The sequence below is a fragment of the Parahoeflea olei genome, assembly GCF_001703635.1.
GTDB lineage: Bacteria > Pseudomonadota > Alphaproteobacteria > Rhizobiales > Rhizobiaceae > Hoeflea > Hoeflea olei.
The window spans coordinates 181566-295598 of the sequence record NZ_LQZT01000042.1 but is presented as its reverse complement, the minus strand read 5'-3'; the positions used below and the strand labels follow the sequence as shown (position 1 = coordinate 295598).

Here is a 114033-nt window from a genome sequence, read left to right as displayed (position 1 = left end):
CGGCGCTGCCGCGGGGCGGGCTTGCGGGGTGGTCGCAGCGGCCCGGTTGCAGCCTGCCGGGAAGGGGGGCGGCGGGTGCGCAAAGGCCCGGAGCAGCTTGTCTCATTGACAGGTCAGGCCGAAATGTAAATAGTGCCCTCGCCGCCCCCTGAAGGGCGGCATTTTTGGTTTTCCGGCACACTTCCGCTGGACGGGGTCTAACTGCAACCGTCGCGCTTCGGCCGCCGCGCCGATGACGGTTTCATTCTTGGGGAGACAGGCATATGGCCGACGCCAAGCCGCTTTACGACACATACAACCGCGCGCCGATGCTGTTCGAGCGCGGTGAGGGCGTATGGCTGGAGACCCAGGGCGGTGAACGCTATCTCGATTTCGCAGCCGGCATTGCCGTCAATTCGCTCGGCCACGCCCATCCGCATCTCGTCGAGGCGCTCAAGGGGCAGGCCGAAAAGCTGTGGCATCTGTCCAACATTCACGAAATTCCCGGCCAGACGCGCCTGGCCGAACGCTTGGCCGCCGTCACCTTCGCCGACAAGGTGTTCTTCACCAATTCCGGCGCCGAGGCGCTGGAATGCGCGATCAAGACCGCGCGCCGCCATTTCTATGTCAACGGCCAGCCCGAGCGCTTCCGCATCATTACCATGGAAGGCGCCTTCCATGGCCGCACGCTGGCGACCATCGCCGCCGGCGGCCAGGCCAAGTATCTCGAAGGCTTCGGCCCCAAGGTCGAAGGCTTCGACCAGGTTCCGTTCGGCGATCTCGAGGCGATCAAGGCGGCCGTGAGCGACGAGACCGCGGCCATTCTGGTCGAGCCCGTTCAGGGGGAGGGCGGTGTGCGCCCGCTGCCCAAGGAATTCCTGCGCGCCCTGCGCGAACTCTGCAACGATCAGGGCATCCTGCTCATTCTCGACGAGGTCCAGTCCGGCGTCGGCCGGACCGGCAAGCTGTTCGCCCATGAATGGGCCGGGATCACGCCCGACCTGATGGCGATCGCCAAGGGCATCGGCGGCGGTTTCCCCTTCGGCGCCTGCCTTTCGACCCGGGAAGCGGCCGACGGCATGACGGTCGGCACCCACGGCACCACCTATGGCGGCAATCCGCTGGCCATGGCGGTCGGCAATGCCGTGCTCGACGTGATCCTCGAAGACAGTTTCCTGGCCCATGTCAACGACATCGCCCTGGTGCTCAGCCAGGGCCTGGCCTCGCTCAAGGACCGCTATCCGGCGCTGATCGAGGACATTCGCGGCACCGGGCTGCTGCTCGGCATCAAATGCGCCAAGTCCAACATGGATCTGGTCATGGCCATGCGCAACGAGCATCTTCTGGCCGTGCCGGCTGGCGACAATGTGGTGCGCCTGCTGCCGCCGCTGATCGTTACCGCGGAAGAAGCCCGCGACGCCCTTTCCAGGATCGAGGCGGCTCTCGACATGCTGTCCAGCAAGGACACCCAAACGGACCGGATGCAATGACACAGACCAAAGCCGACGGCACCAACCACTTTCTCGATCTCTCCGCGGTCAGCGCGGCCGACCTGCGCGCCATCATGGACGCGGCCCGGTCGGCCAAGACGGCCGCCGCGCCCGAGCGACCGCTGGCGGGCAAGATGCTGGCGATGATCTTCGAAAAGCCCTCGACCCGGACGCGCGTGTCGTTCGATGTCGGCATGCGCCAGCTTGGCGGGGAAACGCTGTTCCTGTCGGGCACCGAAATGCAGCTCGGCCGGGCCGAAACCATCGCCGACACCGCGCGCGTGCTGTCGCGCTATGTCGACATGATCATGATCCGTACGCTCGACCATGCGCGCATGCTCGAACTGGCCGAACACGCCACCGTGCCGGTGATCAACGCGCTCACCGACGACACCCATCCCTGCCAGATCATGGCCGACATCCTCACCTTCGAGGAACATCGCGGCCCGATCAAGGGCAAGACGCTCGCCTGGACCGGCGACGGCAACAACGTCCTGCATTCGCTGATCGAGGGCGCGGCCCAATTCGGCTACCGCATGCAGATCGCCACGCCCGAAGGCTCGGAGCCCGACGCCCGCTTCGTCAAATGGGCGAAGGACAAGGGCGCAGACATCGTCATCGGGTCGGATCCGGTCAAGGCCGTCGAAGGCGCCGATTGCGTGATCACCGATACCTGGGTGTCGATGAACCAGGAGCACCGCGCGCGCGGCCACAACGTGTTCCAGCCCTATCAGGTCAATGGCGAACTGATGGCGAAGGCCAACGACGACGCGCTGTTCATGCATTGCCTGCCGGCCCACCGCGGCGAGGAAGTGACCGACGAGGTGATGGACGGGCCGCAATCGGTGGTGTTCGACGAGGCCGAAAACCGCCTGCATGCGCAAAAGGCGGTGATGCGCTGGTGCATGGGCGTCCTCTAGGGCGCGCTGCGTCCGCTTTGGACGCAACAAGGGCCGCGCGATCCCTTGACGGCCAGGCTATTGTGCCGGCGGCGGGGCGTGTCTGGCGCTGGACGCTCCGTCCCCACTGGCGGACCGTCGCTGTGATGCCTATATGCGGCTTTTGAAACGGGACCGCGGATCACACCCGCCCCTCCGGGCGGGGACGCGCGCGTCCATGAACAATCGGGAATGAAGATGCAGACCGACAAAGAGACCCACGGCGAACAGGGCTTCGCCGGTGATGACCGCGTCTTGCCGTTCGAGGTCTCGGGCCTCGATGTGCGCGGACGCGCCGTTCAGCTCGGCCCGATGATCGATGCGATCCTCGGCCGCCACGCCTATCCCGAGCCGGTGGCGCGGTTGCTCGCCGAGGCGATTGCGCTCACGGTGCTGCTCGGCACCTCGCTCAAGTTCGAGGGCAAGCTGATCGTACAGACCAAGGGCGACGGACCGGTCGACCTGCTGGTGGTCGACTTCTCCACGCCCGGCAATCTGCGCGCCTATGCCCGTTTCGACGACGGCCGGCTCGCCGGCGCCATGGCTGCGGGGCTGACCAGCCCGGCAGAACTGCTCGGCCGCGGCGTGCTGGCCTTCACCATCGACCAGGGCGAATACATGCAGCGCTACCAGGGCATCGTCGAGATGAACGGCGACACCCTGGAGGAGATGGCGGAAACCTATTTCCGCCAGTCCGAGCAGATTCCGACGCTGGTGCGGCTGGCGGTGGCCGAACTGATCGACCGGGACGAGGACGGCAAGCCGCGCCACAGCTGGCGGGCGGGCGGCATCGTCGTGCAGTTCCTGCCGCATGCCCCCGAGCGCATGCGCCAGCCCGACCTTCCCGGCGGCGATGCGCCCGAAGGTCATGAACAGGCGGTGCACGACGACGATGACAGCTGGGCCGAAGCCAAGGCGCTGGTCTCCACGGTGGATTCGGGCGAACTGACAGATCCCGAGGTCGGTGCGGAACGTTTGCTCTACCGGCTGTTTCACGAGCGCGGCGCGACGATCTATCCGCTGGTGCCGGTGGCCGACAAGTGCAGCTGTTCGCGCGAGCGACTGGGCGAGGTGCTCAAGGGCTTCTCCGCCGAGGAAATCCGCGACAGCACCGAGGACGGCGAGATCACGGTGCAGTGCGAGTTCTGCTCGACCACCTACCGCTTCGATCCGGCCGAATTTACCGGCTGAGAACTTCGCCGGGGCCTTCCGGCCCCGGTCCGGAGCCGGTGGCGACAGGCGGTGCCCACGGCGCAAGATGACCAAACTTTAATTTGCCATGCGGCTTCATTGCTTTACCTGTTGGGATGCAACGGAGTGAACCCATGCTCGACAGGACCGACAGGCGCACGACCGTAGAGGACGCGCCCGCCGCCGGGAAAGAACTGCCGCCTCGGCGCCGCCTGCCGCGCGCCGTGGCGCAGGTCGCGCTGATGGCGCTGGTGCTGGCCGGCGCCTGGGTGGCCATGGAGCGCCTGGCGGCTTCGCGGGTCGAGCGGACGCCGCGCAGTTTCACGCCCGCCGTCTACACGGTGGACATGACCACCGTCGAGCGGGCCGACAACCGCCCCGTGATCCGGCTCTACGGTCAGGTTACCGCCGGCCGCACCGTCGATCTGCGCGCGGCTGTCGGCGGCGACGTGGTCGAGATCCATCCGGATCTCGCCGCCGGCCGTCCGGTCGAAAAGGGCGCCGTGCTGGTGCGGATCGATCCCTTCGCCTATGAGGGCGCGCTGGTCGAGGCGCGCGCGAACCTTGCCAGCGTGGAGGGCGCGATCGCCGAGATCGATGCCCGGCTTGCCTCCGAACGCGAGCAGCTCGAAGCCGTCACCGAGCAATTGCAGTTTGCGCAGGCCGATCTCGACCGGGCGCTCGCCCTGTCGCGCTCGGGCACGCTCACCGCCCAGGAAGTCGACACCCGCCGCCTGGTCTTGTCGCAGCGGCAGCAGGCGGCGAGCCAGGCGCGCAACAATATCCGCATCGCCGAGGCGCAGCGCGCCCAGCAGGAAGCCAATGCCGAGCGGCTCGGCTGGAAGGTCCGCGAAGCCGAACGCAAGCTCGAACAGACGGCGGTGATTGCGCCTTTCGACGGCATCGTCGCCGAGGAGCAGGTCGAAACCGGCGGCTCGGTCAGCGCCAACGAGGTGGTGGCGTCGATCTATGACGACCGGGCGCTCGAAGTGCAGTTCACCCTCACCAACGCCCAGTACGGCCGCATGGCCACCGATGCCGACCCGCTGGTCGGCCGCAAGGCCGAGCTCACCTGGACCGTCGGTGGCACCGATTACGTCTGGCCGGCGGTGATCGACCGCACCGGTGCCCGTGTCACGGCCGAGCGCGGCGGCGTCGAGGTCCATGCCCGCATCGGCGAGGCTCAAAACCCGGTGCGGCTTCGGCCCGGCGCTTTCGTGGCATTGACCGTGCCCGACCGGAACTGGCCCGACACGATCCGCCTGCCCGAAACCGCGGTGCGCGGTTCCGATCACGTCTTCGCCGTGGTCGATGGCGAACTCGCGCGGCGCGACATCCGCCTGATCGCCTGGGATGGCGAGGACGCCATTATCGACGGCGATCTCGCCGACGGGGAGCGGGTTCTTGTGACCCGGCTGACCGAAGCCTCCGACGGTGTGAAGGTGCGCGAACCCTCCGGTGCCATGCCCGCTGCCGCCGCGGAAAATCCTGCCTCCGCCGATGCCGCGCCCGCCGATCCCGCGTCTCCGGACCCCGCGCAATGAGCGACGGCGGCTTTCGCGGGGCGGGCGGGCTGGCGCGTGGCGGTCTGGTTTCGACCTTCATCCGCCATCCCAATGCCGCCAATCTTTTGATGGTGCTGATGATCCTGTTCGGCGCCTTTTCGATCGCCCGCATCAACACCCAGTTCTTTCCCACCATCGACCGGCCCACGATTTCCATCGGCGTGAGCTGGTCCGGCGCGAGCGCGGAGGATGTCGAGACCAATATCCTGGCGCTGATCGAACCGGCGGTGCGCTATGTCTCGGGGGTCGAGGACATGACGTCGACGGCGTCCGAGGGCTCGGCCAGCCTGCAGCTCGAATTCGCCGACGGCACCGACATGACCCAGGCGATGACCGATGTCGAAACCGCGGTCAAAACCGTCACCACGCTGCCCGAGGATGCGGAGGAGCCGACCGTCCGCCGGTCAGTGTTCTTCGACATGGTGGCCAAGCTCGCGGTGTTCGGCGATGCCCAGGAGGCGGTCAAGCGCGCCTGGGCCAAGCGCATCCGCGACGATCTCATCGATCGCGGCATCGACAAGATCAATTTCACCGGCCTGCGCGATGCCGAAATCCGCGTCGAGGTGCCCGAGATCGAGCTGCGGCGTCTCGGCATGAAACTTTCGGACGTCTCGGAGGCGATCTCCGCCAACAGCCGCGACCTGCCGTCCGGCACGGTCGACGGCGCGGTCGAGCGTCAGCTGCGCACCCTCGCCGATGCGCAAGGACCGCGCCGGCTGGCCGAGGTCGAGGTCAAGTCCTTCACCAGCGGCGAAAAGGTGCGCTTGGGGGATATCGCCCGCATCACCGACGGTTTCGATGCCGACGACACCCGCGGCCTCGCCGGCGGCTCCTCCGCCATCGAACTCGACATCCGCCGCGCCCCCACCGCCGACACGCTCAAGACGGCGTCGATCCTGTCGGCCTATCTCGACGAGATCGAGCCGCAATTGCCGCCGGGCGTCCAGATCGCCACCTACGAGGTCGCCTCCGATGCGCTGGCCGAGCGGATCTGGCTGCTCGTCAAGAACGGCCTGAGCGGGCTGGTCGTGGTTGTCGCCATCCTGTTCGTGTTTCTCAATGCCCGCATCGCCTTCTGGGTGGCCGCCGGCATTCCCGTCGCCATGCTCGCGACCGTCGGTTTCATGTATGTCTCCGGACAGACCATCAACATGATGACCCTGTTCTCGCTGATCATGATGCTGGGCGTGATCGTCGATGACGCGATCGTCGTGGGCGAGCACACCGCGACACGGCTGCATATGGGCGATCCGCCGCAAGTGGCGGCGGAGAACGGCGTGGCGATGATGTTCACGCCGGTGATGGCGGCGATGACCACGACGCTCGCCGCCTTTGGCCCGATCCTGCTGATCGGCGGCACCATCGGGCAGATGATGGTGGCACTGCCGATGGTGGTGATCGCCGTGCTGGTGGCGAGCCTGCTTGAGTGCTTCCTGGTGCTGCCGGGGCATCTGGCCAATTCGCTCGGCGGACACCGGGCCTCGGGCTGGTCCTGGTGGCGGCATTTTGCGATGGCCCTGGTGGTGCTGATGCTGATCGTGGCGGTCTCGGGCCGGTTCGCGGCCGATCTCGCGCTTGGTGCCGATGCTGCCGGCCTGCGCGCCCTTGCCCGCGATTTCGCGGATCTGCCGTCCTGGGGGCGCATGCTCGTTGCGGTGGCGTGCTCGCTGGTGCTGGCGAGCCTGATCGAGGCGCTGCTGCTCGCGCTGCGGCGGCAGAACGGCGGTTCGGCACCCGGCGGGGAAGACGGCCGGTTCCGCCGCGCCTTCGACCGTGGCTTCGATGCGTTCCGCGACGGCCCTTTCAACCGGCTGGTGCAGCTCGCCTGGAGCTGGCGCTACGTGACGCTGTCGCTCGCCATCGCCATGGTGATGGTTCTCGCCATCGGGCTCGCCCGTTCGGGCCGGGTCGAATTCGTGTTCTTTCCCTCACCCGAGGCCGAGAACATCACCGGCACGCTGGTCTTCAATGCCGGATTGCCCGAGGCGGTCGCGCTCAAGGCCATCGCCGCGCATGAAGAGGCACTGCATGCGGCCGACCGGACCCTCTCCGGCGACGGCCCTTCGTCGATCAAGGCGGTGTTCACGAGCTTCGGCGCCTCGAGCCGCAGCGGCAGCGCAACCGCCCGCATCCAGGTGCAGCTTCTGACGTCGGAACGGCGCGAGGTGCGCACCGCCGACATCGTCGAAGCCTGGGGCGAGATGGCGCCCGACATCGCCGGCGTCAGCCGCTTCTCAATCTCCCAGGCACGCGGCGGCCCTCCAGGGCGCGACATCGATGTGCGGCTGGCCGGTGACCGCGTCGCCTCGCTCAAGGCCGCTGCTGCCGACGTGGTTGCGCTTCTGTCCGGCATCGACGGCATCAGCGGGCTCGACGACAACCTGCCCTGGGGCAAGCCCGAACTGGTCATGGAACTCACGCCGCAGGGCGCTGCGCTCGGGTTCTCCATCGCCGAGGTGGGCCGGCAGATCCGCAACGCCTTCGACGGCGCGATTCCGTTCCGGTTCCCGCGCGGCGACGACGAGGTCACCGTGCGGCTGGTGCAGAGGCCCGCTTCGCCGGGCTCCCAGGCGCTGCGCGATTTCGAGCTCAGAAGCCCCGGCGGGACCTTCGTTCCGCTTGCCGAGGTGGTCGACATGACCGAGCGCCAGGGCTTCTCCAGCATCCGGCGGCGCGACGGCCAGAGCACCATCTCGGTCACCGGCGATATCGATCCGGCCGTAACCACCACCGGCGCGGTGGTCTCCGGGCTTGAAGCCGGCGGCGGGCTCGACCTGATCGCCGCCCGCCACAATGTGAGCTATAGCTTCGGCGGACGGTCGGAGGAACAGGAAGACGCCTTCGCCGACCTCAGGCTCGGCACGATGGTGGCGCTCAGCGTGATCTACATCATCCTGGCCTGGGTGTTTGCGAGCTACTGGCGTCCGGTCGCGGTGCTGCTGATCATTCCCTTCGGCATCGTCGGCGCGATTTTCGGCCACTGGCTGCTCGGCTATCAGCTGACGATCCTGTCTTTCATCGGCCTGCTCGGGCTCGCGGGCATCCTGGTCAACGATTCCATCATCCTGGTCGCCCGGCTTGAGGAAAGACGGTCTGAGGGCGACAGCCTCGAAGCCGCGGCGGTGGGGGCGAGCCGCGACCGCCTGCGTGCGGTGCTGCTGACGTCGCTCACCACCATCGGCGGATTGCTGCCGCTGCTCTACGAGACCAGTCTGCAGGCCCAGTTCCTGCTGCCGATGGCGATCACCATGGTCTTCGGGCTCGCCATGACCACGCTTCTGGTGCTGTTCCTGGTGCCCGCGCTGGTGGGGATCGGCGACGACATCGCCCGCGGCTTCGGGTCTCTCTACGGCTCGCGCCGGCCGGCCCGGCAATCGTGAGCCGCGCTCCCCGGAGTCGTGGCCTCAGGAGCGCCAGAACCGCGGCAGGAACAAGACCAGCACGGTGAACAGCTCCAGCCGGCCGAGCAGCATGCCGCCGGCGAGCAACCATTTCTGCAGGTCGGTCAGCGGCTGGAAATTGCCCGAGGGGCCGATCACGTCGCCCAGCCCCGGGCCGACATTGGACAGCGCGGTGCCTGCGCCCGACAGCGCGGTCACGGTGTCCATGCCCGACAGCCGCAACAGCACCGACAGCGCCACATAGCTCATCACGAACAGGAAGAAGAAGCTCATCACCGAGGCGATCACCCGGTCCTGGATCGGCTTGCCGTTGAAATGGGCGCGAAACACGCCGTTCGGATACATCACCTGGGCGATGTGCTGGCGCACCGCTTCGATCAGCACCTGGAAGCGGAAGATCTTGATGCCGCAGGAGGTGGATCCGGCACAGCCGCCCGCGAACATGATGATGAAGAAGAAGGTCACCGCATGCGGTCCCCACAGGCCGTAATCGGTGGAGGCGAAGCCCGTGCCGGTGACGATCGAGACCACGTTGAAGGCGGAATGCCTCAGCCCTTCCAGGCCGACATGGTGGTCGCTGAAATGGGCCATCATCCAGCCGATCACGATCGCCACCCCGAGAAATCCGGTGAAGGCCTTGACCTGATCATCGACCAGGACGGAGCGGAACCGGCCCTGCAGCATCTGCACATAGAGCAGGAACGGGATCGACCCCAGGAACATGAAGACGATCGCCACCCACTCCACGCCGGCATTGGCGAACGAGCCGATCGAGGCGTCCTTGGTCGAGAACCCGCCGGTGGCGACCGTGGTCATGGCGTGGATCACCGCATCGTCTGCGGCCATGCCGACCGCCATATAGGCGATGGCGCAGATCCCGGTCATGGCAATGAAGACCAGCGTGATCGAGGTCGAGATCTGGGTAGCGCGCGGCAGGATCTTCTCCGCGGTGTCGAAGGCCTCGGCCTTGAACAGCTGCATCCCGCCGATCTGCAGCATCGGCAGCACCGCGATCGCCATGACGATGATCCCGAGGCCGCCGAGCCACTGCAGCAGCCCGCGCCAGAACAGCAGCCCCGGCGGCGCGGTGTCGAGCCCGGTGATCACAGTCGCGCCCGTGGTGGTCAGGCCCGACATCGATTCGAAAAACGCATCCGTATAGCTCGGCACGATTCCCGACCAGTGGAACGGCAGTGCGCCGAAACTCACCAGCGTGATCCAGGCGATCGTGGTCATCAGCATCGCCTGGCGGGTCGACAGCCCCTTGGGCGCGCCCCGGTTGGCGATGAACAGGCCCAGCCCGAACAACATCGTCACCATGCCGGCGCTCGCAAAAATCATCCAGTCGCCATTGTCCGCCGCCAGGTCCACCAGTGCCGGCAGCAGCATCGCAGCCCCCAGCGTGGTGACCAGCACGCCGGTCACCAGCAGCACGGGGCGGAACTCCGCGAGGCCGGTCAATTCAGGGTTCTTGCGATGCCCGGCAGGTCCAGCGAGAAGGCCGGGATCTCGACATCGAAGAACGCGCCGTCGGAAGTTTGCATCTGGTAGGTGCCCACCATCACGCCCGATGGGGTGTCGAGTGGGCAGCCCGAGGAATATTCGTAAGTGTCGCCCGGCCGCAGCACCGGCTGCTCGCCGACCACGCCCGGCCCGCGCACTTCGTCGACGATGCCGTTCTCGTCGGTGATCTTCCAGTACCGGCTTTTCAGCTGCACCACCTGCTCGGAGCGGTTGGCGATGACGATGCGATAGCCCCAGACATAACGGCTGTCCTCGGGGTCCGACTGGTCCTCGAGGTAATAGGGCTCGACGGTCACTTCGATGTCATGGGTCAGCGCGCGGTACATCTGCCACTCCTTGCGACACTCATTGTACAGCCCTTTGCCTGCGTCAAGCGTTTAGACCGGGGGACAGGGCCGGGTGAGGCGGCTTTCCATGACCTTTTTGTGATCCTTGCGCCCTCCTCGCAGAGGTGACGCAGGCGCGCCGCCGCGCTATCACTCCGGGAGGCAGAAGGGAGATCCGGCATGATCGACGGGGTTGCGCGCAGATGGCTCGAACCGGGGCTCGACCGGAGCGGGCGCTGGCTCGCGCGACGCGGGGTCCGCGCCGACCACGTTACCGTCGCAGCCTGTGTCGCGGGCCTGTGCGCCGCTGCCCTGATCGCCGCCGGATACATGATCACGGGGCTTGTGGTGATCGTCCTGAGCCGGGTCGGCGACGGGCTCGACGGCGCGGTGGCGCGGGCCACGCGCAAGACCGATTTCGGCGGCTATCTCGACATCACGCTCGACTTCGTCTTCTACGGCGCGCTTCCGTTCGGCTTCGTTCTGTTCGATCCCGCGGCCAACGGGCTCGCCGGCGCCGCGCTGATCCTGTCGTTCTACATCAACGGCGCGAGTTTTCTCGCCTATGCGATCCTCGCCGAGAAGCGGAAACTGACGACCACGCAGCGCGGGTCGAAGTCGATCTATTTCACCACCGGCCTCGCCGAGGCCGGCGAGACCTTTGCGGCATTCGCGCTGTTCTGCCTGTTTCCCGGCTGGTTTCCGCTTCTCGCGTGGATCTTTGCCGCGATCTGCCTCTACACAGCCATCTCCCGGATCGTCGAAGCCCGGGCGGCGTTCGGCGAGGGCGGTTCAGAGGCCTGAGAGCGCGCGCTCGAAGTCCTCGACCAGGTCCGTCCCGTCCTCGATACCCGCCGAAAACCGCAGCATGCCGTCGCTGATGCCGAGTTCGTCGCGCGCGTCGTCCGCAAGGTTCTTGTGCGTGGTCGTCGCCGGATGGGTGATCAAGCTCTTGGAATCGCCCAGATTGTTGGAGATCTTGACGACCTCGAGACCGTTCTGCAGCGCAAAGGCTGCGGCTTTTCCGCCCTTGAGCTCGAAAGCCACCAGGGTCGAGCCGCCCTTCATCTGGCGGGCGCAGATGTCGGCCTGGGGATGGTCGGCACGGCCGGGATAGATCACCCGGGCAACGGCCGGATGGTCGGCGAGGAAATCGGCGATGCGGCCGGCATTCTCGCTCTGCTGGCGCACCCTCAGCGGCAGGGTTTCGAGGCCCTTGAGCAGGGTCCAGGCATTGAACGGCGACAGCGACGGTCCGGTGTGGCGGAAATAGTCGTGCAGGTGCTCGTCGATCCAGTCCTTGTCCGACAGGATCACGCCGCCCAGGCACCGGCCCTGGCCGTCGATGTGCTTGGTCGCCGAATAGGCCACCACATGGGCGCCGAGTTCCAGCGGCTTCTGCAGGAGCGGCGTGGCAAACACGTTGTCGACCACCAGCTTCGCGCCGATCTGGTTGGCGAGCTTGGCGACGCCGGCGATGTCGACCACTTCGAGCGTCGGATTGGTGGGGCTTTCGAGGAAGAACACCTTGGTGTTGGGGCGGATGGCCGCCTCGAAATTGGCAAGATCCCGGCCGTCGACCAGGGTCGAGGCGATGCCGTAGCGCGGCAGCAGCGTTTCGACGATCCAGCGACACGAGCCGAACAGCGCGCGTGCGGCCACCACATGGTCGCCGGCGCTCAACTGGCACAGCAGCGCCGCCGAAATCGCGGCCATGCCCGAGGCGGTGGCGCGCGCATCTTCCGCGCCTTCCAGCAGGCACATGCGCTTTTCGAACATGTCATTGGTGGGATTGGCGTAGCGCGAATAGATGAAGCCCGGGTCTTCGCCCTTGAAGCGCGCTTCCGCCGCTTCCGAACTGTCATAGACAAAGCCTTGCGTGAGGTAGATCGCTTCGGAGGTTTCGCCGAATTCCGAGCGTGCGGTACCGCCATGCACCAGCTGGGTCGCGGGGCGGAACTGTCGGTTGCTTGCTGTCATTGTCATCGTCCAACACAAAAAAACCGGCTGCCAAATCGCCAGCCGGTTTTGCAACCCGACCTTTTTAGCGACTTGTTTTACGTGGCTGCAAGCCGGTCGGCCAAATCACCACGGGATAACCTGCTCTTTACTGCCTTGCCGCGCTTGCGTCAATCGCCCGGCCTTGTCATCAAGGCGGAAGCACAAAAGGAGCAGGCAGACGTGGGCGCCGGCATTCTCTCCGATCGCGCGATCAGGGCGCTGTTTGACGGTGGCAAGCTTGCCGCCGGCAAGACGCTTGATGCTGACCAGATCCAGCCCGCGAGCCTCGACCTGAGGCTCGGCGCGCGTGCCTACCGGGTGCGGGCGAGTTTTCTGCCCGGCCCCTCGGCCCGGGTCGAGGACAAGCTTGCCCGGCTTAGCATGCACGCCATCGATCTTTCCCAGGGCGCGGTGCTCGAAACCGGGTGCGTCTATATCGTGCCGCTGCTCGAAAGCCTGGCACTGCCCGGCGAAATCTCGGCTTCCGCCAATCCCAAGAGCTCGACCGGCCGGCTCGACATCTTCACCCGGGTGATGACCGACTACGGCCAGGAATTCGACAAGATCGCGCCTGGCTATACCGGGCCGCTGTGGCTCGAGGTGAGCCCGCGCACCTTCCCGATCGTGGCCCGCACCGGCTCGCGCCTGTCGCAGATCCGCTTCCGGAAGGGCCATGCGGTGCTGGGCGAGGACGAGCTTGCCGATCTGCACCGCGCCGAGACGCTGGTCGCCTCGGAGACGCCCAATGTCTCGGGCGGCGGCATTGCGCTGTCGATCGACCTGATGGGGCATGGCGACGATGGTCTCATCGGCTATCGCGGCAAGCACCACACCGGCGTCATCGATGTCGACAAGCGTGCGGTCCACGACGTGTTCGATTTCTGGGAGCCGCTGCACAATCGCGGCTCCGCCGACCTGATCCTCGATCCGGACGAATTCTACATCCTGGTGAGCCGGGAATCGGTGCATGTACCGCCGCTCTATGCCGCGGAGATGACCCCGTTCGATCCGCTGGTGGGCGAGTTCCGCGTCCATTACGCGGGCTTCTTCGATCCCGGCTTCGGCCACACGGACGCGGGCGGCGCGGGCAGCCGCGCGGTGCTTGAGGTGCGCAGCCACGAAGTGCCCTTCATCCTCGAGCACGGCCAGATTGTCGGCCGGCTGATCTATGAGCGCATGCTCGAACGCCCCGAGGCGCTCTATGGCGCCGGCATGGGGTCAAACTACCAGGCCCAGGGCCTGAAGCTGTCGAAGCATTTTCGTGCCTGAGCGGCCGCGCCGGGTGGGGGTGCGCGTCCGCCGGATCACTCCGGCGCGCGGGCACTGCCGTCGATCTTTCCGCGCAAATCCCTGAGTTCCTGCCGGATCGCCTTCAATTCCTCAAGCATCGCGCCCTGTTCGGTGGCCATCGCCTCGCGGTCGGCGGAGGCTTCCGCCTCGTGCTCTTCCTGCATCGCCGAGACGATGATACCGATGAACAGGTTGAGCACCGTGAAGCTCGTGCACAGGATGAAGGGCAGGAAGAAGGTCCAGGCCAGCGGATGCACCTCCATCACCGGGCGGACGATGCCCATCGACCAGCTTTCGAGCGTCATCACCTGGAACAGCGTGTAGGCCGAGGCCGGGATCGAGCCGAACCACTCGGGAAAACTGTCGGCGTAGAGCTTGGTCGCCATCACCGAGAACACGTAGAACACCAGGATCAGCAGGAGCATGATCGAGCCCATGCCCGGCAGCGCGCCGACCAGCCCGCCGACCACGCGCCTGAGCGACGGCACGATGCTGATCATCCGGAGCACCCGGAGCACGCGCAGCGCCCGGAGCACGGAGAGATTGCCGGTCGCCGGCACCAGCGCCACCGCGACCACCAGAAGGTCGAAGATCCGCCAGGGATCGCGGAAGAAATCGAGCCTCCAGGCCACCAGCCGGGCGCCGACTTCCAGCACGAACACCGCCAGGATCGCCCGGTCGAGCGCATGCAGCAGGTCTCCATGGCGCGCCATCGCTTCGGGCACGGTCTCGAGCCCGAGCGTGATCGCGTTGATGACGATCAGGGCGGTAATGACGGCCTCGAACCGGCGCGAGGAGAGAAAGGCCTTGAGAAGGGTCATGACTGGGATACCGGGTTGGGGGTGCTGAAACTGGCTGTCATATGAGGACCGCCACGCGGACGGTCAAGCGGTCAGATGGGTGGGGCCGTGTCGTTCTGTCGCTGGGCATCGAGAGAACAGGGGGCGGCTGGTATCGGGAGGTCGGTTTGAACTATCCTTTCAAGCTTCACTGGCAAGCGGCAGGCTGGCACAACCGGTGCCCGGCCGCACAAAGGAGTTTCCGCGGTGCTGATGCTTTTTGATCTTCTCCAGCTGTCTTCGCCCGACTTTGCCCCCGAGGCCTGCAAACTCCACTTGGCGCGTCCGAATGTTGCTGGTGAACATCCGTTGGACGTTTTCAAGCGCGGCGAGTTCGATGAATGGCAGTCCTGGCAGACCAAGCGCAACTTCTCCCGCCCCTTCGTTGTCGCGCTGATCGTCATGCCTGGAGCCAAATGGTTGTTTGCCGGTCTCTATGCTGTCGAAGGCAAGCCTGAAGCCGTCACCCCCGAGGGACTGTTGGAATTTCGTTGGAGATATCCGCTTCGGCGCGTGGAGGCCGAAAAGGCGCCACATGGCCGGATCGTTGTCAGTTATGATTATCGCTCCAGGCAAACCTACCCCTATGCCGAAAGCCACCAGCACCAACTGGTGGTCTCAGAGATCCTGAAAGAGCCGCCCTCGGTCGCCGGATTTCCAGGTTTTCGTGAGGTGAACATATCGCTTGCCGATCTGAAGGTGATCATCGGCCAGTCGCTTGCGGACTGGCGGGCGGCCCTGTCTTCGGTCAAGGGTATCTATCTGATCACCGATCCCGGCACGGGAAAGGCCTATGTCGGCAAGGCGGACGGGGTGTGGGGTTTCTGGGGGCGGTTCTGCGCCTATGCGGACACCCTGCACGGAGCGAACCATGGGCTGAAGATGCGAATCGAGGACGCGGGCATCGAAGCAGCGCTCGACTGGCGCCTGGCCATTCTCGAAGTCGTCGATCTCCATGCGGACAACGCGCTCGTCTATGCCCGTGAAAGCTTCTGGAAAACCGTCCTGATGACCCGCGATCCGCACGGATACAACCACAATTGAGTCCAGAAGGGGTCGATCGACGCTTGGCCTGGCGCAATCGTGAAAATTGTCCTTGTAGGCCAGATCATCGGAGTGGTATTCGTGCCGCAACGCGGGTGTAGCTCAATGGCAGAGCAGAAGCTTCCCAAGCTTACGACGAGGGTTCGATTCCCTTCACCCGCTCCAGCCTCTCGATTGTCCGTCGCCTTCCCCCAACCAGCTCACCCGTCCGGATGATGCGGCGTCTTTTCCCACAGGTGTGCATCGGTGGCGAGCTGGTACAGGGCGCGCCAGCCGGAGAAGGACATCATCAGCCAGTAAACCGGCGTGAGCAGCATCCAGCGTTTCTTGAGCCGGGTGCGTTCGAGGCGGGTGAAGCTTGTCCAGCCGAGCGCGAGGAAGGCGAGATAGCTGCCGCCGATCGCGGCGAAATCGGCCCACATCAGCACGCGCGAGAGCAAAGGCAGGGCCGGGGCCGCACTTGCGGCGAGCCAGCCGAACGTCAGCGCCAGGAACGCGAACATCGCCGGATGCGCGAGCGCCGAGACCAGCATGCCCGCGATCAGCACCTGGAACACGGCAAACCCCCGTGGTCCCAGCGCCCTGAAGCTGCGCAGCGGGTGGCGCATGGCCACCAGCCAGGTCTGTGCCCAGCCCTTGAGCCAGCGGCTGCGCTGGCGCACCCAGACCCGGTGCGAGACGGGGGCCATTTCCACGGTGGCGCTGCGCAGCGCACCGGTGCGGTAGCCATGGGCGTAGAGCCGCATGCCGAGATCGGCATCCTCGGTGACATTGTGCGGGTCCCAGCCGCCGACCTGCTCGAGCACCGCGCGGCGGAAATGGTTGGACGTGCCGCCGAGCGGGATCGGCATGCCGGTGCGGGCCAGAAACGGGATCAGCACGCGGAACAGTCCGCTGTATTCGAGCGCGAACAGGCCGGCGAGCCAATGGGCGCGCAAATTGGCGATCGCCAGCGGCGCCTGCAGGCAGCCGAGGCGCGCGTCGCCTCGCGCAAATGCGGCCCAGGCCTCGAGCAACTGCCCCGGCGCCGGCTTGTCCTCGGCGTCATAGACCGCCACCAGCTCGCCGCGCGCGCCCTGCAGTGCGTATTGCAGCGCTTTCGGCTTGGTGCGCGGGCCGAAGCGCGGGATGCGCACGATCTCGCATTCGGGTCCGAGATTCTGCGCCAGCAGCGCCGCGATCGTCGCCTCGTCCTCGGCCTCGCAGACATATTTGACGTCGAGCAGGCTCTTGGGCCAGTCGAGCGCGGCGATGCGCCTGACCAGCGCCGGCACCATCGCCGCCTCGTGCCGGAGCGCGATCAGCAGCGTATAGACCGGAAGCTGCACCCCGTCGGCCACGGCGGCGGGCGGTGGCGGCGGCTGCCGTGCGAACAGAAATGCCGCAAGGGCTGCGAGCCGCAGCCCCACCGCGCTCGCAAAGGTCAGCGTCAGCGCCACATGCAGCCCGGTCAAGGTGGTGTGCGGCCAGAGCACGAACGCGGCGAGGCCCGTGGCCAGCGAAGCGGCCAGCAGGAAGCCCTGCGCCGATGTCATCACGGTCCGGGCGCTTGCGTCGCGCCGGTCCTGGTCGAGTTCGAAGGTGATGCGCCGGACCCTGTCCTCCGCGCCCGCCTGCCAGACTGCCGCGCGGATGGTCGCGGGCGCGGCGACAGCCATCGCCTTGCGCAGGCCGGGATGCGCCGCAAACCGCGCCTTGTGGGCCGCAAGATGCCGCGCCTCGGGCACGATCACGGTCACCTGCCGGCCCGGGCGCGACAGCCGGAGCAGGCCGTTGCGCCGAAGCAGGACATCCATCCGTGGTATCCGCACGACCTCGCCCGGCGCGATATGGTCGAGATAGTCGAGCCCGAGCTGCCGGGCCATCCAGCCGTAATAGAGCCGGGGCTCAAGCAGGCCCGCGGCGATCAGTTCGCGCTCGATGGTGGTGCCGTTGATGCGCGCGGCACGGGCGGCGCGGGCGACATGCGGCTTTCCGATACCGCAGGCGAGGAAAAATCCCGCTTCGTCTCTGGGCTCCTGCCGGGGACGGACGGGGGGTCTCGGGGGCGGTGCGGCAAGCCCGTTGGCGGCCCCGCCCGCGGGTTTGCCCTCCGCTGCAAGCGGCGGCGGCTTTGGAAGCCCGGTCAACTGATCGATGGTTTTGCTTGGTGCCATGACTCTGGTAAACACATGACAATTGAACCGGGATGTTAAATCTATGGTAGCTATAATGCGGTTTTTTGCATCCCTGGATTTTAAGGGGCTTTGGGCGGTTTCCTGCATTTTTGCGCTGGTTTGGGGCGGACCGGCGCCGCAGGCCCGCGCAAGCGACATCCTTGTCCCGAACTACATGGATCCGCGCGAGCGCATCGCCGTGCCCGACATGCAGTCGCTAAGCCGCATCCGTTTCGTCGCCAGCGTCGATTTCCCGCCCTTCAGCTTCCTCGACCAGACCGGCAAGCTCGCCGGGTTCCACATCGATCTCGCCCGCGCCATCTGTGACGAACTCGACGTGCTGCCGCGATGCCAGATCCAGGCGCTGCCCTGGGCCGAACTCGAGGGCGCGCTCGCCGCCGGCCAGGCCGAGGCGCTGATCTCGGGCCTGGCGATCACCGCCGAGAGCCGCAAGGACCACCGCTTCACGCGGCCCTATCTCGCGCTGCCGGCGCGCTTTGCCGTGCGCAAGGATCAGGGCCTGGAAGCCGAGGGCGCCGCGGCGCTCGCAGGCCGCCGCGTCGGCGTGCGCGCGGGCACCGCCCACGAGGCCATGTTGCGTGCCTGGTTTCCGGATGTGAAGCCGGTCACCTTCGCCCGCGCCGACTGGCTGTTCGACGCATTCAAGGCGGGCACCGTGGACGCGGTTTTCGGCGACGGGCTGCAAGTGTCGTTCTGGCTGTCGAGCCAGGCGGCGGAGGGCTGTTGCCGCTTTTTCGACGGCCCCTATTTCTCCCGCACCTATCTGGGCGAGGGGCTGGCGATCGCCGTCGATCCGCGCAACGAGGGGCTGACGGCGGCCTTCGATCACGCCATCGCCGCGCTCAACCGCAACGGCCGTTTCACCGAGCTTTATCTGCGCTGGTTCCCGAACGGGCTTTACTGACCTTCGGGGCCGTGCCTGCGGCACCGCCGCCTGCGGTGAATGGCAGCATGAGTGCCCAGCCGAGCCGCGCGGTGCGCCCGTCGCGCCAGTCCGACAGGCCGATCTCGATGCCGGTTTCGCCCCGCCGCGGCACAGGGGTATAGGTCGCAAACAGCCGGTCCCAGACCGCGAGGTTGAAGCCGTAATTGGTGTCGGTCTCGCGCCGGTCGGTCGAGTGATGGATCCGGTGCATATCGGGGGTGACGATCAGCAGCCGGAGGATCCGGTCGGCGCGGCGGGGCAGGCGGATATTGGCGTGGTTGAACATCGCCGCCCCGTTGAGCACGACCTCGAACACCAGCACCGCCACCGGCGAGGCGCCAAGGGCCACGATCACCGCCGCCTTCCAGACCATCGACAGCACGATCTCGAGCGGATGGAACCTGAGCGCGGTGGTGAGGTCGAAGCCGGTGTCGGCATGGTGCATCCGGTGGATGCGCCACAGCCAGGGCCATTTGTGGCTTGCCACATGTTCGAGCCAGACGGCGAAATCGAGAACCACGAAGGCGATCAGTCCGGCAAGCCAGGGCGGCAGATCGATGAGCGCAAACAGGCCGAGCCCCTGCGACTGCGCCCAGAGCGCGGTGCCGACCGCGGCCATCGGAAACACGAGCCTGAGCGCGACCGACGAAAGCACCACCATGGCGAGATTGGTCACCCAGCGCCGGGTCTTGAGCGCACCGCGCATTTCCTCGCGCTCAAGCCGCGGCGCCGCGAGCTCGATCAGCGCGAGCGTGAGGAAGATCGTCGAGAAGGCCAGCAGCCGGACAACCGGTTCGCTGAGACCGAACAGCGTCATGGGCGCCTCTCCCATTCGAGGTTTCGCCTCTGTGATGCCATGCTTCGGCCCCGGGCGCGACACACGATCTGGTGAGCGCGGCCTGTTGGAGCGCCGCGGCGCCGGCCGGAGGGGCCGCGAAATCCTGCCCGGGGGCTCAGAGGCTCCGGAACCGCGCGATCGCGCCGCGTTCGAGCGCGGCACAGGTCAGCTTGTCGAGGCCCAGCCGGTCGCGCAGCATCTGCAGAAGCCGGATTTCCTCCTGCTGGATGTTGTAATCGGCCGAGGCGATTTCGACGGCGATGGCATAGGCGGTGTCGTAGAGCCGCGGCGGCAGCGCGTCACGCACAACTTCGAGCATGATGTCGAGCCCTTCGGGGCCCTTGAGCAGTTCGGCGGCGGCGCGGGTCACCCCGATCAGCCGGTCCTCGTCGAAACCGTTGAACACCGGCAGGAAGGTGACGAGCCGGCCGATGCGGGCAAGCTCTGCGTTGTTCATCGCCTTGTCGACGGCCGACATGGTGACCATCAGGTAGATGAGGGCGTCGTGGGGTGTGATGCGCGAAGTCATGGGCGGTGTTCCTGTTCGATCGCCAGACAATAGGAAGTCGCATGCGGCTTCACAAGCCTTGCGCCCCGGCGCGGGCCAATCCGCCGCATCGCCGCGCGGTGGGGCGGGCTACTGGCTGGCCCAGATGATACGCGCCATCCAGTCGATCTCGCTCAGCTCGAAGCTGCGGTTGGGGTGTTCGGGATTGAGCGACACCAGCTCGATTGTCTTCGCGCTCTGGCGGTTCAAGACCTTGGCCATCACCTCGCCCTCGCGCGTGCGCACCACCACCCGGTCGCCGCGGCGGATCTGCGCGCCGGGCTCGACAACCAGGATATCGCCGTCGCGATAGAGCGGCATCATGCTGTCGCCCTGCACCTCCAGCGCATAGACCCCGGGCCGCTGCGAGGGCTGGGCGGGAAAATCCACCACGTCCCAGCCCTGTCCTGCCGGAAAGCCGCCATCGTCGAAGAACCCGCCCGAGCCGGCCTGGGCGAAACCGAGCAGCGGAATCGACCCGGATTGCGGGGGAAACGCGCCTTCGGGAAAACTGCCGCTCTCCTGCGGGCGCTCGCCGCGCACCAGCGCCATGAAATCCTCGAGCGAGGACTGGGTGGCGTCAAGCACCTTGGCGAGCGATTCCGTCGAGGGCCAGCGGTCGCGGCCGTCCGCCCCGCAGCGCTTGGACTTGTTGAACGCGGTGGAATCGAGCCCGGCGCGGCGCGCCAGCCCCGAGGGCGTGAGCCCATGGCGTTCGGCCAGCGCATCGAGCGCGGACCATATGCGTTCATGCGAGAGCATGGTCTAGACTTCCCGCTGGTGGGAGACAGGGCGCGGGCACGCGATCACAGGACCCGCACCCGGCTTTTTTACAGGAATTATAGGGGTCGAGTAAAGCCATATAGGAAAAATATCCTCGCTTGGCCACAGACTCCCTTGGGCGCCGGCCGCAGCGGGGGCGGGGTGCTGCGGCTTCGGCTGCGGGTGCGGCTGCTAGCGGCGTGACCGGAGCATGTCTTCGAGCCGTTCGATCTTGTCCTGGCCGAGGAACACCTCGCCATTGAGCACATAGGCCGGGACCGTCACCGCACCGGCGGCGAGCGCGTCGCGGGTGTTGCTGTCGCGGATCGAGCCGGCCCGCTCGGTCTTGGCGTCCACGAGCGCGGGCAGGGCATCGAGCCCGACCTGGGAGAGATAGGACGACAGCACCGCCTGGTCGGCGATGGCGTCGTCCTGGGCCCAGGCGCCGGCAAGCACCTTGCCGGTGAAATAGCGCGGATCGTGCTCCGACTCCACCAGCCCGATGATCACCCGGTCGGCAAGCCCGGAATTGACCGGGCGGTGCTTGGGCGAGGGGTGGAACGTCAGCCCGCGCAGCGCGGCAAGCCGCTTGAGTTCGGCAATCTGGGCTGCGGGCTGGGTCGTGGGCAGCGCCCCGGCATGGGCCGTCCACGAGGCGTCGTGGATGTCGGCCGCGTTGACCGGCTTGTAGCGGAGCGAGACCTTGTGGCGCTCGGCCACGTCGCAGATCCGGTTGTGGCCCAGATAGGTATGCGGTGAGGCGCAGTGAAAATAATAGGCGATTTCGACCATCCGGCATATCCTCCCTGGGCCGAGATTGAACAAGACCGGGCGCGGCGGCAAGGATTTTCGCGTCCTTGTCCTGGGCTGGTCCGCCGGGCATGGTGGGGCCCCGACCCGATTCGCCCCTGTAGCCGGTATGACGCGCCGGGCTGGCGCATGGCTTGCGGCCAGCACGATCACCACGAAAGAAGACGACATGACAACGCAAAGAGATGTGGCCGTCGCGGCCAACCGGATGGCCTGGAATGCGTCTGCCGCACGGCACCGCGACAGTGCGGACTGGCAGCGCCAGCTCAGCGGTTTCGCCGATCCCGGGTTCTCGACCTTCGACCCGGTGATCACGCAGGTGCTGGAGCGCAGCGGCGTCAAGGGGACGCGCGCGGTGCAGATCTGTTGCAACAATGGCCGCGAAGTGCTCTCGCTGATGGCGCTCGGCGCCGCCGAAGCCACCGGCATCGACCAGTCGGACGGGTTCATCGCCCAGGCGGAAGAGCTGCGTGCGGTCTCGCCCCATGGCGGGCATTGCCGGCTGCTTCGCGCCAATGTCTACGATCTGCCCGAAGATCTCCAGGGCGGCTTCGATCTGGCGCTGATCACCATCGGAGTGCTCAACTGGATGCCGGACCTTGCGGCGTTCTTCGAGGTCGCAGCCTCGCTGCTCGCGCCCGGCGGCACACTGGTGATCTACGAGACCCATCCGGTGCTCGAAATGTTCGAACCGCACGCCGAAGATCCGTTCCGGATGAGCGAATCCTATTTCCGCACCGAGCCCATCGTGGGCGAGGAGGAGATTGTCTATGATGGCGCCGCGACCGGGAAAGCCTCGCCCTCCTACTGGTATTTCCACACCATGGGCGAGATCGTCACAAGCTGCATCCGGGCGGGACTGCGGATCACGGAACTCGTGGAATATCCCCATTCCAACCGCGAGGTCGATTACGACATCTACCGCGATCAGGCCGCGCAGCTGCCGCTGTGCTACACACTGACGGCGAGCAAGGCCTGAAACGACAAACGGGCCCGAAGGCCCGTTTGCGCATGCTGTGCTGGGGCTGCGGTCAAGCCGCGGCCTTGGCCTCGCCATAGGGATTGAAGCGGCCGTAGAAGGTCTCGCCCTTCTCCGCCATTTCGACGAGCAGCTTGGGCGCGCGGAACTGGCGGCCATATTTGCGCGCGAGCCCCTTGCACATCTCGACGAAGGCCTTGGCGCCCATGGTGTCGATATAGCTCAAGGCCCCACCGGTATAGGGCGCGAAGCCGAAGCCGAGGATGGTGCCGAGATCGGCCTCGCGCGGATCGGTGACGATGCCTTCCTCGACCGTGCGCACGGCTTCGAGCGCGATCACCGCGAGATAACGGTTCTTGAGCTCCTGCACATCGACCTTGGCCGGGTCCTGCTGCGGGTAGAGCGTCTTGAGTTCCGGCCACAGGTGCTTCTTGGCGGGCTTGGCCGGATAGTCGTAGAAGCCCTTACCGTTCTTGCGGCCGAGCCGGCCTTCCTTTTCGACCATGCGCTCGACCAGCGCGAGATGGCGCGGATCGACCGCCTTCTCGCCGAGATCGGCAACGGTGGCGCGCAGGATCTTGAGCGACAGGTCGATGGCGACTTCGTCATTGAGCGCCAGAGGTCCGACCGGCATTCCGGCCATCTTCGCGGCATTCTCGATCATCGCCGGCGGCACGCCTTCGGCCAGCATGTTGTAGCTCTCGTTCATGTAGCGCAGTACGCAGCGGTTGACGAAGAAGCCGCGGGTGTCGTTGACGACGATCGGGGTCTTCTTGATGGCGGCGACATAGTCGAGCGCCACGGCCAGCGCCTTGTCCGAGGTCTTGCGGCCGAGAATGATCTCCACCAGCATCATCTTGTCGACCGGCGAGAAGAAGTGGATGCCGATGAAGTTCTTCGGACGCTTCGAGTTCTTGGCAAGCCCGGTGATCGGCAGCGTCGAGGTGTTGGATGCGAACACCGTGTTGGGGCGGATCTGGGCCTCGATCGACTCGGTCACCGCCTTCTTCACGTCACGGTCCTCGAACACGGCCTCGATCACCAGGTCCGCGTCGGCCAGATCGGCATAGTCGGCCGAGGGGGTGATGAGAGACAGAAGCTTCTCCCCCTCTTCCTTGGTGGTCTTGCCCTTCTGCATGCCTTTCTTGACGAGGTCTTCCGAATGGGCCTTGCCCTTGGCGGCAGCCTCCATGTCGCGGTCGATCAGCACCACCGGGATGCCGGCCTTGGCCGTCACATAGGCCACGCCCGCGCCCATGAAACCGGCGCCGACGACGCCGATCTTGCGGAACTTGGTGGGCTTGATCCCCTCGGGCCGGCGCGCGCCCTTGTTGAGTTCCTGCATCGAGACGAACAGCGAGCGGATCATCGACTGCGCTTCCGGCGTCTGCAGGATGTGGCTGAAATAACGCTGCTCGATCCTGAGGCCCGTGTCGAAAGGCACCTGCAGCCCCTCGAACACGCTCTTGAGGATCGCCTTGGCGGCGGGGTAATTGTCCTGCGTCTCGCGGCGCAGGATCGCGGACGCTGCGGGCCAGAGCTGTGCGCCCTGGGCGGACCAGATCTGCCCGCCCGGCAGCTTGAAGCCCTTGACGTCCCACGGCGCCACCGGCGACAGCCCGCCCTTGATCATCGCCTTTGCTGCGGAAATCAGCTTCTTGGGCTCGACCACCTCGTGCACCAGGCCCATGGCCTTGGCGCGGGCCGGGGTCAGCGACTGGCCGGTGGTCATCATCTGCAGCGCATCCTGCGCATTGGTGAGCCGCGGCACGCGCTGGGTGCCGCCGGCGCCCGGGAAGATGCCGACCTTGACCTCGGGCAGCGCCAGCTTGACGGCGGGCGAATCCGCCACCACGCGGCCATGGCAGGCGAGCGACAGCTCGAACGCGCCGCCCATGCACACGCCGTTGATCGCCGACACCCACGGCTTGCCGCCGGTCTCGATCTTGCGGAACAGCCAGCTCATCTTGCCAACCAGGTCGAACAGCAGCTTCTGGGCATTGTCCGGATTGGTGCGCTTTTCCGCGGCCATGGAAGCCAGCATGGTCTTCATCATGGTCAGGTCCGCGCCGCCGGAGAAGCTGGACTTGCCGGACGTGAAGACCACGCCCTTGACCTGGTCGTCGGCGATGAAGCGGTCGACCAGCGCGTCGAGCTGCTCCAGTGCCTCCTGGGTGAACACGTTCATCGACCGGCCGGCCATGTCCCAGGTCACCAGCGCGATGCCGTCGGTGTCGACGTCTACGGTGTAAATCTCATTGCTCATTGTGGTCCTCCATCGGTTGCGGCGCTGGCGTCGAGCGCGGCAAGCAGGCTTTCCGTGGTTTCGATTGTGGCGAATTCGCCGTTCAGATTGGACAGCGTCATGGCGTGAATGCTTTCCGCCGTTTCCGGTCGCCCGTCATGGCCTCTGCGGTCGAAAGTGTAGCAGGCGTCGCCGACCAGGCGGGCGTCGAAGCCGAGATTGCCCGCCATCCGCGTCGTGGTTTCGACGCAGTGATTGGTGGTGATGCCGGCGATGACGAGTGTGGCGATGCCGTCGCGACGCAGCCGGTCTTCCAGATCGGTGCCGATGAAGGCCGAGTTGACGTGCTTGACGATCACGGCTTCGCCGGCGATCTCGCGCGCCTCGTCGATCGGCGCATAGCCGGGCTTCTCCGGATTGAGCGCCGAGCCGGCCTCACGGGAGGCATGGCGGATGTGGATCACCGGTGCCCCCGCGCGCCGGAACGCGGCGAGCAGCCGGGTGATATTGGCGAGCGCGTCGGGATTGTTCCGCCGCATGCCGCCTGCCTCCCATTCGAGGAAGGCCTTCTGCACATCGACCAGGATCAGGGCCGTATGGGGGTGCCGTCCCATGACAGGTCTCAAACCCGTTCGATGATCGTTGCGGTGCCCATTCCGGCGCCGATGCACAGCGTCACGAGCGCGGTGTTGAGGTTGCGGCGTTCGAGTTCGTCGAGCACGGTGCCGAGGATCATCGCGCCGGTGGCGCCGAGCGGATGACCCATGGCGATCGCCCCGCCATTGACGTTGATCTTGTCGGAGGGAATGTCGAAGGCCTGCTGGTAGCGCAGCACCACGGCGGCAAAGGCCTCGTTGAGTTCGAACAGGTCGATGTCCGAAATCTTCATCTTGGCGCGCTTCAGGAGTTTTTCGGTGACGTCCACCGGGCCGGTCAGCATCAGCGCGGGGTCGGAGCCGATATTGGCAAACGCCTTGATCCGTGCCCGTGGCTCGAGGCCCATGGTCTTGCCGCCCTTCTTGGAGCCGAGCAGCACCAGGCCCGCGCCATCGACGATGCCGGACGAATTGCCCGCGTGGTGGACGTGGTTCAAGGCCTCGACTTCCGGGTGCGCCTGGATGGCGACGGCGCCGAAGCCGCCCATGTCGGCCATCATCGCAAACGAGGCGTTGAGGCTTGCGAGCGCCTGCATGTCGGTGCCCGGGCGCATGTGTTCGTCACGATCGAGAAGGGTCAGTCCGTTGATGTCCTTGACCGGCACCACCGACTTGTCGAAATAGCCGTTCTTCCAGGCATGGGCGGCGCGGTTCTGGCTTTCCACCGCATAGGCGTCGACATCGTCGCGCGAGAACCCGTATTTGGTGGCGATCAGGTCGGCGGAGACCCCCTGCGGCATGAAATAGGCCGGGATGTTGACCGAGGGATCCATGAACCAGGCACCGCCCTGGGCGCCGATGCCGATGCGCGACATCGATTCCACGCCGCCGGCAATGACGATGTCGTCGGCACCCTGGGCGATCTTGCCCGCTGCCAGGTTGATCGCATCGAGGCCCGAGGCGCAGAAGCGGTTGATCTGGATGCCGGGCGCTTCGGTCGCATAGCCGGCCTCGAAGGTGGCGGCGCGGGCGATGTCGCCGCCGGCCTCGCCGATCGCGTCGACGCAGCCCATGATGATGTCGTCGACCTTGCGGGTGTCGAGCCCGTTGCGGTCGCGCAGCGCGTTCAGCGTGTGGGCGGCGAGGCGTACCGACGGCACCTCGTGCAGGCTGCCGTCCTTCTTGCCGCGCCCCCGCGGGGTGCGCACATGGTCATATACAAATACATCAGCCATCAGGGTGATCTCCAGGGTTATTCGTGTTCGTGTCAGGCGGTGGCCGTGGCAGGGTCCTTGCCGCTCGGCATCAGCTCTTCGGGGCGCTTGAAACCCGGCAGCGCCGCGATCCGGTCGAGCCAGGCGGCGATATGCGGGTGCTTGGCCGTGTCCATGCCGATCTGATCGGGCCAGAACAGGTAGCCGCACAGCGACAGGTCCGCGATCGTCGGATGGCCGGTGGCCACGAAGTCGCGGGATTGAAGATGCGTGTCGAGCACCTTCCAGGCATTCGCCGCCCGGGCGGCGAAGAATTTGGTGATCGGGTCCTCGCCCTTGTTCTGGAACAGGCTCATGAACCGCGCCGTGGCGGTGTAGCTGGTGAGCTTGTGGTTGTCCCACAGGATCCAGCGCAGGATCTCCCTCCGCTCGCCGTCATTGGCCGGGCCGAACCGGTCGAATTCGCGCGACAGGTAGTCGAGGATCGCGCCGGACTGGCTCAGCACCACGTCGCCATCGACCTTGTGATGGGTGAGCACCGGGGCCTCGCCCATGATGTTGAGCGCCTTGTATTCGTCCGAACGGGTCTGGCCGGAAAAGAAGGCAATGCGTCGCGGGGCCCAGTCGGCGCCGCACAGTTCCAGCATCAGCGCCGCCTTGTAGGCATTGCCGCTTTCCAAAAAACAATCGAGTGTAAAATCGGTCATCGTCTCAAAGGCTCCTGGCAATCAACAGTTTCATGATCTCGTTGGTTCCGCCGTAAATCCGCTGCACCCGGGCGTCGCGGAACATCCGCGCGATCGGATACTCGTTCATGTAGCCATAGCCGCCATGCAGCTGCAGGCATTCGTCGACGACCTTGCACTGCAGGTCCGAGGTCAGATACTTGGCCATCGAGGCCGTCGTGGTGTCGAGCCGCCCCTTGAGATGCTCTCCGATGCAATGGTTGACGAACACCCGCGCCATCGCCGCTTCCGACTTCAGTTCGGCGAGCTTGAACTGGGTGTTCTGGAACTCGATGATCGCCTTGCCGAAGGCGCGCCGTTCCTTGACGTAGTCGATGGTCACCGCCAGCGCCCGCTCGATCATCGAGATCGCCTGGTTGGCGATCAGCAGCCGCTCCTGCGGCAGCTCCGTCATCAGCTGCACGAAACCCTGGCCTTCCTCGGTGCCGAGCATGTTGGCCGTGGGAATGCGCACGTCGTCGAAGAACAGCTCCGAGGTGTCGTTGGTCTTGAGCCCCACCTTGTCGAGGTTGCGGCCGCGGCGAAACCCCTCCGCATCGTCGGTCTCCACCACCATCAGCGACACGCCCTTGGCGCCCTTGGTGGGGTCGGTCTTGCTTACCACGATGATCAGGTTGGCGTGCTGCCCGTTGGTGATGAAGGTCTTCGAGCCGTTGAGCACATAGTGGTTGCCGTCCTTGCGGGCGGTGGTCTTGATGCCCTGCAGGTCCGAGCCTGCGCCGGGCTCTGTCATGGCGATGGCACCGATCATCTCGCCGGTTGCCATTTTCGGCAGCCATTTGCGCTTCTGCTCTTCCGAGCCGAAATGCAGGATATAGGGGGCGACGATGGCGTTGTGGAGCGCGATCCCGAAGCCGTCGGTGCCGGTGCGGCCGAGCGCTTCGGCGATCACCGCCTCATGCGCATAGGTGCCGCCCGCGCCGCCATACTCCTCGGGCATGGAAGCGCAGAGCAGCCCCGCGGCGCCGGCCGCCTCCCAGGCGCTGCGGTCGACCATTTCCTGCTTCTCGTAGCGCTCGTAATGCGGCGCCACCTCGGCCTCGAGCCAGCGATAGGCCATGTCCTCGAGCATGGCGACATCGTCGTCCATCCAGTCAGGACGCGGCACGCCAAGCACTTCCGACGGTAAAGTCGCCATGAATTCCTCCCGAAAATCCCGTGGCGGGCAAGAGACCTGCCCGCCATTCAGTCTGCAACGGCTCGAAGCCGCGGTCCAGAGGCGCGGCCGTGCCGCAACCATCGGAAGGGGCAGGCCAAGGACCCGCGCCCGCTCCGGATCCTCAGAACGCCGCTTCCGCGAGCTCCATCATGGTGTCGCTGCCGGTCTCGATCCGTGCCTTGCGCAGGCCGGTCTCCGGCATCACCCGTTCCATGTAGAACTTGCCGACCAGCAGCTTGTTCGCCAGGAACTCCTCCTGTCCCTCCGCGCCTGCCGCACGCTTCTCGACCGCGGCCTTGGCCATCAGCGCCCACATGTAGCCAAGCGTTACCAGGCCGAACAGGTGCATGTAGTCGGTGGAGGCCGCGCCCGCATTGTCGGGCTTGGCCATGGCGTTCTGCATCAGCCACATGGTGGCGGCCTGCAGGTCGTTCAATCCCTTCTTGAGGCCCTTGGTGTAGAGCGTCAGTTCCGGATTGTCGCGGTTCTCCTCGCAGAAGTCGCCGACCTCCTTGAAGAAGGCCATCACCGCGCGGCCGCCGTTCTGGCCGAGCTTGCGGCCGACCAGGTCGAGCGCCTGGATGCCGTTGGCGCCCTCGTAGATCATGGCGATGCGGGCGTCGCGCACATACTGGCTCATGCCCCATTCCTCGATATAGCCATGGCCGCCGAACATCTGCTGCGCCATCACCGCATGGTCGAAGCCCTTGTCGGTGAGCACGCCCTTGACCACCGGGGTCACCAGGCTCAGGAGGTCGTCGGCCTGCTGCACATCGGCCTCGACCTCGGACTTGTGCTTGACGTCGGATTTGAGCGCGGTCCACAGCATGAAGGCGCGGCCGGCTTCGTTGAAGGCACGGATCGTCATCAGCGTGCGCCGCACGTCGGGATGCACGATGATCGGATCGGCCTTCTTGTCGGGGTGCTTGGGACCCGAGAGTGCGCGGCCCTGCAGCCGGTCGCGGGCATAGGCGACGGCATTCTGGTAGGCGACTTCGCCCATGGCGTGGCCCTGCAGGCCGACGCCGAGTCGCGCCTCGTTCATCATCACGAACATGGCCTTGAGGCCCGCGTTCTCCGCGCCGATCAGGTAGCCGGTGGCCTCGTCATAGTTCATCACGCAGGTGGCGCTGCCGTGGATGCCCATCTTCTCCTCGAGCGAGCCGCAGCTCACCGCATTCTTCGCGCCCGGCTCGCCGTCGTCGCCGACCATGAATTTCGGCACGATGAACAGCGAGATGCCCTTCACCCCTTCCGGAGCGCCCTCGATGCGGGCGAGCACCAGATGGATGATGTTGTCGGACATGTCGTGGTCGCCGGCGGAGATGAAGATCTTCTGGCCGGAGATCTTGTAGCTGCCGTCGCCATTGGGCAGGGCCTTGGTGCGCAGCAGGCCGAGATCGGTGCCGCAATGCGGCTCGGTCAGGTTCATGGTGCCGGTCCAGGTGCCTTCGATCATCTTCGGCAGATACCTGGCTTTCTGCTCCTCGGTACCGTGCTCGACGATCGCGGCGATCGCGCCCTGGGTCAGGCCCGGATACATCATCAGCGCCATGTTGGCGGAGATCAGATATTCCGAGACCGCCGTGTGCAGCGTGTAGGGCAGTCCCTGGCCGCCGAATTCGGCAGGGGCGGCGAGGCCGAGCCAGCCGCCTTCGCAATACTGCCGGTAGGCATCCTTGAAGCCGGTGGGCGTCGTCACCGAGGCGTCGTCATGGCGCACGCAGCCCTCGCGATCGCCCACCTGGTTGAGCGGCAAGAGCACTTCCTCGGACAGCCGCGCGCCCTCGCGCAGCACCGCCTCGACGATATCGGGGCTCGCGTCGGAAAAGCCGGGCAGGTTCATGTAGCGCTCGTAGCCGAGCACGTCGTTGAGAATGAAAAGCGTATCGTCGACCGGTGCCTTGAAAACTGGCATGGTTCCTCATCCCTCGTCTTGATCTCGCAGCAGGCACAATAACCCGGCGTTCCTCGCGAGCCTGCTTACCTAATTTTGACGTTCGCGTAAACGTAAAAAATGGCGCGAACATGCTTCGATGCTTGACCATGTGATCAAAAATGCCCGAAAACAGCCGGTTTTCAGCAATTGCGATTGAAAATTTTGCAAAATATCGTGAGTGCCCGTATTGCCGCCGAAGGCGGCGGCAGCTGTCCGCGGAGAGCGCAGATGCAGTTCCGGCCCATCAAAAAACCCCGCCATAGGGGGCGGGGCGATGCCGAACGGAAAGACCGTGGACGCTGCTATTCGGATTCGCGCAGCATCTCGCGGACGACCTCGATCGTGCGCTCGAGTTCCTCGATGGCGGTGTTGATGCTCGCGCGCTGCTCCTCAAGCACCCGCATCTGCGCCTCGCCCTTCGACAGCGCCACCTTGAGCTGGGCGGTGTTCTTGCCGCGCGGATCGTAAAGGTCGATCATGCGCTTGACCTCGGTCAGCGAGAAGCCGACGCGCTTACCGAGCAGGATGAGCTTGAGCCGGGCGCGATCGCGCTTGGTGAACAGCCGCGTCACCCCGGCGCGGGTGGGCTTGAGCAGGCCCTTGTCCTCGTAAAACCGCAGCGTTCTCAGAGTAACGCCGAATTCCTGCGCCAGGTCGCCGATCTTGTAGAGCGGTTCGTCTTGGTTCGCGCCGGTTTCACTCATGTCGTTCATTGCTCAGGTCATTCATTGTTCGCCGGCAGGGAAGGCCGGAGCCGTCAGGACGCTGTTTCACCACAAATGAGGTAGGCGGTGTGCCATTAAACCTTCCGAACCGTCAAGTCGTGGCGAATTCCGGATCAGCGGCAAAGAAAAGTAACCTTGGTTAACGGCTTGTTTACCACGTTTCGCGGATTGTGCGCATCAAGAGCAGTAAGCCCGGGTCAATGTATCTTGTAGTTTCCGGTTTGGTGCCTGGCTCCCCGAAGCGCGCGACATGTCCGCCGCAGCTTCAAGGTGTCAGGGATCGTCTGCGCAGGGGGTGGAGCCCCGGGGCTCCAGACAACAACGCGAAGCGGAAACGGCAATGAACGGATCGCGATCTTTTTCTCACAGGTCTGGCGCGGGCGAGACATCGCTCGACGCCCTCAATCGCACGATCGAGGGCCTGGAAGCGCGAATTGAAGACATTCTCGGACGCAACGGCGCTGCCGCGCGGCCGCAGTCGCAGCACGCCGCACCGGCGGGCATCAAGGCCGACCTTCTCGAAGGCATCCGTGCGCGCCAGCAGTCGCTCGACGCCGCCCGCCGCGCCCCGGCTGCCGCAGCCACCGGTCCCGATCCCCGCCACCAGGCCGCCGCGCGTCCCGCACCGGCGCAGCCGGCCCGTCCGGCCGACGACATGAGCCAGATCCTGATCCGGGAAATGGCGGCGCTGCGCCGCGAGATGGGCGAGTTGCGCGCCGAGGCCCGCGACCAGGCGTTGCCGCAGGACCTGCGCCGCGATCTCGCCGGCATCTCCGCTGCGATCGACGCGCTCGGATCCCATGACGGCGGCGCCGATTCGCTGCGCCTGGAACTTGATTCGATGCGCTCGATGGTCGACCGGCTGGCACGCGAGGACAGCGTCCGCGCGCTCGAGAACCGGTGGCGGTCGATGGAGGAGCAGGTCTCCGGCCTCGATGTCGCGGGTCTGCGCGACGAACTCGTCAATCTCGCCTACCGTGTCGACGACATCCGCGGCGTGCTGGCCTCCATGCCCGCCACCGGGCAGGCCCAGGCGATCGAGGACAAGATCGCGGAGCTGTCGCGGTCGATCGAGGCGATGACCCGCGAACCGGCTCTGACCGCCGACCTTCCGCGCCAGTTCGACGGTCTCGGCCGGCGGCTCGACGAGATCACCCGCGCGATTGCGGCGCTGCCGGCACCGGTGCCCGCGCCGGTCGACCCCGCTCCTTTCGAGCGGCTGGAAGCCCGCCTTGCCGCGCTCGCCCAGAAGATCGACCATCTCGAGCCGGCCGCGCCGCAGACCGATATCGGCAACCGGATCGAGCATCTGGCCGCGCGCGTGGCGCAACTGGCCGAAGAGGATACGGTGGCGCGCCTCGATGCCCGCATCGAACGCCTGCAGGCGATGATCGAGGACGGCGCGCGGAGCGAACGCATGCCCGACCTCGCCGATACCCTCACCGACATTTCCGGCAAGATCGAAGCGCTCGACACCCGCGGCGTCGACCGGTCTCTGCTGGCCCGTCTCGACCAGCTCGCCGCGCAGATCGACAACCTTGCCATGCCCGCGCAGGAACCCGCGGCCGTGCCCGACGCCGTCATCGGCCGGCTTGAGGCCCTGATCGGACGGGCCGAAGCCACCGCCTCGCGCGCCATCGACCCGCTGCCCGGTCTCGAAACGCTCGACGCCAGGCTGGCCGACATCGCCTCCAAGCTTCAGCGCGCCGAACTGAGCGCCGCCGGCATCGCCATGCAGCCGGTGAGCGGGCTCGAAAATGTCGAGGCGCAGCTGGCTGAAATCTCCGCCCGGCTCGATCGCGCCACGCCCGCGCCGGACATGGCCTTCCCCGGCATCGAGGGGCTTGAAGCCCGGCTCGCCGACATCGCCGACCGGCTCGACATGTCGAGCGGCATGCATGCCGGCCCGAGCGACGAAGCCTTGCGCGGCCTCGAAGACCAGATCGCCAATCTCTCGCGGCTGGTGAGTTCCGCGCCCGCCGGTGCCGATGCGCAGGCCTTCGACGAACGCTTCGCCTCGATCGAGGAGCATCTGGCCACCAGCGACGAATTCGTGGTGGAAGCCGCGCGCCAGGCCGCCGAGGCCGCGCTCAGCGCCTATGCCGGCAAGATGGGCGGGGACCAGACCCCGCAGTCGATTGCCAATATTGAGATCATCACCGCGCTTGCCGACGATCTCAAGGCGCTCGAAAGCTTGAGCCGCAAGTCCGACGACCGCACCATGCGCGCCTTCGAGGCCGTGCAGGACACCCTGCTCAAGATCGCCGACCGGCTGGAACGGCTCGACGTCGCTCCGGCTTCGGTTCAGCGGGCCGGGTTGAACGACATGCGCGACGCGGTCGCCGATGCCCGCAGCGCCATCGAAACGGCCATGCCCCAGGCTTCCACCGAGGCGCTCGACAAGGCGATGCAGCAGGGCGACGACACCCCGTTCGCCGGGCGCGACCGCGCCCCACGGCAGGCCCAGCCTGCGCGCACGCCGTCGGAAGCCGCAGCGCTGGCCGCGGCCTATGCCGCAAGCCAGAGCGACGCCGAAGACGCCGACGCCCCGGCCGGTGCGACCGGTGACAGATCCTTCCTTTCGGGTCTCGCCGCCCGCATCCTGCCGGGCAAGGATGCGAACCGCGCGCCTGCCGAGCCGCAATTTACCGAAGTGGACGCGCCGCCGCTCGATCCCTCGATGGAACTCGACCGCGAAACCGCCAACATGCCGCTCGAGCCGGGCTCGGGCGCGCCCGACATCAACCGCATCCTGCAGAAGGTGCGGGAAGCCCAGGCCGCCGAACGCGCCCGCGGCGGCAAGCCAGCCGAAGACGGCTCGGAAAAGACCGAGTTCCTGGCGTCCGCGCGCCGCGCCGCCATGGCAGCGGCCGCGGAAGTTGAAACCATCGGCAAGGGCCGCAAGGGTGGTGGCAGCGGCTTTCTCGAAGTCCTGAAATCACGCCGCCGCCCGATCCTTATGGCGGCGGGCGCGGTGCTGCTCGCGATCATGGCGTTCCCGCTGGTCTCGGGTCTCGTCTCCGGCGGTGGCGAGAACCGGGCCGCGCTTGAGCCGGCAATCGTCGAGCCCGCGCCGGTTGCGGAAGAGGGCGCCGCTGCGGATGCGGCCGTCGATGCGCCCGAACTGGCCGCCGAACCGCGCTTGCCGCAGGTTCGCGTGGTCGAGCCGGGCGAGGATGCGCCGGTGAACGGACAGGCTGCCGGGCTGGACGCTGCCCGCGAGACGGCCGTCGCGCCTGCCGAGGCCGACACCACTGCCACCTCCGAGGAGGCGACCGCGGCGATTTCGGCTGGCGAAGCAGCTCCGGGTGCGGCCGCAGACACGACGCTTGCCACCGACCTTGCGGCGCTGCCCGAAGGGGCGCTCTCGCCTGCGCTCAAGGCGGCAGCCGATGCGGGCAACCCGCTCGCCTTCTACGAAATCGGCGCCCGCTTCACCGATGGCCGCGGTCTTCCGGTCGATCTTGCCGCCGCGGCGTCCTGGTATCAGCGCGCGGCCAATCTCGGCCATGCGCCTTCGCAGTATCGTCTTGCCAATTTCTACGAGAAGGGCAGCGGCGTCGAGCGCGACATCGAGGCTGCCAAGAAGTGGTACCAGATGTCCGCCGAGCAGGGCAATGTCAGCGCCATGCACAATCTGGCGGTGCTCTATGCCACCGCCGGCGCAGCTCCGGACTACGACAACGCTGCGGACTGGTTCAAGCGCGCGGCCGAAGTCGGCGTCCGCGACAGCCAGGTCAACCTCGCCATTCTCTATGCCCGCGGCGACGGCGTCGCCCGCGATCTCGAGCAGTCCTACAAATGGTTCGCGATTGCCGCCAATGACGGCGACAAGGATGCCGCGGCCAAGCGCGACGAGGTCTTCAACGCGCTCCGTCCCGAACAGGTGGAAGCGGCCCGCGCCGCCGTCGCCAACTGGACCGCCAAGCCCGTCGATCCGGACGCCAATGCGGTGGACGTGCCCGCCTCCTGGGGCGGCGGCAGCGACCAGACCGCGTCGGTCGACATGAAGAAGGCGATCCGCAACATCCAGGCGATCCTCAACAACAACGGCTTCGACGCCGGCATGCCCGACGGCGTGATGGGCGCCAAGACCACCAGCGCCATCAAGGCCTTCCAGTCCTCGATCGGCATGGAGCCCAACGGAGAGATCGACGACCGCCTGGTCAAGGAGCTGCTTGCCCGCAACGGTTGAGCAGGCAGGGCGCCTCTGCGCCCTTGCGTGCAAGCCGGGACGGATTCGCATCCGGGCGCCGTCCGCCGCGTCCGGCACCGGATCGGGGAAGAGGCGAAAGCGTGGCCGCAGCGGAAAAACCAATCGCGGGAAACGCTTCTCTTTTCAAAGCGATACCATTCGGTTTGACTCGGCGGTCCGAAACGCGCAATACGGTTTTGCGAGGCAAAGCCTGGCTTAACCCTTTTCCCAGCCGTTGACGCCCGGGGGCGCAAGGTGACGATTTACCTGCCGATCGCCGAACTGTCGGTCAATATCCTCGTTATCCTCGGGATGGGTGCGGCGGTGGGGTTCCTGTCCGGCATGTTCGGGGTCGGCGGCGGGTTCCTGATCACGCCTCTGCTGGTCTTCTACAACATTCCCCCCGCCGTGGCGGTCGCCACCGGCGCCAACCAGGTGGTGGCCTCGTCCGTATCGGGCGCGCTCGCGCATTTCCGCCGCGGCACGCTCGACATCAAGCTCGGCGTGGTGTTGCTGATCGGAGGTCTGGCCGGGGCCACGCTCGGCATCCAGATCTTCACCATGCTGCGCCGGGTCGGCCAGCTCGATCTGATCATTTCACTGCTCTATGTCGTTTTCCTCGGCGCGGTCGGCGGGCTGATGCTGTGGGAAAGCGTGATCTCGCTCCGGCGCGCGTCCAAGAACCAGCCGGTCTCGCTGCGCAAGCCCGGCCAGCACAACTGGGTGCACCGGCTGCCCTTCAAGATGCGCTTCAAGCGCTCCAAGCTCTATCTGAGCGTCATTCCGGTGATCATGCTCGGCTTTGCCATCGGCATCCTCACCTCGGTCATGGGCGTGGGCGGCGGTTTCATCATGGTTCCGGCGATGATCTACCTCCTGCGGATTCCGACCAATGTCGTGATCGGTACCTCGCTGTTCCAGATCATCTTCGTCACCGCCTTCACCACCATCGTGCAGGCGACGACCAACTTCACCGTCGACATCGTGCTTGCCTTCCTGCTGATGACGGCGGGCGTGATCGGTGCGCAATACGGGGTGCGGGTGGGGCAGAAGATGCGCGGAGAGCAGTTGCGCGCAGGCCTTGCGCTCCTGGTTCTGGCGGTTGCCATCAGGCTTGCCTTCGGGCTGGTGCTGCCGCCCGACGAGGTCTATTCGGTCGTCAGCGGGAGCTTCGGGTTCTGATGCGCGCGGCGGTCCTTTCCCTCGCAGCGATTGCGCTGTCGGTCCTGCCGGCGGCAGCACAGCTGGTCGATCCCTCGGTCAAGATCAACGAGAAGTTCTCCGAGCGCATCGACATCGGCATCTCCACCAACGAGATCGCCATCGCCTCGGATTTTTCGGGAACCGAAATCACCGTGTTCGGCGCCATCGATGGCGCCGACGAGCTGCTGCTGTCCACGTTCGCCTATGACATCGTGGTGGCGCTCGAAGGGCCGCGCCAGGCCGCCACCGTACGCCGCAAGGAGCGGGTGGCGGGCATCTGGATCAACCGCCATTCGATCAGCTTTGAACCGATCCCGGCCTCCTATTCGATGTCGAGCACGCGGCCGATCCAGAACATCTCCAGCATGATGGACCTGGCGGCCCGCGACATCGGCATCAACAATATCCGGCTGATCCCCACCGGCGGCATCGGGGACGGCTCGCGCGTGAGCGAATTCCGCGACGCGCTGCGGCGGATCAAGCAGAGCGGCGGGCTCTACCAGCGCGATCCCACCGGCGTGCGGTTCATCTCCAAGTCCCTGTTCCGCGCCTCGGTGCGGCTTCCGGCCAACATTCCCGTCGGCCAGCACGAGGTGCGCGCGGTTTTGTACAAGAACGGCGTGTTCGTGATGGAAAAGGCGATCCCGCTCAGGGTGGTCAAGACTGGCCTCGAGCAGTTCATCTACAATTCCGCCCATAGCTACAGCCTGGCCTACGGCATCTTCGCGGTGTTTCTCGCAGGCATAACCGGCTGGCTGTCGAGCCTGATCTTCCGCAAGGACTGACCCTGCGGCGCAAGGCGCGCGTCCGGCGCCCCGGCGCTGGGCGGGCGGTCAGCCGTTCATGCGGTTGAAGGCGACCGAATAGAGCCGGTCGCGGCCGATCAGGTGGGCGATCAGCCGGTTCCGGTCAAACAGCCCGCGCATGGCCGGGTGCCTGAGTTCCAGCGCGCCGGTGGTCGAACCGAAGGCGGGCATCAACAACCGGCTGCCGTCGCTTGCGAAACAGGGCCGTTTCACGCCCTTGCCGCGCCGGACCACGCGCGCCGCCGGATGCAGGTGCCCGGCGACCTCGCCTTCAGCCGCACCTTTGCCCGGTTCGTGGCGGAACACCAGGGTTTCGAGATAGAGCTCGCGCGACCAGGCGCCGTCGAGGCCCGCCGGGCGCTCGGGATCGTGGTTGCCCTCGATCCAGACCCAGTCGCGTCCGCGCTGCAGCGCCTGCAGCTCCTGCCGGTAGGCGGGCGGCAGGTGTTCGGAGCCGGTCCGGTCGTGAAAGCTGTCGCCGAGGCTGATCACCAGCCGCGGATCATAGGCCAGCACCGCGGCGGCAAGACGGGCAAGCGTGGCCGCCGTGTCGTAGGGCGGCAGCAGAAAGCCACGCCGCGCATGCGCCGCGCCCTTTTCCAGATGCAGGTCCGAAACCACCAGCGCCCGGCTTTGCGGCAGCCACGCCACGCCCGCCCGGTCGCAGACGACCGGCGTGCCGTTCACGTCGATCTCGACCGCGGCCGGTCCGGCTGCGTCCTGGGCGGTCTTGAAGGCGGACATCGGCCCGTGCATCGTTGTTCCGTTCATGCGAGGTTTTGCGCCTCGGCCAGCAGATCCTCCGCCGCCTCGGCCAGAATGCTTTCATGGGCTTCGCCGGCCACCGTTTCCCGCCCGATCTCGAGCATGATCGGCACGGCCAGCGGCGAGATCCGCTCGAGCGCCCGGTGGCGGATATGGCCCTTGATTCGCTTGAGCATAGCGCCGAGCCGGACAATGTCCAAAAGCCCCTGCGCCGCGTCGGCGCGGGTCGCGCGCAACAGGATGTGGTCGGGCTCGTGGCTGCGGAGCACGTCATAGATCAGGTCGGCCGAGACCGTGACCTGCCGCCCGGTCTTCTCCTTTCCCGGATGCCGCCGCTCGATCAACCCGGAAATGACGGCGCAATTGCGGAAGGTGCGCTTGAGCAGCCAGGATTCGTCGAGCCAGGCGTCCAGATCGTCGCCGAGCATGTCCTCGTCCAGAAGCTCGCCAAGATCGAGCCGTCCTCCCGCGATCATCGCGCCCATGTCCTCAAGCGCCCAGACCGCGAGCGAATAGTCGGTCGCCACGAAACCGAGCGGGCCGGCGCGCATGCGTTCGAGCCGCCGCGTGATCAGCATGCCGAGCGTCTGGTGCGCGACGCGTCCCTCGAACGGATAAAACACCATGTAGTGCCGCTCGGCGCGCGGGAAGGTCTCGATCAGCAGGCTGTCGCGCGCGGGCAGCTGCGAGACTTGGCTCTGCAGCCGGAGCCAGTCCGACACCTGCTCGGGCAGCGCGCCCCACCGGGCCGGATCGGCGATCATCGCCCGTACGCTGTCGGCGAGATAGGTCGACAGCGGAAACTTGCCTCCGGCATAGGCGGGCACCTTGGGGTCCTGGTCCCAGGCGCGCGAGACCAGGCATTCATTCTCGCGGATGCCTTCGAATCTGAGAATCTTTCCCGAAAACAAGAAGGTGTCGCCCGGCGCCAGCGATTCCAGGAAATATTCCTCGACCTTGCCGAGCGGCGGACCGCCGCGTCCCGAGAGCACGCCGTTCTTGCGGCTCGTGAGCCGCACATTGAGCATCGGCGCCTCGATGATGGTGCCGATATTGAGCCGGTACTGCTGCGCCACCTGCGGATTGGAGATCCGCCACAGCCCGTCGGCGCGCTTGCGGATGCGGGCATAGCGCTCGTAGCTCTTGAGCGCGTAGCCACCGGTGGCGACGAAGTCGATCACCTTGTCGAAGGTATCGCGATCGAGCCGCGCATAGGGCGAAGCGCTGGTGACTTCGGCATAGAGATCGTCGGCGTCGAACGGCGCCGCCGCCGCCATGCCGAGCACATGCTGAGACAGCACGTCGAGTGCGCCGTCGCCGCCCGGCGGCGTGTCCTGCGCGCCCGCGTAATTGGCGTCGATCGCCGCCTGGCATTCGAGCACCTCGAACCGGTTGGCTGGCGTCAGGATCGCCCGGCTCGGCTCGTCCATGCGGTGGTTGGCGCGGCCGATGCGCTGCGCGAGCCGGCTCGCGCCCTTGGGCGCGCCGACATGGATGACGAGGTCGACATCGCCCCAGTCGATGCCGAGATCGAGCGTCGAGGTGGCGACCACGGCGCGCAATTCGTTGCGCCCCATCGCCGCCTCGACCTTGCGCCGCTGGGCGGCGTCGAGCGAGCCGTGATGCAGCGCGATCGGCAGGCTGTCGTCATTGACGCGCCACAGCTCCTGGAACACCAGTTCCGCCTGGCTGCGGGTGTTGACGAAAATGAGCGTGGTGCGGTGCTCGCCGATGGTGCGGTAGATGTCGGTGATCGCGTAGCGCGCCGAATGCCCCGACCAGGGAATCCGCTCTTCGGTTTCGAGAATGGTGATGACCGGGCTCGCCCCGCCCGCCACCGTGATCCGGCCCGCAAGCGCTTCGCCCTCGGGTGGTTGCGGCGTGAGCCAGCGCTGCAATTCCTCGGGATCCGCCACCGTCGCCGACAGGCCGATGGTCTTCATCCCGGGCGCGAGCTTCCTCAGCCGCGCCAGCGCCAGTGACAAGAGATGCCCGCGCTTGGAGGCGATCAGCGAGTGCAATTCGTCGAAGATCACATATCGGAGCCCCGAAAACAGTCGCTCGGCCTGGCCATTGGCAATCAGCAGTGACACCTGTTCGGGCGTGGTCAGCAGGATGTCGGGCGGATCGGTGCGCTGCCGGGCGCGCTTGGACTGCGGCGTGTCGCCGGTCCGGGTCTCGATCCGGATCTTGAGCCCCATCTCGTCCACGGGGCGCGCCAGATTGCGCTCGATGTCGACCGCGAGCGCCTTGAGCGGGGAGACATAGAGCGTGTGCAGCGAGCCATATCCGGCCGTGCCCGGTTTTGGCCTGCCGCGCGCCGCAAGCTCCGTGAGGCTCGGCAGGAAGCCTGCCAGCGTCTTGCCCGCACCGGTGGGCGCGATCAGCAGCATCGAGCGGCCGGCGGAGGTCTCTGCCAGAAGCTCGAGCTGATGCGCGCGCGGCCGCCAGCCGCGGCTCGCAAACCAGCCGTGGAAGGGCTCGGGCAGCGTGAAGGCCGGGGCCGTGTCAGTCCTGTCGGGGGCCGGCATATCGGGGGCCGGGGAGGATTCGGTGCTCACCACACCAATCTAGTGCAGCCGTGCCGCCGCTCCAAGCCGAACCGTCACGCAAACGGGCAGGATTACATCCGGTAACCGGGGGGAGGGAGCGCGCCAGCCGTGTCCTCGCCAAGCTCAGTCGAACCGGCCTGCGGGGCGAGCGCGCCCGGCACCAGGGCCGCCTCCGCCGGGCGGCGGGCAATCACCAGATAGCCCTCGATCGTCTCCGCGCCGTCGCGCCGGATCGGCTCGCGCTCCATGCGTTCGATGCTGAGCCCGTGGCGGGCGAGAACGGCGCCGAGATAGCCCCCGCCGTGGCGGTAACGCAGCGAGGGTTGCAGCAGCCAGTCTTCGCCGTCGCGACCGGCCTCGCAGGAAAAGGCGAGCAGGCCGCCGGGGCGGACCAGCGCGGCGGCAATGCCGATCACCGTGTCGAGATCGCCGAAATAGGCAAACACGTCCGAGGCGGCGACCAGATCGGCCCGGTTCGCGGGCTCCGGCGCGCCGCCGGGCAGCCCGAAGCCGATATCGGCCTGTTCGAGATGATCGTAGACGCCTTTTTCCGCAGCCTTGGCCAGCATGCCCTGGGACAGGTCGTAGCCGTCGAGCCAGGAGGTCTTAAGCCGGATCCGTTCGCCGAACAGGCCGGTGCCGCAGCCGAGATCGATCACCTTGGCAAATTGCGCGTCGGCGCCGGCGACTTCGTCCAGCAGCCCGGCCAGCCGCTCGGGCACGCGGTAGCCCAGGTCCTCCATCAGCGCGGTGTCGAACCGGTGCGAATAGTCGTCGAACAGCGCCTCGACATATTCGCACGGGGGAAGCGAGGGCATTTCGGCCTGGCCGGTCAGCGACAGTTTCAGGCCTGCGCCGAATATGTCGGTCGGCGAGAGTGTCAGCACCTGCCGCCAGGCTTCGGCGGCACCTGCGAGATCGCCCGCCTTTTCGCGGTAGAGGCCGAGCTGGTGCCAGCCCGCGGCCCAGTCCGGCGCGCGCTCCAGCGCCTGCGCCTGCAGGTCGGCGGCGGCCGCTGCATCGCCACCCTCCGCATACATGCGGGCATATTGGGCGCGGCGATCGGAAATGAGATCGCCCGAGGACAATTGCTGGGCTGTCATGTGTGAACCGAATGCGGATTGGAGACGCAGCCTATGATCCTCGCCGATGAAAAACGCAAGCCCTTTTGCAAAGCCGCTGCGCGCCCTACCTTTTGCGCATGACGCCAAGGCCCGAAGACCTGCTCGTTCCCCGCCGCGAAGGGCTCTACTGCCCGCCGGGCGATTTTTTCATCGATCCGGTGCGCCCCGTCGACCGGGCGCTGATCACCCATGGCCATGCGGACCACGCCCGCGCCGGCCACGGCCATGTGCTTGCCACGCCCGAGACGCTCGACATCATGGCGATCCGCTACGGCGCGGATCACGCCGGTGCGACCCAACCGGCAGAGCTGGGGGAGGTGATCCGCATCGGCGACGTCACGGTCAGCTTCCATCCGGCGGGGCATGTGCTCGGCTCCGCCCAGATCGCCGTCGAGCGCGGCGGCATGCGCATCGTCGCCTCGGGCGATTACAAGCCGCGGCCCGACCCGACCTGCGCGCGCTTCGTGCCGGTGGCCTGCGACGTCTTCATCACCGAGGCCACTTTCGCGTTGCCGGTGTTCCGCCATCCCGATGCGGCGGCCGAGATCGACCGGCTCCTGCGCTCGGTCGCGCGCAACCCGGAGCGGGCGCATCTGGTGGGCGTCTATTCGCTCGGCAAGGCGCAGCGGGTGATCCGGCTGATCCGCGACGCGGGCTATGAAAAGCCGCTCTATATCCACGGCGCGCTGCAGAGGCTCTGCGACTATTACGAAAGCCGGGGCGTGGCGCTTGGCGACTTGCGTCCGGCCACAGTCGATGCCGGCGCCAAGGGCGATTTTGCCGGCGCCATCGTGCTCGGCCCGCCCTCGGCCTTCGGCGACCGGTGGGCGCGCCGCTTTCCCGATCCGCTGGTCAGTTTCGCCTCGGGCTGGATGCAGGTGCGCGCCCGCGCCCGCCAGCGCGGCGTCGAACTGCCGCTGGTGATTTCCGACCATGCCGACTGGGACGAACTGGCCGAGACCATCACCGCCGTGGCGCCATCCGAGGTCTGGGTCACCCATGGTCGCGAGGAAGCGCTGGTGCGCTGGTGCGCGCTCAATGGTATCGCCGCCCGGCCGCTGCACCTGGTCGGTTACGAAGACGAGGGCGACTGAACCGTGGACCGCTTCGCCGACCTTCTCGACACGCTCGCCTTCACGCCCTCGCGCAACGCCAAGCTCACGCTGCTTGCCGACTATCTGCGCCGGGTGCCCGATCCCGAGCGCGGCTATGCGCTGGCCGCACTCGCCCGCGATCTCGACATTCCGGCGGTCAAGCCTGCGCAATTGCGCGAGCTGATCGGTGCGCGCATGGATGCCGAACTGTTCGCCTATTCCTACGACTATGTCGGCGATCTCGCCGAAACCATCGCGCTTGCCTGGCCTGAGCGGGCTTCGATCCCTAGCCGCAACGATGCGCCGGGCGTGGCCGAGGTGGTCGAAACACTGCAGGCGGCCTCGCGCCGCGAGGGGCCGGCGTTGGTCGAAGCCTGGCTCGACCGGCTCGATCCGCCGGGGCGCTACGCGCTGTTGAAACTGGTGACCGGCGGCTTCCGCATGGGGCTGTCGGCGCGGCTGATCAAGCAGGCCTTGGCGGGTTTCGGCCAGGTGGAGGTCAACGAGATCGAGGAACTCTGGCACGGGCTCGCGCCGCCTTATCTCGATCTCTTCGCCTGGCTCGAGGGCACGGGCGACAAGCCGGTCAACGCGGCTGCAGCTCCCTTCCGGCCGGTGATGCTGTCGCACGCCATCGACGAGGCGGATTTCGAAAGGCTCGATCCGGCCGATTTCGCTGCCGAATGGAAATGGGACGGCATCCGCGTCCAGGCGGTGTCCGAGCGTGGCATCAACCGGCTCTACACCCGCACCGGCGACGACATTTCCGCAAGCTTCCCGGATCTGGTCGATGCGATCGCCTTCGACGGTGCGCTCGACGGCGAGTTGCTGGTGGCAAGGCCGGGCGAGGGCGGTGTCGAAACCGGCAGCTTCTCGGACCTGCAACAGCGCCTCAACCGCAAGACCGTGACCGCGAAACAGGTGCGCGAGCATCCGGCCTTCTTCCGTGCCTATGACATTCTCCAGGACGGTCGGGAAGATCTGCGCGCGCTGCCCTTCATCGCGCGCCGCGCGCGGCTCGACGCCTTCGTCGCGGGCCTCGATCCCGCCCGGTTCGACTGCTCGCCACTGCTCGATTTTGCGGACTGGGACGAGCTTGCGCGCTTGCGCGCCGATCCCCCGTTCGCGGTGATCGAAGGGGTGATGATCAAGCGCAAGGCGGCGCCCTATCTGCCGGGGCGGCCCAAGGGCGAGTGGTTCAAGTGGAAGCGGGATCCGTTCCTGATCGACGCGGTGCTGATGTATGCCCAGCGCGGCCACGGCAAGCGCTCGGGCTATTATTCCGACTACACCTTCGGCGTCTGGCGCGAGCCGGGCGAACTGGTGCCGGTCGGCAAGGCCTATTTCGGCTTCACCGACGAGGAACTGCTGAAAATCGACAAATATGTGCGCGACAACACCATCGAGCGTTTCGGGCCGGTGCGCTCGGTGCGCGCGGGTCCCGACAAGGGGCTGGTGTTCGAGGTGGCCTTCGAGGGCATCAACCGCTCCAGCCGGCACAAATCCGGCGTCGCCATGCGCTTTCCCCGCATCAGCCGGCTGCGCTGGGACAAGCCGCCCGCCGAGGCCGACCGGCTCGAGACGCTCGAGCGCATGATCGACGGCGAGGACTGAACGGACTTGCCGCGCGCGTGCGCCATGCTTATGTGAATCGGCGACTGAACAGGGAAGCTTTCGGCATGAGCAATGGTCTGACACGTTTTCTGGGCGACACGCCCGGCCGCACCGCCCTCAAGCTGCTGGTGGCCTCCTTCGTAGTCGGCGTCATCATGGCCGCCTTCAACTGGTATCCGGTCGACATCCTCTACATGATCCGCGATTTCCTGATCAATTTGTGGGAAACAGGCTTCGAGGCGCTCGGCCGCTTCGGCGGTTATCTGGCGCTCGGCGCCTGCGTGGTGGTGCCCGCCTTCATCCTGCTGCGCCTTTTCAGCCTGCGCGGCTGATCCCGGTTCAGGCGAACTCGGCGGCCGCTTCGAACGTCAGCAGATGCCGGCGCGCCAGCGCGTCGATATCGTGGCTGTAGCCGCCGCCGAGCACCGAGGCGATGGCGATGCCGCGCTCGCGGAAGAAGCCGAACACACGCCGGTCGCGCGCCTTGAGCCCAGCGTCCGTGAGCGACAGCCGCCCGAGCCGGTCCTCGCGGTGCGGATCGACGCCGGCATTGTAGAACACCAGATCCGGCACGAACCCGTCGATGGTCTGCGGCAGGAGCCAGTCGAGCGTTTCCAGATAGGCGTCGTCGCCCACCGCGTCGGGCAGGGCGACATCGATCGAGGAGACCTGCTTGCGCACCGGGTAGTTCTTCTCGGCATGCACCGAGACCGTGCGGATCGCGCGGTTGCCCGTGCAGATTTCGGCCGTGCCGTCGCCCTGGTGCACGTCGAGATCGATCACCAGCACGCGTCCCACTTCGCCGTCCGAGAGAAGCAGATGCGCGGCCACGGCCACGTCGTTGAAGGTGCAGAACCCCGCTCCCTGCGCGCGCCGGGCATGGTGGCTGCCGCCGGCGGTGTTGCAGGCAATTCCTTCCTCGAGCGCAAGCCGCGCCGCCATGATCGTGCCTGCGGTCGCAAGCCGCGCGCGCAGGCTCACCCGTGCATCCACCTGGAAGCCGATCTCGCGCTCGATCGCCGCCGGCACGGCGCAGTCGATCACCTGGTCGACATAGCCGCGCTCATGCGCCATCGCCAGCCAGTCGGCGCTCGCCGGTCCCGGAACGTGCAGGGTCGCTGCCGCGCCGAGCCCGGTTTCGCTGATCAGCTGCATCAGCCGGGTGTATTTGCCCATCGGAAACCGGTGTCCCGGCGCGAAACCGGCGTCATAGTCGGGGGCATGGATGATGGGGAGGCGCGCCATGCTTTCGTTTTGGCGCGCGGCGGCAATTTCGTCCAGAGTTGAAGATGGGCTTTCTTGATGGCGCGGTCTATTTTCAGGCCCGGTTCGACTTCGAATCGCATCACCCGGGGATGACTGCATGCTGACGGAAAACCCGCCTGCCGAAGCGGTGAGGATCAGGACATTCGAGGTCAACAACCGCATGGTCATGGCGATCGCGGTGCCGATGACGCTCGCCTATCTCACGACGCCGCTTCTGGGTCTGGTCGATACGGCTGTGGTGGGGCGGCTCGACAATGCGGCGCTGATCGGCGGGCTGGCGATTGCCGCGATCCTGTTCGACCTGGTCTTCGCCACCTTCAATTTTCTGCGTTCCGCCACCACCGGGCTGGTGGCGCAGGCCATGGGGCGGGAGGATGCGACCGAGGAGCAGGCGGTGTTCTGGCGCTCGCTGATGATTGCCGGGGTCGCAGGGCTCGCCGTGATTGCGGTCGCGCCGCTCTTGATGAAACTCGGCCTGCCAGTGATGGGCGCGCGCGGCGATGTGGCGGCCGCGGCCGCGACCTATCTCGGCATCCGCGCGCTGTCCGCGCCGGCGGCACTCGCCAATTACACGATCCTTGGCTATGTGCTCGGCCGTGGAATGGGAGGCACCGGCCTGTTCCTGCAGACCGTCATCAACGGCACCAACATCGTGCTGTCGATCTGGCTCGGCCTCTGGCTCGATTTCGGCCTGAAAGGCGTGGCGCTCGCCACCGTGATCGCCGAAGTTACCGGCTGCGTGATCGGTTTCATCATCATCCACCGCCGCTTCGACCGCCGCGTGAGCCCCTCCTGGAGCCGCATCATCGACCGGCCGTCGATCATGAAACTGATGGCGCTCAACGGCGATATCATGATCCGCTCGTTTGCGCTGATGGCAGCCTTCGCCTGGTTCACGCGCCTGGGCACGGGCCTCGGGGAAGTGACGCTGGCGGCCAATGCCATCCTGATGCATTTCTTCCTGGTCGCAGGCTACTATCTCGACGGGTTTGCCAATGCTGCCGAACAGATTGCCGGCCGTGCCATCGGCGCCCACAACAAGCCGGCCTTCCGCAAGGCGGTCAGGCTCACGACCCTGTGGGGCTTCGGGCTTGCCGGCTTCACCACCGTGTTCTTCCTGCTGTTCGGCAGCACCGTGATCGGCTGGATGACGACGCTTGCGCCGGTTCGCCTCGAAGCGGACCACTATATTTTCTGGGCGGCCCTGACAGCGGTGGCGGGCGTGCTCGCTTTCGAGATGGACGGCGTCTTCGTCGGCGCAACCTGGTCGCGCGACATGCGCAACATGATGCTGGTGTCGCTCGCGCTGTTCATCGTCCTGTCGCTTGCGCTGACCAGGATCTGGGAAAACACGGGGCTCTGGATCGCGCTCAACATCTTCCTGGCCGCCCGCGGCTTCACGCTGCTGGCGATCCTGCCGCGGCGGATGGACCAGGCCTTCGGCCCCGGCTGATATCGCCTGATCCCCGCCCGGTCAGGCGGGAATCGCAAGCGCTGCGTAATGGGCGGTCTTCAGGTCGCGCAGGGCCGAGACATGGGCAAGGCCCTCGCGGTCGCAGAGCCGCGACAGCCCGCGCACGATCTGCTGCGGCAAGCCGGGCCCGCCATAGATGAAGCCGGTGTAGATCTGCACCAGGTCCGCGCCCGCGCGCATCTTCTCGGCCGCGGTTTCGGCGCTGTCGATGCCGCCGACGCCGATCAGCGGCATCTCCGGCCCGAGCCGGGCGCGCATCTTGGCGAGCACGATGGTCGAGCGCTCGAACAGCGGCCGTCCCGAAAGACCACCCGCTTCGCCGGCTCGCGGGTGCTTTGCAAGCCCTGTGCGCGACAGCGTCGTGTTCGACACGATCACGCCGTCGAGCTTCTGCCCCAGGCATTCGGCGGCGATGTCGTCGAGATCGCCCTCGACGAGATCCGGCGCGATCTTGAGGAACACGGGCACGCGTCTGCTCTTCGCGTCGCGTTCGGCCAGGACCCGTTGCAGCAGGTCCGCGAGCGCCGCGCGGGTCTGCAGGTTGCGCAGGCCCGGCGTGTTGGGCGAGGAGATGTTGATGGTGAAATAATCCGCCACGTCGGCAAAGCACGAGATGCCCGCGACATAGTCCGCCGCGCGGTCCTCACTGTCCTTGTTGGCGCCGATATTGATGCCGAGCAGGCCCGCGCGACGGTCAGCCGAAATCCTTGCATGCGCCGCGGCATGGCCGCCATTGTTGAAGCCCATCCGGTTGATCACCGCATGATCCCCGACCAGCCGGAAGATCCGCGGCCTGGGATTGCCCGGCTGCGCCTTGGGCGTCAGCGTGCCGACTTCGACGAAGCCGAAGCCGAGCCGTGCCAGTTGCGGGGCGACCTCGGCATTCTTGTCGTAGCCCGCCGCCATGCCGAGCGGATTGGGAAAGGCGAGCCCCGCCACGGTGACCGCAAGCCGCGGATCGCTGTCGGCCCGGCATCCCGGCACCATGCCGCTTTTCAGCGCGGTGATGGACAGCCCGTGCGCGGTTTCCGGGTCGAGCGTGAACAGCGCCTTGCGGCCGATGGTCTCGAAAAGGCCGCTCATGGCTCCATGTCCGGAAACTGGTGTGCCCCGTCGGTTCCGAGCGGCAGCGGTCGCACCCATTTGACCGCCGACAGCGGCAGCTCCCCGTAAAGATGCGGGAACAGGGCGCCGCCGCGCGAGGGTTCGAACACCAGCGCCGCGCCGAGCGCGCCGGCATCGACCGCGACCAGCAAGAGGTCGTCCTGTCCGGCGAAGTGCCGGCGGGCGGTTTCGGCGGCCTGCTCGCGGGTCGAGAAGTGGATGAAGCCGTCTGCGAGATCCACCGGCGCGCCTGTGAACTTGCCTTGCGTTTCCGCGGTGCGCCACGGCGCCTCCGGCGTGATCTTGTAAATAGTGGCCTGCATGGCTTGGGGGTCCCGTTCCTGGTTGCGATTGTCCCGGCGGTGCGCAAGCAGGGCCGGATGCGGGGATCGCTTCTCGATTCTGTCGCGATTGCGTGTCATGACAGGGCAAACAGGAGGATACCGTCATGACCCGTCTGGCAATCTTGTGTGGAGCGGCCCTGGCCGTGTCCGCGTCCGCGCCGTCCCACTCCCAGGAGCCGATAGCAAACCGCTTCACGTTGGAAAAGACTGAAAACGGCTTTGTGCGCATGGACACCGAGACCGGCGAGATGTCGATCTGCGCCGAGCAGGCCGGCAATCTGGTCTGCCGGCTGTCCGCCGACGAACGCCGCGCCTATGACGAGCGCTTGGCCGAGCTATCGTCCCGCGTCGATGCGCTCGAGCAGCGCCTCGAGCTGATGGACCCGCCCTCGGCGATCGCCAGGAGCCCGGAGCAGGAGCCCGACGAGGCCGAACTCGACCGCGCCGTCGAGACCATGGAAAAGGTGATGCGCCGCTTCTTCGGCATGGTCGAGGACCTGCAGCGCGAGTTTGGCGATGCGCCGAAAACCCCGCCGAAACCGCTTGCGGAGCCGGTGCCGGACCGGACCTGACCGCCTCCAGGCGGACCCGCATCCATTTGGCCCGCAGATGCGTAGGAAGACCTGCCGGTGCGCGTTCGGGTGCCGGCAGCACACGAAAGGGACCGCCATGAAAATTCTCCAGATCCTCATTGCCGCCGGTGCGCTCGGGCTTGCGGCGTTGATCGTCGTCGCGATCTCAGCCGGCTCGTTTTCCGAAGCCGGAAGCTGGCTGATGTCGGATCCCTGGGGGCGGGTCACCCTGGCCGATCTCTATCTCGGCTTCGTTCTGGCGGCCGCCGTGATCTGGCTGTGCGAACCCCGGCCGCTCGTCGCGGTCTTGTGGATCCTGCCGATTCCCGTGCTTGGCAATGTCTGGGCCGCGGTCTGGTTCATCCTCCGGTTGCCGCACTTGCGCGAACGCATCGCGCGCCGTTAATGTGGGTTTTGCAATCCGCGTCATGGACCGGATTCGCCGCGACAGCGCGACCGGTTGGGGGGAGAGTGCATGGCGCCATTGACATTCATCATCGCGGACGACCATCCGCTCTTTCGCGGCGCGATGCGCCAGGCGCTTGAGGGGATAGGCGACGGCAATGAGATTCTGGAGGCCGGGGATCTTGTCAGCGCCCGCAAGACCGCGGCCGATCATCCCGAGGCGGATCTGATCCTGCTGGATCTGACCATGCCGGGCGTGTCGGGCCTGTCCGGGCTGATCGCCTTCCGGGCTGAATTTGCGAGCCTGCCGGTGGTGGTGGTCTCGGCCACCGACGACCCCGCGACCATGCGCCGGGCGCTTGAACTCGGCGCCTCGGGCTTCATTTCCAAGTCCGCCAGCATCGAGGATATCCGTCAGGGCGTGCGCACGGTTCTCGATGGCGGCATCTGGACGCCGCCCAATGTCGATCTCGGTTCGGAGCACGATCCGGAGATCGAAAGCCTGATCTCCCGGTTGCAGACGCTGACGCCGCAACAGGGCCGCGTCCTCGGGATGCTCGCCGAGGGGCTGCTCAACAAGCAGATCGCCTATGAGCTCGGTGTCTCCGAAGCCACCATCAAAGCGCATGTCTCGGCCGTGCTGCAGAAGCTCGGCGTCGATAGCCGCACCCAGGCGGTCATCCATCTCTCCAAGATCGGGTCGGAACTTCTCAACCAGTCCGACTGACGGTGTCCGGGCCCGCCGGGCGAAAGGGCGGTGGCGCCAACCGTCGCTTCCGCAGCGGCCGGTCTATTCTGCGGCGGCGCGGCGCGTGGCCGCAATCTGGTTGAGATAGGCGCGCAGGGCTGCCGGCTTGATCGGCTTGTTCTGTATGGCGACCCGTTCGGCATCGGCGCGCGCGCGCACCTCCGGCGTGCGGTCGGCCGTCACCAGCAGGGCGGGCACGTCCTGCTTCCAGCGGCGGCGCAAGGCGATGATGGCGTCGAGCCCGGTGCCGTCGTCCAGGTGATAATCGGCGAAAATGACGTCCGGCGCTTCCTCGGTCTTGGCGAGCTTGAGGCTGTCGGCAAGCGAGCCCGCGGCGAGCACGGAGCAGCCCCAGCCGCTCAGCAGCAGTGTCATGCCCTCGAGGATCTTCGGCTCGTTGTCGATGCACAGCACCCGAAGCCCCTTCAGATGCGCGCCGATCTCCGGGCCGCTGCCGCGTTTGGCCTGCCCCTGGATGCGCTTGATGTTGGTTTCAAGCGGAAGTTCCACCCGGAACTCGGTGCCCTTGCCGGCCTGGGAGGCGATATCGACCGAATGGTTGAGCACCCGGGCGATGCGGTCGACGATCGACAGCCCCAATCCCAGGCCCGAGGCGGTGCGCGCGCCCTCTTCCAGTCGCGCGAATTCGCGGAACACGGTGCGGAACTTGGTGGAGGGAATGCCGATGCCGGTGTCGATGACCTGGATGATCACCTTGTCGCCGCGCCGCCGCACGCCCACCAGCACCCGGCCTTCCCGGGTGTATTTGATGGCATTGGAGACCAGGTTCTGCACCAGGCGGCGCAACAGGTTGGGGTCCGAGCGCACATAGACGCTGGTCGGCATGACCGTGAATTTCAGGTTTCGCTCGCGCGCGACGGGCGCGAAATCCGTTACCACCCGCTGCAGAAGGTCATTGAGCGGAAAGCTCGCCAGCCGCGGCTTCATCGCGCCGGTATCGAGACGCGAGATGTCGAGCACCGCGCCCAGGATCGCCTCCACCGATTCGAGCGAGGAATCGATGTTCTGCACCAGCTTCTGGTCGGGGGAATTGCCGAGCCGTTCGACCAGCGTCGAGGAATAGAGCCGCGCGGCATTGAGCGGCTGCAGGATGTCGTGGCCGGCGGCGGCGAGAAACCGGGTCTTGCCGATATTGGCTTCCTCGGCGCTCAACTGCGCCTTTTCGAGTTCCCGGTTGACCCGCATCAGTTCGGCGGTGCGCTGGCTCACGCGCTGCTCGAGCGTCTCGTTGGCCTGCTTGAGGGCCACGTCGGCCACCACCCGTTCGGTGATGTCGGCATAGGTGGTAACGATGCCGCTATCGGGCATCGGATTGGAGCGGATCTCGATGATCCGCCGTTCAGGCCCGATGGTGAGCGAGAAGGCTGTGTCCATGACCAGGAAACGGTCGATCACGTCCTGCGCCTCCCCGGCCTCGATGTCGCCGCGCTCGACCAGCATCGAAATGATGGTTTCGAGCGGGAAGCCCACCTGGCCCACATGTTCGGGCAGCTCCATCAGCGAGCGGAAGCGCTTGTTCCAGACCGTGAGCCGGTTCGAACTGTCGAACACCGTGATGCCCTGGTTCATCTGCCCGAGCGCGGTCTGCAGCAGGTCTCGGTTGTACTGCAGCGCTTCGGAGGCCTCGTCGAGCAGCCGCGCGGTGTCGCCGGGAATGTCGTCGGCGCGCTCGAACAGCAGCGACAGCACCAGCCGTGCCGAGGCCGAGCCGATGGCGCTGCCAAGCAGCTGTTCGGCAAAGCGCAGCAGGCCCATGTCGGCCGGATCGTCGTCGTTGATCCAGCGCCCGATCGCGCGCTCGTGGGAATGGAACGAGCGTTCGGTGCGCTCGTGGCCGAGATAGCGGCTGATGGTCTGCTTGAGATCGGCGACCGTGACCTTGGTCTTCCAGCTCCGGCCGGACGTGGTCAGCCGGCGGCTGTCGGGGATGAACATCGCGGCCTGGATCCGCTCGATCGATTTCGGGCGCCGCGACAGCGATCCGATCACATAGGCCAGGCAATTGACCAGCATGCTCAGCACCACCGCATTGAACAGCGGGTCGGAGTCCGGTCCCGTGAAGGTCTGCGTGCCGGGAATGATGAAATCGAGAACGGCGGCGGCGACATGGCTGTTGTCGGGTCCGCCCAGGCTCGGGACCATCAGCACATAGGCCCAGATCGCGATCCCGCAGGACAGGCCCGCGATCGCGCCGCGCGCATTGGCCTGGCGCCAGAACAGGCCGCCGAAGAAGGCGGGCGCCAGCTGCGCGATCGCCGCAAAGGACAGAAGCCCGATCGAGGCGAGCCCGGCATTGATGTCGGCCGCGCGGTAGTAGGCGAAGCCCAACAGCAGGACGCCCATGATCGCGGTGCGGCGGATGATCAGGATCTGGTTCGAAAAATCCCCGCCATGGCCACGGCGGCTGCGGCGCCGGAGCACGATCGGGACGATGATGTCGTTCGAAACCATGATCGCCACCGCCACGGAGGCGACGATTACCATCGCGGTGGCTGCGGAAAAGCCGCCGATGAAGGTCAGCAGCGCGACGATCGGCATGTCGTTCGTCATCGGCAGCGCCAGCACGAACAGGTCGCTGGCGCCGCCGCTGCCGAATTGCAGCACGCCGGCGACCGCAACCGGCAGCACGAAGATGTTGATGGCGACGAGATAAAGCGGCAGCAGCCAGCCGGCGAGCCTGAGTTCGCCCGCCGTACGGTTTTCGACCACCGCCACGTGGAACTGGCGCGGCAGCAGGATGATGGCGAAGGCGGACAAGAGGATCACCATCACCCAGCGCAGCGGCGGGGTCTCGTAGGTCAGCGCGGCCATCACCTCGGGATGGGCCGTCACCGCGCTGAACAGGTCCCAGGGGCCGTCATACATGACGAAGATCACCGACAGGCCCACCAGCGTGAAGGCGAGAAGCTTGACCAGCGATTCCATGGCGATCGCCAGGATCAGGCCGTCCTGGTGCTCGGTCGCATCGGTGTGGCGGGTGCCGAAGATCGCCGCGAAGGCCGCCAGCACCAGCGTCACGAAGAAGGAGATGTCCGAGAGGAAGAAGGTCTCGGTGACCCGGTTCAACTGCTCCACGTCGACCAGCACAGCGACCGAAGAGGACACGGCCTTCAGCTGCAGCGCGATATAGGGAACGCTGCCGATCACCGCGATCAGGGCCACAAGCGCCGCCACCATCGGGCTCTTGCCGTAGCGCGCTGCCATGAAGTCGGCGATCGAGGTGAGCTTTTCCGCCTTGGCCAGCGTGACGATGCGCCTGAGGATCGGCATGCCGAGCGTGAACATCAGGATCGGGCCGATATAGATCGCGGTAAACTCGAGCCCGCGCGAGGCAGCGAGCCCGACGCCGCCGAAATAGGTCCATGAGGTGCAGTAGATCGCCAGGCTCAGCGAATAGATGATCGGCCGCCCGGCATTGCGCATGCGCCGCTGGCGCGCCGACCGGTCGCCATAGGCCGCAATCGCGAACAGCAGCAGCAGATAGACAAGGGCCGATCCGAACACCAGCCAGCCGGGCATCATCGCTATGCGCTCCCTCCATTCCTCCGCATTTGAGCATAGACCGATAAAGCTGCCAAACAATACAGCCTTTGGTTCAGCATCGGCGGCGCCCGGCCGTGCCGCGGCCAGGTGAAAATGCCGCTTCCCTGGCCGCGCAACTGTGTTAGAAAACGGTCAACCGCCGGGCGTGGCGCGGCTTGCGGCGGCAATCGAGAGGGACACAGCGCCGGAGGGAAATCCCATGCTAAACGAGTTCAAGGCCTTCATTGCCAAGGGCAATGTCATGGACCTGGCCGTCGGCGTCATCATCGGCGGCGCGTTCGGTCTCATCGTCACGTCGCTCGTCAACGACGTGATCATGCCGATCGTCGGCGCCATCTTCGGCGGCTTCGATTTTTCGAATTACTTCATCCCGCTGTCGTCGGAGGTTACCGCCACGACGCTGGAGGCGGCACGCGAGCAGGGCGCCGTGTTCGCCTATGGCAATTTCCTGACCGTGCTCATCAATTTCCTGATCCTGGCCTGGATCATCTTCCTCATGGTCAAGGGCGTGAATTCCCTGCGCGCCAAGGAAGAAGAAAAGCCCTCCGCTCCCGTCGCGCCGCCGCAGGACATCGCGCTGCTCACCGAAATCCGCGATCTGCTCAAGTCGCGGGCCTGACGCGCCCCGCCGGTCCTTGCGGCCGGACCCGATGCGAAACCCCGGAACCTTGGTTCCGGGGTTTTTCGCTTTGGGCCAATGGCTTGGGTTCATCAAAAAAATCGATTGATCCATGACGTCCTTTTGGATGCGGCCCCTGTTGCGACGCGGTAAGAAGGGCAAACGGAGTTCGTCATGAATCAATTCGACAGCCTGAGCCGCCGCGCCATCAAAGCGCCCGAAAGCGGCATCGTCGCCGTGGTCAACCATGGCCGTCTCAAGCCCGGCCTGATCCCGCTCTGGGCGGGGGAGGGCGACGAGCCCACGCCCGATTTCATCAGCCGGCCCGCGGCCGAGGCCCTGACCCGCGGCGAGACCTTCTACACCTGGCAGCGCGGCATTCCCGAACTGCGCCACGCGCTGGTCGATTACCACGAGCGCCATTTCGGCCGCAGGCTGCCTTACGAATCCGTCTGTGTCACCGCCTCGGGCATGCAGGCGATCAAGATCGCCGTCGAGGCCGTCACCGATCCGGGCGACGAAGTGGTCTACATCACGCCGGCCTGGCCGAATTTCTCCGCAGCGCTGGAAATGTCGGGCGGCGTCGCCGTCAGCGCCACGCTCGACTACGAGAACGGGCGTTGGAGCATTGATCCCGACCGGATCGCGCGTGCGATCACGCCCCGGACCAAGGCGCTGTTCATCAACACGCCCTCCAATCCCACCGGCTGGACGGCGACCCATGCGGACCTTGCCGCGATCCTCGATCTCGCACGCAAGCATGGCATCTGGATCATCGCCGACGAGATCTATTCCCGCTACTTCTATGCCGCGGCGCGCGCGCCGTCCTTCCTAGACGTCATGGACGAGGACGACCGCATCATCTTCGTCAACTCGTTTTCCAAGAACTGGTCGATGACCGGCTGGCGGGTGGGCTGGATCGTGGCGCCGCCATCGATCATCCAGGCGCTCGAAAACAGCGTCCAGTACCAGACCTCGGGCGTCGCCCAGTTCATGCAGCGCGGCGCGGTCGCAGCGCTTGAACAGGGCGAGGACTTCGTCGAGGCGCAGATCGCCAAGGCCGCGAAGGCGCGCGACCTGTTCTGCGATGCGCTCACGGGCACCAACCGGGTCGTGACCCAGAAGCCCGACGGGGCGCTCTACGCGTTTTTCCGCATCGACGGGGTCACCGATACCAAGGCCGCGGCGATCGACATTGTCGACCGCGCCGGCGTGGGCCTGGCCCCGGGAACCGCCTTCGGTCCCGGCGGATCGAGCTTCCTGCGCGCCTGCTTCCTGCGCCGCCTCGACCATGTCGAGGAAGCCGCCGGGCGTCTGGCGGCCTATATCTCCGCGCTGTAGCCGCGTCGTGAAACCCGGCCTCCCGTGAGGTCAGGCCAAAGGCTGCGGTGGCCGTTCATGGTTTCTTGAAATTTGCCCGTCATGCTGGCGGGCGGAGTTCAAGTGGAGAGACACCATGACGGTTCTGGTGACCGGCGGAGCAGGGTATATCGGCAGCCACATGGTCTGGGCGCTGCTCGACGCGGGCGAACAGGTGGTCGTGGTCGACCGGCTCTCGACCGGGTTCGAATGGGCGGTGGCGCCGGAAGCCATCCTGGTCCGCGCCGACATCGCCGACACCGAAACCGTGGCCGGCATCATCCGCGATCATGGCGTGGACGCGATCACGCATTTCGCGGGCTCCATCTCGGTGCCGGAATCGGTCGCCGATCCGCTCGCCTACTACCAGAACAACACCGCCAACTCGCTGGCGCTGATCCGCACCGCGATTGCCGAAGGTATCGACAAGTTCGTCTTCTCCTCCACGGCCGCGGTCTATGGCAGTCCCGAAAGCGACGGCCCGGTCTCGGAGGCCGCGCCGACCCTGCCGGAATCGCCCTATGGGCTTTCCAAGCTGATGACCGAGCGCATGCTCGCCGATGCGGCTTCTGCCTATGACTTCCGCTACGCAGCACTTCGCTATTTCAACGTCTCCGGTGCCGATCCGAAGGGCCGCACCGGGCAATCCACCCGGGGGGCGGCCAACCTGATCAAAGTCGCCACCGAAGCGGCGATGGGCAAGCGCGACGGGATCGAGGTGTTCGGCGCCGACTACCCCACGCGCGACGGCACCTGCGTGCGCGACTTCATCCATGTGAGTGACTTGGTCGCCGCCCATGTGAGCGCGCTCACCTATCTGCGCGGCGGCGGGCAGAGCATCATCGCCAATTGCGGCTATGGCCGCGGCTACACCGTGCGCGAGGTGCTCGATTCGGTGCAGCGCTTGAGCGGACGCGATTTCGAGATCCGCATCGGCGCGCGCCGGCCGGGCGATATCGTCACGTCGGTTGCCGATTCGAGCCGCGCCCGCATGGTTCTCGACTGGACGCCGAAGCTCGACGATCTCGACCAGATCGTCGGCAGCGCGCTCGCCTGGGAACGCCGCCTGGCGCGCACCAACCAGAAGCTCTGAGGCCTCGCGGATCGCTCAGCGCTTGAGCGGCTTCAAATCATCGAACACCGGCTCCCGTTTCTCGCCCCTGGCGAGATAGGCTTCCCTGATGTCGTCCGGGCGCAGCATGGCTGCGTTCCAGACCGCGATGTAATCGAGCGCGTCGGCGGTCGAGTGATCGCGGGCGTAGTTGGCCATCGCCTTGCAGCCGGTCACCGCCAGCGGCGAATGGGCGGCGATCTTGCGCGCGATTGCCATCACGCCCTCAAGCAGCGCCTCGGGCGTGTCGAACACCTCGTTGACGAGCCCGATCTCCTTGGCCTTGGCCGCCGGCAGCCGCTCGGCGGTATAGGCCATCTGCCGCGCCCAGCCTTCTGGTATCAGGCGTACCAATCGCGGGAACGTGCCGACATCGGCGGTCATGCCGATCGCCGTCTCCTGGACGGCGAAGAACGCATCCGCCGAGGCATAGCGGCAGTCGCAGGCGGTTGCCAGATCCACGCCCGCGCCGATGGCGCCGCCCTGGATCGCCGCGAGCACCGGCTGGCGCGCACGTTCGAGCGCCGAAAACGTCTCCTGCAAAGCCCTGATCTTGTAGCGGAACGCCTCGGCCGAAACCTGCGGGTTTTGGGGGTCGCCATCGAGCCCGCCGTCCATGAACACCGAGATGTCCATGCCCGAGGTGAAATGCTTGCCCTCCGCGGAAATCACGATCACCCGCGCCTCGGCAGAGTTCGAGATGCGGTTCACCGCTTCGGGCAGTTCCCTCCAGAACGCCATCGTCATCGAATTGGCCTTTTCGGGCCGATTGAAGCGGATATGGGCGATGTGCCCGGCGATCTCGAGCGAAAAACAGCTGTAGGTCATGGCTCTCTCCCTTGGCAAAAGGCGCGTGGCACAAGACATTTCGCGGGGCTGGCCGGCGCCCGTGGCCCCTTGGCAATTCGCCGCGCTGCGCGTGCCTTCAAACTTTGTCAAAACAGGCCTATAGCATGGATACGCCGGTGCAAAGCCGGGCATGATGCAACAGGAGACAACCCGATGAGCATGCAACCCGCCCCCGTGGATCCCGATGGCCTGATGGAATTTTCGGTGGTCTTCACCGATCGCTCGCTCAACCACATGTCGAAGGCCTTCCAGGGCGTGATGACCGATCTCCACGCCATGCTCTGCGAGGTCTATGGCTCCGAAACCGCCGTGATCGTGCCCGGTGGCGGAACCTTCGCCATGGAAGCCGTCGCCCGCCAGTTCGCGACCGACGCCAAGGTCATGGTCATCCGCAACGGCTGGTTCTCCTATCGCTGGACGCAGATCTTCGAGATGGGTGGCATCCCGGCCGAAAGCACCGTGCTCAAGGCCCACCAGACCGGCAACGAAAGCACCTCGGCCTTCGCGCCGCAGCCGATCGGGGCCATTACCGCCCGCATCCGCGAGGAGCGGCCTGCGGTCGTCTTTGCGCCGCATGTGGAAACCTCCTCCGGTGTGATCCTGCCCGACGACTATCTCAGGGAGATCTCGGCCGCCGCCCGCGATGTCGGTGCGCTGTTCGTGCTCGACTGCATCGCCTCTGGTTGCGTCTGGGTCGACATGCAGGCGACCGGCGTCGACGTGCTCGTCTCCGCGCCGCAGAAGGGCTGGAGCGCGCAGCCCTGCGCGGGCCTGGTCATGCTCGGCGAGCGGGCGCTCAAGCGTCTCGAGGAAACCACCAGCTCGAGCTTCGCGGTCGACCTCAGGAAGTGGCGCGACATCATGCAGGCCTATGTCAATGGCGGCCATGCCTATCATTCGACGATGCCGACCGACGCGCTCCGCATGTTCCGCGACCGCATGGTCGAGACCCGCGAATTCGGCTTCGAAAATGCCCGCGAAAGGCAATGGGAGCTCGGCCGGAAGGTCCGCGCCATGCTCGCTGCCCGCGGCTACAAGTCCGTGGCCGCTCCCGGCTTCGAGGCGCCGGGCGTGGTGGTCAGCTACACCCGCGATCCCGAGATCCAGAACGGCAAGAAATTTGCCGCCGAAGGCATGCAGATCGCGGCCGGCGTGCCGCTGATGTGCGACGAGCCCGCCGATTTCCGCACCTTCCGCCTGGGCCTGTTCGGCCTCGACAAGCTCGCCGATGTCGATGCCACCGTTTCGAGGCTCGAAACCGTGCTCGACAAGGTCACGGAAGCCTGAGACCCGGCGAGCGCCCTGCCGCACCAGCGGCGGGGCGCTTCCGTGCGACCGCAATCTGGCCGGAGGTGCCGCGGTCGCCGGTCGCCACGACACCTCACCGCCCAAGACCTCCAAGAGGTTTCTCCGGCTTGGCATGGATGATCCGTTGCATCCCGTTGCCTGCATCAGTTGAGCGCCTGTCGCGCGCATTCCACAGACCCGGATCGTCTCCTCCATCCCCCGTCCATCCCGCTACCCGGGGCGCTATAGCTGCGGGGCCGAACCGGCAGGGGATCCACGTCGAGGCGTTTGGAGACGGTTCGCCGTCGGTCGACGGGGCAGGCGGATCAGGGAAAAGCCGGCACGGCAGCGGCGAAACTTGCGATAGATCAAGGACACAGGCCGTCTCCTCCCGCAGACCGGTTCTCAGGCAATGTATGAAGTGCGCGTTTCGAAGCCGGGTCCCCGGAAAGGGCGATGCATCCGAATGCCGGGAGACGTCGAATGCGGGAAAAACCGAAGTCCGGGCGCGGAGCCGATGGCATGGCGCGGACGGTCGCAGCGGTCCTGGGTGCGCGCATTGCCAAGCCTTCTGGCGTTCAACCGAAATTGCCAGGCATCACCGAGGGGCAGGCGGCGCCTGCCCGGCAAAGCATCTGAGATCATCATGCAAGACATTCAGCCCCCCCTTCCTGCCGCCGGCGCATCCCTGACCGACGGCTTTGGCCGTCAGATCACCTATCTCCGGCTTTCCGTCACCGACCGTTGCGACCTGCGCTGCACCTATTGCATGTCCGAACACATGACCTTCCTGCCGCGCCGCGATGTGCTGACGCTCGAGGAGCTCTACCGTCTGTCGGCGGTGTTCATGCGTCACGGCGTGCGCAAGATCCGCATCACCGGCGGCGAACCGCTGGTGCGCAAGAACATCATGAGCCTGTTCGAGATGCTGTCGCACCATTTGCGCAGCGGCGAACTCGACGAGGTGGTGGTGACCACCAACGGATCGCAGCTCTCCCGATACGCCAAGTCGCTCCATGAGGCCGGCGTGCGCCGCGTCAACGTTTCGCTCGACAGTCTCGACCCCGTCCGTTTCCGCGCCGTTACCCGCTGCGGGGATCTTGCCAAGGTGCTTGACGGAATCGACAGCGCGCTCGCGGCCGGCCTCAAGGTCAAGCTCAATGCCGTGGCCATGAAGGGTGCCTTCGAGGAGGAACTCGACGGCCTGATCCGCTTTGCCCACGGGCGTGGCATGGATCTGACCCTGATCGAGGAGATGCCGCTCGGCACCGTCTGCCACGACCGCAAGGAAAGCTATCTGCGGCTTGACGCGCTCAGGCAGGATCTGGAGAAGCGCTACACGCTGTCGCCGCTTGCCGACCAGACCGGCGGGCCGGCGCGTTATGTGCGGGTCGGGGAAACCGGCGGCAAGCTCGGCTTCATCACGCCGCTCTCCTGCGACTTCTGCGCCAGCTGCAACCGGATCCGGGTCGCCTGCACCGGCGAGCTCTACACCTGCATGGGCAAGGAAGGGGCCGTGGATCTGCGCGAGGCGTTGCGCCGTGATTCCAGCGATGAACCCGTCTCGTCGCTGATCTTCGGGGCGATCGCCCGCAAGCCGCGCGGCCACAGCTTTGCCATCGGCGCGCAGGATGTCCAGGGCATCGGCCGTCACATGTCGGTGCTCGGAGGGTAGCATGAAGACCGTCGCCGTTGCCGCTTCAGGCCGGGGCAGCCACGGCGAAGGCAAGGATATCGGCGGCCCCGCGATCGGGTCCCGGCTGCGGCCGCCGCTCTGACGTGGCCGGGGAAAGTGTCATGTTCAGAAAATCCGTCACCCAAGGGGTGAAGCTGCTCTACGCCACCACCGTGGCGATCATCATCGTGGCAGCCCTGACCGCAGCCGCGGTCTCCTGGCGCGGTTTCGTCGATTCCCGCACTGTGGTCGACCTCGTGGCCGTCGACCGCATGCTCTTCGTCGGCGCGACGGAGATCAGGCGCGGCATCGGCACCGCGGGCGTGAGCCTGCTGCAGGACGACGATGCCGCAGCCCCGGTCGAGGAGATGCTGGCCAGGGTCGATGAGATCTATCATTCAATCCGCAGGACCTTGGAAGCCCAGGATGCCCAAGGCAATTCCGCCCAGCTTTCCGCGATAGACCAGGCCTTTGGCCGTCTCACCCGGACGCGCCCCCTCGTCATCGCGCAAACGCAGCTGCCGCGCGACCAGCGCGATGTTGCCGTCATCGAGCCGTGGCGCCAGGCGATCTATGGCCTTGCCGCCGCCTTTGCCCAAACCGGCACCACCGTCGGCACGCGGTTGGGGGCGCTCAACCCTGAACTCGGCGAACTGGTCACCATCCGCGAGCTCTCCTATTCGATTCGTGACCGCTACGCGCTGCAATGCTCCGGCTTCCGCCGCCAGGTGCAGCGCGACATTCCGCTCACCCGTGACGAACGCGATGCCTGGCAGCAGGATATCGGCGCCTATCAGGAGCTGTGGGTGCAGATGGAGCGGACCGCCTCGCAGCTGCCGTTCGAGTCCGGCCTGCTCGATGCCGTTCGCCGGGGGCGCCAGAAGACAGCCGAAATGCAGAAGGTGATGTCGACGGTGCTGAACGGCCTGTCGGGCAGCGGCGAGCCCGTCGACGCGCCGAGCGCCTGGTCCGAAAACTGCGTCGAGGCCTATGGGCCAATCCTTTCAACCGGGCACATGGCGCTCGACATCGCCTTTCAGCGCGCCGAGGCCGAACAGCGCACAGCCCTGTTCGGCGTTGCCGGGTCCACCCTGGTTCTGCTGCTGGCGCTGGCCTTCAGCTTCTTGACCATGCGCTTCATCCGGACGCGGCTGTCGATGCCGCTCGCCTCGCTCGCCGTGTCGCTGGCGCGGCTCGAAAGCGGGCATTACCAGGAGCCGGTCCCGGCCTCACGCTGGCCCGACGAGCCGGGCGCGATCGCCACCACGCTGGAAGCCCTGCGGCGCAAGGCTCTGTCTTCCGAACGCATGCAGGAACGGATCGACAAGCTGCGCGACGACTTGGTCACCCATGCCAGCCGCGCGAGCCGGGCGAAGTCCCGGTTCATGGCGACGATGAGCCACGAAATCCGCACGCCGCTGAACGGCATTCTCGGCTCGGTCCAGCTGCTTGAGGGCAGCGAGCTGTCGGACGAGCAGCGCACCTGGATCGACGGGCTCGACAAGTCGGGCCGTCTGCTGCGCGACATCGTCAACGATATCCTCGACTATTCGCGCATCGAGAGTGGCCGCTCCACCGTCGAAAAGGTCGCCTTTTCGCTCTCCGAGCAGATTGCGGTGGTTGAGGCGACGATCCGTTCCACAGCCCTGCAAAAGGGGCTCGACTACAGCTCGACCATCGCGCAGGACGTGCCCGACCACCTCGTTGGCGATCCCGGCAAGCTCGACCAGATCCTGCTCAACATTCTCGGCAATGCGGTCAAGTTCACGCCCGCCGGATCCGTCAGGCTCGATCCGGAAGCCACGTCGCAGGACTTGCTCTGGCTTCGTTTCGTCGTCGCGGATACCGGCATCGGCATTCCCGAGGCCAGCCGTGCCGCGCTTTTCGAGCCTTTCATCCAGGCCGACGGCAGCGTGTCCCGCCGCTTCGGCGGCTCCGGGCTCGGCCTGGCGGTCTGCAAGGGCTTTCTGGCGCAGGTCGGTGGAGAGATCGATTTCGATTGCCCGCCCGGTGGCGGCACCGTCTTCACGGTGCGCATGCCGTTCGCGCCGTCGGACGATGCGAGGCCCGAGACGCCGGATCCGGCCGATGCCGTGGAGCTGCCGGCGCTCAAGGTGCTGGTCGCCGAGGACAACCAGGTCAACGCCATGATCGCCAAGGCGTTGCTGGTCCGCGCCGGTCACGAGGTGACGGTGGCAAGCGACGGTCTTTCGGCGATCCATGCGGCCGCGGAGAACGATTTCGACATCCTGCTGATGGATCTGTCGATGCCCGGGCCCGACGGCCTCGAGGTGACGCGGCGGATCCGCAGGCTTGCGCACGAGACGCGGGCCGCGGTTCCGATCGTGGCCCTGACCGCCGATCTGACGGCCGAGCAGCGTCTTAGGGAGGAGAGGCTGGGCGAGGAGCGGATGCTGTTCGACGGGTTTGTCGGCAAACCCTATCGCTGGGCCGATCTGGAAGCGGCGATGGCCGTCGCGATCGGCATGGCGCCGCGTCCGCCGGCAGCACAAACCCCGCCGAGTGACGACAGCATCCTGGCACAGCATGCGCGCGATCTCGGGCTCGAATGGACCCGCAAGATGGTCGAACTCTACATATCGGAAACGCCCGGCATGGCCGCCGCGCTCGGGGCCGCGATGGCGGCCGGCAAGCTCGAGGTGGTCTCGCGCCTCGCCCACCGGATGCGCGGAGGGGCAAGCCATGTCGGGGTTGCGGCCATCGCAAGCCTTGCCGAGCAGGCCGAGAGCGCTGCCGATACAGGCGATGACGCTGCGGCCGCTGTTGCCGTGGCCGCGCTGCTCGAAAGCCTGGACGGCGAACTCGAAGCGCTCGCGGCTCGCGCCGCAAGCGACCTGGGTCTCTCGGAGCGGTCCGGGGCGATGGAGATGGCGGCTTTGTGAGGCCGTGCGCCCGTTCCCCAGGATGAGGCGGGATATGCCCTCACGCCCGCGGGCGCTTCAGGTCACGCGCTCGGTGAAGATGTAGCCAAGGCCGTATTCGGTGACGATGATCGTCGGTTTGGCCGGATCGGGTTCGATCTTGCGGCGCAGCCGGCTGATCAGCACGTCGATGGTGCGATCATTGGGATTCCATTCCCGATCGGTCACCGCCGCGATCAGGTCGTCGCGGCTCATGATTCGTCCCGGATTGCGGGTCAGGGCGGCCAGAAGGTCGAATTCGCCATGGGTGAGGCGGCTGGTTTCCCCCTGCGGCGAGGTAAGCCGGTGTGAATCCAGCTCGAGCGTCCAGCCGTGAAAGTGGCGCTGGCCCTGTTGGGCTTCCTTCTGCGTGCTCATCGTGCGACGCAGCACGGTGTTGACCCGGGCCAAGAGTTCGCGCGAGGAGAACGGCTTTGTCACGTAGTCGTCGGCGCCGAGCTCGAGCCCGAGTACCCGGTCGGCCTCTTCCGCACGGGAGGTTACCAGAATCACCGGCACGTTCGACTTCGCACGGATCTCGCGCATCAGTGTCAGTCCGTCGCAGTCGGGCAGGCGGATGTCGAGCAGCAGCAGGTCGATCGGCTCGCGCTCCATCAACTGCCTGAGCTGGATGGCGCTGTCGGCGCTCGAAACCCTGAAGCCCGCGGCCTCGAAATAGGCGCGCAGGGTCTGCTGGATCACCGGTTCGTCATCGACGACGGCAATCCGGATATCCTGGGGACTGATGGCAAGCCCGCTTCTCATGCGCTCGGTCTCATTTCATTTACAATTGAGTTTGGTTCGTTAAACATCGCAGCGGCGTTCCTTTACACCACCCGGCCATCTTGAACCTACTGAATTCCAGTGGGTTTTAACATTATTCCGGGTGACAGAATGACAAATCCTCTCAAAGCGGCGTTCCGCTTCCTCACGCGCCCCGCCACGATCGGGATCGTCGGCGGCGCCGGCGTGCTTGTCGGCGTCTTTGGCTTCGTCGGTTTTCACACGGCCCTGGAAAAGACGACGACGACCGAATTCTGCGTCAGCTGCCATAGCATGGCCGACAACAATTTTGAAGAATACAAGCAGACGGTTCACTACAAGAACCCCTCGGGCGTGCGCGCCGGCTGCCCGGATTGCCACGTGCCCAAAGGCGGCCTTGAGCTGTATCAGGCCAAGCTGCTGGCGGCGAAGGACGTCTGGAGCGAAATCGCCGGCACGATCGACACGCGCGAAAAGTTCAACAGTGAGCGCCTGCGCATGGCCAAGACGGTCTGGGCCACGATGAAGGCCAACGATTCCGCCCAGTGCCGCAGCTGCCACTCCTATGACGCCATGGACTTCGAGCACCAGCGGCCGAAGGCGGTGAAGATGCGGCAGGCAGCCAAGGACGGCGGCACCTGCATCGATTGCCACAAGGGCATCGCCCACGAGTTGCCGGACATGTCGAGCGGCTACAAGTCGATCTACGCATCGCTGACCAGCGGCGCCAAGGACAACCAGAGCGCCAAGGTGCTGTACGCCCTGGCGTCGGCCAATCTCTATGCCGAAAAGCCGGCCGATGACGCCGCCAAGGGCGACGGCAACATCATGCCCCTGACCCAGGTCACGGTGCTGGAAAAGGACGGCGACTGGATCAAGGTCGGCATCGACGGCTGGATGCAGGAAGGCATGGAGCGTGCGCTCGTCAAGGAAATGGGACGCCGGCTCTTCCTGGCGGTGATGTCCGCCGACATGGTCAAGGGCATCGAGGTGCAGGAAACGCAGAAAGATGCCGACACCGGCCTGAACTGGACCGAAGGCAGGCTCACCGCCTGGGCCAAGATCGATACCTTCACCTCCGATCGGAACGGCATCACCAGCTACGGCGACGAGATGTACATCGCCGCCTGCGGAACCTGCCACAGTGCGCCGCTGCCCGGGCATTTCCTCGCCAACCAGTGGGCCGGCGTCATGAAGGACATGAAGACCAACACGACGCTGAGCGCCGAGGAGTACCGCTTCCTGCTGAGCTATCTGCAGCTCAACGCCAAGGATATGCCCAAGGACTCGCCGGACGCCTGATCATGAACCCTGCCCGGTTCGGCCGGGCAGGGCTTCCCCCCTCAAAAGAAGGTTCAAGATGATGAATACCTCCCAAGCGATCTCCGGACCCCAATATGCCGATGCCGTGGCAACCCTGAGCGGCTTGTTCGGCACGCCGTTGGAACTCGAGGATCTCGAGGCCATGGCGCTCCCCGCCGAAAATGGCCCGCTCGGGCTGCTGGCCCGGATCCCGCTGCTTCAGGACGACGTGGCCAAGCTCATCGCGATCGCCCGCGACTTTGGCTCCCCCAAGGCCGGCGTCATCGAGCTCAACAAGGCTTTCTGCCGGCTGTTCCTGGGGGCGGGCGGCCCGATGTCGGCGCCTCCCTATGAATCGGCCTATCTCGGCAGCGGCCGCCTGTTCCAGGCCCCGGCCGGCGAGATGGCCAAGTTGCTGCGCGAGCAATGCCTGCAACCGGTCGAAGGGTTTCCCGAAGCGCCCGATCACCTGGTGGTCGAACTGTCGCTGCTCGAGGAATCGTTGCGGCTGGCCGGCGTGTCGGAGGACAAGGCCGATATCGCCACGGTCCGGTCGTTGCACGAACGGCTCAAGAGCTGGGTGCCGGCCTTCGAGAAGGCCTGCGGCGACTTCGACAGGACCGGCTTTTATGCCTGTGCTGCCCGCCTGCTCGGCCGGCTGCTGAACGAGCCGCTTCCCTGCCCCTCTGCCCCCATTGCCGCCTGACCTGGCCTTTTTGGCCCGGCCGACCCAGACCCAGGCCCGCCTTCGCGCGGAGAAATGAAGAAAGGACCAAAGGGCGCACGCGAAACCATCGCCGCCCGCCGTTCCCCTGGCAGGAACGCGACAACCCAATTGCCAGGCAAGCATCGAAAGATAATAGGAGAATATTATGTCTGCTCAAAATCTGATAACCGGGTCTCTGTCCCGCCGGAGGTTCCTGACGGCAACGTCCACGCTCGCCGCCATCGGCGCAGCCAGCGCCATCCTGCCGGCCGGCGTGACTCGCGCATTTGCCGCGGAAGGCAAGAAGGAAATTCTCAGCGGCTCGCACTGGGGTGCTTTCTGGGGCGCCGTCGAAGACGGCCGTTTTACGGGCGTGCGCCCGTGGGAAAAGGATCCCAATCCCAACCCGGCTCTCCCCGGTGTCCAGGACATGGTCTACAACGCCGCACGCATCAAGTATCCGATGGTTCGCCGCTCCTATCTCGAGAACGGCCCGAAGGCCGAACGCGACAGCCGCGGCTCGGGTGATTTCGTGCGCGTCTCCTGGGATCAGGCCCTCGACCTGGTGGCCAAGGAAATCCAGCGTCTTCAGGACGAGGAAGGCCCCTGGTCGATCTATACCGGCACCTATGGATGGCGCAGCTCCGGCCGCGTCCAGAACCCGCAGAACATGCTCAAGAAGCTGATGAACCTGAAGGGCGGCGCCGTCTTCAGCACCGGCGACTATTCCAAGGGCGCGCTGGCGGGCATCATGCCGTACATTCTCGGCCAGATCGACGCCGAAGGCCCGCAGACCAGCCATCGCTCCGTCATGGAAAACAGCGACCTGATCGTCTTCTGGGCTTCCGACCCGTTGAAGGACAACCGGATTTCTGCCGGCGTCCCCGACCATGGCGAAAAACGCTGGTTCGATGACATGAAGGCCAAGACGGAGCTGAAGAAGATCTTCATCAACCCCGTCAACATCGAACTGTGCAAGGAAGTCCAGGGCGAATGGCTGCCGGCGCGGCCGCATGCCGACATCCCGCTGGCGCTGGGCATCTGCCACACGCTGCTGACCGAAGACCTTTACGACAAGGAGTTCATCGAAAACTACACCTTCGGTTTCGACAAGTTCGCCGACTACCTGATGGGTACGGGTTGGGACAAGATCGAAAAGACCGCGGAATGGGCTGCCGGACAGTGCGAAGTCCCCGCCGAAAAGATCCGCGAACTGGCGCGCCTGTTCGTCAGCGGTCGCACCATGCTGGTCTCGGGCTGGACCCCGCAGCGCCAGCAGTATGGCGAACAATGGCCCTGGATGTTCATCACCATGGCATCGATGATCGGCCAGATCGGCCTGCCGGGCGGTGGCTTCTGCCAGCGCTATCACCTCGACAATGCCGGTGCTCCGCACTCCAACGGTCCGGCACTCGGCAGCGCCATCAGCCCCGGCATGCGCAAGGAAATCAAGGCCTGGCCTGAAGAGAAGGGGCACGTCTCCATCCCGTGCGCCCGCATCGTCGACATGCTGGAAAACCCCGGTGGCGAGTTCGAGCACAATGGCGGCAAGCACGTCTATCCTGATGTGAAGATGACCTACTGGGTCGGTGGCAACCCGTTCCACCATCACCAGGACCGCAACCGCATGCGCAATGCCTGGAAGAAGTTCGAAACCGTCGTCATCCAGGACTACCAGTGGACGGCATCGGCGCGCTTTGCCGACATCGTTCTTCCGGCCACGACCGCGTGCGAGCGCAACGACATCGAACGCATCGGCAACGTCGCCAACCTGGCGTTCATCCGGATGGCCAAGATCATCGACCCGGTGTTCGAAGCCCGTGACGACTGGGATATCTTCGTCGAACTTGCCAAGCGGCTTGGCGTGGAGAGCGAGTACACCGAAGGCAAGACGCCCGAGGACCTGATCGCCGACATTTACAACCAGGCCAAGGAGGCAGCGGCCAAGAAGGACGTCGCCATGCCGGACTTCGAGGAGTTCTGGGAAAAGGGCATCGTCGAATTCGAGATCCCGGAAGCCAACGAGCTGCGTGTCAAATATGCGGACTTCAGGGAAGACCCGCTGATGAACATGATGCCGACGGCAACCGGCAAGATCGAGATCTTCTCCAACGAGATCGAGAAATTCGGCTATGACGACTGCCCGCCGCATGCCTCGTGGATCGAGCCCGTGGAATGGCTTGGCCAGAAGGACAAGACCTATCCGCTGCATCTCAACTCCAGCCATCCGGACTACAGGCTGCATTCGCAGCTGTGTGCTTCGAGTGCCCGGGAACTGTATGCGGTCAATGGTCATGAACCGTGCTGGATCAACACCAAGGATGCGGCCGACCGCGGCATCGTCGACGGCGACATCGTTCGCGTCTTCAACGGTCGCGGCCAGATCCTGGCAGGGGCCAAGGTGACGGACGATATCCGTCCGAACGTCATCAAGGTCCAGGAAGGGGCCTGGTACGATCCGGAGGACATCACCGATCCGAACACGCTGTGCAAATACGGTGACCCGAACGTTCTCACCATCGATATCGGCACATCCAGGCTGGCCCAGGCGACGTCCGCCCACACCTGCATGGTCGAGGTGGAGAAGTTCACCGGCACGGTTCCGGAAATCACGGTGTTCACGGCCCCGCAAGCGGCCGAATAACACCGGGGCGACGAACCCAGTCTGCCGGGCAGGTGCGACCTGTCTGCCCGGCATGCCCTTCCTGCCCGGCGCCGCCTTGCGGCGCCGGGTTTTTCCGAGAAAATCCTCTCAAAAAGTCCGAAGCTCCCTGGGGATCGAAACCGGTTGCCGGCTGACCTCGTCGAGAACGACGGCATGCGCACAGCGCGCCGATTGTCCGCCGTGTTTGAAACTCGAACTGTCCGATGGGCTCTCGGCGACGGACCGCGCGCCCGCGCGCAAGCTGCAGCCCTGTTCGCCCTGAGCCGCGACGGGGCAGACCGGGTGATCGCGGATCAAGCAGTCCTTGCCGATCAATTAGCCTTCTCGCGGCAGAGTCCGCGCCTGATCGCGCGGTGCCGCCGCTCTACGGCAATCGGTTTGATCGCAGCCCGGTTTCGGCTGTCGGGGCCGATCTCAGCTATGCAGCTGCATGACTTTCTGGACGGCCGGGCGGTCCTGCATGGCGCTGAAATGGGCCGACAGGGCCGGAAAATCATCGAGATTGACGCCATCGACCTTCATCCAGCGGGTGATGACGAAGAGATAGGGGTCGCACATCGAATAGGCCTCGCCCATCACCCAGGGACCCTTGAGATAGTGCTGTTCGATGATGCGGGCGCAGTCGGTCATGTTGGCCGGCACCTTCTCGCGCATCTTCTCCTGGGCGGCGGCGTCGTCGGTCCAGCGTGCGCCGCGCTGCTTGTGGGCGTGGTTCACGTGCACGGTGGCGGCGAGATAGAGATTGAACGCCTGGGCTTCGGCAAAGAAGAACGGATCGGTCGGCGCCAGCCGGGCGGCGGGAAACACCTGCGCGATATAGGCGAGGATCGCCGGCGTCTCGGTGAGCGTGCCCTGCTCGGTGATCAGCGCCGGCACCCGGCCTTTCGGATTGATGGCGAGATAGTCCGGCGATTGCTGTTCGGCGGCGGAAAAATCCACCAGCCGCGCGGTGTAATCGGCGCCGGCTTCTTCAAGCAGGATGTGCGGCGCCAGCGCGGCGGTGCCCTTGGCGTAGCAAAGCGTGATCATCTTGGGACCCTATCCGAGGTCATGGAAACTGCCACAGACACTAGACAAATCGGGCGCCTTTGAAAGCGATTTTATCGTAAGCATCGATTACATAATGCATTAGCATTTATTCCTTTTTGTTAGAAACGCTCACATCTATAAATACCGCTCAACCAATCAGTGTCATCGAGGCGGTTTTGTCGGCAAACATGCAGGAAATGGACGTATCGGTCTGGCGCGGCGACGCGAACGGCGGGGGGCTCGAGCATTTCAAGGTTCCGGCCCGGGACAGCCAGACCATTCTCGATGTCGTCGCCTGGATCCAGCAACATGCCGATCCGACGCTTTCCTACCGCTACGCCTGCCGGGTCGGCATGTGCGGCTCCTGCGCGATGATGGTCAACGGCGTGCCGCGCTGGACCTGCCGGACCCATGTCAAGACGGTGCTCAAGGACAACGCCATCACCATCGCCCCGCTGCGCAACCTGCCGGTGATCAAGGATCTGGCCGCCGACATGGACCCGTTCTTCGACAAATGGGTGGCGGCCGGCGGCGTCCACCATCCGACCAGGACGCGCGACGAGCCGATCGAGATCCTCGATCCGAAGACGCCGGAGCGCGTCGAGACCGACACCGGCATCGAATGTATCAATTGCTCGGTCTGTTACGCGGCCTGCGACACGGTCTCGAACAATGTCGATTTTCTCGGGCCGGCGGCGCTGCAGCGGGCCTGGACCCTCTATCTCGATCCCAAGGATGCCGATCCGAATGCGATCCTCGATGCGGTCTCGGGCAAGGGCGGGTGCCACAACTGCCACAGCCAGGGCAGTTGCACGCTGCACTGCCCCAACGGGCTCAACCCGATGAAGGCGATTGCCGGTCTCAAGCGCGCCACCGTCAGCTCCTTCTTCAAGGGAGGGCGCTAGCATGCTCGGTCTGAAGCTCTACATGGCGCAGCGGCTGAGCGCGATGGTGATGATCCCGCTGACGCTGGGCCACATCGCGGTGATGATCTATGCCATCCAGGGTGGCCTGAGCGCCGCCGAAATCCTCGGCCGCACCAAGGGCAGCGTGCTCTGGTTCCTGTATTACGGGCTGTTCGTGCTCTCCGTGTCGCTGCATGCCTCGATCGGCCTGCGCGTCATCGTCCACGAGACGCTGGGACTGAAGGGGCGCGCACTCGAGATCTTCATGTGGCTCTCGGGCCTGCTCCTGCTCGCCATGGGCCTGCGCGCGCTGGTGGCGGTGACGCTATGATCCGGCCGCACCGCTCCCACCCGCTGTGGATCGCCTATCTGCTGCACCGGCTCTCGGGCCTGGGCCTGGCGCTGTTCCTGCCGGTGCATTTCCACGTGCTGGCCTTCGCGCTCAATCAGCCCGAACGCCTCGACGGCTTTCTGCGCTTTGCCGACAATCCGCTGGTCAAGCTCGCCGAATTCGGGCTCGTCTTTCTTCTGGCCGTCCACGTCTTCGGCGGGCTCAGGCTGTTGGCCCTGGAGTTCCTGCCCTGGTCGCCGCGGCAGAAGACGCTGGCGGCGTCAGCCGTCGCCGCAGCCTTCCTGGTGGCCGGCACCTTTTTCCTGCAGGCGGTGTGACCATGAGCATGACCACGATTGAACGGCACGACACCGATATCCTGATCCTCGGCACCGGCGGCGCCGGCATGTTCGCGGCGCTGCACGCCCTGCAGTCGGCGCCGGCGGGCACGAAGGTGACGATCGCGGTCAAGGGTCTGATCGGCAAATGTGGCTGCACGCGCATGGTGCAGGGCGGCTACAACGTGGCGCTCGGGCATGGCGACACCGTCGAACGCCACTTCATGGACACCATCAATGGCGGCAAGTGGCTGCCCAATCAGGACATGGCCTGGAGGCTGTGCGAGCAGGCGGTGGTGCGCGTGCGCGAGCTCGAAAACGAGATCGGCTGCTTTTTCGATCGCAATGCCGACGGCACGCTGCACCACAAGGCCTTTGCCGGCCAGACCGCCGACCGCACCGTGCACAAGGGCGACCTGACCGGCATCGAGATCATCAACCGGCTGATGGAGCAGGTGCTCTCGCGCCCGGTCGAGAAGCTGCAGGAGCACCGCGCCATCGGCCTGATCCCGACGAAGGACGGTTCGGCGCTGGCGGGCGTGCTGATGATCGACATGCGCACCGGCAGGTTCCGCTTCGTGCGCGCCAAGACCGTGCTGATGGCCACCGGCGGCGGCCCGACCATGTACAAGTACCACACGCCCTCGGGCGACAAGACCATGGACGGCCTCGCCATGGCGTTGCGGGCCGGCCTGCCGCTGCGCGACATGGAAATGGTGCAGTTCCACCCGACCGGCCTGCTCGCCGGCGATCACACCAAGATGACCGGCACGGTGCTGGAGGAGGGGTTGCGCGGCGCGGGCGGGCAATTGCTCAACGGCGCCGAGCGTCGCTTCATGTTCGACTATGATGCCCGCGGCGAGCGCGCCACCCGCGACGTGGTCTCGCGCGGCATCTATGCGGAAATGCAGAAATCCAACACCTCCAGCAATGGCGGCGTCTACATCAAGATGAGCCATCTCGGCCCGGAGATGGTGCGGCAGAAATTTTCCGGCATGGTCAAGCGCTGCGCCGATTCCGGCTTCGACCTGGCCGGCGGCCTGGTCGAGGTGGTGCCCACGGCGCATTACTTCATGGGCGGTGTGGTGGTCGACACCGACACCCGCACCGAGATGGAAGGCCTCTATGTGGCGGGCGAGGATGCCGGCGGCGCCCACGGCTCCAACCGGCTCGGCGGCAACGGCGTCGCCAATTCGACCGTCTATGGCGGGGTGGCGGGCGATGTCATGGGCATGGACATCCGCCGCATGGGCGCGCTGCGCGATCCCGATGAAAACGTGCTCGACGCCGAGATCGCACGGGCCTGTCAGCCGCTCGGCCACAAGCCCGCCAATATCCAGGACCTGCGCCACCGGCTGCAGGAGGCGATGTGGGAGGATGTCGGCGTGATCCGCACCGGCCGCGGCATGCGGCGCGGCATCGATCGCGTGGCTCAGATTTCCGACGAACTGGCGGTCTCGGGTGTGGCCTCGTCCAACCTCGCCTTCAACCTGACCTGGCACGACTGGCTCAACCTGCGCTCGCTCTGCGACATTTCCGAGGTGATCGCCGAGGCCGGGCTGGCGCGGGAGAACTCCCGTGGGGCCCATTATCGGGAGGATTTCCCGGAGCAGGGAGATCTCGACAGTTCCTATTTCACCGTTGCCCGGCAGCGCGGCGGCGACATCGAGGTCAGCCGCGAGCCGGTGCAATTCACCATCGTCCGGCCGGGCGAGACCATCCTGCCCGCCGGCGAACCCGAAACACTGGTGGAGGCAAGCTGATGATCCCCATCGACGTCATCCAGAAGACGGCCGAAATCCTGATGGACAAGGCCGCGATCGAAATCCCGCAGGACTATCTCGACGGGCTCAAGGCCGCCGCCAGTGTCGAGGATGGGGACCTGTCGTCCTTCGTGCTCGAAGCCATGCTGGAAAATTACGAGGCGGCCAAGGAAGACCGCCGCGCCATGTGCGGCGACACCGGCACGCCGCGCTGGTATGTCAAGATGGGCAACGAGACGCAGATCGAGGGCGGCCCGATCGCGCTCGAGGCGGCGCTGCGCCGCGCCACCGCCAACGCCACCAATGGCGTGCCGCTCAGGCCCAACCGCGTGCATCCGCTGTGGCGCACCGACCACGACAACAATGTCGGCATCGGCGCGCCCGAGATCGAGTATGGCTACGAGCCGGGCGGCGAGTGGATCGACCTGATCACCGTGCACAAGGGCGGCCTGTTCGGCACCGATTACCGCATGCTGTTTCCCTCCGACGGCATCGAGGGCATCAAGCGCTTCTATCTCGATTGCCTGGTGGCCTTCGGCAAGCGCGGTCTCGCCTGCCAGCCGGCGATCATCGGCATTGGCCTGGGCGGCTGCAAGGACACCTGCATGGTGCTGGGCAAGCGCGCCGCCTGCCTGCGCGTCGTCGGATCGCGCAATTCCGATCCCCGCATCGCCGAACTGGAGCTCGAGCTCAAGGAACTGGGCAACTCCATCGGCATGGGCGCGATGGGTTTTGTCGGCAAGTCGATGGTCATCGACGCCAATATCGAGGTAGGCTACTGCCACACCGGCGGCATGCAGATGTCCGTGCACGCCTTCTGCCTCTCGTCACGCCGCGCGGTGGCGCGGGTCTTCGCCGACGGACGGGTGGAATACCGCACCGATCCGGACTGGTTCACCGATTATCAACGCCGGGAGACAGTGGAATGGGAAATCCCTCAAAACCACGAAAAATCCGCCTGAGCACCACGCCGACGCGGGAAGCGCTGGCGGAACTGCGGCTTGGCGACATCGTCTATCTCGACGGGCTGATCTACACGGCGCGCGAGGGCGTCTACAAGCGCGCGCTGGAAGACAATGCCAACATTCCGATGGAACTGCCGTCGGAGAGCGCCGCCAATTTCCATTGCTCGCCCGCAGCCACCATTGCCGAGGACGGGAGTTTCCGGCTCGGTGCGGTCACCGCCACCGCCTCGTTCCGCTTCACCAAATGGATCGGCGACTGGATGGCGCGGTCCGGCGCCAAGCTGATCATCGGCAAGGGCGGCATGAGCGCGAAGGACTACCAAGAGCATTTCGTTCCCAACGGCGCGATCTACCTGACCACGGTGGGCTACGGCACCGGCGCGCTGCTCGGACGCGGGGTCAAGCGCGTCAAGGCGGTGCACTGGAACAAGGAACTGGGCCTGGCGCAGGCCATGTGGGTGCTGGAAGCCGAAAACATGGGACCGTTCATCGTCGAAAGCGACCTGGCGGGCAATTCGCTGTTCGAACGCGAGAACGCCAAGATCTCCGCCAACCTGGCCAAGGTCTATGAGGGCACGGTTCCCGCCGTTCTCAAGCGCTTCGGCGAGACCGACGATCGCTCCGACGAGATGATCGGCTAGGCCATGAGCAGCGACCACAATCCGTTCACGGGCTATGCCGGGCGCGTCGCGACGCAGGATGGCCTTTACAGCCAGTCCGAGGTGGGGCTCGCCAACCGCAATTCCGGCATCCTGCTTGAGACCCTCGCTCTGGACGTGACGCCGACGGGGCTGCACTACCTGCTCACCCATTTCGACGTGCCGCTGATCGATGAAGCCAGCCACCGGCTGCACTTCACCGGCGCCTTCGAGACGCCCTTCGACCTCGACCTCGACGAGATCAGGGCACTGCCGCAGGTGACCCAGCCGGTGACGCTGGAATGCGCCGGCAATGGCCGCTCCGGCGTTTCGCCGCGATCGCACTCGATGCCCTGGACCTATGAGGCGGTCGGCACCTCGGAATGGACGGGCACGCCGCTCAGGCCGCTGATCGAGCGCGCGGGGCCGAAATCCGATGCGGTGGAGATTGCCTTCTTCGGCGCGGATTACGGCTTCGACAAGGGCGTGGGCCACTATTTCGGCCGCTCGCTGACTCTCGCCCAGCTGGCCGAACTCGACGTCCTGCTGGTGCACGCCATGAACGGACAGCCGCTGTTGCCGCAGCATGGCGCGCCGCTCCGGCTGATCGTGCCGGGCTGGTACGGCATGGCGAGCGTGAAGTGGCTGGGCAGGATCGAGGCGCTGACCGCGCCGTTCGACGGCTTCCAGCAGGTGCGCACCTACCGGTTCCGGGAAAGCGACGACGATCCCGGCCGGCCGGTGACCCGGATGCGGGTGAAATCGCTGATGGTGCCGCCCGGCGTGCCGGACTGGACCTCGCGCAAGCGCTATCTCCGGCCCGGGCCGGTGACGCTCGTGGGCCGGGCCTGGTCGGGCGGCGGCGTGCCGGTCAGCAAGGTCGAGGTGGAACTGGACGGCGCATGGCGCGAGGCGCGGCTCGACCCGCAAGGCGCGCGCTATGCTTGGACTCGGTGGAGCTGCGACTGGACCGCGACGCCCGGCGCCCATGTGCTGCGCTGCCGCGCCACCGACGCCGATGGCCAGGTGCAGCCGCTCGATCCGCCCTGGGATGTGGCCGGCTTTGCCAACAATGCCGCGCAAAAAGTGCCGGTTTTCGTCGACGAAACCTGAGCAGACTGCGCTTTCCTCAAACCCCAGGACCTTGCCTCGACGCGGCCCAGGCCGGCCGGTCCGGTCCCTAATTGTGACACGCTGCAAATGAGCCGCTTCGCCGATCTTACCTATGTCCGCAAAGCCCGGGTGCTTTTCCCGGGCGTTCTCACCTCGCTGACCGTGGCGCTTGCGGCGAAGTTCGTCTCCGAGCATTACGGCGCGCCGGTGATGCTGATGGCGCTGCTGATCGGCATGGCCTTCAACTTTCTCGTCGAGGACGGCGGCACCTGCGTTGCCGGCATCGAGTTCTCCTCGAAGATGCTGTTGCGCATCGGCGTGGCGCTGCTCGGCCTCGGCATCACCCTCCAGCAGATCGCTTCCACCGGGTCGGAAGTGCTGCTGATCACGGTGTGCGGCGTGGCGCTCACCATCACGCTCGGCATCGTGCTTGCCCGCGGCCTTGGGCGCGGCACCGCGGCGGGCCTGCTGATCGGCGGCGCGGTCGCCATCTGCGGCGCCTCAGCGGCGCTGGCGATTTCCTCGGTGCTGCCCAAGAGCGAGACGCTGGAGCGCGACACCATCTTCACGGTGATCGGGGTGACGGCGCTGAGCACGCTGGCAATGATCGTCTATCCGTTGATCGCCGACGTGCTGCATCTGTCGGAGGTGGCAACCGGGGTCTTCTTCGGCGCCACCATCCACGATGTCGCGCAGGTGGTCGGGGCCGGCTATTCGGTGTCCGATACCGCCGGCGAGACCGCCACCTTCGTCAAGCTGCTGCGGGTGGCGCTGCTGGTGCCTCTGGTGGTGGTGCTGTCGCTGGTGTTTGCCGGCGCGCGTGCGCCCGGCGCCAGCCGCTCGCTGCCGATCCCGTTCTTCGTCATCGGCTTTGCGGCCCTGGTGATCGTCGGCTCCTATGATGTCGTGCCCGCCGGGGTCAAGGACCTTCTATTGTCGTTCTCGCGCTGGTGCCTGGTGGTGGCGATCGCCGCCCTGGGTATGAAGACCTCGCTGCGCAAGCTCGGCGATGTCGGCGGCGGCGCCATCGTGCTGATCTGCGCACTGACCGGCATCCTCGCCGTCTTCGCGCTCACCGCCATCAAGATCTACATGAGCTGACAGCCAACCTGAGGAACGGTCACATGAGCAAATTCGTCGACGAGCGCATCTACACGCTGAAAGCCGGGCAGGTGCCGGTGTTCCTGAAGCTCTACGTGGAGGAGGGGATGGAGGTGCAGGTCCGCATCCTCGGCAGGATGGTCGGCTATTACTTTACCGATATCGGCCCGCTCAACCAGATCGTCCACATGTGGGGCTATGACAGCCTCGACGACCGCTATGAGCGCCGCAAGCTCTTGCAGGCGGCTCCCGAATGGCAGAGCTACGCCGCCAAGATGCGGCCGCTGGTCACCCATGTCGAGAACAAGATCCTGGTGCCGGCGCCGTTCTTCGCCGTGAAATGACCAAAGGCGGCGGGCGTTGAGCCAGGGCGGATCAGCCCCGGCTCGATGCCAGCGTCCGGTACGGCGTGAGACTGTCCGGCAGCTCCGCAAAGCCCAGCCCCGGGGCGTCCGCAATGGTGAAGAGCCCATCCGTGCACATGCCGGCGGGAAAGAAGGCGTCGCGCAGCGGGTTGGCGTTGATGTCGACTTCGAGCAGGCCGTCGCCGCCCGCCGCTGCGAGCAGGTGGCCCGAGGCCATCAGCCCGATGCCGCCGCCGAGGAAATGCGGGCAGTAGGTGCGGCCGCCGGCGAGGATGGCGCGACCGATCCGGTAGCATCCGGTGACGCCGCCCCATTTTGCCACGTCCGGCTGAATGAAGGTGAAGACGCCCGAGCCGATGGCGGCATCGAAAGCGTCGAACCCGGTGATGTTCTCGCCGCCGGCCAGCGGAATGCGGCTGGCGCTCGCCAGGTCCGCCCAGTGGCTCGCCGGCAAATCGGCGCGGATCGGTTCCTCGAGCCAGCCGAGGCCGAGTTCGGCGGCGGCTTCGACGAATGCGAAGGCCTGGTCGAGATCCCAGGCCTGGTTGGCGTCGGTGAAGATGCGTTCGCCGTCGCGCCGGTCGGCGCAAAGGGCGGCGAGCTGGGCAAGGTCGGTCTCTGCGTCGAAGCCGATCTTGACCTTCTTGAAACGGTATCCCTGCGCGCGGACCCTGGGAACCACATCGGCGGCCGCGGCCATATGGATGCCGCTGGCATAGGCCGGCACCGCACCCGACGCATCCGGATTGAGATGGCGGGCCAGCGACACGCCCTCGCGGCGGGCGAAGAGGTCGTGCAGGGCGGTGTCGAGGCCGGCGATGACCTGCGCGAACGGTCCCCATTCGCCGCATTGCAGCGCGCGGATATGGGTCTTCTCCACCAGATGCCGGAACAGGTCGGACGCGGCCTCGGCGCGAAAACCCAGCACCAGGTCGGCGATATCCTCCATCAGCAACCGTGCCCGGTGCTCGGCGCCTGCGGCGGGCCAGTTGGCGAAGATCTCGCCCCAGCCGAAGGCGCCGTCGGAATCCGTGAGCCGAACGAACACCGCCGGACGGTTGGTCATGGCGCCGAACGACGTCATCACCGGTGTCGAGATCGGCACCCGGTAGGCCGAGACCTCGATGCGGGCGAGGGTGGAATGGGTCACCAGAAGACCTCCTTTGCGAGCAGCACGGTGCCGGACACGAACATCAGCGCGATGATCAGCCGGCGGAACTGGTCGTCCGTGAGCCGCTTGAACGTGACGATGCCGATCTGGGCGAAGACCAGCGTCACCGGCAACGTCACGGCGATCAGCGTCAGCGTGTGAAGGCCGTAGACGCCCTTGACGGCGAAACCGATCGCCGTCAGCGCCAGCACGATGACGTTGAAGGGCTGCAGCACGGCGCGGATCTCGGCCTTCTGCCAGGGCCGCATCGAGCACCACATGGTGGGCAGCGCACCCGAAAGCGACGCCGCGCCGCCCAGCACGCCGCCGAGAAAGCCGACGATGCCGTCCGCCACCGGCGTCGGCCGTTCGAAGCGGGGCAGGGCGCTGCGCAGCGAGAAGAAGCCGCCATAGAGGATCATCATCGTGGCGATCACCAGCTTGATGACCAGCGGCGGAAAGACCGAAAGCGCGGCGATGCCGGCCGGAATGCCGACCACCGCCGGCACCAGGAAGCGGGCCAGCCGGCGCGGATTGTCGAGCATGGACCGCCGCACCACCCAGACGCCCTGCAGACCGCTGACCACCGACATCAGCGCCACCAGCGACACCGCTTCCAGCGCCGGCAGGATCTGCAGCCAGAAGCCGAGCGCGAACAGGGCCGTGCCGAAGCCCGCAAGGCCGTTGACGAAGCCGCCGAGCGCGGCGCCGGCGGCGAGGATGGCAATGAATTCAATGGTCACCTGGGATCATGCCTTCAGTTTTCTGGCCGGGAAGGCGCCGAGCGCGACGGCTTCGAGAAGCTTGCCGTGGATCTCCTCGATCACCCGCGACTTGGTGGTGTCGGCGCGGCTGGCGAGGCCCAGATGGCGCACCGGGCCATTGGGCAGGTCCAGCCGCTTGAGCGGCAGCGGATTGGCGCTCTGGAAGCAGCGGCGCGGGGCGATGGAAACGCCGAGATTGCACAACACCATGGTTGAGATCGCCTCCAGCCCTTCGAGTTCCATGCTTTCGCGCACGTCGATCTTGTGATCCTGCAGCCAGGTTTCGATCAGGTGCCCGACCACCGCGTCGCGCGTGAAGCGGATGAACGGGTTGGACCGGAGCAGGTGTACCGGGTCGTCGCTCTCGGTTTCCTGCGAGGCGAGCAGCTGCAGCGGTTCGACCGCGATGTCGAGCCAGTTGAGGTCGCGCGGCATGACCCTGGGCTTGGAAATCACCGCGGCGTCGAGGTGCCCGCGCTCGACCTGGTGCAGCAAGTCGTTGGTCAGTCCCGGCTGAACCGCCACGTGCAGGTCGGGAAACGCGCCCTTCAACAGCGAGATGGCCATCGGGGCCAGTCCCGACAGCATTGTCGGCACCGCGCCGAGCATCAGCTCGCCCTTGAGCCCGTCGTCGCCGAGAACCGAGGGCACCAGATTGTCGTAGTCGCGCACGACCTCGCGGGCCTTTTCGACGAGCGTGCGGCCGATGGGGGTGAGTTCGGGCGTGCGTTTCGAACGGTCGAAGATGGCGATGTTCCATTCTTCTTCCAGGGCTTTCATCTGCTGGCTGACAGCCGCGTGGGTGATGAACACGGCATCGGCCGCCGCGCTGAACGTGCCGTGTTCAGCAACCGCCAGCAGTGTCTTGAGCAACCTGATCGACATCCGTAGTCCCGCGGTTAGTGTAAGTAAAAATTACACAACTTGTAACCATTTGTGGCTTTTTACAAATGTGGCTTACCAATATGATTTTCGCAATGGCTTACTTGTTGGGGCGGAGGAAAAAAGTGTCCGGACAATTGGGGGGTCATTCAACCGGGAGGAAAAAATGTCTTTCAAGAAAATTGCTGCGGCGTGTGCACTCACGCTCGGAATGACGGCGACGGGGGCTCTGGCCGAATATCCGGAACGCCCGATCAACATGATCATCCCCTATGGCGCGGGCGGCGCCACCGACATCTCCGCACGTGCCATCGCCGAGGCGTTGACCGCGGCGGCCGGCACGCCGATGGTGATGTCCAACGTCACCGGCGCAGGCGGCGCCACCGGCTCGGTGGCTGTGCAGAACGCCAAGGGCGACGGCTACACCATGCTGTTTGCCCGCGTCGGCTCGCACACCGTCAATCCGGCGATGAAGGCGACGCTGCCCTACACGCTCGACGATTTCCGCTTTGTCACGGTCTATGAGATCAATCCGGTGGTCTGTGCGGTAACGCCGGCCTCGGGCATCAATTCGATGGACGACCTGATCGCCAAGGCCAAGGACGGCGGCGTATCCTATTCCTCTTCCGGCGTGGGCTCGCTGTTGCAGCTGGCCGCCGTCATGGTGCTGCGGGAATTCGGCATCGAGGATCCGCTCAAGGCCACCGTTCACATCCCGCAGAAGGGGGGCGGCGAGGCGGCGACGGCCGTGCTCAACGGCACCGTGACCTTCATCTGCACGAACTCGTCGGCCTTGGCCGGGTTCGTCTCCAATGGCCAGCTCAAACCGCTGCTGGTCACCACGCCCGATCGCCTCGAGGGCTTCGACGCCCCGACGGCGGCCGAACTCGGCAAGCCGGCGCTGGAGCAGCTCGTCGGCTGGACCGGCATTGCCGGCCCGGCTTCGCTGCCCGATGACATCGCCGCCAAATGGGGCGAGTGGATGGCCACGGCCGTCAAGGACGAAAAGTTCCTGGCGGTGATGGACAAGGCCGGGTCCGTCATCAATCTCATGAGCCCCGACGAAGCCAAGGCCTTCATCGAGGGCCAGTACCAAACCTTCCGCAAGCTGGTCGATGATCTCGGCATGCGCATTGAAGGCTAGTCCGGTCGACGGCCGCGATTGAAGCCAGATGCGAATGCAGAATGCGCCGGTTCGGGTGTCCTTCCGGCGCATTCCCCTGAGCGGAGGAGATTTAGGTGCACGATCGGACAATCCAACTTCAACTGGGCATCGGAGCGATCATCGCGGCGGCTTTCCTGCTGCTGGTCGCCATCCCCACCTGGGTCTCGTCTCCCAGCAATGTCCCCAACATCATCCTGTCCCCGCTGTTCTGGCCCTGGGTGCTTGCCGGCCTGACCGCGATCACCGGGCTGGCCATGGTTCTGACCTCGATCCGTGAGCCCCGGCCCGCCGAACCGGCGATATCCGAGATCGACGACAAGCCGAGGGCCTGGGGCCGGCTCGCAAGCATCGCCGCCGTCATGGTGGTGGCGATGGTGCTGATGCCCCGCATCGGCATGGTCTGGACCGCAATGCTGGTCTTCGTCGCCACGGCCTACCTCGTCCGCACCAGTCACCCGAAGACCGCGCTCGTCAGCGCGGTGGTGATCCCTCTGGTGCTCTATGCATTCTTTGCTCATGTGGCCGGCGTTGCGATCCCGCAAGGCGATTTCGTGAGGCTGCCATGAGCTTTCTCGACAGTCTGATGCTCGGCCTGTCGATGGTCGCCAACATCGAGAGTTTCCTGGCTCTCGGCATTGGCGTGGCCGTCGGCGTGATCGCTGGTGCGATCCCCGGCATGTCCGCCACCATGGCCGTGGCCCTGACGCTGCCCTTCACCTTTGCGCTGCAGCCGATCACCGGCATCCTGCTGCTGCTCGGCGTCTACAAGGGCGGCATTTTCGGAGGCTCCATCCCCGCCATCCTGATCAAGACCCCGGGCACGCCGGCATCGTCCGCCACGGTGCTCGACGGCTATCCGTTGGCCGAGAAGGGCCAGGCCGGCAAGGCGCTGGGGATGGCGCTGTGGGCCTCCTGCACCGCCGACCTCATCTCCAATCTGGCGCTGATCCTGTTTGCCGGCTTCCTGGCCTCCTTCGCGCTCAATTTCGGTCCGCCGGAATTCTTCACCCTGATGTTGTTCTCGCTGACCATCATCGCCGGCGTCTCGGGTGAAAGCCTGCTGCGCGGCGCGCTGTCGGCGATGCTCGGCCTGTTGCTCGCCACCGTTGGCCTCGACCTCATCTACGGCACCAACCGCTTCACCTTCGGCGATGCCAACCTGATGGGCGGGCTCAATTTCATCGCCGTGCTGATCGGGCTCTTCGCCATCCCCGAGATCATTGCCATGGTCTGGAACCCCAAGGCATTCGATGGCCAGAAGCGGGCGATGGGCAAGAGCTGGGTCGAATTTTCGGAATACCGGCGCTGCTTCAAGTCGATCGTCCGCGGCAGCTTCATCGGCGTCATCCTCGGCGCCATCCCCGGCATCGGCGCGGCCCCATCCGCCTTCCTGTCCTATTCGGAAGCACGACGGACATCGCCCAACAAGGCGAATTTCGGCAAGGGCGAACTCGAAGGCGTCGCCGCCGCGGAGGCCGGCAACAACGGCGTCGCCGGCGCGACCCTGATCCCGCTGCTGGCGCTGGGCATCCCGGGCGACGTCATCACCGCCATCATCATCGGCGCCTTCATGATCCACGGCCTGCAGCCCGGCCCGATGATGTTCGTCATCAATGCCGACATCATCTATGCCCTGTTCATCGGCCTGATCGTCAGTTCGGTGTTCCTGTTCTTCGTCGGCTCGGTGGCGATCCACGGCTTCAAATATGTTGCGGATATCCCGCGCGGCGTCCTGTTTCCCTCGGTGCTGGTGCTCTGCATCTTCGGCGTGTTTGCGGTCAACAATTCGATCTTCGACGTGGGCGTGATGTTCGCCATGGGCTGGGTCGGATATTTCATGCTGCGCTACAGGATACCCGCGGCGCCGTTCCTGATCGCCTTCATTCTCGGGCCGCTGCTCGAGGACAATTTCCGCCAGGCCATGCTGATGTCCGGCAGTTCGCCGGCAATCCTGTTCCGCGGACCGATCACCTGGTTCTTCTGGACGCTGACCGCGATCACGGTGTTTGCCATCATTCGCGCCGGCATCAGGGCCACGCGACAGCACAGGGCGCTGCGGACTGCGAACCAGGCCTAGATCCGTGTCCGCCGGGCATGACCCGGCGGGCTGGTCCAAACCCCATGAGATGAAACAGGCCGGAGCCGACAGGGCGGGCCGGAGAAGGATGTAATGTGATGCGCGGTGCCGATCTTCTGGTGCGGACCCTGGCAAATGCCGGGGTGACGAAAATCTTCTCGCTGTCGGGCAACCAGATCATGCCGGTCTACGATGCCTGCCTCGATGCCCGGATCGAGATCATCCACACCCGGCACGAGGGCGCGGCCGTGTTCATGGCCGACGCCTGGGCGCAGCTGACCGGCGAGATCGGGGTGGCGCTGGTGACGGCGGCGCCCGGGGCGGCCAATGCCGTCGGCCCGCTGTTTTCGGCACGGCAGTCCGAAAGCCCGGTGCTGCTCTTGACCGGGGATTCGCCGCGCGGCCAGGATGGCAAGGGGGCGTTCCAGGAATTCGACCAGGTGCCGATGACGGCGCCGCTCACCAAACTCTCGACGCGCGCCGAGACCGCGGACACGCTGGGCGAGACGATCGCCCGCGCCATCCGCACGGCGCTCTCGGGCAGGCCGGGTCCTGTGCATGTGGCGCTGCCCTTCGACGTCGTCGAGGCGGATGCCAGCGGTGTAACTGTGCCGGCCGCAGCCGCGATGGAGCGCGATCACCACACCCTGAGCGAGGCAGACCTGCGTTCCGTCGTGGCCATGGTGGCGGGCGCGGAACGGCCGCTTGTGCTGTGCGGCCCGGCGATGAACGCCACCCGCCAGGGGACGGTGCTGACCGCGCTCACGGATGCGCTCGATGCACCGGTGCTCGCCATGGAAAGTCCGCGCGGCCTGAAAGACCCTTCGTTGGGCGATGTCGCCCACGCGTTGCGGCAGGCCGATCTTGTGCTCTCGCTCGGCAAGCCGGTCAATTTCACGCTTGGCTTTGGCGCGGCGTCCGTCACCGGCGCCGGTTGCCGCTGGATCGTCATCGACAGTGAAGCCGCCGAACGCGAGCGTGCCGCACTCAATCTGGGCGATCGGCTGTCGCTTGGCATCGATGCCAACCCGCTCGATGCCGCAGGCGACTTGATCGATGCCGGGCAGGGGAAGGGCGCACGCAAGGGCTGGCGCGATGAGATGACTAGGCTCGTTTCCGCCCGCGCCTATGACGCCTCTGCCCCGGGCGCCGGCGGCAAGATCTCGTCGGCGCAGCTGGTGGCGGCGGTGCAACGCCAAATCGAGGCTGCAGGCGAATCCGTGCTGGTTTGCGATGGCGGCGAATTCGGCCAATGGGCGCAGGCCGGCAGCCGTGCCGCCGAGCGCCTCATCAACGGCCCGTCCGGCGCGATCGGCGGTGGATTGTGCTACGCGCTCGCGGCCCGCGCCGCACGGCCCGAAGCCTGCGTGTTCGCGCTGATGGGGGATGGCACCGTCGGCTTCCATTTCGCCGAATTCGAGACCGCAGCGCGCGAGAACCTGCCTTTCGTGGCGATCATCGGCAATGACGCCTGCTGGAACGCGGAACACCAGATCCAGCTGCGCGAATACGGCAAGGACCGATTGATCGGCTGCCAGCTGAGCCAGGCCCGCTACGACCAGGCGGTCGAGGCTCTGGGAGGTCACGGCGAATATGTCACCGATCTTGCCGAGCTCGATGCCGCGTTGAGCCGGGCGGTGAAGTCGGGCAAGGTGGCGTGCGTCAATGTTGTCATCGACGGTCAGCCGGCGCCCAGCGGCTCCGCGCACTGAATGCGGATGCTCTTGGCCTTGGCGTGGACAGCCATGGCCGCTCCCCGTCATCGGGTTGATCCGGTGCCCCTTTCGCCCCCTGCTGCGCGCAAGGCGTTGTGACGCTGCGGCACAGAGCCAGATCCCGCTGCCTCTTGGCTGTCCGGTGCTCACCTTCGATCGGTCGGGCCGGCCAGGCGTGGTCGCGCGCAGGCCGCGCTTTCAAGGGCAGGAACCATCTTTCGCCGGCGGGCAGGCAGGCCGTCAGCCGCCATAGGCTTGCAACTGGCTTGCAAGACCGAGAACCGGCACAAAGCGCGCGAACAGCTCCGCCTGGGACGAGATATGGCATTTCTTGTAAAGCTGCTTGCGGAAGACTTTGACGGTCTGGGCGCTGATCCCCATGTGCAAGGCGATCGACGGCGAAGAGTGCCCTCGCAGGATCAGCAGCGCGACTTCCGCCTGACGGCGGCTCAGATGCACGTCGAGATGGTCCTCGGCCACGGTCATCAGCAGTTCGATCAGCGAATGCTCGTCGACGTCGGCGCGCGAACGCGGCACGGCACTGGCGACATGCAACTCCAGCAGCGTCCGGATCACCGGCTCATGGGCCTTGAGCGCGCTCTCGTCATGGGCGGAAAAGGCCTCGCCCGAAGTTCCGTCCTTGCCCATGCTCACGGTGACGGTCAGTTCGGCGCCGACAGTCAGGATCACGGAGATTTCGTCACTGATGCCGATCCGCCCGTAATACCATTCGTAGTACCGGCTGCGCTTGAACTTGTCGGGCGCGATGTCGAGCAGCCGGTAGATCCCCGACGCGCCGCGTTCGAGATGGTAGTGATACACCGGATCGAGCACATAGGCGCCGGTGAGGTAGTCGCTCTCGATGAAGCGGAACACGTCGGGTCCGGCAGTCCGGCGATATTCAACTGCGGGCACCCGTGAGCCATCGAAGACAATCACCACGACGTTGTCATACGCCATGCAACTGCGAAGATACGCGCAGAAGGCGGGGTAGAACTCCGCGCTTCCGACCGACCTTATGGCCTGCGCCAGCGATGCGGCATCGAAGTTGGTCGTCACGGAATACCCCCTTGGGGTTATACCCCTCGAATAGCGGATTGATATTCTAGACGCCAGTTTAGGGTGGTACGTGGCTTCGGATCAAGCGATCCGCCAATCCGGCGAAACCGCAAAGGGCCTTCTGGAGAGCGCAATGCATCGACAGGTCAATCACAGCGCAATGAGCGTGGTCGGCTACACCACGCCCTGGGCCGTGGCTGCCGGGCACCCGGTGGATCTGCATCTGTCTTGCGCGACCGCGCCGCAATCGATCCGCGTCCGCCGCCTCGACACGCCCGGCCGGGAGATCCTCGACTGGCCTGTCGAGCAACTTGAGCCGGCGGCGCATCGGATGTTTGGCCAGGGATCCTGTCTGCGCATCCCCCATGGCGAATTCGCCAAGACCGACGGCGTGACCGGCGTCGGGTTCGAACTGTTCCTCAGCATCAATGACGGCACGCGAATGCTGCTTGACGGTGGTGCTCTGGCGCTGGCGCTCTCCGGATCGCGGCTGTCGCTGATGTGCGACGGCGTCTCGAAAGACACCGGCATCGATCTGCCGCAGCGGACCTGGCTCGATGTGGCGCTGAGCGTCTCTGCGCGGTCCGCATCGGTCTCGATCCGCTCGCGCGACAGCCTTGCCCCGTTCGAGGCGTGCGCGGAGATCGAATGCGGCGTGTCCCCGCTTGGCGAACACGATCTCCTCATGGGATCCGACGCGGGCTTCGCGCGTCCCTGCCTCAATGGCAAGATCTCCGGCCTTTGGATCGAAACGCCGCGCGGGACGGTCCGCTGGCGGTTTCCCACGCTTCTGCCCGACGGCCCGATCGCCTCGAAGGAGGGGCCCTCGACCCTGCATGTCGAGGCGCTGAACCTGCCGACCTTCTGCGTCACCTCCCCGCGCTGGGACGGCTCGACCTTCGACCCGCGCGTTGCCCCCGAGCAGTATGACGCGGTTTATCTCCATGACGACGACATGGGCGCCCTCGACTGGCCCGCTTCCTGCCGCGTGCGGACGCCCGCCGAGGCCGAATCCGGAATCTATGCCTTCGAGGTCGATTGTAGCGAGGGGGTGGAACAGACCGTTTTCTTCGTCTCGGCCGACCGGCCGCGCGCGCCGCTGGTCTTCGTCGTTCCCACCGCGACCTATCTCGCCTATGCGGATGAATATCTGCCGCCGCATCTCTATCCATGGATGTGCGAGGACCGCGGCCACCGGCTGGCCGTCGACAACGATTTCAAATCGCTCTACGACTTCCACCGTGACCTCAGCGGCGTGTCGATCTGCTCCTATCGGAAGGCCAAGGCCACCCTGCGGGAGGACTATCGCTATCCGCTGGGCGACTGTCCGCACAATCTTCCGGTCGACCTGCATTTCCTTCGGTTCTGTCGTACCCACGGGATCTCCATCGACGTGATCACCGACCATGACCTGCACAACCGCGGGCTTGCGGCGCTGACGCCCTATCGCGCCGTCGTGACCGGCAGCCATCCGGAATACATGTCGGTCGAGATGGAGGGGGCCTACCGCGCCTTCGCCGCCGCCGGTGGCTCGATCGCCTATATGGGCGGCAACGGCTTTGCCGGAACCGTGGCGTTCCGCGACGACCTGATGGAGTTGCGCCGCTCGCCGCTCGAAGCCGGGCGCACATGGGACGGACCGGTCGGCGAACAGGCCTTCGCGATCACCAACGAACCGGGCGGCCACCTGCGCTCGCGCGGGCGCGGCGAATTCAGCCTCATGGGGGTCGGGATCTCGCTGATGGGCTTCGAGCAGGGCCGGCCCTTCACCCGGACCGAGGCCAGCCGCGACGAAGACTGCGCCTGGCTGTTCGACGGCGTGGAAAACGACACCTTCGGGTCCGACGGGATCGTTCTGGGGGCAGCTGCCGGCTACGAGGTCGATGCCCTCGACCACCGGCTCGGTTCCTCCGCCGACATCAAGGTCGTGGCCCGGGCGACCGGGTTTCCCGACAGTTTCTTCCACGATCCGTCGCGCTGGTATGCGGGCGGCGAGGCCGAAATGGCCGGCCGGCGCTGCGCAGAAATGACGATCCGCAATCTCGCCGCCGGCGGCCTGCTTTTCTCGGCAAGTTCGGTCGCCTGGCTTGGCGCGCTTCCCGGCGGGACCGGGATGAACGATGTCGGGCGGATCACCCTCAACCTTCTCGACCGGATTGCCAAAACTGTCCGGCAGGATCCCAAGACCCGTCCATCAGCAACCATAAGACAATGAGGATAACAGCATGCTAAAACGTCTCACTCTGGCGGCGGTGATCGCCGCGTCGTCGCTCGGCGCGGCCCAGGCCGACACCGTCAAGCTCGGCTTGCAGCCATGGCTGGGCTACGGCCCGCTCTGGGTCGCCGAGGAAAAGGGGTTCTTCAAGGATCACAATGTCGATGTCGCCCTGACCACCTTCAACTGGGATCAGGACATGACCGCGGCTCTGGCCAGCGGCAATCTCGACGTGATCGCCAGCGCCACCAACGGAATGGTGACCAACTTCAACCAGGGCGTCGACCAGAAGGGCTTTCTGATCATGGACCTGTCCTTCGAAGCCGACGGCATCATCGCCGGCGAAGGCATCGCCTCGATCCCCGATCTGAAGGGCAAGAAGGTTGCCTTCGAATCCGGCGCGACCAGCGACCTGCTGATCAACTACGCGCTGAAGCAAAACGGCATGACCATCGCCGACATCGAGCATGTCCCGATGGGCGCTTCGGAAGCCGGGCTTGCGCTGATCGCCGGCCGTGTCGACGCCGCCGTTACCTACGAGCCCTATATCTCGACCACGCTTTCGCAGGGAGAAGGCCACACGGTGATCTACACCGCAGCGGAAAAGCCGGGCCTGATCGGTGACATGCTGACCGCGTCGTCGGAATGGATCAAGGCCAACCCCGAGGACGTCAAGGGCCTGATCCTCGCCTGGGACGACGCCATCAACTTCATCCGCGCCAATCCCGAGGAAGGCAAGGCCATGATCGCCAAGGCGGTCGGAAGCCCGATGGAAGAGTTCGAGCCGGCCTTCGAGGGCGTGCGGCTTTACAATGTCGCCGAGAATGTCGAAGCCCTGAAGGGCGAATTCCAGGCGTCGCTGCAGACCGTAGGTGAAATCCTGCAGGCCACCAACCCGGACAACATCAAGACGGTCCCGGCAGCCGAGGACCTTCTGATGATGGATCCGCTCAACGCCGTGGCGGCCCAGAAGTAATCGGAAGGCCGGCGATCGTTTGCGGTCGCCGGCCCTCCTTGCCACCCGAGGGAGCCCCCCGTGTCCACTGCTCAATCCCATAAACCTGGCCGCAAGAAATCCAGAAGCCTGTTCCAGCTTCGGCAGGACATTCCCGACCGCGTCTTCTTCGCCGCCGGCTTCGTGATTCCGGTCGTCCTGCTGCTGATGTGGTGGCTGGTGACGTCACTGGGTCTGGTCAAACCCCTGTTCCTGCCCGGTCCGTTGAGCGTCGTCGGCGAGGGCTGGCGGCAACTGACGGAGGGCATCCTGTTCGAGGATGCGTCGGTCAGCGTCTACCGCATCGTCGTGGGCTGGGCGGTCGCGACCGTGGTTGCCGTTCCCGTCGGCATCCTGATGGGCAATTACCGGATCGTCGAAGGCCTGTTCGAGCCGCTGATCTCGACCGCGCGCTACATGCCGGTGGTGGCGCTGATCCCGTTGTCGATCCTGTGGGCCGGCATCGGCGACGGCCAGAAGATCCTGATCCTGTTTCTGGGCACCTTCTTTCAGCAGACCCTGATGATCATGGACAATGTCAAGAACATCGACATCAACCTGATCAGGGCCGGCCAGACGCTCGGCTTCACCAACAACGAGATCCTCAGGCGGATCATCCTGCCCGCGGCACTGCCCGGCATCTGGGACACGTTCCGGATCACCATCGGCTGGACCTGGACCTATCTCGTGGTGGCCGAACTGGTGGCCGCCAATTCCGGCCTGGGCCGGAGGATCATGGACGCCCAGCGCTATCTCTCCACCGACACGATCCTGTTCGGAACGCTGTTCATAGGCCTGCTCGGCCTGTTGACGGACTATCTGTTCAAGCGCGCCGGCAAATCGCTTTTCAAATGGAGCAGCCAGACCCGATGATGACGTCAGCGAAAACGGCAGCCCCGACCATCTCCGTCGACGGCGTCGGCCGGAACTTCACCGTGTCGGGCCAGACCCTCGTCGCGATCGAAAAGATCGACCTCGACATTCAGCAAAACGAGTTCGTCTCCATCGTCGGCACGTCGGGTTGCGGAAAGTCCACCCTTCTCAACATGATCGGTGGCCTCGACGAACCGACTTCTGGCGAGATCCGCATCGAAGGCAAGCCGGTCGACGGCCCCGGGCGTGACCGCGGCTTCGTGTTTCAGACCTACTCCCTGTTCGAATGGATGACGGTCGAGAAAAACATCCGCTTCGCGCTGGAAAAGAGCAGCTTCGCGCGCGCCGAAAAGGACGAGCTGGTGGCGCACTTCATTCAGGCCGTCGGTCTGTCGGGCTTCGAGAAGGCCTATCCGAAGCAGTTGTCCGGCGGCATGAAGCAGCGCGTCGCGATCGCCCGGGCGCTGGTCTACAAGCCGTCGATCCTGTTGATGGACGAGCCCTTCGGTGCGCTCGACGCCCAGACCCGCGGCATGATGCAGGAACTGCTCTTGAAGATCTGGGAGGACCACAAGGTCACCGTGGTGTTCATCACCCATGATGTCGACGAGGCGATCTTCCTCGCCGACCGGGTGATCGTGCTGGCCAGCCGTCCCGGCCGGATCAAGAAGGACATGCGCATCGAGCTCGATCGGCCGCGCTCCTACGAGGTTCTGACCGATCCGAAATTCGCCGCCTACAAGCGCGAAGTCCTCACCGACATTCGCGAGGAAACGCTCAAGGCGCTGAGCGCAGGGCAGGGCTGAGCCGCACTCTCGCCTGCCCGCGACACGAACCGTTCAACGAAAAGACCAAGACAATGACATCTTCCATCAGGATTCACGACCTGGGTACCCTGTCCGAGGCGCAACGCCTCGCCCTGCTAGAGCGGACCGAAAGCGACCTGTCGCATTTTCTCGCGCGCGTTCCCGCCATCATCGAAGCCGTCCGGACCGAGGGTGACGAGGCGCTGGCCCGGTTCGCCCGCGACTACGATCACGCGCCCGTCTCCGCCGACGAGATCGCGGCCACGGAAGCCGATTTCGACGCCGCCTTCGCGAGCCTCGACCCGGAAATGATCGAGACCCTGCGCTACGCCGCCGACAACATTCGCCGCTATCACCAGGCGCAGATGCCGGGCGAGATGTGGATGAAGGAGATCCGGCCCGGCGTGCTGGTCGGCGAACGCTTCACGCCGATCGACAGCGTGGCGCTCTATTCCCCGCGCGGCAAGGGTTCCTTTCCCTCGGTCACCCTGATGACGGCGATTCCGGCCGTGGTCGCCGGCGTCGGCGACGTGATTGTGCTTACGCCCCCCGGCCCGGACGGCAAGGTCGATCCCGCGACGCTGGTCGCGGCCCGGCTGTCGGGCGTGGAACGGGTGTTCAAGGCGGGCGGCGCACAGGCGGTGGCCGCCGCTGCCTACGGCACGGCCACCATCCCCCGCTGCCTGAAGATCGAAGGCCCCGGCAGCCCCTGGTTCATGGCCGCCAAGCAGGTGCTGGCCGGACGCATCGCTTCGCGCCTGCCCGCCGGCCCGAGCGAAAGCCTGATCTTCGTCGATGAAACCAGCGATCCGCGCATCGCCGCGCTCGATCTCCTGGTGGAATCCGAGCACGGTGCGGACAGTTCGGTGTTCCTGGTCACCTGCTCGCGCAGCTTTGCCGAGGCGGTCTGTGCCGCCGTGCCGGAGTTCCGGGCGCACATGTCGCCGCGTCGGGTCGAGTTCTCGCAAGCCGTGCTCGGTGGAGACAAGGGCGGCATCATTCTCGCCGGCTCCCTCAAGGAGGCCTACCGCTTCATCAACGATTATGCGCCCGAGCACCTGCAGATCCTGTCCAAGACGCCGTTCGCGCATCTCAGCCACATTCGCAATGCCTCTGAAATCCTGCTGGGCGAGGAGACCGCTGCGGCCATCGCCAATTACATGATGGGCCCCAATTGCGTGCTGCCCACGTCGGGGGCTGCCAAGGTGCATTCGCCGCTGGGCGTGCATGACTTTCTCAAGAGCGCGTCGGTGGGGCACATGACGGCAAAGGGATATGCGGAAATGGCGCCGCATACGCACCGCTTCGCGACCTATGAGGGGTTTGACGCCCACGCCAATTCCGTATCGGACCTGCGCCGGAACTAGCTTTCTTCGTCGCAGGCCCCGAAGACCCGGCCGCGCGCCCGGCGCGCGGCTCCTCCACGGCAGCCGCGCCCGGCCGGTTCGCCTTCGAGCCGATCCACCCTTTGCCGGGACCGGATACCCGGGCGGGCTTAGAGCTAGATCCGCCGGACCGACTCGCGCAGCACCAGCTCGGTCGGGATCTCGAATTTCTTGACTTCCGGCTTGCCGCCCTTTTGGTCGATCTGCTCCAGAAGCACGGCCGCGGCCATTCTCCCCAGCATATGTGCATCGTAGCGGATCGCGGTGATCGGCGGGGTGAGAATGCTCGCCGTCTCGGTATCATTGCTGCAGATCAGCGAGACGTCGCCGGGAAAGGTCTTGCCCATGTTCTGCAATCCTGAGACGACCCCCGGCAACAGCCGGACGCCGAGGCAGAGAATCGCGGTGGGCGGCTCCTTTTTGCCCATCAGCATCTGCACCTGTTGATAGCCGTATTCCGCATCGAAACTGTCGAGCCGCAGCAGGTCCGGGTCCGGATCCAGCTTCCCGGCGGCCATGGCGTCCTCGAGCGCCCGGAGCCGTTCACGCATCACCAGCGTGCCGCGCCCGCCGGTGATCATGGCGATCCGGCGATGCCCCATCTGCTTCAGGTGCTCGACCGCCTGCCGCGTGCCGCCATAGTGATCCGCGCTGATCGAGGTGGCTTCGTCGCCCAGTGCCCGTTCCAGCATGACGAAGGAGATGCCCGAACGGGCGATCGCGGAGCGGACTTCCGGGCAATCCTCGTCGGCGATCGTCAGGATCAGGCCGTCGGCGCGGCGCCGGCGAAACAGGTCGATCAGGTTCACCTCCCGCTCCATGCGGCCGTCCGAACTCGATGAGACCAGCAGATAGCCGCGCGGCCCGAACACGCCTTCCGCGCCCTTTGTCATGGTGGCGTAGAGCGGATTGCGGATGTCGGAGAAGATGAAGCCGATCATCCGCGAGGTGGATGCACGGATGTTCTGCGCGGCGATATTGGGCAGCCAGCCAAGGTCGTCGATCGCGGCCCGCACCCGGCGGGCCACGTCTTCGCCGACGCCGGGCACGTTGTTGATGACGCGGGAGACGGTGCCGGTGGAGACGCCGGCCTGGCGGGCCACGTCGTGAACCGTCAGCCGCTTCTTCCTGGCAATGGCCTTTTCGCCGGTACTCTTCTTCTCGTTCGCCATCGTCTTCCCCCGTCGCCCGGGCTGCCCCGGGCGCGTATCGGCGCGCTCGTCCTTCTCGTTCGTCCACGCCGGTCAGGCGCAGGCGGCAGGGTCAGACTGTATTGCCTTCGGCCCGGATCGAGCGAGCCCATTTTTCCAGCCACCAGCCATAGGGCTGCGGCCAGTGTCCGAAATCAGGATCATGGCCCAGCTCCTGCGCGGCGTGCAGCGTCCAGAACGGATCATAGAGGATGCGGCGGCCGATAGCGACAAGGTCGGCCTTGCCTTCCGCCAGCACCGCCTCGGCCTGGGCGCCGGTATGGATCATGCCGACCGCCATGGTCGGAATCTCGGCCTCCCTGCGGATCCGGTCGGCAAAGGGAACCTGGTAGCCGGGCCCGCGCGCAAGGCTCGAATTGGTGGCGCCGCGGACCAGGTTTCCGCCTGACGAACAGTCGACCAGATCGAGACCGCGGGCCTTCAGTTCGCGCGCCAGGACCACGCTGTCCTCCATCGTCCAGCCGCCCTCGATCCAGTCGGTGCAGGACAGCCGGGCCAGAAGCGGCATGTCTTTGGGCATCAAAGCGCGCAGGTCCTCGGCGATTTCCAGCGGCAGGCGCATCCGGTTTTCAAGCGTGCCGCCATAACGATCGGTGCGGCGGTTGGCGAGCGGCGTGAGGAAGCTCTGCAGCAGATAGCCATGCGCCATGTGGATCTCGATCAGGTCGAAGCCGGCCTCGATCGCCCGGCGGGCGGTGTCGCTGAACTGGCGGCGCAGGCGGGCGATGTCCTCGAGGCTCATCTGGCGCGGCGTGGGCCAGCCTTCGGCGAAGGGAAAGTCGCTCGGCCCCTCCGGCTGCCAGAGTTCCTCGCCATTGGCGATATCCTCTTCGGTCAGCGGTCCGTTGCCCTGCCAGGCGCGCTGGGCGCTGGACTTGCGGCCGCCGTGGCTGATCTGGATCCCGGCGCGCGCGCCGTTCTGCTTGATGCCATCGACCAGCGTCTTCATCCCGGCCAGCTGGCCGTCATGCCAGAGCCCGAGGCAGCCATTGGTGATCCGGCCCTCGCGGTGGACGGCGGTCTGCTCGACCATCACCAGCGCGGCACCGCCCATCGCGATCTTGTGGTAATGCAGCCGGTGGAAATCGTTCACCTCGCCCTCGTCGGAGATGTACATGGCCATCGGCGACATCACGATCCGGTTCTTGAGGTCGAGGCCGCGCAGGGTGAAGGGCGTGAAGATTCTGGGGGTGGTGGACATCTGGAAAGAGCCTTTCGGTATTTTTAGCGCGGCAGATTGCGCATCGAGGGATGGCACCTGAAATACTGGTCGGGGACGCGCATCGTGCCCTCGAGGGTCTGGCAGGCGTGCCAGGCCCAGCGGGGGTTGAACAGCATGCCGCGGCCGATGGCAATCAGGTCGGCCTCGCCGCGCACCAGCACCTCATTGGCGAGCTTCGGATCGGACAGCATGCCCACGGCGATGGTGGCGATACCGGCCTCGCGCCGGACTTGCGCCGACAGCGGCACCTGATAGCCGGGCCCGACGGAGATCTTCTGATCGGGGGAGGAGCCACCGCTCGAGAGCGCGACATAATCGCAGCCTTCCGCCTTGAGCGCGCGGGCGAAGACGACCGAATCCTCCACCGTCCAGCCACCCTCGACCCAGTCGGTGCCCGAAATCCGGACGCCGAGGACGCGATCCTGCGGCCAGGCGGCGCGCAGGCGCCGGAAGATTTCCAGCGGGTAGCGCATCCGCCCCTCGAGGCCGCCGCCCCAGGCGTCGTTGCGGGTGTTGCTCAACGGCGAGAGGAAGCTGTTCAGGAAATAGCCGTGGGCGCAATGCAGCTCGATCAGGTCGAAGCCCGCCTGTTCGGCGCGACGCAGCGCATCGACATAGGCCTTCGCGATCGTCTCCAGCTCTTCTTCGCCGGGCATGATCGGCGTGACGCGGCCGGGATAGGGGTAGTCGCTTGCGCCCCAGATATCCCATCCGCCGCCGCCCGGCAGCAGCGCGTCCCCGCCCTGCCAGGGCGGGGCAACGGATGCCTTGCGCCCGGCATGGGCCAGTTGGATGCCCATCTTCGCGCCATTTGGACGATGGGCGAAATCGACGATGCGTTTGAGCCCTTCGACATGGGTGTCGTCCCAGATGCCGAGGCATCGTGGCGAGACGCGGCCCTCGGGCAGCACGGCGGTCGCCTCAAGAATGACGAGCGCGGCGCCCGAGACGGCGAGATTGCCATAATGCATTAGATGCCAGTCGGTGGCCTTGCCGTCGTCTTCCGACGAATATTGGGCCATGGGCGAGACCACGATCCGGTTCGGCAGTTCCAGCGCGCCCAGGGTCAATGGGTCGAATAGCCGGTCTGTCATGGTGTCTCCTTCCTGGTGCCGGCGTGCCGCGGCCATGCCTCCAGTCGCCCTCAGAGGGCCGCCTTGAACAGCGCGACGAAATCGCGCTCGGAGGTCAGCCGCGGGTTCCACTTGTTGTAGCCCGCGCCGATGCAGAGCTTGGCGAGTTCCGGGATGTCGTCTTCCTTCAGTCCGATCTCGGAAAGATGGTTGGGAATGCCAAGGTCGCTGCACAGGTCGGTGATCGCCGTGACTGCCGCCTCGGCCGATTCCATCAGACTGAGCTTCTCGATGTTGCAGCCCATGGCCTGGGCCACGTCGCGATAGAGTTCCGGATTGGAAATCATGTTGAAGCGTGCCACGACCGGCAGGCAGAGCGCGTTGGAGAGCCCGTGCGAGATGTGATAGCGCGCGCCGATGAACCGCGCCATGCAATGGACATTGCCGAGGCCGGTCTGGCCAAAGGCCATGCCCGCGAGCGCCGAGCCGCAAAGCATCTGCAGCGCCGCATCGGCATTGGCGGGGTTCGCCACATGCTGGCGGATATTGCCCGAGATCAGCCGGATGGCATGGAGCGTGACCGCGCTGCTGAACGGGTTGGTGTTCCGCGAGATGTAGGATTCGAATGCATGCACGAAGGCGTCGAGCCCCGAATGGCAGGCGACATGCGGCGGCAGGCTTTGCAGTGCCTGCGGATCGAGCAGCGCCACGCGTGCAGGGTTCAGGCGGGCATGGCGGATCGACATCTTCACGCCGCGTGCGGTGTCGGTGATCACGCAGGAGCCCGACACTTCCGACCCGGTTCCGGCGGTGGTCGGCATCGCCACCAGCGGAAGCGGGTCCGTCGAGAATTTCTCGATGCCCTCGTAGTCGTGGATCCGCCCGCCATTGGTGCTGACGATCGCCACCGCCTTGGCCACGTCGATGGTGGAGCCGCCGCCGATGGCAAGGATCAGCTCCGCCCCGAGGGCCGTGCTCAGGGCGAGCGCATCGGCAACCGACTGGTCGCCCGGATCGGGCTCGATCGCGCTGAAGTTCTCGCATTCGATGCCCTTGCCGGACAGCATCTCCCGGATTTCCATGACATAGCCTGCCTGGGCCACGGCGGGATCGACAACGAGAAGGACCTTCTTGGCGGAGAATTCGGCCAGCAGGTCGGGGATCTGGCGATAGCAGCCATTGCCGAGAATGACCTTGGTCGGACAGAAATAGGAAGAGGTGGAAAGCAGCATCTTGGGTCTGGTTCTTTCTGGGCGCCATGGGGCGCCGCGGCCCGCTCGCCTGGTCACGGACAAGCGGCGGGCTGGTGGGATTACGGGTTGAGGACGATCAGGCGTTCGATCGACATCTCCGCGGCGGCATAGGAGGGGCCCTCCTTGCCGAAGCCGCTTTCCTTCACGCCGCCGAACGGCATCACGTCGGCTCGCGCAGACGAGGTCTCGTTGATCTGTACGGTTCCGAAACGCAGCCGCTTCATGGCGGCCATCGCGCGCTGCATGTTGGAGGTGAAGACCCCGGCGGCGAGGCCGTAGGGGGTGTCGTTGGCGCCGTCGATGGCCTCGTCGAAATCCGAGAAGCGGCGCAGCACGATCAGCGGCGCAAAGGCCTCGTTGCACCAGGCCTGTTCGGTCTCTGGCATGTCGCTCAGGATCGCGGGCTCGATCACGCTGCCGGTGCGGGTGCCGCCGCAATGCAGCTTCGCACCGGCCGCGACGGCAGACTGGATCCAGGCTTCGCCGCGCTTGGCAGCCTCGAGGCTAATCAACGGGCCGACCTTCGTGGCGGGGTCGCGCGGATCGCCGGCAACGAGGGTCCCGGCGACCTTGACGAGCCCTTCGAGCACCTGGTCGTGCACCGACTCCTGAACATAGAGCCGTTGCACGGAGGTGCAGACCTGGCCGGCCTTGCGCAGGCCAGCATTGGCGATCTTGGGAATGGCGACCGCCAGGTCGGCATCGTCACAGACGATGGTCGAGGCGATCGAGCCGAGCTCCATCTGGGTGCGGCGCAGCCCCGCATGGGACTGGATGATGCGCCCGACCCTGGTGCTGCCGGTGAAGGTGTAGAAGGCGACCGTCTGGTTCTTGAGCAGGGTCTCGCCAAGAGCCCCGGGGCCCTGGACGATGTGCAGGAACCCGGCCGGCATGCCGGCCTCGACCAGCAGTTCGCCCATGATATTGGCGGTGACCGGGGTCAGCGACGAGGGCTTGAGCACGGTCGGGTTGCCGGCCGCGAAGCTCGGGCCGACCTTGTGCAGCACGGTGTTGAGCGGCGAGTTGAAGGGCGTGATCGCGCAGACCACCCCGATCGGGTCACGCAGGGTGAAGCCGATCCGGTTTTCGGAGCCCGGATGCGCGCCGAAGGGAACCACGTGGCCGGCGAAGTGCTTGGCCGTCTCCGCCGACAGCTCCAGCGTCAGCTTGGCGCGGGAGACCTCGGTGCCGGCATCGACGGTGGTGAAGCCCGCCTCGCTCACCATCGCCTCGACCAACCGGTCGCGATATTCCTCGATCAGCCGGGCTGCGGCATAGAGCACCTCGGCGCGGGCATGCGGCGGCGGCGGCCCGGCGTCGAGCGCTTTGGCGGCCAGTGCCACGGCGCGGTCGGCCAGCTCCGGATCTGCCTGGCAGACACGGGCAAAGGCTTCGCCGGAGAACTTGTCCAGCACGGGGAAGCTCTCGGAGGTTTCGATCCATTCGCCGTTGATCAGAAGGGGATACGGGCGGTTCGCGTCGGGCATTGTGTTTCCTGGGTGGTTATTTCGTGGCTAGCGGAGGCAGGGACAGGTCCCAGATTCCGGTCGTGCCCGGTACTTCGGGATATTCGGACCGCAATTGGGGATCGTGCCCTGGAATGATGTGATCTGGGCTCGGGGCGAGCGCATGCAGGTATTTCAGCCCGTCGAGGTATTCGCGCATGTCGACCATCACCGGGTAGGGGTTCTTCAACTCGCCGTTCTGGTAAAAATGCATCGCATCGGAAGCAAGCACGACCTGGCCGCGCGCGGTGGTGACCTCGACGATCTGCAGGCCGGGCGCGTGCCCGCCGACCGGATGCACGCGCAGGCCCGGCACGATGTCGGTGATGCTCTCGGTGAAGCTTGCCCGGTCCGCATAGAGCGCGCGAATGACGTCGCAGACCTGGTCGACGTCATAGGGGCGGCGGAGCGGTTCGTGGCACATGGCGCAACCGGTGGCGTGGGCCATCTCGGCCTTGTGCACATGCAGCATGGCATTGGGAAATTCCGGCAGGTTGCCCAGGTGATCCCAGTGCATGTGGGTGACGATCACGTCGGTCACCCGGTCGGGCGTGATGCCGAGGCTGGCCAACCCTTCGATCGGGCTGCGCAGATAGGTGTGCCCGCGGGTACGGCAGGTCTTCTCGTCGCAACCGCTGTCGATCAGCACGACGCGGTCGCCGCCGACGGCGACCCAGCAGAAGAAATCGAGCGGCATCGGCGTGTCGTGAAAGTCGATCGGCGCCAGGAAATTGTGCCCGGCCGGACGGTCTGCGGGGCTCTCGGCGTAAAGCATCATGAAGAGCTTGAACTGGGTCGGTTCGCGGCTGGTCTTTTCACATGTCATGGCTGTCTTCTCCTGAGCTGTCATCGGCCCGCATCTTTCACGACCCACCCGGTCTTGCCTACCTCGATTGCGTTCGATCCCGCTCCGGCGACATCCGGATCCGGCGGTCGCCGGGTCTGCTGGCTGTGGATGAAACAGTTCATTCTTTACTCGAAACACCGCTTTTCAATTTGTGTCAAGCCCTGACGCTCAGGTTGCGCTGCTGGTTGTCCATTCTGCCTGGGATATGTGATTCTGAAGGCTTATCCGTTTAAAAGCAGCAATTTAGATCAGGTTTGGAAGTGTTTTGACATGATGCGTAGGGGCGGGAGATGGTGGGTTGGGGAAAATTCGCATCGCCAAAACTGGCGATTTAGGTGTTGAAACATTTCAAAAGGTAAGTTAGGGAAATCGCATTGAGGGTTGGGAGGTCGCATCTGCGACAGGAATTCGGAGGATCTCATGCAGGCATTTGATCGGCTGTCCGTGCGGCCGCGCGACGTGGCCTCCCGTGACGCGTGCGGGGACGCTTCGGTCTTGCTCGCCTGCGCCGGCCCCTGTCGGCAGGGCGCTGTCGGCAGGGCCCTGACGGCGGGTCTGTTCCAAAGCGTCATGCCCCCTTGCCATAATGTCTTTTGACCTCATGCGGCCGGGAAGCGAAACAGTGTCTTGCTTCAATGCAGCAAGGAAAGAATGAATGAAGACCTATCAGCTTTTTATCGGAAACGAGTTTGTCGACGCGGCAGAGGGAGGGTGGTTCGATACGCTCGACCCGTTCACCGGCGAAGCCTGGGCGCGCGTGCCGCGGGCCACGCAGACCGATGTGGACCGTGCCGTCGCTGCGGCCAAGGCGGCGCTTGACGGTCCCTGGGGCCAGATGTCTGCGAGCGATCGCGGCATGCTGCTGCACAAGGTCGGCGAACTGATCGAGGCGAATGCCGACAAGCTGGCCGAGGTCGAATGCCGCGACAATGGCAAGCTCAAGAGCGAAGTCATGGGTCAGGTCCGCTACGTCGCGAAATATTTCTACTATTACGGCGGGCTGGCCGACAAAATTCAGGGCGCGGTCGTTCCCAACGACAAGCCGAAGGTCTTCAACTACGTCAAATACGAGCCAATGGGCGTCGTGGCGAGCATCACGCCGTGGAATTCCTCGCTGCTGCTGACCGCGTGGAAGGCCGGTCCGGCGCTGGCGGCCGGCAACACCATGGTCTGCAAGCCGTCCGAATTCACGCCTGCCTCGCTGCTCGACCTGGCCGCGCTGTTCGTTGAGGCGGGCGTGCCCGCCGGTGTCTTCAACGTCCTGACCGGTTTCGGCGGCGACTGCGGCGAGCCGCTTGTGCGTCATCCGGACGTCGCGCGGGTGGCCTTTACCGGGGGCGACGAGGGCGGCCGCAAGGTCTATGCCTCCGCCGCCGCGGGACTGAAGCCCGTTTCGCTGGAGCTCGGCGGAAAGTCGCCCAATATCGTGTTCGACGACGCCGATATCGACAATGCGGTCAATGGCGTCATCACCGGCATCTTCTCCGCCGGCGGACAGACCTGCATGGCCGGATCGCGCCTGCTTTTGCAGGACAGCATCCATGACGAATTCATCGAGAAGCTGGTCAAGATCACCAAGGCGGCCAAGGTCGGCGATCCGTCCGATCCCTCCACCGAGATCGGCCCGGTGGCGACGCTGCCGCAGTTCGAGAAGGTGCTGTCCTATATCGACATCGCCAAGAAGGAAGGCGCGCGCTGCGTGGCCGGGGGCAACCGCCTGACCGGTCCGGCCTATGGCGCCGGCCAATTCGTCGAGCCGACGATCTTCGCCGATGTCACCAACGACATGCGCATTGCCCAGGAAGAGGTGTTCGGCCCGGTGCTGGCCGTGTTGCGCTTCAAGGATGAGGACGACGCGCTGCGCATCGGCAACGACATCCGCTTCGGCCTTGCCGCCGGAGTTTGGACCAGCAGCCTGCATCGCGCCATGTATATGAGCGAGCGGCTCAAGGCTGGAACGGTCTGGGTCAACAATTATCGCTCCACCAGCTACACGACGCCGTTCGGCGGCTTCAAGCACAGCGGCATCGGTCGCGAAGGCGGCGTCGAGGCGGTGCGCGAATACATGGAGGCCAAGAGCGTCTGGATTTCGACGGAGCTCAAGATGCCCAATCCGTTCGTCCGGAAATACTGACGGACATGCCTGCAGCAGCGATCGCGCAGGTTCGGCGTGACCGACCGTCGGAGGAGCATTGATGGATCAGCCATGCGACGGTCAGAAGACGATGATGAAACCAAGGAGGATATCATGAAGTTTATCAAGCACATTGCAGGGGCCGCGCTTTGCGCCGCCCTGCTCGGCGCCGCCGCAGCGCCGGCCGCCGCGGAGGATCCGAGCGGGACCTGGCGCTGGGCGCATTTCTCGGCGGAAGCCTGGGGCGCCTCGCAGGCCGACAAGCTCTTCGCTGAAGAGCTCGAAAAGCTCACCGACGGTGACTTGTCCGCCCGCTTCTACTGGGCCGGCGCCATGGGCAGCGGCAACGAACTGCTGGAACTGACCGCCAACAAGGCCGTCGATGTCGGCAGCTTCGTGCCGTCCTACTTCCCCGGCCAGATGCCGCTGATGAGCCTCGTGAACTCGATCCCGCTCACCTTCTCCGATCCGGTCGTTGCCATGGAAGTCCAGCAGAAGCTGGCGATGAACAATCCCTACTTCCAGGAAGAGCTGAAACGGAACAACGTCTATCCGATCCTGTTCCATGGTCTCGCACCCTACCGCCTGCAATGCACCAAGCCGGTCCGCAAGATCGAGGACATCAAGGGCCTGCGCGTGCGCACCTTCGGCGAATGGCCCCCGAAGATGTTCGAACAGCTCGGCGCCGTCCCGGTCAATATCGGCATGGTCGAAGTCTATGAAGCGCTTCAGCGCGGCAGCCTCGATTGCGCCTATCTCTCGATCGAAGGTGCGGGCTTCCTGAAGATCGGCGAAGTCGCCAAATACTGGAGCGACATCAATCTCGGCGCCATTGCGGCCTATTCGAGCTTCGTCGCCTACGACACCTATGAAGGCTGGTCGGACGAGTTCAAGGCAAAGGTCGCCGAAGCAGCCGGCGTTGCCGAAGCCTTTGAAAAGGAAAGCTTTGCCCGTCTCGAAAAATCCACCATGGAAGAAGCCGCCAAACTTGGCGTCGAATTCGTGGCGTTCGAGGATATGGACAAGGTCAACGAAGTCGTCCCGAACATGCTTGACGCATGGGTCAAATCCATGTGCGACATGAACATGTGCGAGGCTGCCGAAAACACCGTCGCAGAAATCAGAAGTGTGATTGGAACCGACTGATGATCTCAGAAGCACCGGCCGACAAGAGCAACGGGCAGATCAGCCCGGTCTCGCGAGAACCTCGCGGGACCGGTCCCCTCTGGTTCGTCGAAACCCTGATCGGATACCTGGTGACAGGCGCCATGATCATGTCGGGCCTGTGCATTCTGGTCATTCTCGCAATCGGCGTGATCGACACGGCGGGCAGGGCCTTCTTCAACTCGCCGTTCATCGGCGCGGTGGAGATCAGCGAGGCGCTGCTTGCCGTGGCGATCTTCTCCGCCCTTGCCTATCTGCAGCAGACCGGGGGACATGTCGTCGTCGACGTGTTCAGCAACACCTATGGCCCCCGGCTGAAGAAATTCGCCACCTTCGTGATCCTGGCGGCAATGCTGGCGGTGCTGGCGTTCCTGCTCTGGCGGTCCGGCGTCGGCGCGCTGACGGCCTATCGCCACAACGATGTGTCCGCGGGCTTCCTGCGCGTTCCGATCTGGCTTGCAAAGATCTTCACGACGATCGGAGTGGGCGTCGCCGTGGCCGAGGCGGCCCGTGAACTGGTGCGCGCCATCCTGGGCTTCGCGCCGCAAGCGAAGGGCCCGGTCAAGTTCGGCGAAGAGGCGGCGCAGACCCATACGATGGAAAAACTGTAATGGACACGACACTGATCGTCCTGTGTTCGATCTTCGCGATGCTCGGCATGATGGCCTTCGGCCTGCCGGTCGCAGTGTCGATGATCCTCGTTTCCGCAACCGGCATGATGTTGTCCGTCGGCGGGAACTACACGCTCACCACCTTCACGACGCTGCCCTACAGCGTTGCCGGCAATTACACCTTCGCCGCGATTCCCATGTTCGTGTTCATGGGCATGCTTGCCGGCGCAACCGGCATCATCAAGGACATCTACCAGGCCGCCAACATGTGGCTGGCACGGGTCCGCGGCGGCCTTTACATGGCGACGACCATTGCCGCTGCGGCATTCGGGGCGGTCAACGGGTCGACCATCGTCGGCGCGGCGCTGTTCACCCGCATCGCCCTGCCGGAAATGATCGCACTCAAATATGACCGTGGCATCGCCGCCGGCTGCATCATCGGCGCCGGCACCTTCGCCGCCATGATCCCGCCCTCGATCACCATCGTGCTCTACGGCGTGCTGACCTCGGAATCGGTGGGCCAGCTGTTGCTTGCAGGGATTATCCCCGGCCTGCTGACCGGCGTGATCTACCTCGTCGGCATCGCCGTCATGGTCCGGGTCCGGCCGAGCTGGGCGCCGCCGCCGGTGCAGCGGCACACGATGCGCGAGAAGTTCGGCAGCCTCAAGACCGTCTGGCCGATCGGCATCGTCTCCTTCATCGTGGTCGGCGGCATCTATTCGGGCCTCGTCTCGCCCTCGGCCGCCGGTGCGGTCGGTGCGCTGGCTGTGCTGATCGTCGGCCTGCTTCTCAAGCGCATGGAACGCGGTGCGATCGTCACCTGTTTCGCCGATACGGCGGTGATCACCGCTGCGCTGTTCTTCATCGTCATGGGCGGGACCGCCTTCTCGCGGCTGCTGCTCGTCACCGGCTTCGTCGACAACCTGCTGGATTTCGTGGCCGGAAGCGGCCTCGAGCCGTGGATGGTGATCGCGTCGCTGGTGCTGGTCTATCTCGTGCTCGGCATGCTGATGGACCCGATCTCGATGATGGTGATGACCGTGCCGATCGTGCATCCGCTGGTCGTCGGCCTCGGCTATGATCCGATCTGGTTTGCGATCATCATGGTCAAGCTGATCGAACTGTCCTGCATGACCCCGCCGGTCGGCATCAACATTTTCGCGGTGGTGGGATCGTCGCAGGGTCAGATCAACACCAAGCAGGCCTATTTCGGCGTCATCCCCTTTGTGGTGATGGAGATCCTGGTGCTGGCCGTGCTGCTGTCGATCCCGTCGCTGACCCTCTACCTGCCGCAAATGATGATCGGGTAAACCGGTCCCGAACAAAGGATGTCCCGTGCCAAACGTCACGATCTACGCGCCGGAGAGCTTGCTGGCCCAGCCGGACGAGACCTATGAAACCTTCCTCGGCACCTGCAACGCCCTGTGCGTCGACCTGATCCGCGCCGAGCCGGACAAGGTGCATGTGATCTTCGTCGCGACCGGCCGACATGCGATCGGACGCCCCGGCTATATCGAGGTCAAGCTCCGGGCCGGCGGCCATCGGACGCGCGAGCTGATGGGCGAGTTCATGGACAAGCTGGACGCCGCCTTCCGGACCGCGTTCGGCGCGGATGTCCGCATCCGCTGCTTTGCCTATGAAGGCGAGCATATCTTCGCCCGCAACTGATCCGAACGGTGCCGACCCGCGGGGAAGCCGGGGACAGGGCCAGCCCAGGGAGGAAGGCATGAAACAGGTTCCGAGCATCTATCACCGGCGGGTGGGCGACATCACCGTCACCGCGATCTGCGACGGCTACCTCGACACCAGCTACGGGATTTTCCACGGCATCACGCCGGAAGAGGGCGATGCGCATATGCGCGCGGCTCACCTGCAATCGCCGCCGCGGATTTCGGTCAATTCCTATCTCGTGCGCCACAAGGGGCGCACCGCGCTGATCGAGGCCGGCGCCGGGCACACCATGGGCGCCACCCTCGGCTTCCTGCCGGCGCATCTGTCGGCCGCCGGCGTCCGGATCGACGAGATCGACACGGTGCTGCTCACCCACATGCATCCCGATCATTCCAACGGTCTGACCGACCCCGATGGCAATCGGGTGTTTCCGGCCTCGGAGCTTGCGCTCGCCGAAGCGGAAATGCGCCATTGGCTGGACGACGCCGCCATGGCCGCCGCGCCGGAACGCAAGAAGGAGCGGTATTTTCGCGCCGCGCGCAAGCAACTCGATGCCTATCGGGATCAGCTCCGGCCCTTCACGGGGACGGGCGAGGTCTTTCCCGGGGTCACTCCGGTGCCGATCGCCGGTCACACGCCCGGGCATACGGCCTATCTCGTTGCCGACGGCGACCAGTCGCTTCTGATCTGGGGTGACACGGTGCATGTGCCGCATATCCAGATCCGCTTTCCCCATGTGACGCTCGATTTCGACAGTGACGAGGCTGCCGCCGCGGCGATGCGCCGCCACCTGCTCGACATGGCGGCAACCGACGAGATCCTGGTCGGGGGCATGCATCTCGACTTCCCGGGCTTCGGCCATATCGGCCGGGAAGGGGACGGCTACCGCTTCTTTCCCGCACCCTGGAACCCCATTCTCTAGATCAGGCTGACTGACTGGCCGATCCGGTTCCGGGCGCACTGGTTGTCACGCATGGGAGCGATGGCAGCAGCCAGATCCGGTTTCGTCGGGGGGGGCCGAGCGGTCAGGCCGTTTCCTCGGCGAGGCGTGCCGTTCTGAAGGCGCGGGCCTCGTCATGCAGCCAGTCGGAAAAGGCCATGAGCGACGGATGCAGCACCTCGCGGTCGGGCAGGATCAGCATATAGGTCTTTTCGTCGCGAAGCGTGTGGGGGTGGAACTGCACCAGCTCTCCCCGCGCCAGCTCCCGTTCGACATAGAGCCGCGGCACAAGCGCGATGCCGATGCCCGAGCGAACCGCTTCGATCACCGTCGAAAATGTGTCGAACTGCGCGCCGGAGGCGGGGTTCGGATGGTCGAGGCGCGCGCCCTGCAGCCAGCGGCGCCAGGCATCCTCGCGCGTGACCTTGTGCAGAAGCGGCGCACCGACGAAGCCGGCCCCGCGGCAATCGGCGGCCTGCCATTGCTCGACCGGGAAATGCTGCGGGTTGGCGACGGCAATCAGCTCTTCGCTGAACAGCGTGGATTGGCGCACGCCCTGCCATTGCGGATCGGCAAAATGCACCGCGGCGTCGAATTCCAGCTCGGAAAAATCGAACGGGTCGATCTTGCCGCGGATGTTGACGATGATGTCGGGGTGACGCCGGAAGAAGGTGCCGAGCCGGGGCATCAGCCACTTGTTGGAAAAGGTCGGCAGGGCGGCGATCTGCAGTTCCTTCCGGGTCATCTGGAAATTGGCGGCGTTCTTGGTGTCGGCTTCCAGCTTGTCCAGCGTGCGGCGGATTTCGGTCACATAGGCGCGGCCCGCTTCCGTCAGCCCGAACCGGCCGGCGGCGCGGTCGAACAGTTTGAGGTCGAGATAGCTTTCCAGCTTGGCGATCTGCTTGCTGACGGCGCTTTCCGACAGGCACAGCTCCTCGGCGGCCCGGGAAAACCCGCCAAGCCTGGCCGCGGCCTCGAAGGTGATGAGAGCCGTGGTGCTAGGAATGAATCGTGCGATGATCTCGCCTCCCGAAAGAAACCGTGCCGCGCCAAGCGGGCCGGCCGCGTCGCGACACATTTTGCGCCTGCGCGCGGGAACATTCAAGTAACCGGGAAATGGCCTCGGACTTCCATCCACCGGCAAGCCTCTGCCCGATCCGTGACGGGTGTTCGCTGCCGCCGCCCGGTCGGACCAGCCAGATTGGCGCGCGACCAGATGTGGCGCGTCGCCACCAAGGCAGGCTACAGGCTGTCTGTCACCAGCCGAAAGCCGAGATGGGCGGGCGGAACGCCGACGGCGCATCCGCCGCGCGCGGGATCCCTTTCCACGTAGGGAACCGCGGCGATGTGTTCTCCGCCCACCCAGTAGGCCGGGCATTTCTCTTCCGGCACGGTGCCGCTGTCACCGGCATAGCAGTCGCCTGTCCATTCCCAGACGCTGCCGTCGAGATCGGCGATGCCTTCGCGGCTCAGCGCAAAGCTGCCCTGCAGCTCGAGCCGGCGGGGCGCCACACCCGCGGTCAGATAGGCCGAAGCCCATCTGAGGTCCGGATCGGTGAAGATCGGATCCGGCTTTTCGGGCATCACGTCTTTGGCCATGGTCTCCCATTCCGCGCGCGTCGGCAAACGAAAGGGATGGCGGGCGCGCCTGTTGATCCAGCCGAGATACTGCTCGATATCGAGATGGCTGAGATTGGTGACCGGGGTCCGTGCGGCGGGTTTGCCCGCAGGCGCACGCCTCGGTTCGTCGCAAGCCCCTTCCTGGTGGCAGCGGTTCCATTCGGAGACCGTTGCCTCGAATTTTTGAACATAGAGAAGCCGGCCATCGTCCATCCGGACAGGCAGTTCGGCCATTCGCGGCATGTAATTCATGTCGGGGCCGCGCATGGCAAACGCATACGCGGCCCCTCCGGCCAAAGCCGCCGCCAGCGCTGCCGCAATCACGCAGGGGGTCGCGCGGAGTGCAGGGGTGCCGGCGGCGTTCATTGTCTTGTCCTCCTTTCTCAGCTTGCGATTGGCCGCGGGGCGGCAACCTGTTCCATCAGGCCGTTGTCCCATTCGCCCTCGACCACGAAATGGCCGGTGGCGCCGAGCAGCGCGGCTTCGATCAGGTTGTGATTGACATAGGCGTACACGCCGGGTTGCCTGAAGGTGTACATCGCGGCGCCCGAGCTGCCGCCGCGGATGAACCAGGTTTCCAGCCCCGTCTGCGGCGCGTCGCCGAAGGAGCCGGTTTCCCAGACATAGTCGCCATGGCCGCCGATCAGGTGCGGGCGCGTGTCGCGATTGGCCTGGTTGTGAACCATCAGCACGGTCTCGCCGACCCTGGCCTTGATCGCGCCCTCGCCGGTGAGCGCCCCGGCGGCGCCGTTGAAGACAGAATGCGTGGGCACCAGGCTGCGCATCGCGTCGACGCTGTCGGCATAGTCGTCGCCGGCTGCTTCGTAGGTCTTGAACTCGCCGTTTTCGTCGCGCGGCAGGTAGTAATCCTGTTCGCCGACATAGACGATCTTGTCATAGGGGAGCGGATTGCCGTCCTTGTCCTTCAGGCCCTCGCGCGGCAGCACCATCATCGTGCCGTTCATGCCGTGGGTGACGTGATAGGGGATCATCGCCCCGCCGGGCGCGCAGTGATAGGTGAAGACGCCGGGCTTGGTGGCCTTGTAGCGCAGCACCGTTTCCTCGCCCGGGAAGACATGGGTCAGGCCGCCGCCGCCGAGCGCACCGGTGGAGGCGTGGAAGTCGATATTGTGCTCCATGGCGTTGCTGGCCGGGTTGCGCAGGGTCAGTTCCACATAGTCGCCGACATGGGCGATGATCAGCGGACCGGGCACGGAGCCGTTATAGGTCAGCGCCCAGATGCTGGCCCCGGTGTCCTCGTCGACCACCATCAGCTTTTCCTCAATGTCCATGGTCACTTCGATGATCTTGGGGCCGCCGGTCGCCACCTGCTCGTGCTCCGGTGCATAGGGCGGCTGGACCAGCTGTTGCTTGACGCGGGTATAGCCGCTGAGGTCGGCAGGCTTGGCTTTGGCTTCCGGCGTCTCGGCCGAAACGGTATGGACCGGCAGGGGGCGCGGCTTGACGACATTGGGGCGCGGCAGTGCCGGCTGCGCCCTGGCGGCCGTTCCGGCCATCGCGGCAACGGCGCCCGCCAGCAGGCTGCCGCGCAGCATGGCGCGACGGTTGACGTTCAGGGTGGTGGTATCGACGATCTTGAGCATGGATCTCTCCGAAAGATTGGCCGTTGCCGGGCCGGCCTATCCAGGCCCGGTCGGCGGTCGAAATCAGTTGTTCAGGTTTGCGAGCTGGTCCTCGAAGCGCTTCTTCGCCTTCGGCGGAATGCGGCCGGCGAGGAAATCGTCCGGGGCGGCCGTGACGTCGCCGACGGCGACGGTCATGACCATGCCCATGGCGAAATGCGGCTTGCATTCGACGCCGTAGAGGCCTGGGGTGACGAAGGTCACCTCGACTTCCTTGCCGAGCTTGCCTTTGAAAGGCTCAGCCCCATCGGGCAGCATGCCGTCGATGCTTTCGGCGTTGTGCCCCTTGTCTTCCGGCACGAACTTGATCGTGTCGCCTTTCGCGATCCTCACGAAGGCAGGTTCGAAAACCATGGTTTCCTTGCCACTCTTGTTGAGCATCCGGACCTCGACCGTCTCGGCCAGGGCTGTGCCGCCGACAAGAGTGGCAAGGAGAAGGGCGCTTGCGAGTGTGCGCAACATTGTCGTGTCCTTTCGTTGCGGTGGTATGTCGAAAGGCAACTTAGGCCGACGCCGCAGATGAACTTTGTGCCAGCGCAAGCTCCGCGCGGCTTTTCGCGCGCCGGGCCGAAAAGAATCCTTCGTTTCAAGCGGCGGCTTGATTAGAAGGGGGCATGACGACGGATGACCAGACCAGAACCCTTGCGCGACTCGACGAGAGCCTGCTCACCCACATGCCGCCCTTCTCGCGGCTTGCCAGGGGCGAGATCAGGCAGATCCTCGACCTATCGACGTCCCGGCGCTATCCGGAGGGTCAGTCGGTGTTCAGCGAAGGCGCTGCGGCCGACCGCTTCTTCATGCTGCTCGACGGCTATATCCGTGTGCTGCGCATCACCGAGACCGGCGAGCAGATCATCGCGCTGCATATTCCGCCCGGCCAGCTTTTCGGCATCGCCAGGGCGCTCGGACGAACCACCTATCCGGCAACCGCCGTCACCGCCTCCGAGTCGATCGTGCTGTCCTGGCCGACGTCGCTCTGGGACCGGTTCATCGCCTATGACGGCTTCTCGACCGAGACGTACAAGACGGTCGGAACCCGTGTCGGCGAAATGAACAACCGGATGGTGGAAATGGCGACCCTGCAGGTCGAACAGAGGGTGGCCAACGCGCTTCTGCGCCTGATCGAGCAGACCGGGCGCCAGGTGCCGGAAGGCATAGAGGTCGATTTCCCGATTACGCGCCAGGACCTGTCGGAACTGACGGCGACCACGCTGCATACGGTGAGCCGGCTGTTGAGCGCCTGGGAAAAGGACGGGCTGGTCAAGAGCCGGCGCAAGCGCATCGTCGTGTGCGATCCGCAAGCACTGCTGGCGCTCAGCCATTCGGGCCCGAAGGCCTGACGTCCGCCGCGGCGCCTGTTGTACCGCGCCGGCCCTGACCACAGCCATCGCACTTGAACGCACGTGGCCGGCGCCGAAGCGGGCCTCGCGCGAGTTCGTCTCCCCCAATCGCTCCGAACGTTGTGCCAGCACAAATTCGGACCCGCCGAAAATCGCTAGCTGTCAGCCATTCGACACAGGGGAGACCTTCGAATGGCTGAAATACTCACCAAAGCCCGGGCGAGAAACGTGTTTTACGGAGGATCGATCTTCTTCGTGGCCGTTTTCGCCGCCCTCACCGTGCACAGTCACAAATACATCACCAACCGCTCCACCTCCGCCCTGCCGCTGACCGACGAAGTGGTCCTGGGCAAGCGGGTGTGGGAGCGCAATGCCTGCATCAACTGCCACACGCTGCATGGCGAAGGCGCCTATTTTGCGCCCGAAGTCGGCAACGTCATGACCCGCTGGGGTGTCGTCGACGACCCGGAGGCGGCCTTCGAGACGCTCAAGGGCTGGATGGAGGCGCAGCCCTCCGGCATCCAGGGGCGCAGGCAGATGCCGCAATTCAACCTCACCGACGACGAAATCCGCGGTCTGTCCGAGTTCCTGAGATGGGCCGACGAGACCGACACCCAGGGCTGGCCGCCCAACGATGCCGGCTAAGGAGGATCAATCCATGAAATACAAATCCCAAAAAGTCGCGCTCGCCTATTTCTACACGGCGCTGGCGCTGTTCGCGATCCAGGTCAGTGGCGGCTTGCTCGCTGGCTGGATCTATGTCTCGCCCAATTTCCTGTCGGAACTGCTGCCCTTCAACATCATCCGCATGATCCATACCAACGCGCTGATCGTCTGGCTGCTGCTCGGCTTCTTCGGAGCGGCCTATTTCCTTGTGCCGGAAGAAGCCGAACGCGAACTGTTTTCGGTGAAGCTTGCCTATCTGCAGCTCATCATCCTGGTGGTCGGCACGCTCGGCGCGGTGGTATCCTACCTTGCCGGCATCCATGAGGGCCGCGAGTTCCTCGAGCAGCCGCTCTGGGTCAAGTTCGGCATCCTCGTCGCTGCCGTCATCTTCCTCGTCAACATCTCGCTGACGGCGCTGGCCGGCCGCAAGACTGCCATCACCAACGTGCTGCTGTTGGGGCTGTGGCTCTTGTCGCTGTTGTGGATCTTCGCCTTCATCAATCCCGAGAACCTGAGCCTCGACAAGATGTACTGGTGGTTCGTCGTCCATCTCTGGGTGGAAGCCACCTGGGAGCTGGTGATGGCCGCGATCCTGGCCTTCCTGCTGTTGAAGCTGACCGGCGTCGACCGCGAGGTGGTTGAAAAATGGCTCTATGTCATCGTCGCCACAGCGCTGATCTCCGGCATCCTTGGTACCGGGCACCATTTCTACTGGATCGGCACGCCCGGCTACTGGCAGTGGATCGGCTCGATCTTCTCCACGCTCGAAGTCGTTCCGTTCTTCCTGATGATGTCCTTCGCCTTCGTCATGGTCTGGAAGGGCCGGCGCAACCATCCCAACAAGGCCGCACTGCTGTGGTCGCTGGGTTCGTCGACGGTCGCCTTCTTCGGCGCCGGCGTCTGGGGCTTCCTGCACACGCTGCATGGCGTCAACTTCTACAGCCACGGCACCCAGATCACCGCGGCGCACGGGCACCTCGCCTTCTTCGGCGCCTATGTGGCGCTCAACCTCGCCGTCTTCACCTATGCGGTACCGATCCTGCGCAACCGCGATCCCTACAACCAGGTGATGAACATGGGTTCCTTCTGGCTGATGACCGGCGGCATGGCCTTCATGACCTTCGTGCTGACCTTTGCCGGCACGATCCAGACCCACATGCAGCGAGTGCTCGGTGAAAACTACATGGATGTGCAGGACAGCCTGTCGCTGTTCTACCTGATGCGCTTCGGCGCGGGCCTTGCCGTGGTGATCGGGGCGCTCCTGTTCATCTACTCAATCGCCGTCGTCCACCGGCGCGAGCTGATCAAGCCGGGCGTTGCCAATCCGGTTCCGGGAGAATGACGATGACCATGCACACACCGGCTCCCGCCTTCTACCTGCCGGCAGCGCGCGAATGCGATCTGTTCGAGCTCGCCCACGACAAAGGTTTGCCCCTTCTTCTGAAGGGGCCGACCGGATGCGGCAAGACCCGCTTCGTCGAACATATGGCCGCCCGGCTCGGCAGGAAGCTCTACACCGTGGCCTGCCACGATGATCTCTCCGCCGCCGACCTGATCGGCCGCTACCTGCTCGTCGGCGGAGAAACAAAATGGGTGGACGGCCCGCTCACCCGGGCGGTCCGGGAAGGCGCCATCTGCTATCTCGACGAGGTGGTGGAAGCGCGCAAGGACGTGACCGTGGTGATCCACCCGCTCACCGACACCCGCCGCACGCTGATGATCGACCGCACCGGAGAGGAACTGGCTGCTCCCGCGGGCTTCATGCTGGTCGCCTCCTACAATCCGGGCTACCAGAACGTGCTCAAGCGGCTCAAGCCCTCCACGCGACAGCGGTTCCTCTCGCTCTCCTTCGGCTTTCCCGATTCCGAGGCCGAAATCGCCATCGTGGCGAGCGAGAGCGGGCTGGAAGCCGGGCGGGTTGCGCCGCTCGTCCGGCTTGCCGGCCACATCCGCGCGCTGTCGGGCATGGATCTTGAGGAAGGCGTGTCGACGCGCCTTCTGATCTACACCGCCAAGCTGATGACCGCGGGCATGGGCGTGGACGACGCGATCCGCACCGCCATCATCGAGCCTTTGTCCGATGATGACGACGTCAAGACCGCGCTCGCCGATCTCGTCGCCACGGTCTACGGGTGACGGCCATGCGCATCCTCGACCTGATGGG

The 114033-nt window shown here is 65.6% G+C and carries 97 protein-coding genes, 1 tRNA gene and 1 riboswitch; of the genes, 58 read left to right on the top strand and 40 right to left on the bottom strand.

Annotation, left to right across the window (positions count from 1 at the left end; all coding sequences use genetic code 11):
* Positions 1 to 263: 263 nt before the first annotated feature.
* From AWJ14_RS18185 to AWJ14_RS18165, 5 genes are all read left to right on the top strand, one after another.
* The gene (locus AWJ14_RS18185; protein ID WP_066182554.1) at positions 264 to 1469 is read left to right on the top strand and encodes an aspartate aminotransferase family protein; all 1206 of its coding nucleotides are present in this window, start codon (positions 264 to 266) and stop codon (positions 1467 to 1469) included.
* Positions 1466 to 2389, top strand: a complete 924-nt coding sequence (gene argF / locus AWJ14_RS18180) for an ornithine carbamoyltransferase (RefSeq protein ID WP_066182551.1) — start codon at positions 1466 to 1468, stop codon at positions 2387 to 2389. Before AWJ14_RS18185 ends, argF begins: the two co-directional genes overlap by 4 nt.
* A 216-nt stretch (positions 2390 to 2605) precedes the next feature.
* Positions 2606 to 3598: an Hsp33 family molecular chaperone gene (locus AWJ14_RS18175; protein WP_066182796.1), complete on the top strand. Its 993-nt coding sequence runs from the start codon at positions 2606 to 2608 to the stop codon at positions 3596 to 3598.
* A 134-nt stretch (positions 3599 to 3732) separates the two neighbouring features.
* Positions 3733 to 5142 carry an efflux RND transporter periplasmic adaptor subunit gene (locus AWJ14_RS18170; protein ID WP_066182548.1) on the top strand — a complete coding sequence of 470 codons (1410 nt, stop codon included), beginning with the start codon at positions 3733 to 3735 and terminating at the stop codon, positions 5140 to 5142.
* The gene (locus AWJ14_RS18165) at positions 5139 to 8543 is read left to right on the top strand and encodes an efflux RND transporter permease subunit (RefSeq protein ID WP_066182545.1); all 3405 of its coding nucleotides are present in this window, start codon (positions 5139 to 5141) and stop codon (positions 8541 to 8543) included. Before AWJ14_RS18170 ends, AWJ14_RS18165 begins: the two co-directional genes overlap by 4 nt.
* Before the next feature lie 24 nt (positions 8544 to 8567).
* Here AWJ14_RS18165 and AWJ14_RS18160 read toward each other — a convergent pair whose 3' ends face one another.
* On the bottom strand, positions 8568 to 10025 hold the full coding sequence (locus AWJ14_RS18160; protein ID WP_245304355.1) for a TrkH family potassium uptake protein: 1458 nt from the start codon (positions 10023 to 10025) through the stop codon (positions 8568 to 8570).
* On the bottom strand, positions 10022 to 10414 hold the full coding sequence (gene apaG, locus AWJ14_RS18155) for a Co2+/Mg2+ efflux protein ApaG (RefSeq protein WP_066182543.1): 393 nt from the start codon (positions 10412 to 10414) through the stop codon (positions 10022 to 10024). Before apaG ends, AWJ14_RS18160 begins: the two co-directional genes overlap by 4 nt.
* Positions 10415 to 10594: 180 nt before the next feature.
* Here apaG and AWJ14_RS18150 point away from each other — a divergent pair, with 180 nt between their 5' ends.
* Positions 10595 to 11218, top strand: coding sequence for a CDP-alcohol phosphatidyltransferase family protein (locus AWJ14_RS18150; protein ID WP_066182540.1), 624 nt, complete (start codon positions 10595 to 10597; stop codon positions 11216 to 11218).
* On the opposite strand, the gene AWJ14_RS18145 is transcribed toward AWJ14_RS18150, so the two are convergent.
* A complete protein-coding gene (locus AWJ14_RS18145) occupies positions 11207 to 12394 on the bottom strand; it encodes an O-succinylhomoserine sulfhydrylase (protein WP_066182538.1) in 1188 nt (395 codons plus the stop codon). The two genes, AWJ14_RS18150 and AWJ14_RS18145, sit on opposite strands and share 12 nt — an antisense overlap.
* A gap of 43 nt (positions 12395 to 12437) precedes the next feature.
* Positions 12438 to 12516, bottom strand: a riboswitch (SAM riboswitch).
* A 79-nt stretch (positions 12517 to 12595) separates the two neighbouring features.
* On the opposite strand from AWJ14_RS18145, the gene AWJ14_RS18140 reads away from it, so the two are divergent.
* The gene (locus AWJ14_RS18140; protein WP_066182790.1) at positions 12596 to 13684 is read left to right on the top strand and encodes a 2'-deoxycytidine 5'-triphosphate deaminase; all 1089 of its coding nucleotides are present in this window, start codon (positions 12596 to 12598) and stop codon (positions 13682 to 13684) included.
* A 35-nt stretch (positions 13685 to 13719) separates the two neighbouring features.
* Here AWJ14_RS18140 and AWJ14_RS18135 read toward each other — a convergent pair whose 3' ends face one another.
* Positions 13720 to 14526, bottom strand: coding sequence for an ion transporter (locus AWJ14_RS18135; RefSeq protein WP_066182536.1), 807 nt, complete (start codon positions 14524 to 14526; stop codon positions 13720 to 13722).
* A 231-nt stretch (positions 14527 to 14757) separates the two neighbouring features.
* On the opposite strand from AWJ14_RS18135, the gene AWJ14_RS18130 reads away from it, so the two are divergent.
* Both AWJ14_RS18130 and AWJ14_RS18125 read left to right on the top strand, forming a co-directional pair.
* Complete coding sequence (locus tag AWJ14_RS18130) at positions 14758 to 15588, top strand: GIY-YIG nuclease family protein (protein ID WP_139112691.1); 831 nt, start codon at positions 14758 to 14760, stop codon at positions 15586 to 15588.
* Positions 15589 to 15679: 91 nt separating this feature from the next.
* Positions 15680 to 15753: transfer RNA gene (locus AWJ14_RS18125), tRNA-Gly, on the top strand.
* A 35-nt stretch (positions 15754 to 15788) separates the two neighbouring features.
* On the opposite strand, the gene AWJ14_RS18120 is transcribed toward AWJ14_RS18125, so the two are convergent.
* Positions 15789 to 17744, bottom strand: a complete 1956-nt coding sequence (locus AWJ14_RS18120) for a glycosyltransferase family 2 protein (protein WP_171904905.1) — start codon at positions 17742 to 17744, stop codon at positions 15789 to 15791.
* A 55-nt stretch (positions 17745 to 17799) separates the two neighbouring features.
* Here AWJ14_RS18120 and AWJ14_RS18115 point away from each other — a divergent pair, with 55 nt between their 5' ends.
* On the top strand, positions 17800 to 18669 hold the full coding sequence (locus AWJ14_RS18115) for a transporter substrate-binding domain-containing protein (protein WP_066182534.1): 870 nt from the start codon (positions 17800 to 17802) through the stop codon (positions 18667 to 18669).
* Here the strand turns inward: AWJ14_RS18115 and AWJ14_RS18110 are convergent.
* From AWJ14_RS18110 to AWJ14_RS18095, 4 genes are all read right to left on the bottom strand, one after another.
* On the bottom strand, positions 18626 to 19507 hold the full coding sequence (locus AWJ14_RS18110; RefSeq protein WP_066182530.1) for a sterol desaturase family protein: 882 nt from the start codon (positions 19505 to 19507) through the stop codon (positions 18626 to 18628). The two genes, AWJ14_RS18115 and AWJ14_RS18110, sit on opposite strands and share 44 nt — an antisense overlap.
* Positions 19508 to 19643: 136 nt before the next feature.
* Complete coding sequence (locus tag AWJ14_RS18105; protein WP_066182527.1) at positions 19644 to 20057, bottom strand: tellurite resistance TerB family protein; 414 nt, start codon at positions 20055 to 20057, stop codon at positions 19644 to 19646.
* Between the two features lie 108 nt (positions 20058 to 20165).
* Complete coding sequence (locus AWJ14_RS18100) at positions 20166 to 20837, bottom strand: S24 family peptidase (RefSeq protein WP_066182524.1); 672 nt, start codon at positions 20835 to 20837, stop codon at positions 20166 to 20168.
* Positions 20838 to 21029: 192 nt separating this feature from the next.
* Positions 21030 to 21629, bottom strand: coding sequence for a DsbA family protein (locus AWJ14_RS18095; protein ID WP_066182521.1), 600 nt, complete (start codon positions 21627 to 21629; stop codon positions 21030 to 21032).
* A 187-nt stretch (positions 21630 to 21816) separates the two neighbouring features.
* Here AWJ14_RS18095 and AWJ14_RS18090 point away from each other — a divergent pair, with 187 nt between their 5' ends.
* Positions 21817 to 22626 carry a class I SAM-dependent methyltransferase gene (locus AWJ14_RS18090; protein WP_066182518.1) on the top strand — a complete coding sequence of 270 codons (810 nt, stop codon included), beginning with the start codon at positions 21817 to 21819 and terminating at the stop codon, positions 22624 to 22626.
* A gap of 52 nt (positions 22627 to 22678) precedes the next feature.
* Here AWJ14_RS18090 and AWJ14_RS18085 read toward each other — a convergent pair whose 3' ends face one another.
* The 7 genes from AWJ14_RS18085 to AWJ14_RS18055 all read right to left on the bottom strand — a co-directional run bounded on the left by AWJ14_RS18085 (position 22679) and on the right by AWJ14_RS18055 (position 31229).
* Positions 22679 to 24892, bottom strand: a complete 2214-nt coding sequence (locus AWJ14_RS18085) for a 3-hydroxyacyl-CoA dehydrogenase NAD-binding domain-containing protein (RefSeq protein ID WP_066182515.1) — start codon at positions 24890 to 24892, stop codon at positions 22679 to 22681.
* Entirely contained in the window at positions 24889 to 25485 is a 597-nt protein-coding gene (locus AWJ14_RS18080) for a cysteine hydrolase family protein (RefSeq protein WP_066182512.1), read from the bottom strand. Before AWJ14_RS18080 ends, AWJ14_RS18085 begins: the two co-directional genes overlap by 4 nt.
* Positions 25486 to 25493: 8 nt before the next feature.
* Positions 25494 to 26702 (bottom strand): acetyl-CoA C-acetyltransferase, encoded by a 1209-nt coding sequence (locus AWJ14_RS18075; protein ID WP_066182510.1) that lies wholly within the window; start codon positions 26700 to 26702, stop codon positions 25494 to 25496.
* A gap of 32 nt (positions 26703 to 26734) precedes the next feature.
* The gene (locus tag AWJ14_RS18070; RefSeq protein WP_066182507.1) at positions 26735 to 27388 is read right to left on the bottom strand and encodes a glutathione S-transferase family protein; all 654 of its coding nucleotides are present in this window, start codon (positions 27386 to 27388) and stop codon (positions 26735 to 26737) included.
* A 4-nt stretch (positions 27389 to 27392) separates the two neighbouring features.
* Positions 27393 to 28565 (bottom strand): acyl-CoA dehydrogenase family protein, encoded by a 1173-nt coding sequence (locus tag AWJ14_RS18065; protein WP_083220344.1) that lies wholly within the window; start codon positions 28563 to 28565, stop codon positions 27393 to 27395.
* Between the two features lie 142 nt (positions 28566 to 28707).
* The gene (locus tag AWJ14_RS18060) at positions 28708 to 30504 is read right to left on the bottom strand and encodes an acyl-CoA dehydrogenase C-terminal domain-containing protein (protein ID WP_066182505.1); all 1797 of its coding nucleotides are present in this window, start codon (positions 30502 to 30504) and stop codon (positions 28708 to 28710) included.
* A 323-nt stretch (positions 30505 to 30827) separates the two neighbouring features.
* Entirely contained in the window at positions 30828 to 31229 is a 402-nt protein-coding gene (locus tag AWJ14_RS18055; RefSeq protein WP_083220358.1) for a MerR family transcriptional regulator, read from the bottom strand.
* 361 nt (positions 31230 to 31590) lie between these two features.
* Between AWJ14_RS18055 and AWJ14_RS18050 the strand changes: the two genes are divergently transcribed.
* From AWJ14_RS18050 to AWJ14_RS18040, 3 genes are all read left to right on the top strand, one after another.
* Positions 31591 to 35445 (top strand): SEL1-like repeat protein, encoded by a 3855-nt coding sequence (locus tag AWJ14_RS18050; RefSeq protein ID WP_066182500.1) that lies wholly within the window; start codon positions 31591 to 31593, stop codon positions 35443 to 35445.
* Between the two features lie 255 nt (positions 35446 to 35700).
* Positions 35701 to 36627 carry a sulfite exporter TauE/SafE family protein gene (locus AWJ14_RS18045; RefSeq protein WP_066182497.1) on the top strand — a complete coding sequence of 309 codons (927 nt, stop codon included), beginning with the start codon at positions 35701 to 35703 and terminating at the stop codon, positions 36625 to 36627.
* Positions 36627 to 37433 carry a TIGR02186 family protein gene (locus tag AWJ14_RS18040; RefSeq protein WP_066182494.1) on the top strand — a complete coding sequence of 269 codons (807 nt, stop codon included), beginning with the start codon at positions 36627 to 36629 and terminating at the stop codon, positions 37431 to 37433. The genes AWJ14_RS18045 and AWJ14_RS18040 overlap by 1 nt, the downstream gene beginning before the upstream one ends.
* Before the next feature lie 48 nt (positions 37434 to 37481).
* Here the strand turns inward: AWJ14_RS18040 and pdeM are convergent, their stop codons facing one another.
* The 3 genes from pdeM to AWJ14_RS18025 all read right to left on the bottom strand — a co-directional run bounded on the left by pdeM (position 37482) and on the right by AWJ14_RS18025 (position 41874).
* Positions 37482 to 38198 carry a ligase-associated DNA damage response endonuclease PdeM gene (pdeM, locus tag AWJ14_RS18035; RefSeq protein ID WP_066182776.1) on the bottom strand — a complete coding sequence of 239 codons (717 nt, stop codon included), beginning with the start codon at positions 38196 to 38198 and terminating at the stop codon, positions 37482 to 37484.
* Between the two features lie 23 nt (positions 38199 to 38221).
* Complete coding sequence (locus tag AWJ14_RS18030; protein ID WP_066182774.1) at positions 38222 to 40750, bottom strand: ligase-associated DNA damage response DEXH box helicase; 2529 nt, start codon at positions 40748 to 40750, stop codon at positions 38222 to 38224.
* 92 nt (positions 40751 to 40842) lie between these two features.
* The gene (locus AWJ14_RS18025) at positions 40843 to 41874 is read right to left on the bottom strand and encodes a class I SAM-dependent DNA methyltransferase (protein ID WP_083220343.1); all 1032 of its coding nucleotides are present in this window, start codon (positions 41872 to 41874) and stop codon (positions 40843 to 40845) included.
* A 98-nt stretch (positions 41875 to 41972) separates the two neighbouring features.
* On the opposite strand from AWJ14_RS18025, the gene AWJ14_RS18020 reads away from it, so the two are divergent.
* From AWJ14_RS18020 to AWJ14_RS18010, 3 genes are all read left to right on the top strand, one after another.
* Positions 41973 to 42989, top strand: a complete 1017-nt coding sequence (locus AWJ14_RS18020; protein WP_066182771.1) for a ligase-associated DNA damage response exonuclease — start codon at positions 41973 to 41975, stop codon at positions 42987 to 42989.
* 3 nt (positions 42990 to 42992) lie between these two features.
* Entirely contained in the window at positions 42993 to 44603 is a 1611-nt protein-coding gene (locus AWJ14_RS18015) for a cisplatin damage response ATP-dependent DNA ligase (RefSeq protein WP_066182488.1), read from the top strand.
* A gap of 65 nt (positions 44604 to 44668) precedes the next feature.
* Positions 44669 to 44935, top strand: coding sequence for a DUF6460 domain-containing protein (locus AWJ14_RS18010; RefSeq protein WP_066182485.1), 267 nt, complete (start codon positions 44669 to 44671; stop codon positions 44933 to 44935).
* A gap of 7 nt (positions 44936 to 44942) precedes the next feature.
* On the opposite strand, the gene AWJ14_RS18005 is transcribed toward AWJ14_RS18010, so the two are convergent.
* Entirely contained in the window at positions 44943 to 45848 is a 906-nt protein-coding gene (locus AWJ14_RS18005; RefSeq protein WP_066182483.1) for a histone deacetylase family protein, read from the bottom strand.
* Positions 45849 to 45966: 118 nt separating this feature from the next.
* Between AWJ14_RS18005 and AWJ14_RS18000 the strand changes: the two genes are divergently transcribed.
* Positions 45967 to 47322 (top strand): MATE family efflux transporter, encoded by a 1356-nt coding sequence (locus tag AWJ14_RS18000; protein ID WP_066182481.1) that lies wholly within the window; start codon positions 45967 to 45969, stop codon positions 47320 to 47322.
* A 21-nt stretch (positions 47323 to 47343) separates the two neighbouring features.
* Here AWJ14_RS18000 and AWJ14_RS17995 read toward each other — a convergent pair whose 3' ends face one another.
* Positions 47344 to 48426, bottom strand: a complete 1083-nt coding sequence (locus AWJ14_RS17995; RefSeq protein WP_066182478.1) for a quinone-dependent dihydroorotate dehydrogenase — start codon at positions 48424 to 48426, stop codon at positions 47344 to 47346.
* Positions 48423 to 48770, bottom strand: a complete 348-nt coding sequence (locus AWJ14_RS17990) for a DUF952 domain-containing protein (RefSeq protein ID WP_066182475.1) — start codon at positions 48768 to 48770, stop codon at positions 48423 to 48425. Before AWJ14_RS17990 ends, AWJ14_RS17995 begins: the two co-directional genes overlap by 4 nt.
* A 125-nt stretch (positions 48771 to 48895) precedes the next feature.
* Here AWJ14_RS17990 and AWJ14_RS17985 point away from each other — a divergent pair, with 125 nt between their 5' ends.
* The 3 genes from AWJ14_RS17985 (at position 48896) to AWJ14_RS17975 (ending at position 50495) form a co-directional block, all read left to right on the top strand.
* A complete protein-coding gene (locus tag AWJ14_RS17985; protein WP_066182472.1) occupies positions 48896 to 49363 on the top strand; it encodes a hypothetical protein in 468 nt (155 codons plus the stop codon).
* 97 nt (positions 49364 to 49460) lie between these two features.
* Positions 49461 to 49769 carry a hypothetical protein gene (locus AWJ14_RS17980; protein ID WP_066182467.1) on the top strand — a complete coding sequence of 103 codons (309 nt, stop codon included), beginning with the start codon at positions 49461 to 49463 and terminating at the stop codon, positions 49767 to 49769.
* Positions 49770 to 49838: 69 nt separating this feature from the next.
* On the top strand, positions 49839 to 50495 hold the full coding sequence (locus AWJ14_RS17975) for a response regulator transcription factor (protein ID WP_066182464.1): 657 nt from the start codon (positions 49839 to 49841) through the stop codon (positions 50493 to 50495).
* Between the two features lie 63 nt (positions 50496 to 50558).
* Here the strand turns inward: AWJ14_RS17975 and AWJ14_RS17970 are convergent, their stop codons facing one another.
* Positions 50559 to 54059, bottom strand: a complete 3501-nt coding sequence (locus tag AWJ14_RS17970) for a hybrid sensor histidine kinase/response regulator (RefSeq protein WP_066182462.1) — start codon at positions 54057 to 54059, stop codon at positions 50559 to 50561.
* Between the two features lie 220 nt (positions 54060 to 54279).
* Here AWJ14_RS17970 and mscL point away from each other — a divergent pair, with 220 nt between their 5' ends.
* The 3 genes from mscL (at position 54280) to galE (ending at position 57151) form a co-directional block, all read left to right on the top strand.
* The gene (gene mscL / locus AWJ14_RS17965; protein ID WP_066182460.1) at positions 54280 to 54699 is read left to right on the top strand and encodes a large conductance mechanosensitive channel protein MscL; all 420 of its coding nucleotides are present in this window, start codon (positions 54280 to 54282) and stop codon (positions 54697 to 54699) included.
* A gap of 174 nt (positions 54700 to 54873) precedes the next feature.
* Positions 54874 to 56040: a pyridoxal phosphate-dependent aminotransferase gene (locus AWJ14_RS17960; RefSeq protein WP_066182453.1), complete on the top strand. Its 1167-nt coding sequence runs from the start codon at positions 54874 to 54876 to the stop codon at positions 56038 to 56040.
* 115 nt (positions 56041 to 56155) lie between these two features.
* Complete coding sequence (galE, locus tag AWJ14_RS17955; RefSeq protein WP_066182450.1) at positions 56156 to 57151, top strand: UDP-glucose 4-epimerase GalE; 996 nt, start codon at positions 56156 to 56158, stop codon at positions 57149 to 57151.
* A 15-nt stretch (positions 57152 to 57166) separates the two neighbouring features.
* Here galE and AWJ14_RS17950 read toward each other — a convergent pair whose 3' ends face one another.
* Positions 57167 to 57997, bottom strand: coding sequence for a crotonase/enoyl-CoA hydratase family protein (locus AWJ14_RS17950; protein ID WP_066182448.1), 831 nt, complete (start codon positions 57995 to 57997; stop codon positions 57167 to 57169).
* Between the two features lie 174 nt (positions 57998 to 58171).
* Between AWJ14_RS17950 and AWJ14_RS17945 the strand changes: the two genes are divergently transcribed.
* From AWJ14_RS17945 to AWJ14_RS17935, 3 genes are all read left to right on the top strand, one after another.
* Positions 58172 to 59305 carry an aminotransferase class V-fold PLP-dependent enzyme gene (locus tag AWJ14_RS17945; protein WP_066182445.1) on the top strand — a complete coding sequence of 378 codons (1134 nt, stop codon included), beginning with the start codon at positions 58172 to 58174 and terminating at the stop codon, positions 59303 to 59305.
* Positions 59306 to 59951: 646 nt separating this feature from the next.
* Positions 59952 to 60980: a GTP 3',8-cyclase MoaA gene (gene moaA / locus AWJ14_RS17940; RefSeq protein ID WP_066182440.1), complete on the top strand. Its 1029-nt coding sequence runs from the start codon at positions 59952 to 59954 to the stop codon at positions 60978 to 60980.
* Between the two features lie 122 nt (positions 60981 to 61102).
* The gene (locus AWJ14_RS17935) at positions 61103 to 63883 is read left to right on the top strand and encodes an ATP-binding protein (protein WP_066182437.1); all 2781 of its coding nucleotides are present in this window, start codon (positions 61103 to 61105) and stop codon (positions 63881 to 63883) included.
* 57 nt (positions 63884 to 63940) lie between these two features.
* On the opposite strand, the gene AWJ14_RS17930 is transcribed toward AWJ14_RS17935, so the two are convergent.
* Positions 63941 to 64666, bottom strand: coding sequence for a response regulator transcription factor (locus AWJ14_RS17930; protein WP_066182434.1), 726 nt, complete (start codon positions 64664 to 64666; stop codon positions 63941 to 63943).
* A 129-nt stretch (positions 64667 to 64795) separates the two neighbouring features.
* Between AWJ14_RS17930 and AWJ14_RS17925 the strand changes: the two genes are divergently transcribed.
* The 3 genes from AWJ14_RS17925 to torA all read left to right on the top strand — a co-directional run bounded on the left by AWJ14_RS17925 (position 64796) and on the right by torA (position 69315).
* Positions 64796 to 65965, top strand: coding sequence for a NapC/NirT family cytochrome c (locus tag AWJ14_RS17925; RefSeq protein ID WP_066182431.1), 1170 nt, complete (start codon positions 64796 to 64798; stop codon positions 65963 to 65965).
* Positions 65966 to 66023: 58 nt separating this feature from the next.
* The gene (locus AWJ14_RS17920; RefSeq protein WP_066182428.1) at positions 66024 to 66671 is read left to right on the top strand and encodes a molecular chaperone TorD family protein; all 648 of its coding nucleotides are present in this window, start codon (positions 66024 to 66026) and stop codon (positions 66669 to 66671) included.
* 166 nt (positions 66672 to 66837) lie between these two features.
* Positions 66838 to 69315 (top strand): trimethylamine-N-oxide reductase TorA, encoded by a 2478-nt coding sequence (gene torA / locus AWJ14_RS17915; RefSeq protein WP_066182425.1) that lies wholly within the window; start codon positions 66838 to 66840, stop codon positions 69313 to 69315.
* 435 nt (positions 69316 to 69750) lie between these two features.
* Here torA and AWJ14_RS17910 read toward each other — a convergent pair whose 3' ends face one another.
* Entirely contained in the window at positions 69751 to 70365 is a 615-nt protein-coding gene (locus AWJ14_RS17910) for a glutathione S-transferase family protein (RefSeq protein ID WP_066182422.1), read from the bottom strand.
* Between the two features lie 188 nt (positions 70366 to 70553).
* On the opposite strand from AWJ14_RS17910, the gene AWJ14_RS17905 reads away from it, so the two are divergent.
* The 9 genes from AWJ14_RS17905 (at position 70554) to AWJ14_RS17865 (ending at position 77863) form a co-directional block, all read left to right on the top strand.
* The gene (locus AWJ14_RS17905) at positions 70554 to 71270 is read left to right on the top strand and encodes a succinate dehydrogenase/fumarate reductase iron-sulfur subunit (RefSeq protein ID WP_066182419.1); all 717 of its coding nucleotides are present in this window, start codon (positions 70554 to 70556) and stop codon (positions 71268 to 71270) included.
* A gap of 1 nt (position 71271) precedes the next feature.
* A complete protein-coding gene (locus AWJ14_RS17900) occupies positions 71272 to 71601 on the top strand; it encodes a succinate dehydrogenase (RefSeq protein ID WP_066182416.1) in 330 nt (109 codons plus the stop codon).
* On the top strand, positions 71598 to 71939 hold the full coding sequence (gene sdhC, locus AWJ14_RS17895) for a succinate dehydrogenase, cytochrome b556 subunit (RefSeq protein WP_066182413.1): 342 nt from the start codon (positions 71598 to 71600) through the stop codon (positions 71937 to 71939). The genes AWJ14_RS17900 and sdhC overlap by 4 nt, the downstream gene beginning before the upstream one ends.
* 2 nt (positions 71940 to 71941) lie before the next feature.
* Positions 71942 to 73702 carry an L-aspartate oxidase gene (locus AWJ14_RS17890; RefSeq protein ID WP_210183560.1) on the top strand — a complete coding sequence of 587 codons (1761 nt, stop codon included), beginning with the start codon at positions 71942 to 71944 and terminating at the stop codon, positions 73700 to 73702.
* A complete protein-coding gene (locus AWJ14_RS17885; protein WP_066182410.1) occupies positions 73702 to 74664 on the top strand; it encodes a fumarate hydratase in 963 nt (320 codons plus the stop codon). Before AWJ14_RS17890 ends, AWJ14_RS17885 begins: the two co-directional genes overlap by 1 nt.
* Entirely contained in the window at positions 74628 to 75308 is a 681-nt protein-coding gene (locus AWJ14_RS17880) for a fumarate hydratase C-terminal domain-containing protein (protein WP_066182407.1), read from the top strand. Before AWJ14_RS17885 ends, AWJ14_RS17880 begins: the two co-directional genes overlap by 37 nt.
* 3 nt (positions 75309 to 75311) lie before the next feature.
* A complete protein-coding gene (locus tag AWJ14_RS17875; protein WP_066182405.1) occupies positions 75312 to 76418 on the top strand; it encodes a sulfite oxidase in 1107 nt (368 codons plus the stop codon).
* An 87-nt stretch (positions 76419 to 76505) separates the two neighbouring features.
* Positions 76506 to 77519, top strand: coding sequence for a YeiH family protein (locus AWJ14_RS17870; RefSeq protein WP_066182402.1), 1014 nt, complete (start codon positions 76506 to 76508; stop codon positions 77517 to 77519).
* Positions 77520 to 77542: 23 nt separating this feature from the next.
* Positions 77543 to 77863, top strand: coding sequence for an NIPSNAP family protein (locus tag AWJ14_RS17865; protein ID WP_066182397.1), 321 nt, complete (start codon positions 77543 to 77545; stop codon positions 77861 to 77863).
* 31 nt (positions 77864 to 77894) lie between these two features.
* Here the strand turns inward: AWJ14_RS17865 and AWJ14_RS17860 are convergent, their stop codons facing one another.
* The 3 genes from AWJ14_RS17860 to AWJ14_RS17850 are packed head-to-tail and all read right to left on the bottom strand — an operon-like array spanning position 77895 to position 80683.
* On the bottom strand, positions 77895 to 79034 hold the full coding sequence (locus AWJ14_RS17860; protein WP_245304352.1) for a mandelate racemase/muconate lactonizing enzyme family protein: 1140 nt from the start codon (positions 79032 to 79034) through the stop codon (positions 77895 to 77897).
* Positions 79031 to 79777 carry a sulfite exporter TauE/SafE family protein gene (locus AWJ14_RS17855; RefSeq protein ID WP_066182394.1) on the bottom strand — a complete coding sequence of 249 codons (747 nt, stop codon included), beginning with the start codon at positions 79775 to 79777 and terminating at the stop codon, positions 79031 to 79033. Before AWJ14_RS17855 ends, AWJ14_RS17860 begins: the two co-directional genes overlap by 4 nt.
* Positions 79778 to 79783: 6 nt before the next feature.
* A complete protein-coding gene (locus AWJ14_RS17850) occupies positions 79784 to 80683 on the bottom strand; it encodes a LysR substrate-binding domain-containing protein (protein WP_066182391.1) in 900 nt (299 codons plus the stop codon).
* Positions 80684 to 80846: 163 nt separating this feature from the next.
* Here AWJ14_RS17850 and AWJ14_RS17845 point away from each other — a divergent pair, with 163 nt between their 5' ends.
* The 4 genes from AWJ14_RS17845 (at position 80847) to AWJ14_RS17830 (ending at position 85634) form a co-directional block, all read left to right on the top strand.
* A complete protein-coding gene (locus AWJ14_RS17845; RefSeq protein ID WP_066182388.1) occupies positions 80847 to 81824 on the top strand; it encodes a Bug family tripartite tricarboxylate transporter substrate binding protein in 978 nt (325 codons plus the stop codon).
* Between the two features lie 95 nt (positions 81825 to 81919).
* On the top strand, positions 81920 to 82411 hold the full coding sequence (locus tag AWJ14_RS17840) for a tripartite tricarboxylate transporter TctB family protein (RefSeq protein ID WP_066182385.1): 492 nt from the start codon (positions 81920 to 81922) through the stop codon (positions 82409 to 82411).
* Complete coding sequence (locus tag AWJ14_RS17835) at positions 82408 to 83922, top strand: tripartite tricarboxylate transporter permease (RefSeq protein ID WP_066182382.1); 1515 nt, start codon at positions 82408 to 82410, stop codon at positions 83920 to 83922. Before AWJ14_RS17840 ends, AWJ14_RS17835 begins: the two co-directional genes overlap by 4 nt.
* 98 nt (positions 83923 to 84020) lie before the next feature.
* Positions 84021 to 85634 (top strand): thiamine pyrophosphate-binding protein, encoded by a 1614-nt coding sequence (locus AWJ14_RS17830; RefSeq protein WP_066182379.1) that lies wholly within the window; start codon positions 84021 to 84023, stop codon positions 85632 to 85634.
* A 243-nt stretch (positions 85635 to 85877) separates the two neighbouring features.
* On the opposite strand, the gene AWJ14_RS17825 is transcribed toward AWJ14_RS17830, so the two are convergent.
* The gene (locus tag AWJ14_RS17825) at positions 85878 to 86696 is read right to left on the bottom strand and encodes a helix-turn-helix transcriptional regulator (protein ID WP_245304351.1); all 819 of its coding nucleotides are present in this window, start codon (positions 86694 to 86696) and stop codon (positions 85878 to 85880) included.
* Positions 86697 to 86829: 133 nt separating this feature from the next.
* Here AWJ14_RS17825 and AWJ14_RS17820 point away from each other — a divergent pair, with 133 nt between their 5' ends.
* Genes AWJ14_RS17820 through hisD form a run of 5 tightly spaced genes read left to right on the top strand, consistent with a single transcriptional unit; the run spans position 86830 to position 92951 of the window.
* Positions 86830 to 88911: a N,N-dimethylformamidase beta subunit family domain-containing protein gene (locus AWJ14_RS17820; protein WP_066182373.1), complete on the top strand. Its 2082-nt coding sequence runs from the start codon at positions 86830 to 86832 to the stop codon at positions 88909 to 88911.
* Positions 88912 to 88921: 10 nt separating this feature from the next.
* The gene (locus AWJ14_RS17815) at positions 88922 to 89887 is read left to right on the top strand and encodes an ABC transporter substrate-binding protein (RefSeq protein WP_066182370.1); all 966 of its coding nucleotides are present in this window, start codon (positions 88922 to 88924) and stop codon (positions 89885 to 89887) included.
* Between the two features lie 60 nt (positions 89888 to 89947).
* Positions 89948 to 90778 carry an ABC transporter permease gene (locus AWJ14_RS17810; RefSeq protein WP_245304349.1) on the top strand — a complete coding sequence of 277 codons (831 nt, stop codon included), beginning with the start codon at positions 89948 to 89950 and terminating at the stop codon, positions 90776 to 90778.
* Entirely contained in the window at positions 90778 to 91584 is an 807-nt protein-coding gene (locus AWJ14_RS17805) for an ABC transporter ATP-binding protein (RefSeq protein WP_066182760.1), read from the top strand. The genes AWJ14_RS17810 and AWJ14_RS17805 overlap by 1 nt, the downstream gene beginning before the upstream one ends.
* A 53-nt stretch (positions 91585 to 91637) precedes the next feature.
* A complete protein-coding gene (hisD, locus tag AWJ14_RS17800) occupies positions 91638 to 92951 on the top strand; it encodes a histidinol dehydrogenase (protein ID WP_066182367.1) in 1314 nt (437 codons plus the stop codon).
* A 134-nt stretch (positions 92952 to 93085) separates the two neighbouring features.
* Here the strand turns inward: hisD and AWJ14_RS17795 are convergent, their stop codons facing one another.
* From AWJ14_RS17795 to AWJ14_RS17770, 6 genes are all read right to left on the bottom strand, one after another.
* On the bottom strand, positions 93086 to 94141 hold the full coding sequence (locus tag AWJ14_RS17795) for a LacI family DNA-binding transcriptional regulator (RefSeq protein ID WP_066182364.1): 1056 nt from the start codon (positions 94139 to 94141) through the stop codon (positions 93086 to 93088).
* Positions 94142 to 94232: 91 nt separating this feature from the next.
* Positions 94233 to 95381, bottom strand: a complete 1149-nt coding sequence (locus AWJ14_RS17790) for an NADH:flavin oxidoreductase/NADH oxidase (RefSeq protein WP_066182361.1) — start codon at positions 95379 to 95381, stop codon at positions 94233 to 94235.
* Positions 95382 to 95404: 23 nt separating this feature from the next.
* On the bottom strand, positions 95405 to 96496 hold the full coding sequence (locus tag AWJ14_RS17785) for an NADH:flavin oxidoreductase/NADH oxidase (RefSeq protein WP_066182358.1): 1092 nt from the start codon (positions 96494 to 96496) through the stop codon (positions 95405 to 95407).
* 50 nt (positions 96497 to 96546) lie between these two features.
* Positions 96547 to 97707 (bottom strand): iron-containing alcohol dehydrogenase, encoded by a 1161-nt coding sequence (locus AWJ14_RS17780; RefSeq protein ID WP_066182355.1) that lies wholly within the window; start codon positions 97705 to 97707, stop codon positions 96547 to 96549.
* 80 nt (positions 97708 to 97787) lie between these two features.
* Entirely contained in the window at positions 97788 to 99215 is a 1428-nt protein-coding gene (locus AWJ14_RS17775) for an aldehyde dehydrogenase family protein (protein WP_066182352.1), read from the bottom strand.
* Positions 99216 to 99231: 16 nt separating this feature from the next.
* Entirely contained in the window at positions 99232 to 100059 is an 828-nt protein-coding gene (locus AWJ14_RS17770; RefSeq protein ID WP_066182350.1) for an N-acyl homoserine lactonase family protein, read from the bottom strand.
* A gap of 676 nt (positions 100060 to 100735) precedes the next feature.
* Between AWJ14_RS17770 and AWJ14_RS17765 the strand changes: the two genes are divergently transcribed.
* From AWJ14_RS17765 to AWJ14_RS17740, 6 genes are all read left to right on the top strand, one after another.
* Positions 100736 to 102214, top strand: a complete 1479-nt coding sequence (locus AWJ14_RS17765) for an aldehyde dehydrogenase (RefSeq protein ID WP_066182348.1) — start codon at positions 100736 to 100738, stop codon at positions 102212 to 102214.
* Positions 102215 to 102328: 114 nt separating this feature from the next.
* Complete coding sequence (locus tag AWJ14_RS17760; RefSeq protein WP_066182345.1) at positions 102329 to 103360, top strand: C4-dicarboxylate TRAP transporter substrate-binding protein; 1032 nt, start codon at positions 102329 to 102331, stop codon at positions 103358 to 103360.
* The gene (locus tag AWJ14_RS17755; RefSeq protein ID WP_066182343.1) at positions 103360 to 103989 is read left to right on the top strand and encodes a TRAP transporter small permease; all 630 of its coding nucleotides are present in this window, start codon (positions 103360 to 103362) and stop codon (positions 103987 to 103989) included. Before AWJ14_RS17760 ends, AWJ14_RS17755 begins: the two co-directional genes overlap by 1 nt.
* The gene (locus AWJ14_RS17750; RefSeq protein ID WP_066182341.1) at positions 103989 to 105299 is read left to right on the top strand and encodes a TRAP transporter large permease; all 1311 of its coding nucleotides are present in this window, start codon (positions 103989 to 103991) and stop codon (positions 105297 to 105299) included. Before AWJ14_RS17755 ends, AWJ14_RS17750 begins: the two co-directional genes overlap by 1 nt.
* 25 nt (positions 105300 to 105324) lie before the next feature.
* Entirely contained in the window at positions 105325 to 105657 is a 333-nt protein-coding gene (locus AWJ14_RS17745; RefSeq protein ID WP_066182339.1) for a hypothetical protein, read from the top strand.
* A gap of 58 nt (positions 105658 to 105715) precedes the next feature.
* Positions 105716 to 106582: an MBL fold metallo-hydrolase gene (locus AWJ14_RS17740; RefSeq protein WP_066182336.1), complete on the top strand. Its 867-nt coding sequence runs from the start codon at positions 105716 to 105718 to the stop codon at positions 106580 to 106582.
* A gap of 103 nt (positions 106583 to 106685) precedes the next feature.
* Here the strand turns inward: AWJ14_RS17740 and AWJ14_RS17735 are convergent, their stop codons facing one another.
* The 4 genes from AWJ14_RS17735 to AWJ14_RS17720 form a co-directional block, all read right to left on the bottom strand.
* On the bottom strand, positions 106686 to 107678 hold the full coding sequence (locus tag AWJ14_RS17735) for a LysR family transcriptional regulator (RefSeq protein WP_171904904.1): 993 nt from the start codon (positions 107676 to 107678) through the stop codon (positions 106686 to 106688).
* Between the two features lie 164 nt (positions 107679 to 107842).
* Complete coding sequence (locus tag AWJ14_RS17730) at positions 107843 to 108586, bottom strand: formylglycine-generating enzyme family protein (RefSeq protein WP_083220353.1); 744 nt, start codon at positions 108584 to 108586, stop codon at positions 107843 to 107845.
* Positions 108587 to 108603: 17 nt separating this feature from the next.
* A complete protein-coding gene (gene nirK / locus AWJ14_RS17725) occupies positions 108604 to 109824 on the bottom strand; it encodes a copper-containing nitrite reductase (RefSeq protein WP_066182333.1) in 1221 nt (406 codons plus the stop codon).
* 63 nt (positions 109825 to 109887) lie between these two features.
* Positions 109888 to 110325, bottom strand: a complete 438-nt coding sequence (locus AWJ14_RS17720) for a pseudoazurin (RefSeq protein ID WP_066182330.1) — start codon at positions 110323 to 110325, stop codon at positions 109888 to 109890.
* A gap of 152 nt (positions 110326 to 110477) precedes the next feature.
* On the opposite strand from AWJ14_RS17720, the gene AWJ14_RS17715 reads away from it, so the two are divergent.
* The 4 genes from AWJ14_RS17715 to AWJ14_RS17700 all read left to right on the top strand — a co-directional run bounded on the left by AWJ14_RS17715 (position 110478) and on the right by AWJ14_RS17700 (position 114005).
* A complete protein-coding gene (locus AWJ14_RS17715; protein WP_066182328.1) occupies positions 110478 to 111203 on the top strand; it encodes a Crp/Fnr family transcriptional regulator in 726 nt (241 codons plus the stop codon).
* A 192-nt stretch (positions 111204 to 111395) separates the two neighbouring features.
* Positions 111396 to 111848: a c-type cytochrome gene (locus AWJ14_RS17710; protein WP_066182325.1), complete on the top strand. Its 453-nt coding sequence runs from the start codon at positions 111396 to 111398 to the stop codon at positions 111846 to 111848.
* Between the two features lie 13 nt (positions 111849 to 111861).
* Complete coding sequence (locus tag AWJ14_RS17705) at positions 111862 to 113211, top strand: cbb3-type cytochrome c oxidase subunit I (RefSeq protein WP_066182322.1); 1350 nt, start codon at positions 111862 to 111864, stop codon at positions 113209 to 113211.
* Positions 113208 to 114005: a CbbQ/NirQ/NorQ/GpvN family protein gene (locus AWJ14_RS17700; protein ID WP_066182320.1), complete on the top strand. Its 798-nt coding sequence runs from the start codon at positions 113208 to 113210 to the stop codon at positions 114003 to 114005. The genes AWJ14_RS17705 and AWJ14_RS17700 overlap by 4 nt, the downstream gene beginning before the upstream one ends.
* Positions 114006 to 114033 lie beyond the last annotated feature (28 nt).

Excerpts from the sequence above, each read along its gene's own strand:
- moaA (WP_066182440.1), top strand. The coding sequence starts at position 59,952 with ATGCAAGACATTCAGCCCCCCCTTCCTGCCGCCGGCGCATCCCTGACC.
- AWJ14_RS17975 (WP_066182464.1), top strand. The coding sequence starts at position 49,839 with ATGGCGCCATTGACATTCATCATCGCGGACGACCATCCGCTCTTTCGC.
- AWJ14_RS17970 (WP_066182462.1), bottom strand. The coding sequence starts at position 54,059 with ATGATGCCCGGCTGGCTGGTGTTCGGATCGGCCCTTGTCTATCTGCTG.
- AWJ14_RS17770 (WP_066182350.1), bottom strand. The coding sequence starts at position 100,059 with ATGACATGTGAAAAGACCAGCCGCGAACCGACCCAGTTCAAGCTCTTC.
- AWJ14_RS17960 (WP_066182453.1), top strand. The coding sequence starts at position 54,874 with ATGAATCAATTCGACAGCCTGAGCCGCCGCGCCATCAAAGCGCCCGAA.
- AWJ14_RS17875 (WP_066182405.1), top strand. The coding sequence starts at position 75,312 with ATGAGCAGCGACCACAATCCGTTCACGGGCTATGCCGGGCGCGTCGCG.
- hisD (WP_066182367.1), top strand. The coding sequence starts at position 91,638 with ATGACATCTTCCATCAGGATTCACGACCTGGGTACCCTGTCCGAGGCG.
- AWJ14_RS17925 (WP_066182431.1), top strand. The coding sequence starts at position 64,796 with ATGACAAATCCTCTCAAAGCGGCGTTCCGCTTCCTCACGCGCCCCGCC.
- mscL (WP_066182460.1), top strand. The coding sequence starts at position 54,280 with ATGCTAAACGAGTTCAAGGCCTTCATTGCCAAGGGCAATGTCATGGAC.
- AWJ14_RS17705 (WP_066182322.1), top strand. The coding sequence starts at position 111,862 with ATGAAATACAAATCCCAAAAAGTCGCGCTCGCCTATTTCTACACGGCG.
- AWJ14_RS17730 (WP_083220353.1), bottom strand. The coding sequence starts at position 108,586 with ATGAACGCCGCCGGCACCCCTGCACTCCGCGCGACCCCCTGCGTGATT.
- AWJ14_RS17835 (WP_066182382.1), top strand. The coding sequence starts at position 82,408 with ATGAGCTTTCTCGACAGTCTGATGCTCGGCCTGTCGATGGTCGCCAAC.
- AWJ14_RS17930 (WP_066182434.1), bottom strand. The coding sequence starts at position 64,666 with ATGAGAAGCGGGCTTGCCATCAGTCCCCAGGATATCCGGATTGCCGTC.
- AWJ14_RS18100 (WP_066182524.1), bottom strand. The coding sequence starts at position 20,837 with ATGCTCTCGCATGAACGCATATGGTCCGCGCTCGATGCGCTGGCCGAA.
- AWJ14_RS17755 (WP_066182343.1), top strand. The coding sequence starts at position 103,360 with ATGATCTCAGAAGCACCGGCCGACAAGAGCAACGGGCAGATCAGCCCG.
- AWJ14_RS18020 (WP_066182771.1), top strand. The coding sequence starts at position 41,973 with ATGACGCCAAGGCCCGAAGACCTGCTCGTTCCCCGCCGCGAAGGGCTC.
- AWJ14_RS17950 (WP_066182448.1), bottom strand. The coding sequence starts at position 57,997 with ATGACCTACAGCTGTTTTTCGCTCGAGATCGCCGGGCACATCGCCCAT.
- AWJ14_RS17920 (WP_066182428.1), top strand. The coding sequence starts at position 66,024 with ATGATGAATACCTCCCAAGCGATCTCCGGACCCCAATATGCCGATGCC.
- AWJ14_RS17890 (WP_210183560.1), top strand. The coding sequence starts at position 71,942 with ATGAGCATGACCACGATTGAACGGCACGACACCGATATCCTGATCCTC.
- AWJ14_RS18055 (WP_083220358.1), bottom strand. The coding sequence starts at position 31,229 with ATGAGTGAAACCGGCGCGAACCAAGACGAACCGCTCTACAAGATCGGC.
- AWJ14_RS18110 (WP_066182530.1), bottom strand. The coding sequence starts at position 19,507 with ATGACGCTGTTCGGTCTCAGCGAACCGGTTGTCCGGCTGCTGGCCTTC.
- AWJ14_RS17740 (WP_066182336.1), top strand. The coding sequence starts at position 105,716 with ATGAAACAGGTTCCGAGCATCTATCACCGGCGGGTGGGCGACATCACC.
- AWJ14_RS17720 (WP_066182330.1), bottom strand. The coding sequence starts at position 110,325 with ATGTTGCGCACACTCGCAAGCGCCCTTCTCCTTGCCACTCTTGTCGGC.
- AWJ14_RS18175 (WP_066182796.1), top strand. The coding sequence starts at position 2,606 with ATGCAGACCGACAAAGAGACCCACGGCGAACAGGGCTTCGCCGGTGAT.
- AWJ14_RS18115 (WP_066182534.1), top strand. The coding sequence starts at position 17,800 with ATGCGGTTTTTTGCATCCCTGGATTTTAAGGGGCTTTGGGCGGTTTCC.
- galE (WP_066182450.1), top strand. The coding sequence starts at position 56,156 with ATGACGGTTCTGGTGACCGGCGGAGCAGGGTATATCGGCAGCCACATG.
- argF (WP_066182551.1), top strand. The coding sequence starts at position 1,466 with ATGACACAGACCAAAGCCGACGGCACCAACCACTTTCTCGATCTCTCC.
- AWJ14_RS17995 (WP_066182478.1), bottom strand. The coding sequence starts at position 48,426 with ATGAGCGGCCTTTTCGAGACCATCGGCCGCAAGGCGCTGTTCACGCTC.
- AWJ14_RS17780 (WP_066182355.1), bottom strand. The coding sequence starts at position 97,707 with ATGCTGCTTTCCACCTCTTCCTATTTCTGTCCGACCAAGGTCATTCTC.
- AWJ14_RS17795 (WP_066182364.1), bottom strand. The coding sequence starts at position 94,141 with ATGGCGAACGAGAAGAAGAGTACCGGCGAAAAGGCCATTGCCAGGAAG.
- AWJ14_RS17870 (WP_066182402.1), top strand. The coding sequence starts at position 76,506 with ATGAGCCGCTTCGCCGATCTTACCTATGTCCGCAAAGCCCGGGTGCTT.
- AWJ14_RS17700 (WP_066182320.1), top strand. The coding sequence starts at position 113,208 with ATGACGATGACCATGCACACACCGGCTCCCGCCTTCTACCTGCCGGCA.
- AWJ14_RS17735 (WP_171904904.1), bottom strand. The coding sequence starts at position 107,678 with ATGTGTCGCGACGCGGCCGGCCCGCTTGGCGCGGCACGGTTTCTTTCG.
- AWJ14_RS18075 (WP_066182510.1), bottom strand. The coding sequence starts at position 26,702 with ATGGCTGATGTATTTGTATATGACCATGTGCGCACCCCGCGGGGGCGC.
- AWJ14_RS18170 (WP_066182548.1), top strand. The coding sequence starts at position 3,733 with ATGCTCGACAGGACCGACAGGCGCACGACCGTAGAGGACGCGCCCGCC.
- AWJ14_RS17900 (WP_066182416.1), top strand. The coding sequence starts at position 71,272 with ATGCTCGGTCTGAAGCTCTACATGGCGCAGCGGCTGAGCGCGATGGTG.
- AWJ14_RS18085 (WP_066182515.1), bottom strand. The coding sequence starts at position 24,892 with ATGAGCAATGAGATTTACACCGTAGACGTCGACACCGACGGCATCGCG.
- AWJ14_RS18080 (WP_066182512.1), bottom strand. The coding sequence starts at position 25,485 with ATGGGACGGCACCCCCATACGGCCCTGATCCTGGTCGATGTGCAGAAG.
- AWJ14_RS18050 (WP_066182500.1), top strand. The coding sequence starts at position 31,591 with ATGAACGGATCGCGATCTTTTTCTCACAGGTCTGGCGCGGGCGAGACA.
- torA (WP_066182425.1), top strand. The coding sequence starts at position 66,838 with ATGTCTGCTCAAAATCTGATAACCGGGTCTCTGTCCCGCCGGAGGTTC.
- AWJ14_RS17775 (WP_066182352.1), bottom strand. The coding sequence starts at position 99,215 with ATGCCCGACGCGAACCGCCCGTATCCCCTTCTGATCAACGGCGAATGG.
- AWJ14_RS17990 (WP_066182475.1), bottom strand. The coding sequence starts at position 48,770 with ATGCAGGCCACTATTTACAAGATCACGCCGGAGGCGCCGTGGCGCACC.
- AWJ14_RS18005 (WP_066182483.1), bottom strand. The coding sequence starts at position 45,848 with ATGGCGCGCCTCCCCATCATCCATGCCCCCGACTATGACGCCGGTTTC.
- AWJ14_RS17760 (WP_066182345.1), top strand. The coding sequence starts at position 102,329 with ATGAAGTTTATCAAGCACATTGCAGGGGCCGCGCTTTGCGCCGCCCTG.
- AWJ14_RS17885 (WP_066182410.1), top strand. The coding sequence starts at position 73,702 with ATGATCCCCATCGACGTCATCCAGAAGACGGCCGAAATCCTGATGGAC.
- AWJ14_RS17750 (WP_066182341.1), top strand. The coding sequence starts at position 103,989 with ATGGACACGACACTGATCGTCCTGTGTTCGATCTTCGCGATGCTCGGC.
- nirK (WP_066182333.1), bottom strand. The coding sequence starts at position 109,824 with ATGCTCAAGATCGTCGATACCACCACCCTGAACGTCAACCGTCGCGCC.
- AWJ14_RS17805 (WP_066182760.1), top strand. The coding sequence starts at position 90,778 with ATGACGTCAGCGAAAACGGCAGCCCCGACCATCTCCGTCGACGGCGTC.
- AWJ14_RS18090 (WP_066182518.1), top strand. The coding sequence starts at position 21,817 with ATGACAACGCAAAGAGATGTGGCCGTCGCGGCCAACCGGATGGCCTGG.
- AWJ14_RS17715 (WP_066182328.1), top strand. The coding sequence starts at position 110,478 with ATGACGACGGATGACCAGACCAGAACCCTTGCGCGACTCGACGAGAGC.
- apaG (WP_066182543.1), bottom strand. The coding sequence starts at position 10,414 with ATGTACCGCGCGCTGACCCATGACATCGAAGTGACCGTCGAGCCCTAT.
- AWJ14_RS18070 (WP_066182507.1), bottom strand. The coding sequence starts at position 27,388 with ATGACCGATTTTACACTCGATTGTTTTTTGGAAAGCGGCAATGCCTAC.
- AWJ14_RS17830 (WP_066182379.1), top strand. The coding sequence starts at position 84,021 with ATGCGCGGTGCCGATCTTCTGGTGCGGACCCTGGCAAATGCCGGGGTG.
- AWJ14_RS18185 (WP_066182554.1), top strand. The coding sequence starts at position 264 with ATGGCCGACGCCAAGCCGCTTTACGACACATACAACCGCGCGCCGATG.
- AWJ14_RS17785 (WP_066182358.1), bottom strand. The coding sequence starts at position 96,496 with ATGACAGACCGGCTATTCGACCCATTGACCCTGGGCGCGCTGGAACTG.
- AWJ14_RS18150 (WP_066182540.1), top strand. The coding sequence starts at position 10,595 with ATGATCGACGGGGTTGCGCGCAGATGGCTCGAACCGGGGCTCGACCGG.
- AWJ14_RS17980 (WP_066182467.1), top strand. The coding sequence starts at position 49,461 with ATGAAAATTCTCCAGATCCTCATTGCCGCCGGTGCGCTCGGGCTTGCG.
- AWJ14_RS18030 (WP_066182774.1), bottom strand. The coding sequence starts at position 40,750 with ATGCCGGCCCCCGACAGGACTGACACGGCCCCGGCCTTCACGCTGCCC.
- AWJ14_RS18135 (WP_066182536.1), bottom strand. The coding sequence starts at position 14,526 with ATGACCCTTCTCAAGGCCTTTCTCTCCTCGCGCCGGTTCGAGGCCGTC.
- AWJ14_RS18065 (WP_083220344.1), bottom strand. The coding sequence starts at position 28,565 with ATGGCGACTTTACCGTCGGAAGTGCTTGGCGTGCCGCGTCCTGACTGG.
- AWJ14_RS17905 (WP_066182419.1), top strand. The coding sequence starts at position 70,554 with ATGCAGGAAATGGACGTATCGGTCTGGCGCGGCGACGCGAACGGCGGG.
- AWJ14_RS17985 (WP_066182472.1), top strand. The coding sequence starts at position 48,896 with ATGACCCGTCTGGCAATCTTGTGTGGAGCGGCCCTGGCCGTGTCCGCG.
- AWJ14_RS17880 (WP_066182407.1), top strand. The coding sequence starts at position 74,628 with ATGGGAAATCCCTCAAAACCACGAAAAATCCGCCTGAGCACCACGCCG.
- AWJ14_RS18145 (WP_066182538.1), bottom strand. The coding sequence starts at position 12,394 with ATGACAGCAAGCAACCGACAGTTCCGCCCCGCGACCCAGCTGGTGCAT.
- AWJ14_RS17710 (WP_066182325.1), top strand. The coding sequence starts at position 111,396 with ATGGCTGAAATACTCACCAAAGCCCGGGCGAGAAACGTGTTTTACGGA.
- AWJ14_RS17850 (WP_066182391.1), bottom strand. The coding sequence starts at position 80,683 with ATGTCGATCAGGTTGCTCAAGACACTGCTGGCGGTTGCTGAACACGGC.
- pdeM (WP_066182776.1), bottom strand. The coding sequence starts at position 38,198 with ATGTCCGCCTTCAAGACCGCCCAGGACGCAGCCGGACCGGCCGCGGTC.
- AWJ14_RS18095 (WP_066182521.1), bottom strand. The coding sequence starts at position 21,629 with ATGGTCGAAATCGCCTATTATTTTCACTGCGCCTCACCGCATACCTAT.
- AWJ14_RS18120 (WP_171904905.1), bottom strand. The coding sequence starts at position 17,744 with ATGGCACCAAGCAAAACCATCGATCAGTTGACCGGGCTTCCAAAGCCG.
- AWJ14_RS18105 (WP_066182527.1), bottom strand. The coding sequence starts at position 20,057 with ATGACTTCGCGCATCACACCCCACGACGCCCTCATCTACCTGATGGTC.
- AWJ14_RS17945 (WP_066182445.1), top strand. The coding sequence starts at position 58,172 with ATGAGCATGCAACCCGCCCCCGTGGATCCCGATGGCCTGATGGAATTT.
- sdhC (WP_066182413.1), top strand. The coding sequence starts at position 71,598 with ATGATCCGGCCGCACCGCTCCCACCCGCTGTGGATCGCCTATCTGCTG.
- AWJ14_RS17765 (WP_066182348.1), top strand. The coding sequence starts at position 100,736 with ATGAAGACCTATCAGCTTTTTATCGGAAACGAGTTTGTCGACGCGGCA.
- AWJ14_RS18040 (WP_066182494.1), top strand. The coding sequence starts at position 36,627 with ATGCGCGCGGCGGTCCTTTCCCTCGCAGCGATTGCGCTGTCGGTCCTG.
- AWJ14_RS18165 (WP_066182545.1), top strand. The coding sequence starts at position 5,139 with ATGAGCGACGGCGGCTTTCGCGGGGCGGGCGGGCTGGCGCGTGGCGGT.
- AWJ14_RS17820 (WP_066182373.1), top strand. The coding sequence starts at position 86,830 with ATGCATCGACAGGTCAATCACAGCGCAATGAGCGTGGTCGGCTACACC.
- AWJ14_RS17845 (WP_066182388.1), top strand. The coding sequence starts at position 80,847 with ATGTCTTTCAAGAAAATTGCTGCGGCGTGTGCACTCACGCTCGGAATG.
- AWJ14_RS17815 (WP_066182370.1), top strand. The coding sequence starts at position 88,922 with ATGCTAAAACGTCTCACTCTGGCGGCGGTGATCGCCGCGTCGTCGCTC.
- AWJ14_RS17935 (WP_066182437.1), top strand. The coding sequence starts at position 61,103 with ATGTTCAGAAAATCCGTCACCCAAGGGGTGAAGCTGCTCTACGCCACC.
- AWJ14_RS18060 (WP_066182505.1), bottom strand. The coding sequence starts at position 30,504 with ATGCCAGTTTTCAAGGCACCGGTCGACGATACGCTTTTCATTCTCAAC.
- AWJ14_RS18000 (WP_066182481.1), top strand. The coding sequence starts at position 45,967 with ATGCTGACGGAAAACCCGCCTGCCGAAGCGGTGAGGATCAGGACATTC.
- AWJ14_RS17790 (WP_066182361.1), bottom strand. The coding sequence starts at position 95,381 with ATGTCCACCACCCCCAGAATCTTCACGCCCTTCACCCTGCGCGGCCTC.
- AWJ14_RS18130 (WP_139112691.1), top strand. The coding sequence starts at position 14,758 with ATGCTTTTTGATCTTCTCCAGCTGTCTTCGCCCGACTTTGCCCCCGAG.
- AWJ14_RS18010 (WP_066182485.1), top strand. The coding sequence starts at position 44,669 with ATGAGCAATGGTCTGACACGTTTTCTGGGCGACACGCCCGGCCGCACC.
- AWJ14_RS17865 (WP_066182397.1), top strand. The coding sequence starts at position 77,543 with ATGAGCAAATTCGTCGACGAGCGCATCTACACGCTGAAAGCCGGGCAG.
- AWJ14_RS17910 (WP_066182422.1), bottom strand. The coding sequence starts at position 70,365 with ATGATCACGCTTTGCTACGCCAAGGGCACCGCCGCGCTGGCGCCGCAC.
- AWJ14_RS18025 (WP_083220343.1), bottom strand. The coding sequence starts at position 41,874 with ATGACAGCCCAGCAATTGTCCTCGGGCGATCTCATTTCCGATCGCCGC.